The 114000-nt window shown below is 67.3% G+C and carries 111 protein-coding genes (1 of these 111 only partly in view); 71 read left to right on the forward strand and 40 right to left on the reverse strand.

The features are described 5' to 3' along the window. Positions 1-41: 41 nt before the first annotated feature. From NWF34_RS06565 to NWF34_RS06580, 4 genes are all read right to left on the reverse strand, one after another. Positions 42-473, reverse strand: coding sequence for a DUF6918 family protein (locus tag NWF34_RS06565; RefSeq protein WP_024500139.1), 432 nt, complete (start codon positions 471-473; stop codon positions 42-44). 92 nt (positions 474-565) lie between these two features. Next, positions 566-1426: a MaoC/PaaZ C-terminal domain-containing protein gene (locus NWF34_RS06570; RefSeq protein ID WP_258324431.1), complete on the reverse strand. Its 861-nt coding sequence runs from the start codon at positions 1424-1426 to the stop codon at positions 566-568. Between the two features lie 3 nt (positions 1427-1429). Continuing rightward, positions 1430-3160 carry a 3-oxosteroid 1-dehydrogenase gene (gene kstD / locus NWF34_RS06575; protein ID WP_258324432.1) on the reverse strand — a complete coding sequence of 577 codons (1731 nt, stop codon included), beginning with the start codon at positions 3158-3160 and terminating at the stop codon, positions 1430-1432. Between the two features lie 101 nt (positions 3161-3261). Continuing rightward, the gene (locus NWF34_RS06580) at positions 3262-3660 is read right to left on the reverse strand and encodes a nuclear transport factor 2 family protein (RefSeq protein WP_258324433.1); all 399 of its coding nucleotides are present in this window, start codon (positions 3658-3660) and stop codon (positions 3262-3264) included. 156 nt (positions 3661-3816) lie between these two features. Here NWF34_RS06580 and NWF34_RS06585 point away from each other — a divergent pair, with 156 nt between their 5' ends. The 6 genes from NWF34_RS06585 to NWF34_RS06610 all read left to right on the forward strand — a co-directional run bounded on the left by NWF34_RS06585 (position 3817) and on the right by NWF34_RS06610 (position 9339). Then, positions 3817-4335 carry a nuclear transport factor 2 family protein gene (locus NWF34_RS06585; protein WP_258324434.1) on the forward strand — a complete coding sequence of 173 codons (519 nt, stop codon included), beginning with the start codon at positions 3817-3819 and terminating at the stop codon, positions 4333-4335. 168 nt (positions 4336-4503) lie between these two features. Next, complete coding sequence (locus tag NWF34_RS06590) at positions 4504-5451, forward strand: SMP-30/gluconolactonase/LRE family protein (protein WP_258324435.1); 948 nt, start codon at positions 4504-4506, stop codon at positions 5449-5451. A 45-nt stretch (positions 5452-5496) separates the two neighbouring features. After that, positions 5497-6402: an SDR family NAD(P)-dependent oxidoreductase gene (locus tag NWF34_RS06595; protein WP_258324436.1), complete on the forward strand. Its 906-nt coding sequence runs from the start codon at positions 5497-5499 to the stop codon at positions 6400-6402. Positions 6403-6440: 38 nt separating this feature from the next. Next, on the forward strand, positions 6441-7691 hold the full coding sequence (locus NWF34_RS06600) for a cytochrome P450 (RefSeq protein WP_258324437.1): 1251 nt from the start codon (positions 6441-6443) through the stop codon (positions 7689-7691). 9 nt (positions 7692-7700) lie between these two features. Then, positions 7701-8018: a 2Fe-2S iron-sulfur cluster-binding protein gene (locus NWF34_RS06605; protein ID WP_258324438.1), complete on the forward strand. Its 318-nt coding sequence runs from the start codon at positions 7701-7703 to the stop codon at positions 8016-8018. 1 nt (position 8019) lies between these two features. After that, positions 8020-9339: an NAD(P)/FAD-dependent oxidoreductase gene (locus NWF34_RS06610; protein ID WP_258324439.1), complete on the forward strand. Its 1320-nt coding sequence runs from the start codon at positions 8020-8022 to the stop codon at positions 9337-9339. A gap of 10 nt (positions 9340-9349) precedes the next feature. On the opposite strand, the gene NWF34_RS06615 is transcribed toward NWF34_RS06610, so the two are convergent. From NWF34_RS06615 to NWF34_RS06640, 6 genes are read right to left on the reverse strand one after another with little or no spacing between them, the layout of a single operon-like run. Beyond that, positions 9350-10309 carry an alpha/beta hydrolase gene (locus tag NWF34_RS06615; protein ID WP_258324440.1) on the reverse strand — a complete coding sequence of 320 codons (960 nt, stop codon included), beginning with the start codon at positions 10307-10309 and terminating at the stop codon, positions 9350-9352. Continuing rightward, positions 10306-10983, reverse strand: coding sequence for a GntR family transcriptional regulator (locus NWF34_RS06620; RefSeq protein WP_258324441.1), 678 nt, complete (start codon positions 10981-10983; stop codon positions 10306-10308). The genes NWF34_RS06615 and NWF34_RS06620 overlap by 4 nt, the downstream gene beginning before the upstream one ends. 10 nt (positions 10984-10993) lie before the next feature. Beyond that, on the reverse strand, positions 10994-12289 hold the full coding sequence (locus NWF34_RS06625; protein ID WP_258324442.1) for a CaiB/BaiF CoA-transferase family protein: 1296 nt from the start codon (positions 12287-12289) through the stop codon (positions 10994-10996). Beyond that, positions 12286-13380, reverse strand: coding sequence for an acyl-CoA dehydrogenase family protein (locus tag NWF34_RS06630; RefSeq protein ID WP_258324443.1), 1095 nt, complete (start codon positions 13378-13380; stop codon positions 12286-12288). Before NWF34_RS06630 ends, NWF34_RS06625 begins: the two co-directional genes overlap by 4 nt. Continuing rightward, the gene (locus NWF34_RS06635) at positions 13377-14543 is read right to left on the reverse strand and encodes an acyl-CoA dehydrogenase family protein (RefSeq protein WP_258324444.1); all 1167 of its coding nucleotides are present in this window, start codon (positions 14541-14543) and stop codon (positions 13377-13379) included. Before NWF34_RS06635 ends, NWF34_RS06630 begins: the two co-directional genes overlap by 4 nt. Next, complete coding sequence (locus NWF34_RS06640; protein WP_258324445.1) at positions 14540-15352, reverse strand: enoyl-CoA hydratase-related protein; 813 nt, start codon at positions 15350-15352, stop codon at positions 14540-14542. The genes NWF34_RS06635 and NWF34_RS06640 overlap by 4 nt, the downstream gene beginning before the upstream one ends. A 152-nt stretch (positions 15353-15504) precedes the next feature. On the opposite strand from NWF34_RS06640, the gene NWF34_RS06645 reads away from it, so the two are divergent. The 3 genes from NWF34_RS06645 (at position 15505) to NWF34_RS06655 (ending at position 18359) form a co-directional block, all read left to right on the forward strand. Then, on the forward strand, positions 15505-16263 hold the full coding sequence (locus tag NWF34_RS06645; RefSeq protein ID WP_258324446.1) for an SDR family NAD(P)-dependent oxidoreductase: 759 nt from the start codon (positions 15505-15507) through the stop codon (positions 16261-16263). Next, positions 16260-16676: a VOC family protein gene (locus NWF34_RS06650; RefSeq protein ID WP_258324447.1), complete on the forward strand. Its 417-nt coding sequence runs from the start codon at positions 16260-16262 to the stop codon at positions 16674-16676. The genes NWF34_RS06645 and NWF34_RS06650 overlap by 4 nt, the downstream gene beginning before the upstream one ends. A 105-nt stretch (positions 16677-16781) precedes the next feature. Next, positions 16782-18359: an FAD-dependent oxidoreductase gene (locus NWF34_RS06655; RefSeq protein ID WP_258324448.1), complete on the forward strand. Its 1578-nt coding sequence runs from the start codon at positions 16782-16784 to the stop codon at positions 18357-18359. 7 nt (positions 18360-18366) lie between these two features. On the opposite strand, the gene NWF34_RS06660 is transcribed toward NWF34_RS06655, so the two are convergent. Then, the gene (locus NWF34_RS06660; RefSeq protein ID WP_258324600.1) at positions 18367-19164 is read right to left on the reverse strand and encodes an IclR family transcriptional regulator; all 798 of its coding nucleotides are present in this window, start codon (positions 19162-19164) and stop codon (positions 18367-18369) included. A 348-nt stretch (positions 19165-19512) separates the two neighbouring features. Between NWF34_RS06660 and NWF34_RS06665 the strand changes: the two genes are divergently transcribed. The 13 genes from NWF34_RS06665 (at position 19513) to NWF34_RS06725 (ending at position 33937) form a co-directional block, all read left to right on the forward strand. Further along, the gene (locus tag NWF34_RS06665; protein ID WP_258324601.1) at positions 19513-20532 is read left to right on the forward strand and encodes a ferredoxin--NADP reductase; all 1020 of its coding nucleotides are present in this window, start codon (positions 19513-19515) and stop codon (positions 20530-20532) included. Positions 20533-20658: 126 nt separating this feature from the next. After that, on the forward strand, positions 20659-21858 hold the full coding sequence (locus NWF34_RS06670) for a 3-ketosteroid-9-alpha-hydroxylase subunit A (RefSeq protein ID WP_258324449.1): 1200 nt from the start codon (positions 20659-20661) through the stop codon (positions 21856-21858). Further along, complete coding sequence (locus NWF34_RS06675; protein ID WP_258324450.1) at positions 21855-23039, forward strand: acyl-CoA dehydrogenase family protein; 1185 nt, start codon at positions 21855-21857, stop codon at positions 23037-23039. Before NWF34_RS06670 ends, NWF34_RS06675 begins: the two co-directional genes overlap by 4 nt. 17 nt (positions 23040-23056) lie before the next feature. Then, positions 23057-23968, forward strand: a complete 912-nt coding sequence (locus NWF34_RS06680; RefSeq protein WP_258324451.1) for a VOC family protein — start codon at positions 23057-23059, stop codon at positions 23966-23968. Further along, positions 23965-25584, forward strand: coding sequence for an NAD(P)/FAD-dependent oxidoreductase (locus tag NWF34_RS06685; RefSeq protein WP_258324452.1), 1620 nt, complete (start codon positions 23965-23967; stop codon positions 25582-25584). Before NWF34_RS06680 ends, NWF34_RS06685 begins: the two co-directional genes overlap by 4 nt. Positions 25585-25644: 60 nt before the next feature. Continuing rightward, positions 25645-26634 (forward strand): alpha/beta hydrolase, encoded by a 990-nt coding sequence (locus tag NWF34_RS06690; RefSeq protein ID WP_258324453.1) that lies wholly within the window; start codon positions 25645-25647, stop codon positions 26632-26634. Further along, positions 26631-27548 (forward strand): SDR family NAD(P)-dependent oxidoreductase, encoded by a 918-nt coding sequence (locus tag NWF34_RS06695; RefSeq protein WP_258324454.1) that lies wholly within the window; start codon positions 26631-26633, stop codon positions 27546-27548. Before NWF34_RS06690 ends, NWF34_RS06695 begins: the two co-directional genes overlap by 4 nt. A gap of 50 nt (positions 27549-27598) precedes the next feature. Then, positions 27599-28483, forward strand: a complete 885-nt coding sequence (locus tag NWF34_RS06700; RefSeq protein WP_258324455.1) for an SDR family NAD(P)-dependent oxidoreductase — start codon at positions 27599-27601, stop codon at positions 28481-28483. Then, complete coding sequence (locus tag NWF34_RS06705) at positions 28480-30489, forward strand: NAD(P)/FAD-dependent oxidoreductase (RefSeq protein WP_258324456.1); 2010 nt, start codon at positions 28480-28482, stop codon at positions 30487-30489. Before NWF34_RS06700 ends, NWF34_RS06705 begins: the two co-directional genes overlap by 4 nt. Further along, complete coding sequence (locus NWF34_RS06710) at positions 30486-32171, forward strand: 3-ketosteroid-delta-1-dehydrogenase (RefSeq protein ID WP_258324457.1); 1686 nt, start codon at positions 30486-30488, stop codon at positions 32169-32171. Before NWF34_RS06705 ends, NWF34_RS06710 begins: the two co-directional genes overlap by 4 nt. Positions 32172-32184: 13 nt before the next feature. Then, positions 32185-32703, forward strand: coding sequence for a flavin reductase family protein (locus tag NWF34_RS06715; protein ID WP_258324602.1), 519 nt, complete (start codon positions 32185-32187; stop codon positions 32701-32703). Then, the gene (locus tag NWF34_RS06720) at positions 32700-32975 is read left to right on the forward strand and encodes a hypothetical protein (protein WP_258324458.1); all 276 of its coding nucleotides are present in this window, start codon (positions 32700-32702) and stop codon (positions 32973-32975) included. The genes NWF34_RS06715 and NWF34_RS06720 overlap by 4 nt, the downstream gene beginning before the upstream one ends. A 62-nt stretch (positions 32976-33037) precedes the next feature. Continuing rightward, on the forward strand, positions 33038-33937 hold the full coding sequence (locus tag NWF34_RS06725; RefSeq protein WP_258324459.1) for an alpha/beta fold hydrolase: 900 nt from the start codon (positions 33038-33040) through the stop codon (positions 33935-33937). A 34-nt stretch (positions 33938-33971) separates the two neighbouring features. Here the strand turns inward: NWF34_RS06725 and NWF34_RS06730 are convergent, their stop codons facing one another. Together NWF34_RS06730 and NWF34_RS06735 are read right to left on the reverse strand one after the other, a co-directional pair. After that, positions 33972-34625 (reverse strand): Dabb family protein, encoded by a 654-nt coding sequence (locus NWF34_RS06730; RefSeq protein ID WP_258324460.1) that lies wholly within the window; start codon positions 34623-34625, stop codon positions 33972-33974. After that, the gene (locus NWF34_RS06735) at positions 34618-34965 is read right to left on the reverse strand and encodes a hypothetical protein (RefSeq protein ID WP_258324461.1); all 348 of its coding nucleotides are present in this window, start codon (positions 34963-34965) and stop codon (positions 34618-34620) included. The genes NWF34_RS06730 and NWF34_RS06735 overlap by 8 nt, the downstream gene beginning before the upstream one ends. 104 nt (positions 34966-35069) lie before the next feature. Between NWF34_RS06735 and NWF34_RS06740 the strand changes: the two genes are divergently transcribed. Then, a complete protein-coding gene (locus NWF34_RS06740; RefSeq protein WP_258324462.1) occupies positions 35070-35723 on the forward strand; it encodes a PadR family transcriptional regulator in 654 nt (217 codons plus the stop codon). A gap of 23 nt (positions 35724-35746) precedes the next feature. On the opposite strand, the gene NWF34_RS06745 is transcribed toward NWF34_RS06740, so the two are convergent. From NWF34_RS06745 to NWF34_RS06755, 3 genes are all read right to left on the reverse strand, one after another. Further along, complete coding sequence (locus NWF34_RS06745) at positions 35747-36550, reverse strand: IclR family transcriptional regulator (protein WP_258324463.1); 804 nt, start codon at positions 36548-36550, stop codon at positions 35747-35749. Positions 36551-36666: 116 nt separating this feature from the next. Then, positions 36667-37908: an NADH:flavin oxidoreductase gene (locus NWF34_RS06750; RefSeq protein ID WP_258324464.1), complete on the reverse strand. Its 1242-nt coding sequence runs from the start codon at positions 37906-37908 to the stop codon at positions 36667-36669. Between the two features lie 76 nt (positions 37909-37984). Further along, a complete protein-coding gene (locus tag NWF34_RS06755; RefSeq protein ID WP_258324465.1) occupies positions 37985-38587 on the reverse strand; it encodes a TetR/AcrR family transcriptional regulator in 603 nt (200 codons plus the stop codon). A 319-nt stretch (positions 38588-38906) separates the two neighbouring features. Between NWF34_RS06755 and NWF34_RS06760 the strand changes: the two genes are divergently transcribed. The 9 genes from NWF34_RS06760 to NWF34_RS06800 all read left to right on the forward strand — a co-directional run bounded on the left by NWF34_RS06760 (position 38907) and on the right by NWF34_RS06800 (position 48844). Continuing rightward, a complete protein-coding gene (locus NWF34_RS06760; RefSeq protein ID WP_258324603.1) occupies positions 38907-40163 on the forward strand; it encodes an ABC transporter substrate-binding protein in 1257 nt (418 codons plus the stop codon). Positions 40164-40184: 21 nt separating this feature from the next. Continuing rightward, positions 40185-42953 carry a branched-chain amino acid ABC transporter permease/ATP-binding protein gene (locus NWF34_RS06765; RefSeq protein ID WP_258324466.1) on the forward strand — a complete coding sequence of 923 codons (2769 nt, stop codon included), beginning with the start codon at positions 40185-40187 and terminating at the stop codon, positions 42951-42953. Continuing rightward, entirely contained in the window at positions 42950-43660 is a 711-nt protein-coding gene (locus tag NWF34_RS06770) for an ABC transporter ATP-binding protein (protein ID WP_258324467.1), read from the forward strand. Before NWF34_RS06765 ends, NWF34_RS06770 begins: the two co-directional genes overlap by 4 nt. A 161-nt stretch (positions 43661-43821) precedes the next feature. Beyond that, entirely contained in the window at positions 43822-44610 is a 789-nt protein-coding gene (locus NWF34_RS06775; RefSeq protein ID WP_258324468.1) for a 2-keto-4-pentenoate hydratase, read from the forward strand. Positions 44611-44646: 36 nt separating this feature from the next. After that, positions 44647-45552 carry an acetaldehyde dehydrogenase (acetylating) gene (locus NWF34_RS06780; RefSeq protein ID WP_159404485.1) on the forward strand — a complete coding sequence of 302 codons (906 nt, stop codon included), beginning with the start codon at positions 44647-44649 and terminating at the stop codon, positions 45550-45552. Continuing rightward, the gene (dmpG, locus tag NWF34_RS06785; protein WP_159404484.1) at positions 45549-46643 is read left to right on the forward strand and encodes a 4-hydroxy-2-oxovalerate aldolase; all 1095 of its coding nucleotides are present in this window, start codon (positions 45549-45551) and stop codon (positions 46641-46643) included. The genes NWF34_RS06780 and dmpG overlap by 4 nt, the downstream gene beginning before the upstream one ends. Beyond that, on the forward strand, positions 46630-47478 hold the full coding sequence (locus tag NWF34_RS06790) for an SDR family oxidoreductase (protein ID WP_258324469.1): 849 nt from the start codon (positions 46630-46632) through the stop codon (positions 47476-47478). Before dmpG ends, NWF34_RS06790 begins: the two co-directional genes overlap by 14 nt. A 2-nt stretch (positions 47479-47480) precedes the next feature. After that, positions 47481-48332, forward strand: coding sequence for an LLM class F420-dependent oxidoreductase (locus NWF34_RS06795; protein ID WP_258324470.1), 852 nt, complete (start codon positions 47481-47483; stop codon positions 48330-48332). Then, positions 48329-48844, forward strand: a complete 516-nt coding sequence (locus NWF34_RS06800) for a nuclear transport factor 2 family protein (RefSeq protein WP_375295629.1) — start codon at positions 48329-48331, stop codon at positions 48842-48844. Before NWF34_RS06795 ends, NWF34_RS06800 begins: the two co-directional genes overlap by 4 nt. Before the next feature lie 4 nt (positions 48845-48848). Here the strand turns inward: NWF34_RS06800 and NWF34_RS06805 are convergent, their stop codons facing one another. After that, positions 48849-49766 (reverse strand): LysR family transcriptional regulator, encoded by a 918-nt coding sequence (locus NWF34_RS06805; RefSeq protein WP_258324472.1) that lies wholly within the window; start codon positions 49764-49766, stop codon positions 48849-48851. 108 nt (positions 49767-49874) lie between these two features. Between NWF34_RS06805 and NWF34_RS06810 the strand changes: the two genes are divergently transcribed. Beyond that, on the forward strand, positions 49875-50972 hold the full coding sequence (locus NWF34_RS06810) for a TDT family transporter (protein WP_258324473.1): 1098 nt from the start codon (positions 49875-49877) through the stop codon (positions 50970-50972). Between the two features lie 170 nt (positions 50973-51142). After that, on the forward strand, positions 51143-51370 hold the full coding sequence (locus tag NWF34_RS06815; RefSeq protein ID WP_006435744.1) for a hypothetical protein: 228 nt from the start codon (positions 51143-51145) through the stop codon (positions 51368-51370). A gap of 45 nt (positions 51371-51415) precedes the next feature. Here the strand turns inward: NWF34_RS06815 and NWF34_RS06820 are convergent, their stop codons facing one another. Continuing rightward, positions 51416-52210, reverse strand: coding sequence for a VOC family protein (locus NWF34_RS06820; RefSeq protein ID WP_258324474.1), 795 nt, complete (start codon positions 52208-52210; stop codon positions 51416-51418). A gap of 380 nt (positions 52211-52590) precedes the next feature. On the opposite strand from NWF34_RS06820, the gene NWF34_RS06825 reads away from it, so the two are divergent. Continuing rightward, positions 52591-53157, forward strand: a complete 567-nt coding sequence (locus NWF34_RS06825; protein ID WP_258324475.1) for a hypothetical protein — start codon at positions 52591-52593, stop codon at positions 53155-53157. Here the strand turns inward: NWF34_RS06825 and NWF34_RS06830 are convergent. The 3 genes from NWF34_RS06830 to NWF34_RS06840 all read right to left on the reverse strand — a co-directional run bounded on the left by NWF34_RS06830 (position 53132) and on the right by NWF34_RS06840 (position 55406). After that, on the reverse strand, positions 53132-53668 hold the full coding sequence (locus NWF34_RS06830) for a C40 family peptidase (protein ID WP_258324476.1): 537 nt from the start codon (positions 53666-53668) through the stop codon (positions 53132-53134). The two genes, NWF34_RS06825 and NWF34_RS06830, sit on opposite strands and share 26 nt — an antisense overlap. Positions 53669-53796: 128 nt before the next feature. Then, entirely contained in the window at positions 53797-54192 is a 396-nt protein-coding gene (locus tag NWF34_RS06835; protein WP_006435739.1) for a hypothetical protein, read from the reverse strand. Between the two features lie 2 nt (positions 54193-54194). Next, on the reverse strand, positions 54195-55406 hold the full coding sequence (locus NWF34_RS06840; RefSeq protein ID WP_258324477.1) for an aromatic ring-hydroxylating dioxygenase subunit alpha: 1212 nt from the start codon (positions 55404-55406) through the stop codon (positions 54195-54197). A 225-nt stretch (positions 55407-55631) separates the two neighbouring features. Between NWF34_RS06840 and hsaA the strand changes: the two genes are divergently transcribed. The 7 genes from hsaA (at position 55632) to NWF34_RS06875 (ending at position 62149) form a co-directional block, all read left to right on the forward strand. Next, on the forward strand, positions 55632-56816 hold the full coding sequence (hsaA, locus tag NWF34_RS06845) for a 3-hydroxy-9,10-secoandrosta-1,3,5(10)-triene-9,17-dione monooxygenase oxygenase subunit (protein ID WP_258324478.1): 1185 nt from the start codon (positions 55632-55634) through the stop codon (positions 56814-56816). Between the two features lie 42 nt (positions 56817-56858). After that, positions 56859-57770, forward strand: coding sequence for an iron-dependent extradiol dioxygenase HsaC (gene hsaC, locus NWF34_RS06850; RefSeq protein ID WP_006435736.1), 912 nt, complete (start codon positions 56859-56861; stop codon positions 57768-57770). Position 57771: 1 nt separating this feature from the next. Beyond that, positions 57772-58344 (forward strand): 3-hydroxy-9,10-secoandrosta-1,3,5(10)-triene-9,17-dione monooxygenase reductase subunit, encoded by a 573-nt coding sequence (hsaB, locus tag NWF34_RS06855; RefSeq protein ID WP_258324479.1) that lies wholly within the window; start codon positions 57772-57774, stop codon positions 58342-58344. Next, positions 58341-59537, forward strand: a complete 1197-nt coding sequence (locus NWF34_RS06860; RefSeq protein ID WP_258324480.1) for a hypothetical protein — start codon at positions 58341-58343, stop codon at positions 59535-59537. Before hsaB ends, NWF34_RS06860 begins: the two co-directional genes overlap by 4 nt. Next, complete coding sequence (locus NWF34_RS06865; protein ID WP_258324481.1) at positions 59534-60325, forward strand: SDR family oxidoreductase; 792 nt, start codon at positions 59534-59536, stop codon at positions 60323-60325. The genes NWF34_RS06860 and NWF34_RS06865 overlap by 4 nt, the downstream gene beginning before the upstream one ends. Then, positions 60318-61460 (forward strand): sulfotransferase, encoded by a 1143-nt coding sequence (locus NWF34_RS06870; RefSeq protein ID WP_258324482.1) that lies wholly within the window; start codon positions 60318-60320, stop codon positions 61458-61460. The genes NWF34_RS06865 and NWF34_RS06870 overlap by 8 nt, the downstream gene beginning before the upstream one ends. 62 nt (positions 61461-61522) lie before the next feature. Beyond that, positions 61523-62149 carry a TMEM175 family protein gene (locus NWF34_RS06875; protein WP_258324483.1) on the forward strand — a complete coding sequence of 209 codons (627 nt, stop codon included), beginning with the start codon at positions 61523-61525 and terminating at the stop codon, positions 62147-62149. Positions 62150-62155: 6 nt separating this feature from the next. Here the strand turns inward: NWF34_RS06875 and NWF34_RS06880 are convergent, their stop codons facing one another. From NWF34_RS06880 to NWF34_RS06900, 5 genes are all read right to left on the reverse strand, one after another. Then, positions 62156-63250, reverse strand: coding sequence for an acyl-CoA dehydrogenase family protein (locus NWF34_RS06880; RefSeq protein ID WP_258324484.1), 1095 nt, complete (start codon positions 63248-63250; stop codon positions 62156-62158). After that, positions 63247-64215, reverse strand: coding sequence for an acyl-CoA dehydrogenase family protein (locus NWF34_RS06885; protein ID WP_258324485.1), 969 nt, complete (start codon positions 64213-64215; stop codon positions 63247-63249). Before NWF34_RS06885 ends, NWF34_RS06880 begins: the two co-directional genes overlap by 4 nt. A gap of 5 nt (positions 64216-64220) precedes the next feature. Then, on the reverse strand, positions 64221-65387 hold the full coding sequence (locus tag NWF34_RS06890; protein WP_258324486.1) for an acyl-CoA dehydrogenase family protein: 1167 nt from the start codon (positions 65385-65387) through the stop codon (positions 64221-64223). Between the two features lies 1 nt (position 65388). After that, complete coding sequence (locus tag NWF34_RS06895) at positions 65389-66318, reverse strand: enoyl-CoA hydratase (protein WP_258324487.1); 930 nt, start codon at positions 66316-66318, stop codon at positions 65389-65391. A gap of 65 nt (positions 66319-66383) precedes the next feature. Further along, positions 66384-66854, reverse strand: coding sequence for a hypothetical protein (locus NWF34_RS06900; RefSeq protein ID WP_258324488.1), 471 nt, complete (start codon positions 66852-66854; stop codon positions 66384-66386). Positions 66855-67091: 237 nt separating this feature from the next. Between NWF34_RS06900 and NWF34_RS06905 the strand changes: the two genes are divergently transcribed. Continuing rightward, positions 67092-68183, forward strand: coding sequence for a Gfo/Idh/MocA family protein (locus NWF34_RS06905; protein WP_258324489.1), 1092 nt, complete (start codon positions 67092-67094; stop codon positions 68181-68183). A 32-nt stretch (positions 68184-68215) separates the two neighbouring features. Here NWF34_RS06905 and NWF34_RS06910 read toward each other — a convergent pair whose 3' ends face one another. The 3 genes from NWF34_RS06910 to NWF34_RS06920 form a co-directional block, all read right to left on the reverse strand. After that, positions 68216-69883, reverse strand: coding sequence for an FAD-dependent oxidoreductase (locus NWF34_RS06910; protein WP_258324490.1), 1668 nt, complete (start codon positions 69881-69883; stop codon positions 68216-68218). A 14-nt stretch (positions 69884-69897) separates the two neighbouring features. Further along, the gene (locus NWF34_RS06915) at positions 69898-70413 is read right to left on the reverse strand and encodes a MarR family winged helix-turn-helix transcriptional regulator (protein WP_024500113.1); all 516 of its coding nucleotides are present in this window, start codon (positions 70411-70413) and stop codon (positions 69898-69900) included. 141 nt (positions 70414-70554) lie between these two features. Next, the gene (locus NWF34_RS06920) at positions 70555-71484 is read right to left on the reverse strand and encodes an IclR family transcriptional regulator (RefSeq protein ID WP_258324491.1); all 930 of its coding nucleotides are present in this window, start codon (positions 71482-71484) and stop codon (positions 70555-70557) included. Between the two features lie 81 nt (positions 71485-71565). Here NWF34_RS06920 and cysD point away from each other — a divergent pair, with 81 nt between their 5' ends. From cysD to NWF34_RS06990, 14 genes are all read left to right on the forward strand, one after another. Beyond that, positions 71566-72480 carry a sulfate adenylyltransferase subunit CysD gene (gene cysD, locus NWF34_RS06925; RefSeq protein ID WP_152528563.1) on the forward strand — a complete coding sequence of 305 codons (915 nt, stop codon included), beginning with the start codon at positions 71566-71568 and terminating at the stop codon, positions 72478-72480. Beyond that, a complete protein-coding gene (gene cysC / locus NWF34_RS06930; RefSeq protein WP_258324492.1) occupies positions 72480-74360 on the forward strand; it encodes an adenylyl-sulfate kinase in 1881 nt (626 codons plus the stop codon). The genes cysD and cysC overlap by 1 nt, the downstream gene beginning before the upstream one ends. 91 nt (positions 74361-74451) lie before the next feature. Next, positions 74452-75231, forward strand: coding sequence for a 3'(2'),5'-bisphosphate nucleotidase CysQ (locus tag NWF34_RS06935; RefSeq protein ID WP_258324493.1), 780 nt, complete (start codon positions 74452-74454; stop codon positions 75229-75231). 253 nt (positions 75232-75484) lie between these two features. Beyond that, the gene (locus NWF34_RS06940; protein ID WP_024500109.1) at positions 75485-77113 is read left to right on the forward strand and encodes a PEP-utilizing enzyme; all 1629 of its coding nucleotides are present in this window, start codon (positions 75485-75487) and stop codon (positions 77111-77113) included. A 155-nt stretch (positions 77114-77268) separates the two neighbouring features. Beyond that, the gene (locus tag NWF34_RS06945) at positions 77269-78189 is read left to right on the forward strand and encodes an ABC transporter permease (protein WP_258324494.1); all 921 of its coding nucleotides are present in this window, start codon (positions 77269-77271) and stop codon (positions 78187-78189) included. Next, positions 78186-79058: an ABC transporter permease gene (locus tag NWF34_RS06950; RefSeq protein WP_024500107.1), complete on the forward strand. Its 873-nt coding sequence runs from the start codon at positions 78186-78188 to the stop codon at positions 79056-79058. The genes NWF34_RS06945 and NWF34_RS06950 overlap by 4 nt, the downstream gene beginning before the upstream one ends. Positions 79059-79126: 68 nt before the next feature. Continuing rightward, the gene (locus tag NWF34_RS06955; RefSeq protein ID WP_258324495.1) at positions 79127-80152 is read left to right on the forward strand and encodes an Mce family protein; all 1026 of its coding nucleotides are present in this window, start codon (positions 79127-79129) and stop codon (positions 80150-80152) included. Further along, the gene (locus NWF34_RS06960; RefSeq protein WP_024500105.1) at positions 80149-81147 is read left to right on the forward strand and encodes an MlaD family protein; all 999 of its coding nucleotides are present in this window, start codon (positions 80149-80151) and stop codon (positions 81145-81147) included. The genes NWF34_RS06955 and NWF34_RS06960 overlap by 4 nt, the downstream gene beginning before the upstream one ends. Further along, the gene (locus NWF34_RS06965) at positions 81132-82139 is read left to right on the forward strand and encodes an MlaD family protein (protein ID WP_309148629.1); all 1008 of its coding nucleotides are present in this window, start codon (positions 81132-81134) and stop codon (positions 82137-82139) included. Before NWF34_RS06960 ends, NWF34_RS06965 begins: the two co-directional genes overlap by 16 nt. Then, positions 82139-83233 (forward strand): MlaD family protein, encoded by a 1095-nt coding sequence (locus tag NWF34_RS06970; protein WP_258324496.1) that lies wholly within the window; start codon positions 82139-82141, stop codon positions 83231-83233. The genes NWF34_RS06965 and NWF34_RS06970 overlap by 1 nt, the downstream gene beginning before the upstream one ends. After that, positions 83230-84285, forward strand: a complete 1056-nt coding sequence (locus NWF34_RS06975; RefSeq protein ID WP_258324497.1) for an MlaD family protein — start codon at positions 83230-83232, stop codon at positions 84283-84285. The genes NWF34_RS06970 and NWF34_RS06975 overlap by 4 nt, the downstream gene beginning before the upstream one ends. Further along, on the forward strand, positions 84282-85271 hold the full coding sequence (locus NWF34_RS06980; RefSeq protein WP_258324498.1) for an MlaD family protein: 990 nt from the start codon (positions 84282-84284) through the stop codon (positions 85269-85271). The genes NWF34_RS06975 and NWF34_RS06980 overlap by 4 nt, the downstream gene beginning before the upstream one ends. A gap of 73 nt (positions 85272-85344) precedes the next feature. Then, complete coding sequence (locus tag NWF34_RS06985) at positions 85345-86043, forward strand: hypothetical protein (RefSeq protein ID WP_258324499.1); 699 nt, start codon at positions 85345-85347, stop codon at positions 86041-86043. 99 nt (positions 86044-86142) lie between these two features. Next, positions 86143-86784 carry a TetR/AcrR family transcriptional regulator gene (locus NWF34_RS06990; protein WP_258324500.1) on the forward strand — a complete coding sequence of 214 codons (642 nt, stop codon included), beginning with the start codon at positions 86143-86145 and terminating at the stop codon, positions 86782-86784. A gap of 102 nt (positions 86785-86886) precedes the next feature. Here the strand turns inward: NWF34_RS06990 and NWF34_RS06995 are convergent, their stop codons facing one another. Continuing rightward, positions 86887-87252, reverse strand: coding sequence for a hypothetical protein (locus NWF34_RS06995; protein WP_258324501.1), 366 nt, complete (start codon positions 87250-87252; stop codon positions 86887-86889). A gap of 6 nt (positions 87253-87258) precedes the next feature. Here NWF34_RS06995 and NWF34_RS07000 point away from each other — a divergent pair, with 6 nt between their 5' ends. After that, positions 87259-88056 (forward strand): cytochrome P450, encoded by a 798-nt coding sequence (locus tag NWF34_RS07000; RefSeq protein ID WP_258324502.1) that lies wholly within the window; start codon positions 87259-87261, stop codon positions 88054-88056. A gap of 45 nt (positions 88057-88101) precedes the next feature. Here NWF34_RS07000 and NWF34_RS07005 read toward each other — a convergent pair whose 3' ends face one another. The 3 genes from NWF34_RS07005 to eccA are packed head-to-tail and all read right to left on the reverse strand — an operon-like array spanning position 88102 to position 90896. Beyond that, positions 88102-88641 carry a hypothetical protein gene (locus NWF34_RS07005; RefSeq protein ID WP_024500097.1) on the reverse strand — a complete coding sequence of 180 codons (540 nt, stop codon included), beginning with the start codon at positions 88639-88641 and terminating at the stop codon, positions 88102-88104. A gap of 14 nt (positions 88642-88655) precedes the next feature. Continuing rightward, on the reverse strand, positions 88656-89057 hold the full coding sequence (locus tag NWF34_RS07010) for a hypothetical protein (protein ID WP_236577578.1): 402 nt from the start codon (positions 89055-89057) through the stop codon (positions 88656-88658). A gap of 57 nt (positions 89058-89114) precedes the next feature. After that, positions 89115-90896, reverse strand: coding sequence for a type VII secretion AAA-ATPase EccA (eccA, locus tag NWF34_RS07015; protein WP_258324503.1), 1782 nt, complete (start codon positions 90894-90896; stop codon positions 89115-89117). A gap of 210 nt (positions 90897-91106) precedes the next feature. Here eccA and purL point away from each other — a divergent pair, with 210 nt between their 5' ends. From purL to NWF34_RS07030, 3 genes are all read left to right on the forward strand, one after another. Beyond that, positions 91107-93401, forward strand: a complete 2295-nt coding sequence (gene purL, locus NWF34_RS07020) for a phosphoribosylformylglycinamidine synthase subunit PurL (protein ID WP_024500094.1) — start codon at positions 91107-91109, stop codon at positions 93399-93401. A 146-nt stretch (positions 93402-93547) separates the two neighbouring features. Beyond that, positions 93548-93916, forward strand: a complete 369-nt coding sequence (locus tag NWF34_RS07025) for a CD225/dispanin family protein (protein ID WP_006435705.1) — start codon at positions 93548-93550, stop codon at positions 93914-93916. Between the two features lie 28 nt (positions 93917-93944). Next, the gene (locus NWF34_RS07030) at positions 93945-94361 is read left to right on the forward strand and encodes a DUF2752 domain-containing protein (RefSeq protein ID WP_024500093.1); all 417 of its coding nucleotides are present in this window, start codon (positions 93945-93947) and stop codon (positions 94359-94361) included. On the opposite strand, the gene NWF34_RS07035 is transcribed toward NWF34_RS07030, so the two are convergent. Next, on the reverse strand, positions 94350-95297 hold the full coding sequence (locus NWF34_RS07035) for a glycerophosphodiester phosphodiesterase family protein (protein ID WP_258324504.1): 948 nt from the start codon (positions 95295-95297) through the stop codon (positions 94350-94352). The two genes, NWF34_RS07030 and NWF34_RS07035, sit on opposite strands and share 12 nt — an antisense overlap. A 35-nt stretch (positions 95298-95332) precedes the next feature. On the opposite strand from NWF34_RS07035, the gene NWF34_RS07040 reads away from it, so the two are divergent. Continuing rightward, entirely contained in the window at positions 95333-95968 is a 636-nt protein-coding gene (locus NWF34_RS07040; protein WP_258324505.1) for a hypothetical protein, read from the forward strand. A gap of 22 nt (positions 95969-95990) precedes the next feature. After that, positions 95991-97067 (forward strand): diacylglycerol kinase, encoded by a 1077-nt coding sequence (locus NWF34_RS07045; RefSeq protein ID WP_159404465.1) that lies wholly within the window; start codon positions 95991-95993, stop codon positions 97065-97067. 9 nt (positions 97068-97076) lie between these two features. Here NWF34_RS07045 and NWF34_RS07050 read toward each other — a convergent pair whose 3' ends face one another. Further along, the gene (locus NWF34_RS07050; protein ID WP_024500089.1) at positions 97077-98585 is read right to left on the reverse strand and encodes a glutamate--cysteine ligase; all 1509 of its coding nucleotides are present in this window, start codon (positions 98583-98585) and stop codon (positions 97077-97079) included. A 46-nt stretch (positions 98586-98631) separates the two neighbouring features. Between NWF34_RS07050 and NWF34_RS07055 the strand changes: the two genes are divergently transcribed. From NWF34_RS07055 to purM, 3 genes are all read left to right on the forward strand, one after another. Further along, entirely contained in the window at positions 98632-99051 is a 420-nt protein-coding gene (locus tag NWF34_RS07055) for a sterol carrier family protein (RefSeq protein WP_258324506.1), read from the forward strand. 161 nt (positions 99052-99212) lie between these two features. Further along, positions 99213-100820 carry an amidophosphoribosyltransferase gene (gene purF, locus NWF34_RS07060; protein WP_159404464.1) on the forward strand — a complete coding sequence of 536 codons (1608 nt, stop codon included), beginning with the start codon at positions 99213-99215 and terminating at the stop codon, positions 100818-100820. Positions 100821-100903: 83 nt separating this feature from the next. Continuing rightward, positions 100904-102016 (forward strand): phosphoribosylformylglycinamidine cyclo-ligase, encoded by a 1113-nt coding sequence (gene purM / locus NWF34_RS07065; protein WP_024500086.1) that lies wholly within the window; start codon positions 100904-100906, stop codon positions 102014-102016. 340 nt (positions 102017-102356) lie between these two features. On the opposite strand, the gene NWF34_RS07070 is transcribed toward purM, so the two are convergent. The 3 genes from NWF34_RS07070 to NWF34_RS07080 form a co-directional block, all read right to left on the reverse strand. Beyond that, positions 102357-102533 carry a DUF3073 domain-containing protein gene (locus tag NWF34_RS07070; protein ID WP_006435696.1) on the reverse strand — a complete coding sequence of 59 codons (177 nt, stop codon included), beginning with the start codon at positions 102531-102533 and terminating at the stop codon, positions 102357-102359. A gap of 94 nt (positions 102534-102627) precedes the next feature. After that, positions 102628-103305 carry an MOSC domain-containing protein gene (locus NWF34_RS07075; RefSeq protein WP_258324507.1) on the reverse strand — a complete coding sequence of 226 codons (678 nt, stop codon included), beginning with the start codon at positions 103303-103305 and terminating at the stop codon, positions 102628-102630. 5 nt (positions 103306-103310) lie between these two features. Further along, entirely contained in the window at positions 103311-104489 is a 1179-nt protein-coding gene (locus NWF34_RS07080; RefSeq protein ID WP_258324508.1) for a folate-binding protein YgfZ, read from the reverse strand. 74 nt (positions 104490-104563) lie between these two features. Here NWF34_RS07080 and NWF34_RS07085 point away from each other — a divergent pair, with 74 nt between their 5' ends. From NWF34_RS07085 to cydC, 5 genes are all read left to right on the forward strand, one after another. Continuing rightward, the gene (locus NWF34_RS07085) at positions 104564-105433 is read left to right on the forward strand and encodes an aminodeoxychorismate lyase (protein WP_159404460.1); all 870 of its coding nucleotides are present in this window, start codon (positions 104564-104566) and stop codon (positions 105431-105433) included. 207 nt (positions 105434-105640) lie between these two features. Beyond that, positions 105641-107221, forward strand: a complete 1581-nt coding sequence (locus NWF34_RS07090) for a cytochrome ubiquinol oxidase subunit I (RefSeq protein WP_024500082.1) — start codon at positions 105641-105643, stop codon at positions 107219-107221. Positions 107222-107247: 26 nt separating this feature from the next. After that, entirely contained in the window at positions 107248-108330 is a 1083-nt protein-coding gene (cydB, locus tag NWF34_RS07095; protein ID WP_024500081.1) for a cytochrome d ubiquinol oxidase subunit II, read from the forward strand. Next, positions 108327-110048, forward strand: coding sequence for a thiol reductant ABC exporter subunit CydD (cydD, locus tag NWF34_RS07100; protein WP_159404459.1), 1722 nt, complete (start codon positions 108327-108329; stop codon positions 110046-110048). Before cydB ends, cydD begins: the two co-directional genes overlap by 4 nt. Then, positions 110030-111751: a thiol reductant ABC exporter subunit CydC gene (gene cydC / locus NWF34_RS07105; protein WP_258324509.1), complete on the forward strand. Its 1722-nt coding sequence runs from the start codon at positions 110030-110032 to the stop codon at positions 111749-111751. Before cydD ends, cydC begins: the two co-directional genes overlap by 19 nt. A gap of 146 nt (positions 111752-111897) precedes the next feature. Here the strand turns inward: cydC and NWF34_RS07110 are convergent, their stop codons facing one another. After that, complete coding sequence (locus NWF34_RS07110; protein ID WP_258324510.1) at positions 111898-113397, reverse strand: aldehyde dehydrogenase; 1500 nt, start codon at positions 113395-113397, stop codon at positions 111898-111900. Positions 113398-113528: 131 nt separating this feature from the next. After that, positions 113529-114000, reverse strand: partial view of an LON peptidase substrate-binding domain-containing protein gene (locus tag NWF34_RS07115; RefSeq protein ID WP_258324606.1) — the 3' portion only. The gene runs 164 nt beyond the window's last position; the window shows 472 of its 636 coding nt (coding positions 165-636); the start codon falls outside the window, past its right edge; its stop codon occupies positions 113529-113531.

The raw sequence follows: 114000 nt of genomic DNA on the forward strand, positions 1-114000 counted from the left end.
GTCGTCGGCGGTGTGACCGCCGACGACGCGTGACGGGGTGACTACCCGGCGTGCTTCTCGATGGCAGCGCCTACCCGCGGCAGTGCCGCGACCACATGATTCTTGGCCTTCCCGCGCAGCGAGTTGTAGGCCTTTGCCAGTGCAGGCTTGGCCGAATCGGCCTGGCCGTCGGTGACCGCCAGCAGTGCCTCGGCGGCAGGGTCGCCGTGGGCCGAGAGATGATCGCCGAAGGCGACACCGGCCGGCTTCGTATCCCAGAACGGCGCGAGTGCCGTCAGGAAGTCCTCGGCCAGTTGATCCGTGGCGCTGCGCACCACGCCGGGCTTCACCTTCTGCACCGCCGCGTAGGCGGTCTTCACAGCGGCGCCGCTCAGTCCCGACTGGTCGGCCACCTCGGCATCGATGACACCGACCAGGTCGGTCACCAGTGCGCTGCGGTTGTCGGCAAGTAGGGGCGTCAGCGAATCGCTCATGCGGTCTCCTCGTGGATATGCGACGTGGTACACGCGGACCGACTCCCGGTCCGCGTGTAGAGCGTACTGAAGACCGGTGACCGCCCGGTGACTCAGTTACGCGCACACACCACATTGGCGAGGGCCTTCGCGCCCTCCCGCTCGACGACGCTTGCGGTGCACAGGAGACGGGCGCCGTCGTCCCAGACCTCGACCTCGAGGGTTTCGCCGGGGAAGACCACGCCGGCGAACGACGCCGAGAACTCCGCGACGGCCGCGACGTCCCCGTCGAGCAGCTCGTCGGCGATGGCCCGCGCGACCGTGCCGTAGGTGCACAGGCCGTGCAGGATCGGGCGCGGAAAACCGGCACGCGAGGCGAACTCGGGGTCGGAGTGCAGCGGATTGCGGTCTCCACACAGGCGATAGATCAGCGCCTGGTTGGGCAGCGTCGGGATGCGCAGGCGGTGGTCGGGCTCGCGGTCGGGGTACTCGACCTTCTCCGACCGGCCGCGCTCACCGCCGAAGCCGCCCTCGCCCTTGGCGAAGATCGACGACCGCGCGGTCCACAGCGTCTGGCCGGCGTCGTCGGTGGTCACCGACTCCTGGACGATGACGGCGGCCGAACCCTTGTCCTGGACCTCGACGATCCGGGTCCGGGTGGTCGCCTTCCCGGCCGGCGGCAGCGGGCGATGTGCGGTGACCTTCTGGCTCCCGTGGACGACCTTGGCGAGGTCGATGTCGACACCGGGGAAGGAGACCTTCGGCGGCTCGGTGGTGTGGAAGCCGGCCGCGACGGTCGCGAACGTCGGCAACACCTTGGGTGCGGAATCATGGACGTACGCCAGCGACTGGGTGTCGATCGGGTCGGTCGCGGCGCCCACCGCGAGGTGATAGAGCGCGACATCCGACGCCGACCACTCGAACGAGACCTCGGGCAGCTCCGCCCCGACGGCGACGGCGGGATCGATCGGCATGGTTCAGGCTCCTGTCTGCTGTGCGGGGGCGGCGGCCGCCTTGGCCGCGATGTCGCCGGCGGCGAGGTATCCGAAGACGATCGCCGGGCCGATGGTGGCACCGGGACCGGCGTAGGTGTGGCCCATGACGGGTGCGCTCGTGTTGCCGGCGGCGTACAGGCCCTCGATGACCGAACCGTCGGCGCGCAGTGCACGACCCGAGGCGTCGGCGTTGATGCCGCCCTTGGTGCCGAGGTCGCCGGGGACCATCTTCACCGCGTAGAACGGGCCCTTGCTGACCTCGCCGAGGCTCGGATTGGGTTTGTTGGTGATGTCGCCGTAGTAGTGGTCGTAACCGCTTGCGCCGCGGCCGAAGTCCTCGTCCACGCCGGAGCGGGCGAAACCGTTGAAGCGTTCGGTGGTCTCGACGAGGGACTCGGCGGGGACGCCGATCTTCTCCGCGAGGGCCGAGATGCTGTCCGCCTTCACGACGACGCCCGACTCGTACCACTTCTTCGGAAGCGGCTGGCGCGCATTGATTCCGGCGAAGAGGTAGCGGTTGCGACAACGCTGATCGAAGATCAGCCACGACGGCACGTTCTCGCCCGGACCCTCGCCGTGGCCGAACTCGCCGCCGTACATCTGGTGCACGGCTTCGACATACGGCAGCGACTCGTTCATGTAGCGCTTGCCGCGCGTGTTGACGATGAAGGTGCCGGGCACCGACCGCTCCGACAGCGCGAACCACGGCCCGCGCGGCAGCGGGATCGTCGGCCCCCACCAGGCGTCGTCCATCAGCGAGACCGCGGCGCCGATCTTGAGTCCGGCGTTGATGCCGTCGCCGGTGTTGCTCGGTGCACCGGTGGTCCAGTCCGCACCGATCGGCTCGCGCTGGTACTTCTTGCGCATCTCCTCGTTGTGCTCGAAGCCGCCGCAGGCGAGGATCACGCCGTGACGCGCGCGGATCTCGAACCGCCTGCCCTCGGATTCCGCGATCACGCCGACGACCCGGCCGTCCTCGGTGACGAGGTCGACGAGCCCGGTGTTCAGGCGAAGCGGGACCCCGGCCTCGCGCACGCCGATGAGGAGTTCGGCGGCCAGCGCCGCACCCATCGCGATGAGCTTCTTGCCGCGGCTGCGTGCCCAGAAGAACCGGCTGCCGACCTTGGCCATGCGCAGCGGCCCACGCCAGTGACGCAGTCCGGTGTTGAGCCAGCGGTAGTCGGACTGCAGCACGACCATGTTCAGCGGCGCCTTGGTGTACTGCGGATGCAGCGTCTTCAGATCATCGCCGAGCCGGCGCGCATCGAACGGCCGCGGTTCGATCGACCGGCCGCCGAGACGTCCACCTGGTGCCTCGGGGTAGTAGTCCGAGTAGTTCTTCACCCACTCGAGGTCGAGGGGTGCGTGCTCGAGGAGAAAGTCGAGGGCTTCGGGTCCGCGATCGATGTAGGCGTCGATGCGGTCCGCCGGTGCGTGCTCGCCGATGATCGCGTGCACGTACTCGCGCGCCTTCTCGGGCGTATCGCTGACGCCGTCGCGCCGCAGCACCGAGTTGTTCGGGATCCACACGCCGCCGCCGGACCGCGAGGTCGAACCGCCCCAGTAGGGCGACTTCTCGATCAGGACGGTGTTCAGGCCCTTGCGGGCCGCGGTGATCGCGGCGGCCAGACCTGCACCACCTGCGCCGACGACGACCACGTCGTAGATCTCGGGTTCGGTGCTGGTCTGTTGTGGATCGGTCGAGCCGGCCATGGGGTCCCCTTCGTGCGCGCAGCTGGAACGTGTTCTACCTGAATTAGAACACGTTCCAGAAATGCGACGCCAGAGTGAGTCGTCTCATTTGCTGGAAACCGTTACGACGAGGGGCTGGCCTGCACGGTCATGTCGCCGGGCGTCCAGAACGCGCGCATCGACGTGATCAGTCCGCGGTCGTCGAACGTGATGACGTCGATCGGTTCCATCATGATGGTGCGTTCCGGCAGACGCGTGGTCACCCGGAAGTGGAAGGCGGCCTCGCTGCCGACCGCGCGGACGACGAGGAGCTCGGCGGTGACGTCGGCGCCGTCGAGGCCGCGGTAGAACTCCTCGATCGCGGCGCGGCCGGTGCGGGGTTCGGAGCCGACCGGGTCCTCGAGACGGGCTTCGGGGGCGTAGAGCGCCGCGATCTCGGGGGCGCTCCCGTTCGAGATCGTCTCGAGGTAGCGCGACACCAGGGCGACGGTGTCGATGTCGGTGGCGGTCTGATCGGTCATGATCTGCATGGTCGACCATCGACAGCGGACGTGACGGCGCGCTTTCCGCTGGGTGGGAATGCGTCGCGGGCATCGTGGTCAGGTCGAATCCGTCGACCTCCCGCTGAGCGGAAACGGCCCCGCTCTCACCGCGGCGGCCGAGCCTAACGTGCCGACATGGCAGACAACACATGGTCCAGGCAAGAACTCGAAGAGGCATACCGGCGGTGGTTCACCACCATCAACCGTGCGGGATCGGGGGAGGGGAGCTGGCGGGACTTCCTCGAGCTGTTCACCGATGACGTCATCTATCACGAGCAGATGGCCGGCGAGCTCAAGGGCAAGGCGGAGGTCTGGGCGTGGGCCGAGCCGAGCCTCGCGCAGTTCCCCGGCTCGCACACCGAGAGCTTCCCCGAGAGCTGGCATGCCATCGACGAGACCAACGGGACCATCGTGGTCGGGCTCGAGGACGTGATGAGGGACCCCGGTGACGGGAGCCGGTTCGCGGCACCGCATATCAGCGTCCTCACCTACGCCGGTGACGGGAAGTTCTCGCAGCAGCGGGATGCCTACGACGTGACGAGCTTCCTGGATCTCATCAAGGCGTGGGGGCGTCGCGCGATGGAGTTGGGGACCCTCGACGAGGAACAGCGGGGATGGTTCGCCGCGGTGTACCCGGAAACCGTTCCCGACTGACCGACCAGGTGGGGGTCCACTGAATGGGAAGATCCCGACCGCCCCGCCGCCGAGCACTTAACGTACGTCTGTACGCGGCCCTGTGATCCATCTCACGGCGATCCGGGATCACCGCCCCCAGTTGTCGCACAACACAACTCAGCACCTCACGCTTCGGAAGGTTCATCGATGACCACTCCTGTCGACACCGTCGCAGCGGCCGTAGCCGCCGCGGACGCACCCACATTCGAGGCCCGCAAGATCGCGTCCGGGTTCTCCTGGCCGGAATGTCCGCGCTGGCACGACGGGGCGCTCTGGTTCTCGGACATGTACACCGGGACGCTCAAGACCCTGGACGCAGAAGGCAATGCGACCGTGGTCATCGACGCGAACGGGCGCGCCGCGGACACCGATGTCCCGATCACCCTGGGCGGATTCGGCTGGTTGCCGGACGGCCGGCTGATCGTCGTCTCGATGCACGAGCAGAAGGTGCTCGTGCACGGCGGCAACGGGACCGACGATCTCACCGTCTATGCCGATGTCAGCGAGTTCGCGATCAAGGCCGTCAACGACATGGTCGTCGACGCGGACGGTCGTGCCTACATCACCCAGCTCGGCTTCGACATCTTCCAGGGCGAGACACCGATCACCTCGTCGCTGATCGTCGTGGAGCCCGACGGCACTGCGCACACGCCGGCCGGGATTCCGGAGCTGAACTGCGGCAACGGCATCGGGATCAGCGCGGACGGCTCGAAGGTCTTCGTCGCCGAGGTGATGGCGCAGAAGATCACCGTGATCGACCGTGCGGCCGATGGAACGCTCTCGAACGCACGCGATTTCGCCACCTGCCCCTTCATGCCGGACGGTATCGGACTGGACGAGGACGGCGGCGTCTGGGCGGCGATGCCCGGTGGCGGATACGTCGCCCGGTTCACCGAGGACGGTCTCACCGACGCGGTGCCGATGCCGCTCGAAGGCGGGATCGCATCGGCCTGCCTGCTCGGCGGACCCGATCGCAGCACCCTCTACATGACGGTCGGCTACGAGGTCTTCGACTTCGAGAAGTCCGCACGCGAAGCGCTCGGCGGGATCTGGGTCGCCGACGTCAAGCACCGCGGCGGCCAGACGCGACCCTGAGCTGACGACCACTCATCTGTTTCGAACCGATTCGAGGACGACAACATGACAGCACAACTCGACTTCACCGATCGCGTCGTGATCGTGACCGGCGCGGGCCGCGGTATCGGCCGCGCACACGCGCTTCTCCTGGCCTCGCGCGGTGCATCGGTCGTGGTCGGCGACCTGGGCTCGACCACCGACGGCTCGGGCGTCGAGGCGGGGGATCCGGCCGCCGACGTCGCTGCGGAGATCACCGCCGCCGGCGGGAAGGCGGTCGGGGTCGCCGCCGACATCACCACCGACGAGGGTGCACAAGCCCTTGTCGACGCGGCGATCTCGAGCTTCGGCCGGATCGACGCGGTCATCAACAACGCGGGCATCGTGCGGGCGGCGCCCTTTCGCGAGGTGCCCGACGCCGAGTATCAGCGTCACCTCGATGTGCACTTCCTCGGTCCGATGCGTCTGCTCCGTGCCGCGTGGCCCCATCTCCTCGAGTCGCCGGCACCCCGCGTGGTCAACACGATCTCGCAGGCGATGCTCGGCAACCCCGGAATGGCCCACTACGGCGGTTCGAAGGGGGCGCTGTTCGGTCTGACCCGAAACCTGGCGCTCGAGGGCCTCGAGGCCGGCGTGAAGGTCAACGCCATCGCACCGGGTGCAGGTACCCGGATGGCCGAGGCGGCGGCGGACACGTTGTCGCCGGAGATCATGGAGTACATGCGGACTCAGCTCCGGCCGGAGCACGTCGCTCCCGTTGCGGCGTTTCTCGTCCATCCGTCCTGCGAGGTCACCGGCGAGGTGTTCAACGTCGCGGGCGGGATCGTCAACCGACTCGCACTCGTCAACACCACCGGCATCCACGATCCGGCTCTCACCGTCGAGACCGTCGCCGAACAGTGGGACCAGATCATGTCGATCACGCCGGAGGCGATCCCGCAGGTCGTCGCTCCGGCACAGATGCCGGTCTGACCCGCCACCGACCGTTCCCACAGCCCTGGAGTCCTGACATGAGTACCGAAACCACCGCCGGCGCAGCCGATCTGGACGAGGCCTACACGGTGTACCCGTTCTCGCCGGTGTCCCCGTCCGAGGCGGCCCTGCGCTACAAGGCGATCGCCGAAGACCGGCCGATGACCAAGATCACGATGCCCTACGGCGGCGAGGCCTGGATCATCCACCGGAATGCCGTGGCACGAGAGATGCTCGGCGACCCGCGATTCGTCCGCGAGCCCTTCCGTACGGGTGAGCGCGTGGTGCCCTACTTCGTGGAGTTTCCCGACTTCCTCAAGACCACACTGCAATTCGAGGACCCGCCGCAGCACACCAAGCTCCGCAAGCTCGTGCAGAAGTCGATCTCGCCCAAGCGGGTCAAGGCGATGCGCGACTCGGCGGTCGAGTTCGCCAACAAGCTGATCGACGACATGCTCGCCAAGGGCGCGCCGACCAACCTGGTCGACGACTACGCGGTGGCGCTGCCGATCCAGATGCTGGCCAACCTCATCGGTGTGCCGCCGGAGGACCGCCCGAAGTTCCAGAAGTGGAGCTCGGCGACGCTCGCGGTCGCGAACATGCCCGAGGAAGAAGCCACCGCCAACATGACCGAACTGGTCATGTACATGCTCGCGCTCATCGAGGAGCGCCGGAACAATCCGCGCGAGGATCTGCTCAGCGACCTCACCAACGCGCAGGACAAGGACGACACGCTCACCGACGGTGAAATCCTGTCCGTCGCCCTGGTTCTCATCATCGGCGGCTTCGACAACACGGCCAACTTCATCTGCGCCGGGGTTCTGTCGCTCCTGCACAACACCGATCAGCTCCGAGTACTGCTCGAGGACATCGACGCGGTGACACCCACCGCGGTGGAGGAGATCCTGCGGCACGGGCGCTTCGAACTGAACGGCAAGGTCGGCGGACCCAGCGGGCTGGTGCCCTTCGTGGCCACCGAGGACGTCGAACTCGACGGCCAGCTCGTCCGCAAGGGTGAGGCGATCATGGGGGATCCGGCGTCGGCCAACCACGACGGGGCGGCGATCGAACACGTCGACACGTTCGACATCCGGCGTCAGTCCAATCCCCACCTGACCCTGAGTTACGGCATGCACCACTGCCTGGGCGCTCCGCTGGCCCGGATGGAGATGCAGGTCGCCATCGCCGAGCTGTTCCGTCGCCTTCCCGGCCTGCAGCTCGCCGGCGACCCGGTCATGAACAACGACAACCTGACCCAGCCGATCGTCGACCTCCCGGTCAGCTGGTAGGAGGTCCGCATGCCCAAGGTGTTCTATACACAGCCCGACGGGGCGGTGAAGGTGATCGACGGCACGGCGGGCGACTCGGTGATGGCGACCGCGGTCAAGAACGGGGTCAGCGGGATCGTCGGTCAGTGTGGCGGCACGCTGTCCTGCGCGACGTGCCACGTCTACCTCGATCCCGAAGAGGCTAAGCTGTTCCCCGAGATCAGCGAGGACGAGGACGACATGCTCGACTGCACGTCGTCGGATCGCGAGGACACCTCGCGTCTGTCGTGCCAGCTGACCCTGGCAGACACCGACCTCCACGTCACCATCCCCGACGAACAGGTCTGAGGTGACGACGAAAAGAGACGACGCCGACGCGACCGCGACGCCACACAGCATCGCGGTCGTCGGTGCCTCGCACGCCGCAGTTCATCTCGCGGACCGGCTGCGCACGAACGGCTTTGCCGGCCGGATCGCGTTGTTCACCGACGAACCGCACGTGCCCTACCATCGACCGCCGCTCTCCAAGGGGCTGCTCAAGGGCCCAATCGATCCCTCGACGCTGTCGTTGCGGGCGGAGTCGTACTTCGACGATCAGCGCATCGATCTGCATCGGCACACCCGCGTCACCGGAGTGCGCCGCACCGACGATGGTGTGGTGCTGGAGCTGTCCGGCGAGAACGGCTGCCGGACCGAGACTTTCGATCGACTCGTCCTCGCCACCGGCGCTCGCGCCCGTCGCCTCTCGTTGCCGGGCGCGGACCATCCCGACGTGCTCGTCCTGCGCGACCTTGACGATGCCGATCTGCTCAGAGAGCGGGCGACGGCCGGGCCGGTCGTGGTGATAGGCGGGGGCTTCATCGGTTTGGAGGTCGCCGCCGGTCTCCGTGCCGCCGGCACCGAGGTGACGGTCATCGAGACCGCCGACCGGCTCCTGGCCCGCGCGGTCGGGAGTCACACCGCAGCAGCACTTCTCCGTGCGCACGAATCGATGGGGACAGTCGTCCTGCTGGGCCGGCGACCCGTCGAGATCGTCCGCGGCGACAGCGACGGCGGCAGCGATACCGACAGCGACCTCGGACCGAACCACATCCGGGGCGTGCGCCTCGACGACGGTGTCGTCGTTCCCGCGGCGACGGTGATCGTCGGGATCGGTGCCGAACCACGGACCGAACTCGGGGAGATGCTCGGACTGGACTGCGACGGCGGGATCGTCGTCGACGACAACTGTCTGGCCTCCGACGGATGGACACTCGCGATCGGGGACTGCACGGTCCACGGTTCCGCGAGCGGGCGGCGGTATCGCCTCGAATCCGTCGACAACGCCACCGAACAGGCCAACGCCGCGGCGGCGATCCTCCTCGGTGCCGAACCGCACATTCGACCGGCCCCGTGGTTCTGGTCCGACCAGGGGGCGCAGAAACTCCAGATCGTCGGATTGTCCGGCGGTCACAGCGAAGTCGTGCACCGCACCGATCCGAAGCGGCCCGACCGTCAGGTGTCGCTGTACTTCGCCGACGGTCGACTCGTCGCCGCGGAATGCCTGAACTCCCCAGCTGATTTCATGACGTTGCGTACCGCACTGAACCGCGGCCATCGGCCGTCTCCGGAAGTGTTCGCGGACGAGAGCGTTCCGATCAAGAAACTGCTGGCGCCCGCACGCGCCTGAGCGCGGGGGATCAGCGGTCCGCCGCGGGCACGGGATGCGCGAAGCGCGCGGCGACCAGGGCGCCGACTTCGGCGAGCGCCGCACGACCCCGCGCCACCGACGGCGCCTGCATGGCGAACCCGTGTCCCACACCGGGATAACGGAACTGGGCGGTGGGCACGCCGGCCGCCCGAAGGCGGTCCCCGAACTCTTCGATGCCGTCGCGTAGCGGATCACCGTGTCCGACTGCGATGATCGCGGGCGGGAGGCCGGACAGATCGGTGGCGAGCGCCGGTGTTCCGTATTCGTCGTCGAGTGAGGAGTCGCTGCCGAGGTAGAGATTCTTCATCCAGTCGATGTCCTCGGCGGTGAGGAACGGGCTGTCACCGAACTCGCGCATCGACGGCCGATCACGACGCCGCTCCACACCGGGATAGAACAGAACCTGCTGTGCAATGGCCGGGCCCTGCTCATTTCGGCTGCGCAACGCGGTCGCGGCGGCGAGCCCGCCTCCCGCGCTGTCGCCCCCGACGCCGATCTTCGCCGGGTCGACGCCGAGGTCGGCCGCGACCCGGTGGGTCCACACGAGCGCCGCGTATGCGTCGTCGTTGCCTGCGGGATAGGTGTGTTCGGGTGCGAGCCGATAGTCCACGTTGACGATGACGGCCCGGGTGGCCTCGGCCAGGTCGCGGGCGAGGCGGTCGAAGGAATTCAGCGAGCCCATGATCATCCCGCCACCGTGATACCAGACCAGTGCCGTCGCACCGCTCTTCGGAGCGGCGTGCGGTCGATAGATCCGTACCGGGACCGGCGTGCCGAGGCCGTCAGCGACGGCGTCGGTGACCGAGCACATGTCCGGGCCGGGCGGGCGCACTATCGATTCCAGGGTCTTCCGGATGCCGGACACACCCTGTTCGCGAACGGATCCGGTGCCGGCGGCGGCCATCCGGTCGACGATGGCAGCCAGGTCGGGATCCCACGGCGACGTCACGGCCGGCCTCCACCCAGGATCATCCCGGTGTTGGCCTCGCCGCCGCGCCGGTGTTCGTCCATCAGCTCGATGAGGCGGGAGTTGTCACCGTCGGCCAGGGCGTCGATCATCGTGTCGTGTTCCCCGCACACGCGTTGCCGTCCGGCCGGGTCGTACAGGTACGCAGCGTGATAGGGCATGGCGAGTTTCCAGAGGCGACGTAGTTCGGCGACCACGAGGTGGAGCCCGGAACGCTCGAACATCGCGAAATGGAAGCTCTGATTCTCGGTGCGCATCGTGACGATGTCACCGCGCTCCGCGGCCTCGGTGATCCGCGCCGCGATGGCGTGCATCTCGTCGAGTGCCGCGGCGTCGAACCGGGGAAGCCGGCGGAGGACCTCGCGCTCCAATGCCGCACGCATCAGATAGATCTGGTCGAACTCGTCCTGGTCCAACCGGACAACGGTGTACCCGACATTCTGCTGGTGCGCCACCAGCCCCTGAGCGGTCAACTCGCGCAGGGCCTCGCGGATGGGAAGCCGGCTGACACCCAGGCGATCTGCCATCCACTCCTGCCGGATCGGCTGACCGGGCAGCAGCTCTCCGGTCGCGATCATGCGCTCGATCTCGGCGACGACACGTCTGACCGACCGTGACTGTGCGGGTTCGGATGGCGCGGTCGTGTTGCGTCCCATGCTGTCTCTCCTACCCGTCGCCGAACACGCCGGCAGACCGGAGCTCGGCCAACCGGCTCGGGTCGTAACCCAGAGCGGCGAGGACTTCCTCGGTGTGCTCGCCCCGACGTACCGCCGGGCGGGGTGGGCGGTGAGTCGACCTGCTCAACGAGATCGGGACGCCGACGCCGCGATACTCGTCGGTGTCGAGGAACAGCCCGCGGTGCCGGACCTGCGGCGAGGTCAGTGCCTCCGCGACGTTGTTGACCGGGCTCGCCGGGACGCCCGCCCGCTCGAGCCGGTCCGCGAGATCGTCCCGGTCCCACTGCGCAATGCGTTCGCCCAGGATTGCGGCGAGTTCGACACGATGCTGCGACCGCTCGCCGTTGCGCACGAACCTCGGGTCGTCGGCGAGCTCGGGCACCCCGAGGACCTCGACGAGCGAGCGGAACTGACGGTCGTTGGCCGCACTGACGAAGAAGTCGCCGTCGCGAGCGGAGAACACCTGATAGGGCACCACGGTCGGGTGGAAATCGCCGGTCCGCTGCGGGATCGCACCGCCGGAGACCCAGTTCGCGGCATGCGGATGCAGAATGGAGATCACCGAATCGAGCAGCGTCATGTCCACCAGCTGCCCGCGACCGCTACGGTTCCGCTCGTACAGCGCCAGGAGTATGCCGCTCACCGCCATGTTGGCGGCGACGATGTCCACGATGGGGATACCCACGCGCAGCGGAGTCCCGCTGGGGTAACCGTTCACGCTCATCAGACCGCCGAACGACTGGAGCACCGCGTCGTATCCGGGTAGGCCGCCCATCGGACCGTCGACGCCGAAACCCGTGACGCGGCAATAGACCATCCGCGGATGTCGTTCGGCGAGGACGGTGTCGTAGTCGAAACCCCACCGCGCCATCGTGCCGGCCTTGAAGTTCTCGATCACGATGTCGGCACCCGCCAGGAGGTCGGCGAGGACCTCTCGTCCCGCGTCGGTGCGGAGGTCGAGGCAGATGTTCTCCTTGCTGTGGTTGAGGCTCTGGTAGTAGGCGCTCGTCGCGCCCTCGTCCTCGAAGGGAGGTCCCCACCCGCGGGTCTCGTCGCCCGCGGGCGCCTCGACCTTGATCACCTCGGCACCGTGATCGGCGAGGATCTGAGCTGTGTAGGGACCGGCCAGGACCCGGCTCAGGTCGAGAACCCGCAGGCCGCTGAGGATTCCGTGGTCGACGGCCGAATCGGCGGCACGCCATGCCGCGCGGGGATCGACACCGGTCCTCTCGTCTGGGGTGTTCTCGTTCCGGAGCTCGTCACCCACGAGATCCGCCGCGCTCATCGGTCGTTCCCCTTCGAGGTCTGCTGCGCTTCGGTCCCGGTGATGATCTCCCACGGATCAGCGCCTTCGTCGAGTACCTGTCCGGCCAGGACATAGGCCCACTCGGCTTCGGTTCCGTGCCGGTCACGCCATGTCCACAGGGCCGTCGTGGACCGGCCGAGCCGGTGTTCCGAGGTGAACCCGATGGCGCCGTGGATCTGGTGCCCCGCGGCGGCCACCTCGTCGGCATACCCGGACGTCACCACCTTCGCCGCGGCCACCGCGGCTCGGGCACCGACCGGATCCTGCGAGGTCGCCCCGGCGGCCACCCGTGCCGCGGTCTCCATCATGGTGGTCTGGGCCGCCATCATTGCGAGACGCTGCTGAATCGCCTGGAACTTGGCGAGGGGCCGGCCGAACTGGATGCGTTCCGAGGCGTACCGCACGGTCAGGTCGTGGACTGCCCCTGCTGCTGCGGCGAGGGCTGCGGAGTACGCCAGTGCGCCCCGTTGGCGGACCTCGGCGGCATCGACCGGGGAGGCGGCATGGAAGACGGTCGCCACCTGGTCGAATCGGATGTCGCCGAACGACACTCCCAGGAGGTCCGTGCCGTCCTCGATGTGTACTCCGGCGCCGCTCAGGTCGACGATCCCCACCAGCGGGCCGTCGGAGGTGGGTACGAGTACGACCACGCAGTCGGCGGAGGCCGCGTGGACGACGTCGTGTCCGACTCCGCTGAGAACCAATCGGTCCTCACCTTCGACACTTCGCTCGATGCGTGCTTCCACGTCGTCGGCGACCGCGATCGTCGCGGTGGTCCCATCGAGTGACCGTCCGACCGCGCCGGCAAGCCATGCGGCCAGGAGCGCATGCTCGACGAACGGCGTGATCGCCCCGGCCGCGGTCACGGTCGACAGCACGGCGAGCGCATCGCCGAGATCGGCGCCCTGCCCGTCGGCGGCGTCGGGCACATCGAGACTCGCGAAACCCGAGTCCGCCAGTGCTGTCCACAGTTCCAGGTCGACGCCGGGCGGCGGGGTCTCGGTGCCGACGGGAATGCGGTCCAGCATCGAGGTCGTCGCCGCGACGAGCTCAGCGGCCAGTTCGCTCATCGAATCCCCATTCCCCGCGCCACGATGCCGCGCAAGATCTCGTTGGTTCCGCCCCGCAAGGTGAATGCAGGTGTGTGCAGCACACTCTGTCCGAGGAGACGCTCCAGCGGGGTGCCCCCGCGCCGGCGTGCGACGACGCCCGACGCAATGCGAACAGCCTCGACGAGTTCGCCCTCGAACGTCGAACCCAGGTCTTTGACCATGGCGGCCAGCACATCCGGCTTGCCGCCGGCGGAGAGTTCCGCCGCCACGCGTAGGGACATCTGTCGTAGCGCCCAGGCCTGTGCGGTGAGGGCGCCGAGAATCCGGCGCTGTTCGGGGGTTGCCCCGGTCTCGCGGAGATGAGTTGCCCACGCCCGCAACAGCGGCAGTGTGCTGAGGTAGCGCTCGGGTCCGGAACGTTCGAAGGCCAACTCGCTCATCACCTGTTGCCACCCGTTGCCGCGTCGGCCGAGCAGTGCCGACTTGTCGACGACGGCATCGTGGAAGACCACCTCGTTGAAGTGGGCCTGGCCGTCGATGCTCCGCAGCGGACGTACCTCGATGTCCGGGTGGGACAGGTCGACGAGAATCTGTGACAGGCCCTGCTGCCGGTCCTCCGGGGTGCCGTCGGTGCGCGCGAGCAGGACCATCGCGTGGGAGATGTGGGCGCCGGTGGTCCAGACCTTGGTGCCGCTGATGGTCCAGGTGTCACCGGTGTCTCGTGCCCGGGTGCGGACGCTCGCGAGATCCGAACCGGCATCCGGCTCGGACATCCCGATCGCGAAATAGATCGAGCCCGAGGCGATCCCGGGAAGGTAGCGGCGCTTCTGCTCTTCGGTGCCGTTCGCGAGGATGCCCGGGGCCATCTGCCGGTCGGCGATCCAGTGGGCGGCCACCGGCGCGCCGTGCGCGAGGAGTTCCTCGGTGATGACGAATCGCTCGACCGGAGTGCGCCCTCGCCCGCCGTATTCGGTCGGCATCGTCATACCGAGCCAGCCCCGCTCGCCCAGCCGTCGACTGAACGCGGGATCGAAGCCGGTCATCCAGCTGTCCACGTCGGGAGTGAATGCGCCGCGGTCGATCTCGTCGCGGAGGAACTCGCGGACCTCGGTGCGCAACTCCGCCAGGGCGGCGTCGTCGACGCCCGGCGACGAGCCGCGGGGGTCGTGCCGCGCGGTCATGACCGGCCGGGCCCGCGGGACGACCAGTTCTGTCCCTTGCGGGCCATCGACCACATCTGGGTGCCGCGCTCGATCTCGATCGCCGAGTCCCAGGTGACCGCGGGCGGACCGAGTTCGAGTCGGACGCTGGCCATGACGCGGCGGGTCAACTCGGGATCGCGTGCCGCGGGTGCGGTGAGTCCGTCCACGATCGCGGGGATGTCCTCGATCGGGGCCGCTGCGTAGGCGAGACCGCGTTCGACGGCCTGTTCGCCGGTGAGCGACTGGCCGCACGCGGCGAGCGCGATGGTGTTCGCTCGTCCCATCGCCCGGTTCAGCAGCGTGATGTGCCCGCCTCCCGGGTGGATACCGCGAGCGAGGAAACCGCTGTCCAGCTTGGCTTCCGGGGTGGCGACGAGCAGATCGACGGCGAGTGCCAGGTTGAGGCCGGCGCCCACCGCGCCGCCGACCACCACGCCGACGGTCGGCACGGGCAGTGAACCCACGCGCACAAAGGCCTTGTAGACCGCGGACAGTTGCACGACCGATTCCGGCGAGGCGGGATCGGCGGAGGCGGCCGCCAGGATGCGGGTGTCGGCACCGCTGCAGAAGTAGGAACCTGCGGCGTCGACGACGACCGCGCCGATGCTCTCATCGGCGGCGACCTGGTCGCAGAATTGCTCGATGGCGGCGGCCATGTCGAGGGTGATGGCGTTCTTGCGACGCGGATTGTTCAGTGTCAGCCGGGCGACGCCATCGGTGAACGACGTGAGGATCGAGGGTGCGTCGTCGTCGGAAGTCTGCGCGCTGGGAGCTGTGTCGGACGTCATGATGGGCAGCGTAGCCGATTGGATACACAAAGCGATCCAAAATCATTGACTTGCTGATGCGACTGCGGTGAACTGATCGCACGAGCCGATCGTCGTCTCCGCACATGCCGCGAGACGCTCTGGCCGTTTCCCATTCTTCGAAGGAGACTTCCTTGTTCAATTTGACCGGACATATCGCATTGGTCAGTGGTGCCGGACAGAGCGTCGGCGAGGGAATCGCGAAAGTGATGGCGCGACAGGGTGCTTCGGTGATCGTGAACGACCTGCACGCCGACCGTGCCGAGAAGGTCGCCGCGGCCATCGCCGAGGAGGGGAACCGCGCGGTGGCCGCCGCCTTCGACGTGACCGATTTCGAGGCCACCGCGGAGGCCGTGCGGGCGGCGGAGACCGAACTCGGCGGGCACGTCGACATCCTCGTGAACAACGCCGGTGTGGCCGAGGGCCGGGTCATCAAGCCCTTCCGTGACCTCGCCCCGGAGGAGTGGCGCGCGCCGATCGACCTCAACATCTTCGGCGCCATGAACTGCATCAAGGTCGTGCTGGACGGTATGTGCGACAACGGTTGGGGACGCATCGTGCAGATCTCCTCCGGCTCGGCACGTACCGGCCAGAACATCAACCAGACGATGTACGCCACCGGCAAGAGCGGGATCGAGGGATTCATCCGGCACCTGGCAGCCGAGACCGGTCAGTACGGGGTCACCGCGAACATCGTGGCACTCGGCCATCAGAAGAATCTCGAGGACAAGATGCCCCCGGAGATGATCGAACGAATCCTCACCCAGATCCCGATCGGGAGGCTGGGGGATCCCATCGAAGTGGGCGCCTTCTGCGCTTACCTCGCCTCTCACGAGGCCGGCGGGATGACCGGGCAGACACTCGATTTCAACGGCGGGTCCCAAACCCGATGAACCCGAACCCCGTGGACCCGCACGAGACGGGGGTGGTCCTGTCGCTCGTCGCGGTTCGCGTGTCCGACCTGCAAGGATCGAGCGATTTCTACCGACGGGGGCTGGGTTTCGCTCTCGAGCGTGAGTTCGCCACCCCCGCGTTCGACGCGGTCATCCTGCGCGCCGGAACAGCCGGAATCGAGCTGATCCGCCCGACGGAAGTCGGGGACACAGAACCCGACCACGGCAACATGTTCAACAAGATCGTCCTGAACGTCCCCGACGCGGCAGCCGCCATGCGGTGCGCGGTCGAGTACGGCGGAACCGAGGTGTCGCCGGTCGTCGAACACGCCTCGTACGGGATGGCGATCGGCGTCCTCGCCGATCCCGACGGTCATCGGCTGGAGCTGGTCTCCCGGATCGGCTCCCTCTGAGCGGGAGACCCCCACGTCGGTTGCGGACAGCGCGACTAGCGTCTCGTCACGTGGCGCCGATCGATGCGCGATCGGCGATGATTCCGAGCAGGGGTGTGGCGCCTGATGGCCGTGGATGATCAGCAGTGGGACAGCAAATACGACGTCGTCGTGATCGGCTCGGGTGGCGCCGCACTCGCCGGTGCGCTGGCTGCGGTGAAGCGGGGGCTGTCGGTGTGCGTGGTGGAGAAGAGTTCGTACTTCGGCGGTACGTCGGCGTATTCCGGTGGAAGCGTTTGGCTTCCGGGCAATCATGTGCTGGAACGGCAAGGTGTCGACGACTCGGTCGAAGACGGATTGACCTATTTCCGGGCACTTGTGGGCGACCGCACCTCCGAGGATCTGCAGCGGACGTTCCTGGAAACCGGCCCGGTGGTGGCACGGTTCCTGGAGGACGAGGTGGGAATCCCGCTGGAGCACCGCCCGTTTCCGGACTACTACGTGGCCCCCGGTCGTAAGGACTACGGCCGGAGCATCTTTGCCGCCGCCATCTCGGCCGACGAGCTGGGCGACCGTTTGCGTGACATCCGACCACCGGTCCCTGCCGATCAGTTCGGCATGGAGGTCGACCGTTCAGAACTCGACGGCGGCCAGGCCTGGATCGCGCGGATGGTGCTGGCGCTCGACGAATCGGGCCGTGCCGACCTGCACCTCGGCACGGCAGCGCAGCGACTGATCGTCGACGATGCGGGGGACGTCATCGGTCTCGAGGTCGGTGAGGGCGAGAGCCGGCGGACGATCCGGGCCCGGGCCGGGGTCATCGTCGCCGCAGGGGGTTATGAGCGCAACGCCGAACTGCGGCGCATTCACCAGCAGATGCCGACCGCGGACTGGTCGGCGTCCCATCCGGACACCGGCAGCGGTGACGCGTTGCGGATGCTGTCGGAGGTGGGGGCGCAGGTGGACCTGCTCGACCAGTCCTGGTGGTGTCCCGCCACTCTGTTCCCGAACGGCCGCGCCGCGTTCACCCTCGGGGTCCGGGCGGGGATCATCGTCGACCCGACGGGGCAGCGGTTCGCCAATGAGATGTTGCCCTACGACCAGATGGGCCGGGCGATGTTGCAGCGGATGCGCGACGGGGCCGGCGAGGTGTTCTGGTTCGTCTTCGACAACCGGTTCGGCGACGAACTACCGGCGATCTGCGTGCCCGCTCCGGAGCGCGCCGCGATGACCGAGGCGGGCCTGTGGCACACCGCCTCGACCGTGGGAGAGCTCGCGGCGGCCACCGGCCTCGACGCCGAGAAGCTCACGGCGACAATCGATCGGTACAACGGCTTCGCCGCGGCGGGCCGAGACGAGGACTTCGCGCGCGGAGAAGATCCCTACGGCCGGTTCTTCGTCGGAGCGCAGGACGCCGCACAGTGCCTGCCGTCCCTCGACGGTTCGCGATTCCATGCGGTACGCCTGGTGCTGGGTGACCTCGGCACGAAAGGCGGGGCGGTCATCTCCACCGAGGGCGCGGTGTGTCGAGCAGACGGCAGCGTGATCCGCGGGCTGTACGCGGCGGGGAACTCGTCGGCCTCGGTCTCGGGTGAGGTCTATCCGGGGCCCGGTACGCCGCTCGGATCGGGGATGGTGTTCGCCTACCGCGCCGTCGCTGACATGGCGGCCCATCTGGCCGGCGCCGCGGGTACCACTACGTAGAGGGCCCTCAGTGGTCGGTGAGATCTGCTGCGACGCAGCGTTCCCAGATCTCACCGGCCACGATACGGGCAGGCCCCATGAGCTTTCGGAGATCCACCGCGCCCACCGGAGCGCAGACCGAGAGGCCGGCGAGATTGCCGTAGATGTGATCGTGCGGTCCGATCGAGACGCCCACGCAGGCGACGCCGGGAAACGCCTCGCCGCGGTCGAATGCCGCCCCGCGGTCCCGGATCTGGGCGAGCTCGGCGTCGAACTGGGCCGGACTCGTGATCGACAGGGCGGTCTGCTTGACGAGCGTGCCGTCGTCGAGCTTGTGCAGGCCCCGGGGAGATTGCCGTGGGGCGACCTCCGCGTACGCGATGATGACCTTGCCGAGGGCGGTCAGATGTGCGGGAACCCGCTGGCCGACCGCGGTGGGCGTCGGGCCGCTGAGTCGTCCGTTCACCTTCGCGAGGTAGACGGTGTCACCGCCGTCGACGACGCCCAACTGGATCGTGTAACCCGTCCGCTGGGCGAATGCGTGCATCACGGGCCGTGCGGCGCGGAGCAGTCGATTCTGGTTGAGTGCCGCCTGGCCCATCTCGTAGGCCTTGACCCCGAGCTCGTAGGTCTGTTCCGGTGACCGGGCCAGCCACCCCGCACTGGCGAGTTGCTCGAGCAGCCGATGCACGGAGGACCGGGGTAGTTTGGTGCGCGCGGTGACCTGGGCCAGCGTCATCGGGGCCGCTCCGTTGAACGCCTCGAGTACCGCCGAGATCCGATCCACGACCGAGATGGGTCCGTCGCTCGTCTGTGTCGTCCTCACCATTCCTCCTCTGTGATGTCCGTCACAGTACCCCGGCCATTGTGGCTCTCACCACGGGGCGCTGGTCCGGTTGCCCATCTTGGCCCCGGGGGACGGCCGCCGCCTGTGGGCTTCCCGTCCAGCGGAACGACCGCGATGATCGGGGACGCCGATTCGTATGATTCCCGTCTGTTCGGCGCTTCGAGTGGCGTGGGTCACGCCGTCGGATGCGGCCACGGTACACGACACATCGGATGGGTGAGCACCATGATCTGGGACAGGATTGACGGCCGGGACGAGGGTTCCGTGGCCGTGCGAGAGTCGGCCGGCGGGGGAGTCCGCGGGTCCGACGGCGAACGGCCCGGGCGAATGGTCCGCGTCGTCGGGGTGGTCGACGAGACGCATGACACGAGGTCGCTGCTGGTCGAGCCCGCCCCCGCGGACACCGCGGCGTTCGGCTACTCCGCGGGCCAGTTCCTGACCATCCGGGTCCCCGACCAGGGGCGAGGAAGTGCCAGATGCTATTCGCTCGCGAGTTCGCCCCACGTGGACACGACCCTCAAGGTCACCGTCAAACGAGTGGACGGCGGCCACGGCTCCAACTGGGTCTGCGACACGATCACGTGTGGGGACGAACTCGAGGTCCTCCCGCCGGCGGGGACATTCGGCCCGAAGTCGCTCGACGAGTCGGTGGTGCTCATCGCCGGGGGGAGCGGCATCACCCCGGTGATCTCGATCGCGAAGTCGATCCTGGTCGCGGGTTCCGGAGACGTCGCGCTCATCTACGCCAACCGCGACGAGCGTTCGGTCGTCTTCGCGGACGAGCTGCGTGAGCTGGCCGATCGCCACGGCACCCGGTTCAGCGTCGTCCACCTGCTCGACTCCGTCCAGGGGCGGCCGACCGGGGCGGGCTTGTCCGCCCTGCTGCGGCCGTACCTCGACCGGCAGTTCTACGTGTGCGGGCCGCCGCCGCTGATGGACCTCGTCGCCTCCGTGTGCGAGACGCTGGGCGTGGAGCGTGGTCGGGTTCACGCCGAGCGCTTCATCTCGTTGCAGGGCAACCCCTTCGACGCCGCCACCGGCGGGGACGAGGCGCCCGACGACGACGGCGGCGAGCCGGGATGTTCGGTCGAGGTCCACCTCGACGGCGAATCGCACGTGGTCCCCTGGAACGGCCGGCAGAAGCTCCTCGACGCACTGTTGGCGGCCGGACTCGACGCACCGTTCTCCTGTCGAGAAGGGGCGTGCAGCGCATGCGTCTGCAGTCTCACCTCGGGGGAGGTTCGATTGGCGCACAACGAGATTCTCTCGGACGACGAGATCGCGGAGGGATACATCCTGGCCTGCCAGGCCGAACCGGTGGGCGAGAAGATCACCATCGAGTACTGATCTCCCGGCGTCGACGAAAAGCCCTCCCACTCGATGGGAGACCCACGTCACACCGGGCGTCGCGCTTGCCAAGCTGAGGACACCGCGACGAGTGGCACGGTCGCGATCATCTGATCAGGAGGCGTAGTGAGTACGACCATCGACACCGGCGGCGAAGTCAGGGACATCGACACCGGAGCGCCGCCACAGCGTTACGCCCGCGGATGGCACTGCCTCGGACTGGCTCGCGACTTCGCCGACGGCGCTCCCCATCAGGTGGCCGCGTTCGGTACCGAACTCGTGGTCTTCGCCGGTGAGGACGGCGCGTTGAACGTGCTCGACGCCTTCTGCCGGCACATGGGCGGCAACCTGGCGCTCGGAACCGTCAAGGGCAACACGATCGCCTGCCCCTTCCACGACTGGCGGTGGCGCGGCGACGGCAAGTGTGCCGGCATCCCCTACGCGAAAAGGGTTCCGCCCATTGCTCGGACGCGTTCCTGGACGTCGACGGTGGTCAGCGGCCAGTTGTTCGTGTGGCACGATCCGCAGGGATCGGTACCGCCCGCCGAGCTCGCCATCCCGGAGATCCCGACCTACGGCGACGAGGGCTGGACCGACTGGGTGTGGAACTCGATCGACGTGACCGGCTCGCATTGCCGCGAGATCGTGGACAACGTCGTCGACATGGCGCACTTCTTCTACGTGCACTACGGCATGCCGACCTATTTCAAGAACGTCTTCGAGGGGCACATCGCCAGTCAGGTCATGCGGTCGCGACCCCGCGCGGATGCGGTCGGGGTGAGCCAGAGCACCAACTACAGCACCGAGAGCCAGTCCGACGCATCGTATTTCGGTCCCTCGTACATGATCGACAAGCTGTGGAGCGGCGGCCGCGATCACGACGGCGACCCGAACATCTACCTGGTCAACTGCCACTATCCGATCTCGCCGACTTCGTTCCGGCTGCAGTACGGCGTGCTCGTCGAGAAGCCGGCGGGGATGGCCGACGAGCAGGCGAATCAGATCGCGCAGGCCGTTGCCAAAGGAGTCGCCATCGGCTTCGAGCAGGACGTGCAGATCTGGAAGAACAAGTCGCGCATCGACAATCCGCTGCTGTGTGAGGAAGACGGGCCCGTCTATCAGCTCCGACGCTGGTACGAGCAGTTCTACGTCGACGTCGAGGACATCGCGCCGGAGATGGTCAATCGGTTCGAGTACCAGATCGACACCGAACGCGCACTGAAGAGTTGGCAGGCCGAGGTCGACGACAATCTCGCCGCCGGGCGAAGTGCTCTGGAGGCAACCCGAGTGCCGTCGGCGCTCACTTCTCGAGGAGAACACCAATGAGCCACGAAGTGCTCGACAAGGTCATGGACATGGCCGACGAACTACGCGCGGGTGCCGAGGATTCCGAGCGGCTCGGACGACTGTCTGACGATGTCGCGAAGGGACTCAAGCAATCCGGCATCATCCGGCTGCTTCAGCGCAAGACCTACGACGGGTACGAAGCGCATCCGAGGGAGTTCGCCGAAACCGTGATGGGGACGGCGAGCATCTACGGCTCGGCCGGCTGGATCGGCGGGATCGTCGGCGTCCACCCGTGGCAGCTGGCCTTCGCCGATCCGCGGGTCCAGGACGAAGTCCTCGGCGAGGATTCGGACACCTGGCAGGCGTCGCCCTACATGCCCGGTGGTGTCGCGACCCCCGTCGAGGGCGGCTACCGGATGACCGGCAGGTGGCAGTTCTCCTCCGGCACCGACCACTGCGACTGGATCTTCCTCGGCGCCTTCACCGGTGACGCGGACGGAAAGCCGCTGATGCCGCCGGTGGGTCTGCATGTCATCCTGCCCCGCTCGGACTACCGGATCGTCGAGGATTCCTGGGATGTGGTGGGGCTCCGGGGGACCGGCAGCAAGGACATCATCGTCGAGGACGCCTTCATCCCCGCGCATCGCGTGATGCGTTCCGGGGACGTCATCGACGGCACCGCGGCGAAGGAGTACGGCGTCACCGAGACGCTCTACAAGATGCCGTGGTCGACGATGTTCCCGCTGGGGATCACCTCGGCGACGATCGGTATCTGCGAAGGAGTGCTGGCAGCGGGGATCGCCTATCAGCGTGATCGGGTGGCCGCGACGGGTGGAGCGATCAAGGACGATCCCTATGTCCTGCACGCACTCGGGGAGGCGGCCGCCGAGATCGACGCCGCACGGCAACAGTTGCTGGGCAACGTCGACCGCATCTACGACCTCGTCGACGCCGGCACCGAGATCGACTTCGCGATGCGGGCGACTTCGCGGCGCAACCAGGTCCGCGCCGCCTGGCGCGCCGTTCGTGCGGCCGACGAGATCTTCGACCGCTCCGGTGGGAACGCGCTCCGGATGGACAATCCGTTGCAGCGGTTCTGGCGGGACGCGCACGCCGGACTGCACCACGCCATCCATGTCACCAGCACCACCTATCACGCCGCCGCGCTGGCGTCACTGGGCGTCGAGGTCCCCGCGGGTCCCCTGCGGGTGATGATCTGAGCCGGGGGACCACGACGATGGGTTTGATCGCAGCGCTGGGTTACGTGCGGGTGATGGCCACCGACATCGATCGGTGGCGTGAGTTGGGTTTCGACGTACTCGGATTCGCGCCGGGTTCCGGACCCGAGGACGACGCGGTGCACTTCCGGATGGATGAGCGCCCGGCGCGGATCACCGTGCAACGAGGCGACGCCGACCGGGTCACGGCAGTCGGCTGGGAGGTGCGCGACCACCTCGCACTCGCCGAGCTCCGGCGAGTACTCGACGAGGCCGGGACGGCGTACTCCGAGATGGGCCAGGAACTGTGCGACCACCGTCGGATCGAGGGCGGCATCAGCCTGAAGGATCCCGGCGGGACGCCGCTCGAGTTCTTCCACGGCCCGGTGCTCGACCACAGCCCGGTCCTCACGAGATACGGACAGAAGTTCGTCACCGGCCGCCAGGGTCTGGGACATGTCGTGATGCCGACGACCAACTTCGACGAGTCCTACGTGTTCTACACCGAGACACTGGGATTCCTGCCGCGTGGTGCGTTCCGAATGCCCACGCCGCCCGGGACCCCGCCGTCGCGGATCCGCTTTCTCGGGATCAATCAGCGGCACCACAGTCTGGCCATCATGCCGGCGCTCGAAGGGCGTGATCCCGGACTCATCCACGTGATGGTCGAGGTCGACGAGCTCGACGCCGTCGGCCGGGCCTACGACCAGGTCATGGCCCGCGACTTCCCGGTCTCCTCGACCCTCGGCAGGCACACCAACGACAAGATGGTCTCGTTCTACGTCCGGGTGCCGGGTGGTTGGGACATCGAGTACGGCACCGGCGGAGTGCTGGTCGACGAAAAGCACTACACCGCAGAAGAAATCACCGCCGACAGTTACTGGGGCCACGAGTGGATGTGGGCCCGGCAGGCCGAGGAGTCAGCATCGTGACCATCTCAGACACGCAGGGCGCGCGTACGACCGATCACGATGTGATCGTCATCGGCGCGGGCATCTCCGGCCTCTACGCCGTACACAAGCTCCGCGGCGAGGGCCTGGACGTGCACGGTTTCGAGTCCGCCGCGGACGTCGGCGGAACCTGGTACCACAATCGGTACCCCGGAGCGCGGTGCGATGTGGAGAGCATCGACTACTCGTACTCGTTCGACGAAGACCTGCAACAGGAATGGACCTGGACCGAGCGTTTCGCGACGCAGGCGGAGATCCTCGCCTACCTCCGTCACGTCGCGGACCGGTTCGACCTCAGAAGTGCGTTCGACTTCCTGACGCGGGTCACCGCGGCCACCTACGACGAGGAACTCGCGCAGTGGTCGGTGAGCACCGACACCGGCTCGACCGTCACCGCGCGGTTCCTGATCATGGCGACGGGGGTACTCTCCGCGACCAACAAGCCCGACATCCCCGGGCGTGACCTGTTCGCCGGTGAGACCTACCACACCGGTGAATGGCCGCATCACGACGTCGATTTCGCCGGCAAACGGGTGGGTGTCATCGGCACCGGGTCGTCGGGAATCCAGTCGATCCCGGTGATCGCCGAGAGCGCCGAGCACCTCGTGGTGTTCCAGCGCAGTCCCAACTACTCCATCCCCGCGGGCAACCGGCCGCTGTCCGAGGAGACCATCGCCGAGATCAAGGCCGACTACGCCGAACGCCGCCGCCTCTCCCGGATCAGTGGGGGAGGGACGCCGAATGCGCCGTATCCCAAGGGGGCACTCGAAGTGGACGATGCGGAACGTACCCGCGTCTACGACGAGTGGTGGCAACGCGGCGGCTACCTGTTCGCCAAGGCGTTCCCCGACCAGACCACCAGTCTCGCGGCCAACGACACCGCGCGTGAGTACGTGGAGGCGCGCATCCGGGAAATCGTCCGGGATCCCGCCGTCGCCGACATCCTCATCCCCACGGATCATCCGATCGGCACCAAGAGGATCGTCACCGACAGTGGATATTTCGAGACGTTCAACCGCAGCAACGTCACGCTGGTCAACCTGCGCGAGACCCCGATCGAGGAGATCACCCGGACCGGCGTACGGACTTCCGGTGCGGATTTCGAACTCGACATGCTGATCTTCGCCACCGGATTCGACGCGATGACCGGTTCGTTGTCCCGCATCGACATCCGCGGACGTGGTGAACGCACTCTCACCGAGGAGTGGGCGGCGGGACCCCGCACCTATCTCGGGCTGGCAGTACACGGGTTCCCCAACATGTTCATCCTCACCGGACCGGGCAGTCCGAGTGTCCTGGCCAACATGGTCCTCGGTGCCGAACAGCATGTGGACTGGGTTGCCGACGCCATCCGGCATCTCGCCGAGCACAATTCGGCGACCATCGAGGCGGAGAGCGACGCGGTGGACAGCTGGGTCGCCGAGTGTTCGGCCAAGGCGGCCGGAACCCTCTTCCCGTCGGCGAACTCCTGGTACATGGGCGCCAACATCGAGGGCAAGCCCCGAGTGTTCATGCCGTACATCGGCGGATTCGGGAACTACGCGAACGTCTGCGCCGAAGTGGCCGAGGCCGGCTACAAGGGCTTCGAGATCTCCTGACCCGATGACGCGATCCCACACCATCCCGACGGATGGAACACCGACGGATAGGACACCGACATGAGCCGTCGTACCGACCTGCACCCCGACGTCGAGGCGATGCTGACCGCCCTCGAGGCGGGCTTCCCCGACGTGACCGAACACGATCCCCGCGTGCTCCGGGAGATCATCGTGTCTCGTCGTGCTCCGCTCACCCGACAGCCGGACATGGCCATCGCTCGCGACCTCACCATCGACGGTCCGGGTGGTGACCTGGCACTGCGTGTCTATGTGCCACATAGGGATTCCGATGGCAACGGGAGCAGCACCGGAGGTCTGCCGGCCATCGTGTTCGCCCACGGCGGCGGGTTCGTCTTCTGCGATCTGGACAGCCATGACGAGTTCTGCCGATCGATGGCTGCCGAGGTGGGCGCCGTCGTGGTGGCGGTCGACTACCGGCTGGCCCCCGAGCATCGGGCGCCGGCCGCGATGGAGGACGTCTACCGGGCACTGTGCTGGACGGCGGAGAACATCGCCGGGTTCGGTGGGGATTCGCATCGCATCGCACTCGCCGGTGACAGTGCGGGCGGAAACCTCGCTGCCACAACCAGTCTGGCCGCCCGAGATCGCAACGGACCGAAGGTCTGCGCCCAGGTCCTGCTGTACCCGGTGATCGACGACGATTTCGACACCGCGTCGTACCGCGACTACGGCGTCGGGTACTACAACACGACCAAGGCGATGCGGTGGTACTGGGAGCAGTATGCCCCGGACGGTCGGCGTAGCGCGTCGGTGATCCCCACCAACGCCGACACATTGGCCGGTCTACCCCCGGCGGTGGTGGCCACCGCAGAACTCGATCCGCCGCGTTCTGCCGGTGAGGAGTACGCCCGGCTGCTCGAGGCCGCCGGTGTCCCGGTGGCCGCTCACCGGTTCGACGGACTCTTCCACGGTTTCCTGACCTTTCCGCAGCTCTCGCTCACGCCACCGGCTCGCGAGAAGGTCTGGCAGATGATCCGCGACGTGCTCACGGCGAGTGCCACGGACGACGACGGCAGGAGCGCACCATGACACCGCAGTTGGGGACCCAGCAGGTGAGCGGCCAGCAGTTGAACGGCAAGGTGGCGCTGGTGACCGGCAGCAGCCGCGGGATCGGGCGTGGTATCGCCCGGCGGCTGGCGAGCGCCGGGGCGACCGTGGTCGTCACCGCGCGATCCTCGACGCCGTCACCGTCGGTCCGCAACGGCGAGGAGCTCCTGATCTCCGGGACCCTCGACGAGACCGTGCGCCTGATCGAGGAGGCCGGTGGCGCAGCGCTGGCGATCACCGCCGACCTCGAGAACCCCGAACAGCGCGACCGTCTCGTCGAGAATGTCGTCGATGCCGCCGGTGGCATCGACATCCTGGTCAACAACGCCGGCTTCGCGGACTACTCGTCCGTCGAGGACATGAGTGTGGCCACCTTCGACCGGACGATCGAGCACTACCTCAAGGTGCCGTTCATCCTGTCCCAGCGGGCGATTCCGCACATGCGTCGCAACGGTGCGGGTTGGATCGTGAACATCGGCTCCTCGACCGGGCTGAGCCCCATCCGGCCGTTCCGGGAGTACAACAAGACCTCGGGCGACGTTATCTATGCGTCGGCCAAGGCAGCACAACATCGGTTCACCCAAGGCCTCGCGGCCGAGCTGCTCGACGACAACATCGCGGTCAACGCAGTCGGGCCGTCGACGGCGATCATGACACCCGGCGCCGAGGCGTTGCTTCCGGCCGGCTACGAGACCGAGCCGGTGGACTACCTCGCGCAAACCGTCCTGGAGATGTGCACGCTTCCGGCCGCCGGGCGCACGGGCCTGGTCGCCTTCAGCCTGCACTATCCGTGGGCGACCGGCACCCCGGTGTTGTCGGTGGACGGCCGCACGGAGCTCCCTCCACTCGAACCGCCGGCCTGGGCCAATCCCCACATCGTGCCCGCCGGCGTGTGAACGCCGGACACCCAGGACGGGAACGGCCAGAATCGAGCAAGACAGGAATCATGACCAACGAAGCAGCACAGAGGTTTTCGTCGGGAACAGCGGTGGTTACCGGTGCCGCAGCAGGTATCGGTGAGGGATTCGCCCGTCACCTCGGCCTCCTCGGGATGCACGTCGTGGTGGCCGACATCGACGGAGATCGGGCCGCTGCCGTCGCCGCCGACATCGAGGTTGCCGGCGGGCGAGCCAGCGCCTACGCCGTCGATGTCGCCGACCCGCGCGGGGTCGAGGACTTCGCGGCCGCGGTGTTCGAGGGTCACGGCAGCGTGGAGTTGCTGATCAACAATGCCGGGATCGAATCCGCCGGGTTGCTCTGGGAGATCGACGACGCCCGGTGGCGTCGGCTCATGCAGATCAACGTCGACGGGGTCTTCTACTGCATCAGGTCGTTCGTGCCGCGGATGATCGCCGTCGGGACTCCGTCGTGCATCGCCAACCTCTCCTCGGTCGGCGGTCTGAATGCCGTTGCGGTGCAGGCACCGTACATCGTGAGCAAGCACGCCGTGCTGGCGATGACCGAGTGCCTGCACCAGGACCTGTCCATCGTCGCAGCGCCCATCCAGGTGAGTGCGGTGATACCGCACTCGATCCGCAGTGACATCTTCCGGTCGGCCCTGCGTGAGGCCCCGACCGACAATCCCACGGCGAACGCGGTGTTCGCCGCGATGCAGCGCGACAACGTCGAACGCGGACTCGATCCCCTCGAGGCCGCTGCCCACATGCTCGATCAGATCGCGTCCGGTGAGTTCTGGATCCACTCCGACGACGAGATGTGCATCGCCGCAGCACATCGGCGGGGACGTCAACTGCTCGACCTGGCCCCGCCCGCCGACCCACGAGACATGCTCGCCCGTATGGGTGTGCCAGTACCGGAAGGTGCATCATGACCAACGCAGTCTCTGCGACCACCTACTCAGCAACCGCCGACACCGGCGCGGCCGGCGACGAGACAGCTCTGCGAGCCGCGATCGCGAACTGCGATCCCGCGCCGCTGCTGATGTCGCTGATCCACGTGACCGGCGATCTCGGGCTCCTCGAGGAGTTCGGGGCGAGGCTCGAGATCTCCGTACCGGGTACGCACTACCAGACGACGAACAACAACACCCTGCCCGCCGGCGTGTACCCGGCGGACGTGGTCGCCGACATCCGCGAGCGTGCCGTCGAACTACTCGCGGGGTCCGATCTGACCGCCGCGCTGGGGGTGCCGTCGGAAGAGGTCTTCGCCCAGATGGCTCGGGTGGCGACCTCGCAGGAGGTCGACGACGAGTTCGTCCCGATTCTCCTGGAGCAGGCCGGATTCGAAAGAAGTCGGCGGACCGTTCCGGTCACGGTGACTCCTCCCACGGACTTCGACGTCATCGTCATCGGCGCCGGGATCACGGGTATCAACGCGGCGATCAAGTTGGGGGAGGCTGGGTTCTCCTACACGGTGTTCGAGACGCGCAGCGACGTCGGCGGGACCTGGCACCGCAATCTCTACCCCGGTGCAGCGGTCGACACGCCCAGTCACTACTACTCCTACTCGTTCGAGCTCAACCCCGAGTGGACCCGGTACTACCCGACCGGGCCGGAGTACCAGCGGTACCTGCTGTCCGTCGTGGACAAATACGGCCTCCGCGAACACATCCGGCTGAACACCGAGGTGGTGTCCGCGACCTGGTCGGAGGGCGATCAGCGGTGGCAGGTCGTCACCCGCGACTCCGCGGGCAGGACCTCGACGCGTTCCGCGCGCGCGGTGGTCAGTGCTCTCGGCATGCTGAACGCACCCAACATTCCCGACGTCCCGGGTCTCGACACCTTCGCCGGGACGGTCGTGCACACCGCCCAGTGGGATCCGTCGCTCGATCTGACCGGCAAGAAGGTGATCGTTCTCGGCACCGGATGCACCGCGGTACAGGTCGTGGCGAGCATCGTGGACCGGGTCTCGTCCCTCGACGTCGTCGCGCGATCCCCGCACTGGATCGTCCCGGAACGGGCGGTGGTCAATAACGTTGCCGCAGAACAGCGATGGGCGCTGGCGCATCTGCCGTTCTACCACGAGTGGTTCCGGTTGCGGTCCTACTGGTTCGCCTCGGACAACCTGTACCGCCTGCCGCGGGTGGATCCGGAATGGGCGGCTACGCACTTCTCGGCCTCGGCCGAGAACGACATGGTGCTCCGGAACGCGCAGAAGTACCTGCAGGACAACTTCGCCGACGACCCGGAACTCATGGCGAAGCTGACCCCGGACTTCCGGCCCTACGCCAAGCGGATCGTCAAGGACCCCGGCTTCTACGCGGCCCTCAAACGCGATCACGTCTCCCTTCATCGCGCGTCGTTCGCCGAGGTGACCGCCGATGGGGCGCGCACCACCGAGGGGGAGTTCCTCGAGGCCGACGTCATCATCCTGGCCACCGGGTTCAAGCTGCAGTTCACCACCGCGATCGACATCGTCGGCCGCGACGGCAGGAGTCTCGCGCAGGTGTGGGACGGCGGCGAGGACCCGCGTGCATACCTGGGCGTGCAGGTGTCGGGCTTCCCGAACCTGTTCGTCACCTCCGGTCCCAACTCCGCACCCAATCACGGTGCCGGCCACAACATCACGAGCGAGGAGCAGGTCCACTACATCGTCGAGTGCCTGCAGTACCTGCTCGAGAACGACCACCAGTCCATGGACGTGCGACCCGAGGCGCTCGCGGAGTACAACGCGCGGGTGGACGAAGCGCTCGACGAGACGGTGTGGATGCATCCGGGAGGTCAGGTCAACAGCTACTACCGGAACAGTGCCGGCCGGGCCGTGGTGCCGTGCCCGTGGCGTCTCGTCGACTACTGGACGATGCTGCGAGAACCGCACCCCGAGGACCTGACGTTCGACGCCGCCGACCACAGCTACACCGAAGGTTTCCGATCATGAATACTGTTGTCCCGCAGCGCGATCAGACCGTCGACCTCCTGGTCGTCGGATCGGGCACCGGGCTCGCGGCCGCGCTGGCCGGCCACGAACTCGGACTGTCGACGCTGGTGGTCGAGAAGTCGGAGTACGTCGGGGGTTCGACGGCCCGCTCCGGCGGGGCGTTCTGGGTGCCGGGCAATCCGATCCTGCGCCGTGAACAGCCCGACGACGGCCCGGCGGCCGCGGCCGACTACGTACGCGCGGTGGTGGGTGACAGCGCCCCCGCCGATAGGGGTGCGGCCTTCCTCGAACACGGTCCCGAGGCCATCGCGATGCTCGAGCGGACGACGCCGATGACGTTCATGTGGGCGCGCGGCTACTCCGACTACCACCCCGATGAACCGGGCGGATCAGCCGTCGGCCGCACCTGTGAATGCAAGCCCTTCGACGTCGCCACGCTCGGTCCCGAACAGGCTCGTCTCCGGCCGGGACTGATGGAATCACCACTGCCCATGCCCATCACCGGTGCCGACTACAAATGGCTGAACCTGTTGCGGAGCACACCGGGTCGTTCGCTCCGACGCATCGTGAAGGCGCTGGGTATCGGGCTCGGCGGGCTCGTCGTCAAGCGCCGGTATGCCGCCGGCGGACAGGCGATCGCCGCCGGACTGTTCGCGGGCGCGCTGGCCGCGGACATCCCGATCTGGACCGGCACCCCGATGGTGGATCTCGTGGTCGAAGACGGCCGTGTGGTGGGGGCGGTGGTCAACCGGAACGGCGTGGATGTCACCGTTCGCGCTCGCCGGGGCGTCGTGTTGGCGGCCGGCGGTTTCGATCACGACATGGAGATGCGGCACAAGTTCCAGTCGGAGTCGTTGTCGGCGAACAGCAGTCTGGGTTGCACGACGAACACCGGCGATGCGATCAAGATCGGTCAAGACCTGGGCGCGGGGGTGGCGTCGATGGACCAGGCATGGTGGTTCCCCGCGGTCGCGGCCGTGCCCGGCGGGTCGCCGTCGGTCCTCCTGGCCGAACGGTCGCTGCCAGGCTCGTTCATCGTCGATGCGTCCGGACGCCGCTTCATCAACGAGGCACTCGACTACATGACCTTCGGGCAGCGGGTGCTCGCACGGGAGCAGGCGGGCGACCCGGTCGGGACCATGTGGCTGGTCTTCGACCAGCGGTACCGCAACAGCTATCTCATGGCGGGCAGTCTCTTTCCCGGGCAGCCGCTGCCCCGAGCGTGGTACCAGCACGGCATCGCGGTTCGCGCCGATGATCCGGGTGACCTGGCCATCCACATGGGTGTCGACGAGACCACCTTCCGGAACACCTTCGACGCGTTCAACGCGGCGGCCGCCGTCGGCGTCGACCACGAGTTCGGACGCGGCACCAACGCCTACGAGCAGTACTACGGCGATCCGACCATCAGTCCGAATCCCACGCTCCGCGCGCTCGGCGGCGGACTGTTCGCCGTACGCCTGGAGTTGAGCGATCTCGGGACGTGCGGCGGTCTGCAGGCGGATGACCGGGCTCGCGTGCTGCGCGAGGACGGATCGGTGATCGACGGTTTGTACGCCACCGGCAACACCGCGGCGAATGCGTTCGGTGCGACCTACCCCGGCGCGGGCGCGACCATCGGACAGGGCCTCGTCTACGGATACATCGCCGCGCTGAGTGCGGCCGGCCGGCTCGCGGGGTGACACGGTGAGCCAGATGACCGACGGGCCGATCGTCGACGGCTCATCGATGCGACATGTGCTGGGCCACGTCGCCACCGGCGTCGTGGCGATCACCGGTATCCATCCCGATTCCGGGGAACCGGTCGGGTTGGCGGCGAACTCGTTCACCTCGGTGTCCCTCGATCCGCCGCTGGTGGCGTTCTGCGTGGGCCTGACCAGCACGTCATGGCCTCTGGTGCGCGCCGCAGGCCGGTTCACGATCAACATCCTCGCCGACTCGCAGGAAGCGGTCTGTCGTCGTCTGGCCTCACCTGGTGCGGACAAGTTCCGCGACGTCGACTGGACACCGGCGCCCTCGGGTGCCCCGGTCCTGACGGGTGCACTGGCCTGGATCGACGCCGAGCTCGATGCCGAGCACGCAGCGGGCGACCACACCATCGTCGTGGCGCGCGCGCATCATCTCCGCGCGTCCGATCAGGAGCCGCTGTTGTTCTACCGCGGCGGTTACGGTCGGATCGCGCGTCCGGACGATCCGGCCGGAGGCGTCGTATGACGATGCAACCCATCTCGTGCCAGGGGTGCGGCCGGGAGGTGCTGGTCGAGAAGTTCAGCGCGGCGCACACCTCGATCCAGTGGCCGTTCGACGCACGCGAGTGCCCCTTCATCGCGGCCCGTGACGACGCCGGAACCGGTGCCGGCTTCGGCGCGAACACCCACGGGTGCGAGCAGCTCCTCCGCACCATCGATCAGGCGTTCGCGGAGCGGTCCCTCACCGAGAGTGGTATCGAACTCCCTGTGGGACAGAACGTTCCGCGTCTGCACTGAACGACGCCCGGTGAATGGGAAGGGCGCCGTCACGCCGATCGCGGAGGTGGGACTCTGCGAGTATGGTGACCGACAGCGCTATCGAGACAACCGGAACAAGCGAGAGTACGGAGACGTCGGGCGTCCCCGAACTCCGTGAACTCGCCACCGAACACGGCACATTGCGATATCGGGAGGCCGGCGACGGACCGCCCCTGCTGTTGCTGCACGGCTCCGGCCCCGGGGTGACCGGCTGGCGCAACTTCAGCGGCAACATGCCGGTTCTCGCCCGCCACTACCGGACCATCGTCCTGGAGTTCCCCGGTTTCGGGGTCAGCGACAGTTTCGGTGCGCCGCACCCGATGCACTCGGCGCCGACCGCGGTGCGGGCTCTCCTCGACGGTCTCGGCCTCGACCGTGTGCGACTGATCGGCAATTCCATGGGTGGCTTCGTGGCCACCGACTTCGCGCTATCCGATCCCCAGCGGGTGGAGAAGCTGGTGACGGTCGGCGGCGCCGGGACGAGCCTCTTCGGCCCGCAACCGGGAGAGGGCATCATCCGGCTCGGCGAGTTCGTTGACAACCCATCCCGCGAATCCCTGGTGGCCTGGCTGAACTCGATGGTCTACGACCGATCGCTGATCACCGAGCAGATGATCGACGAGCGGTGGGAGCAGGCCACCGATCCGGAGACGCTGGCCAGTTCGAGGGCCATGTACGGGCGGGCCGCACTGGACCGGATGGCGCAGGCGATGCGGTCGTCGGAGGCGACACCCGGATGGGCGAACCTGCGCAAGCTGGTCGTCCCGACACTGATGACGTGGGGACGTGACGACCGGGTCAGCCCGGTCGACATGTCCATCCTGCCGATGCGGACGATCCCCCACGGCGAGCTCCACATCTTCCCCGACTGCGGCCACTGGGTGATGATCGAGCAGAAGGAAGCCTGGGAATCGGTGGTCCTGGCGTTCCTGGCCCGCTAGAGAGGTACGGCGGCCCGGTCGTCCGATCGGCGGATCAGATGACCGGGCCCGGCAGCCGGCAGTAGCTGTGACAGACACGATCGGAGATGATCCGGTCGGGGCATTCCGGGTCGAACCAGCGGTCGACGAGTCCCCAGTGGACCGGGTGCATCATGTACTGGCCGGTGAGGGCATCGACATCGGCGAACTCCTGCTCCCAGACGTGGGTCCACGTCGATGCACCGCGTGCACGGATCACCGGGCTCAGCTGCCACGCCCTGATTCCCGACATGTGATCGGGCATCGTCAGCGTGGCCTTCTCGAAGCGGTCGACCTCGGCGGCCGGCGCGGTCTCGTCGACCCGCAGGAGCAGAGTCCGATACACGGTGGGAGAGGGGCCGTCGTCGCGTCGGCCGGTGGTGCCCGGACTGCTCGCTCCGACGTACTCCACCGCGTCCACGTGCCGCACCGCGCTGTGCGCGATGGCCGCGTCGAGTACCGATCGGGTGTCCTCCCAGTCCGCGACGGTGGCGAACTGGAGATGCACGACCAGATCCCCGCCGTTGCGGACGCCGATCAAGGTCGGTTCGATCAGGATGCATTGTGCCCGGGAACCTTCGGCAACGCCACGGAGGCGTTTGACGATGACCGTGGTCTCGAGATCGTCTCGTGGGTCGGCGAGGTGGAGGAGTGCGGTCACCTTATACATCGTTGAGTGTCTCCACATCGTCTGCGGAGGCCGCCATCGAACGGGTGCGCTCGACGATCAGTGACTCCATGGACTTCCACCACCGGGACGGCTCGGGATCGTGCCGACCGCGCACGGCCGCCGCCCACCAGTCGCCGGGGCCGGGCACGGTCCAGGTCGCCGTCACCGTGTTGTTCTCCCCGTCGATCCACGCCGGCGGACTCACCAGGACCCGGTCGAGCGTCAAGCCGCGTTCGCGCGCGGACGGCGCGTACTCGGTCAGGTACGCGTCGATGAACTCGGAGGCGCGGCCGGGCCGCACGACGACCTGATCGACGATGTAGATGGTGGCGTCGGGCATGGGACCCACGGTAGGTGCCCGTAACTCCGCTCCGGACAACGGTTCCCGGTAGCCGGGAGCGGACCCACCCCGAGGGTGCGGTGCGGTTTGTAAGGTAGACGACCATGGGACCTGCCAGCGCTTCTCATCCACACCTCCCGGCGACCAGCTGGGCGGTGTTGGGGATGCTGTCGTTCGGCGAGGAGCTCACCGGCAACGATCTGAAGAAGTGGGCCGACTGGAGCATCGGATTCTTCTACTGGAGTCCCTCGGTGAGCCAGGTGTACACCGAGCTGAAGAGGCTCGAGGATCGCGGGCTGGTGACCTCACGCATGGTTGCCGGTGATGGTGAGCGGGGAAGGCGTCTGTACGGCATCACCGATGCGGGGGTGGCGGCGCTGCGGAGTTGGTCCCGCGATGCCGACGTGGAGCTGCCGGTTCTGAAACACGCTGTGATGCTTCGGCTCTGGATGGGGCATCTGCAGGAGCCGGAACAGCTCAAGGAGTTGGTGCGTGCGCACATCGTCAATCTCACCGAGCAGGCCCGCCGTGCCGGGGTTCACGCCGAGCACTCCGACGACGAACCGGCCTGGGCCTTCTCGCAGATGAGCCTGCGGTGGTCCCAGCGGTACTTCGAGTCCGAGATACGTTTGGCGAGGGAGCTTCTCGAAGACATCGACGAGGCCGCGAACCGCTATCGTGAGTCCGCCGCACACGACGACAACGGCTTGCCGATCCCGCGGGACCCGGGGATCTGGCGTTCGACCGTCGAGGACTGACAGACTTCAGGGGAGGGGTATGGCTATCCCTCGGACAGCACGCTCGCGGCGGTGGGTAGCGAACGCAGGAGATCGCGGCGCTGAAGTGTCGGTGTCACCCGCACCCCGACCGACAGGCTCCGCCAGATCGCGGCGGCCGCGAGCTGCACCGGGGTGGTCATCCGGTGGTCGAAAGCCATGTCCCGCAACGGTCCACAGATCGACACCGCGGTCGTCGCCTCGCCGACAGGGCCGATGGGGGCGGCAATGCAACCGAATCCGCGGAGAGCCCCGTCCCGGTGGGTCGCGAACCCGCGTTCCCGGATCAGGTCGTCCCCGGCGAGGTCGCGTCCGTTGGAGGCGAGCAGGGCGTTACCCAGCGCGGTCCGCTCGGCCGGCAACCGCCCACCCACCCGGGTCGGCACATGCGCCGCGAGGCGACCGCCGATCTTGTCGAGGTACACGATGTCCTCACCGTCGAGAACCGCGAGGTGCACGACCATTCCGGTGATCCGGTAGAGGTGATGGAGATGATCGGCGGACGCCGAGTGCACGCGATCCTGATGGACTGCCAGCGAGCCCAACTCGACCAGGCGGATGCCGAGGCTGTAGTCGCGGCCCTGCCGTCGAAGCCACCGCATGGCGACCAGGCGGTCGAGCATGCGGTGCGCCGACGACCTCGGCACCCCGGTACGGAGGACGACCTCCGCGAGGCTGAGGGTCTCCCGCCCGGCGAAGGCCTCGAGGACGAGTGACAGGCGATCGAGGACGGCGGTAGGGGCTGCGTCGTTCACGGGTGTTCCCGGACGGTCACAGGAGATCGGTGCGGGTTCGGCAACCGTCGTCATGTCGGCACTCCTTCATACTGCTAACGCTCTGACATGGCTATTTCGATTAGGAATATGCCACAGCGTCAGAGGTTTGTGAAGCAGGTCACGCAAGTTGGTCCCGGTTGCGTCTCTGGTCAGTGGGCCGGTTCGATCACCAACGGGCAGCGGGTGCCGGTGAAGATGCTGGCCGCGCACAGGTTGCAGTGGATGCACAGCGAGGTGGCGTTCCGATCCTTGCCGATCCGGTTGATCAGGTCGGGTTCGCGTAGCAGAGCGCGCGCCATGGCGACGTATTCGAAACCATCGGCCATGGCGGTGTTCATGGCCTCCAGGTCGGTGATCCCGCCCAACAGGACCAGCGGCATCGTGAGCGCATCGCGGAACTGTCGGGCGAAGTCGCGGAAGTACAGCGGTTCGTAGGGATAGTGGGAGAACACCATGTTGCCGAACATCTTCATCCCGAGTTTGACGATGCCCTTCTGGGTCTCGGCCATCTCCCGCACGGGGACGTCGCCGCGGAAGAGGTACATCGGGTTGAGCAGCGACGATCCGCCGGTCAGCTCCAGCGCGTCGAGATTGCCGTCGGCCTCGAACATCGTTGCCACACGCAGGGACTCGTCGAGCCACAACCCGCCGGGGACGCCGTCGGCCATGTTCATCTTCGCCAGAACCGCGATCTCGTCCCCGGCGGCCTCGCGGACCGCCGCCAGGATACGTCGGGCGAACTCGGCGCGATTGGTCAACGACCCGCCCCAGGCATCCTTGCGCCGATTGAGGTTCGGGCTCAGGAAGGAACTGGCGAGATAGTTGTGACCGAGGTGGACCTCGACGGCGTCGAACCCGACCTCCTTGGCGTAACGCGTGGCCTTGGCGTGCGCCTCGATGACGCGCTGGATGTCGGCGGGCGTCGCAGCACGATCTAGTGCCATGGCGAGAGGGTTGGGCCGGGTGGACGGTCCGATCGACGGCAGGCCGGTCGACCGCGAATTGGCCACCGGTCCGGCGTGTCCGATCTGTGCCGAGATCTTCGCGCCGGTGGCGTGGACGGCCTCGGTGAGCCGGCGCAAGCCGGGCAGCGCCTCGGGGCGCCAGTAGATCTGGTCGCGTTCGGTCCGTCCCTCGGGTGCCACCGCCAGGTAGGCCACCGTGGTCATGCCGACCCCGCCCTTGCCGACGGCGACGTGGAAGTCGATCAGGGCATCGGTGACCAGCGCATTCGTGGTGACGCCCTCGAAGGTCGCCGACTTGATGACCCGGTTGCGCAGTTCCACGGGTCCGATGCGTGCGGGGGCCAGGGGGTCGGGATGCGGAGGTGCGGGTCGCGTGGACTCGGCGATCGGGAGCGGAGTGGGCCGGTGATGGTCCTCGACGGTCATGGGGCTTCCTTTCGGATCGGGCTGTGATCGGTGGGAGGGCGGGGATCGGTGGGAGAGCGGGGTCGGAGCCGGGGCGTCACGGGGTCGGGATCGTGATCGTGAGCCAGCGGAGCGCCTCTTCGACGGCATCGGCCGAGTCGATGTCCGGGGCGAGCTCGGCCCAGCTGAGCAGGGCGTCGAAGGTGGCCGCCTGATAGGCCGTGGCGATCGCGCGGCACACGGAGGCCGGCGCCCCGGGGAGTCGTCGGCCGATGAACCCGGCGAGCTCACCGATCCACGGTCGGTACGCGGCGGGGGCCATCGCCACGAGTTCGGGCTCGGACGAGATCAGCCGCAACCAGTCGGCACTCACGCGCTGGACGTGCGGTTCGTGTGAGACCGACTCGGCGATCGCATGGCGGACGGCGTCGCCGAGAGGGGCGTCAGCGGTGGTCGCGGCCAGCGCGGCCGTGAGACGTTCGGTCGCCGGTTCGACGCCCAGCCAGGCGATGTCGGATTTGGACGGGAAATGGCGCACGAGGGTTCGCGCGCTCACACCCGTTGCCGCGGCCAGATCCTGCCAGCTCGTGGCCGCATAACCGTGCGTCGACCAGAGGCGGAACGCTTTGGCGACGACGTCGTCGGTGTCGAGGACGGACGGCCGTCCACGGCGCCGGGGCGTCCCGGGTGCGAGCGTCATGAGAGCTACATCACCATTTTTGGCGAGGACTGTCAATAATGCGACGGCGCGTTCGTCCGATCGGGTCGACGCCGTGGGTGCTGACTGAAGTGGCTGCGGCAGGACTGATTTCGGGTCGTCTGACCAAACGACGCGACGTTCCCGGCTCAGATTTTCCGACCTCCCAGTCAATGGGAACGCCTCATCGCGCGCCCGTGGCGGTACGCACATAATTCACTGCCGCCACCCGGAGGGTGATGTGCATCACGCGAGGAACTGTGCGTGTCGGATGTCTCGTCCGGTGCGGGTTCTCGCACATCTCGTGAAGGAGAAGCCCGATATGAAACTCGGCGGACTGATTCGGCACCGGCGGACCATCGTCGGCGTCAGTGCCCTGGCCGTGGTCGCCACGTTCGGCGCCACCGCATGTGGCAGTGATGATTCCACCAGCAACAGCGCCTCGTCGGCCTCGACGTCGTCGCTCCCCTCGAAGCCGGCGGCCGGCGAACCGATCAAGATCGGATTCGTCTCACCCGAGGGTGGTGCCGCGGTGTCGATTCCCGAGTACCGGCAAGGTGCCGAAGCCGCGGTGCAGTACGTGAACAACAACGCCGGCGGCCTCGCCGGACGACCGATCGAGCTCGTGGTCTGCAAGCAGCAGGAGGAGCCGACCTCGGCCACCAAGTGTGCCAACGAGTTGGTGGAGAAGAAGGTCTCGGCGGTCCTGTCCCCGGGTACCTCGATGGGACAGGTGATCGTGCCGATCATCACCGGCGCCAAGATTCCCTACGTCACCCTCAACGCGGTGTCACCGGTCGAGCTCACGTCCCCCGACGTCGCCGCACTGTCGGCCGGGCTGCCCGGAACGCTCACCGCGATGGCCAGCGGGGCCAAGGACAAGGGGATGAAGTCCGTCACCCTGTTCGCCAGTGACGGCGGCGGGATGGGCAACGTCATCACCCAGATGGGAACCCCCGTCTTCGGTGCCTACGGAGTGGATCTGAAGGTCGTGCCCCTGCCGCTCGGTGTGCCGGATCCGACCCCGATGGTGTCGGCGGGTCTGTCCGAGAAGCCCGACGGCGTGAGCATCATCGCCGACGCGGCGACCTGCGCGGGCGTGCTGAAGGCCGTCCAGACCGCCGACCCGAACGTGCAGAAGATCCTGATCCCCACCTGCCTGGACCCCAACGTCACCAAGGTGATCGGCCTGGACACGGTCAAGGGCAACGTCGGCATCACCGCGACGGACTACCTGTCCGACAGCCCGGACTCGGTGCTGTACCGATCGGTCCTGGCCCAGTACGCACCCGACCTGTCGATCACCGGCGCCGGCGCGTCGGGCTACCAGGTGCTGCTCGGGTTCGTGCGTACCGCCGGCGGCGTCCAGGGTGACGTGACCCCGGCCTCGCTGGGTGCGGCGATCAAGTCCGCCAAGGACGTCGAGATGCCCGCCGGCGGCGGAATCACGGTGACCTGCAACGGCAAGGCGTTCCCGCAGATGCCTGCGCTGTGCTCCAGCCAGATGCTCTACGGGACCGTCAACGACGAAGGCGTGCCGGTCGACCTGAAGCTGGCCGGCCAGCAGCCGGCCGCCTAACCCGGCATACGAGGACAATTCATGACCGACCATCTCTCCTATCTCGTACTCGGCCTCGGCAACGGGGCGGTGTACGCGGCCATCGGGCTAGCGCTCGTCATGACCTTCAAGAGCTCCGGCGTCGTCAACTTCGCGACCGGCGCCGTGGCCCTGTACACCGCCTATACCTACGTCCTGCTGAGGACAGGGGAGCTGATGGTCCCGATCCCGGGACTCCCCAAGACGGTCCATCTCGGTGGACCTCTTGGGGTCGTCCCGGCCATGGCGATCGCCCTGGTGATCGCCGCCGTCCTCGGATTGTTGTTCTACGCTTTGATCTTCCGTCCGATGCGCAACGCCTCGGTGGTCGCCAAGGCGGTTGCATCGATCGGCCTGATGATCGTGCTCCAGGCGCTCATCGCGCAGCGGGTGGGAACCGAGATCCCGCTCGTGGAGCCGATCTTCCCGATCGAGACCATCACCATCGGCGACAGTCGGGCACCGACGGACCGGATGTGGCTCGCCGGCTGCGTCGTCGGCCTGGCGGTGGTCACCACGCTGGTCTTCCGGTACACGCGGTTCGGGATGGCCACCGAAGCGGCCGCCGAGTCGGAGAAGGGCGCATACCTGACGGGGCTGTCGCCGGATCGGATCGCGTTCAGCAACTGGGCGCTGTCCTCGGTGCTCGCGGGTCTCGGCGGCATCCTCATCGCGCCGCTGGTGACCCTGAATCCGGTCGCGTACACGATGTTCATCGTGCCGGCGCTCGCGGCCACCCTGGTCGGCAACTTCTCGTCGATCTGGCTCACCGTCATCGCCGGTATCGCCATCGGTGCCCTGCAGTCCGAGGTCACCAATCTTCAGAACACCTTCGACTGGCTTCCGAAAACGGGTATGGGAGAGGCGATCCCACTCGTCCTGATCATGGCGTTCCTCGTCGTCCGGGGCAGGCCGCTGCCCGATCGCGGTGCGGTCGCCCGACCGGCACTCGGCCGGGCACCCCGTCCCGATCACGTTCTCCTCCCGGTGCTGGTGGCGATCGCGGCCGCGGTGATCGCGCTGCTGGTGACCGGTGGCAGTTACCGCGCGGCGATCATCACCAGCATGATCTTCGGCATCGTCGCGCTCTCCCAGGTGGTGGTGACCGGGTATGCCGGCCAGGTGTCTTTGGCGCAGTTGACCCTTGCGGGTGTCGGCGCCTACTCGCTCTCGGTGCTCAACACTCATCTCGGTGTCCCGTTCCCGTTCGCGCCGATCCTGGCGGCCCTCGGGGCCACCGTCATCGGTGTGGTGGTCGGACTGCCCGCGCTACGGGTCCGGGGGCTTCCGCTCACCGTGGTGACCCTCGCTCTCGCCGTGTTCCTCGAGGCGTTCTGGTTCCGGAACCCCTCCCTGAACGGTGGCGTCAACGGCGCCCCGATCGACACGCCACGGATCTTCGGTATCGACCTCGGAATCGGTGCGGGAGAGAGCTATCCGCGGATCGCATTCGGGTTGCTGTGCCTGTTCACGCTGACCGTCGTGGCGCTGGGGGTCGCCTGGCTACGCCGGAGCCCGCTCGGCACGGACATGCTCGCGGTCCGCGCCAATGAGCGCTCAGCAGCCGCGACCGGCATCGACGTATCCCGTACCAAGCTGGCGGCGTTCGCGATCGGAGCGTTCATCGCAGGTCTGGGTGGCGCGCTGCTCGGTTACCAGCAGACCCTCGCGACCGCGGAATCGTTCACCGTGTTCCTGGGCATCAGCCTTTTCGCGGTCATGTACATCGCCGGGATCACCTCGATCACGGGCGGCATCCTGGCCGGGCTCATGGCGCCCGGTGGCCTGCTCTACATTCTTGTCGACCGCTTCTTGCACGCCGGCGAGTACTACACCCTGATCAGCGGTGTCCTGCTGATCGTCTCGGTCATGGCGAATCCCGACGGCATCGCGAGCCGGCTCCCGAAGATCCCGTGGCCGACCCTGGCCCGTCGCGGCCGTGCGAACACCGTTGCGGCAGGAAATGATCGGGCAATCGCACCGTCCCCGTCGCCGGCGATCGACCGCAGCCGGGCAGCCCTCGCCGTCGACGGTGTGGGCGTGTCCTACGGTGCGGTGGTCGCCGCGGCCGACGTCACCTTCGAGGTGTACCCCGGCGAGATCGTCGGACTCATCGGACCCAACGGTGCGGGCAAGACGACCGTGATCGACGCGATCACCGGTTTCGCCCCGTCCACGGGCACGGTGACTCTCGACGGCGACGAGGTGAGCTCGCTGCGTCCACACGTGCGTGGTCGACGCGGTCTGGGACGGTCCTTCCAGGACGTCGAACTGTATGACGACCTGTCGGTTGCCGAGAACGTGACGGTGGGGGCGACACGGTCGCGGTCCGACGAACCGATCGAGACACGGGTCTCCTCGGTCCTCGCGACCTTGGGTATCACCGACCTGGCCGACGCCGAGGTGGCGACGCTCTCGCAAGGGCATCGGCAGCTGGTGTCGGTGGCCCGCGTCCTCGCAATGTCGCCGATCGTCGCGTTGCTCGACGAACCCGCCGCTGGACTCGACTCCGGCGAGAGCCGTTGGCTGGGCGAACGTCTCCGTATGGCACGCGATGCCGGGATGTCGATCCTGATGGTCGATCACGACATGGATCTCGTCCTGTCCATCTGCGACCGGATCGTCGTGCTCGATCTCGGCCGGGTCATCGCGACGGGGACGCCGGACGAGATCCGTACCGATGCCGCGGTGGTCCGGGCCTACCTCGGTACACCTGCCGAGACCCAGTCCGTCGAGGCCCAGTCCGTCGAGACCGAGGAGGTCCTGTCATGACCGCACTCCGCTGCCGCGGGCTGTCCGCAGGTTATGTCCGGCAACGTCCGTGCGTCCGGGACGTCGATCTCGACGTCGAGGCCGGCCAGATCGCGTGTCTCCTCGGGCCGAACGGCGCGGGCAAGACGACACTGCTGATGTCCCTGGCCGGGATGGTGCCGCGTTTCGCCGGTGAGGTGACGGTGGACGGGAACGTCCTGCCGGCCGATCGCCCGCGGGATTCGGTGCGGTCGGGACTGGTGCTCGTGCCGGACGATCGCGCGCTGTTCCGCCAGCTGCCCACGGTCGCCAACCTCCGGCTCGCGGTGAAGGCGCGAGGAGACCGTGCCGCGGCGGTCGAGGAGGTGCTCGGCTACTTCCCGTCGCTGGAAAAGCGACTCGGGGTCGAGGCGGGACGTCTCTCGGGTGGTGAACAACAGATGCTGGCCATCGGCCGGGCCATCGTGCAGCGACCCAAGGTGCTGCTGATCGACGAGCTGAGCATGGGACTCGCGCCGGTGATCGTGGACGAGATCCTCGACGTCCTCCGCCGGCTTGCGGATGAGCGGGGAATGGCCGTGGTCCTCGTCGAGCAGCACGTGCAACTCGCCCTGAGCATCGCCGACCGGGCGGGGATCCTCGTCCACGGCAGTATCGCAATCGACGATTCCGCTCAGGCATTGCGAGCAGACCCCGCCCGGATCGAGAGGGCGTACCTCAGTGTCTGACGGTGACCCGCTCGCTGAATGAGAAGGCCGCCGCCACGGTCGCGGCGGAGATGGTGACATGGTCGCCGGCAGGGATTTTCGGGCGATCGAACCGAGGGGTGCCCCGGAAATGCAACGTGTTCTAAACTAGAACACGTTCACATTGGGAAGGTGAGGGCACAATGGCGGTTGACCAGCAGGTTCGCGAGAAGATCGCTGCTGAGCTCTGGGAGTCGGAGGCCTCCGCGACGGCTATCGACCGTCCCACGGACTCCCACCCGGACCTCGACGTGGTCGATGCCTACGAGATCCAGCTGATCAACATCCGCAAGCGTCTCGACGCCGGCGCGAAGGTCGCCGGGCACAAGGTCGGCCTCGCATCAGAGGCGATGCAGAAGATGATGGGCGTCGACGAGCCCGATTACGGCCACCTCCTCGACGAGATGCAGTACTTCGAGGAGACCCCCATCGACGCGAAGAAGCTGTGCTTCCCGAGGGTCGAGGTGGAGGTCGGGTTCATCCTGGGCGAGGATCTGCCCGGCGAGGGATGTACCAACGAGGACGTGATCGCCGCGGTCGAGTGGGTGGTGCCGTCGATCGAACTCATCGACTCCCGGATCAAGGACTGGAAGATCACGCTGTGCGACACCATCGCCGACAACGCCTCGTCGTGCGGCTGGATTCTCGGGCAACAGCGAGTCCCGATCAGCGAGATCGACACCGGGGACATCGAGGCGGTCCTGCATCGTAACGGCGAGATCGTGGCGAAGGGCAATTCGTCTGCGGTGCTGGGACATCCGCTGAACGCGGTGTCGTGGCTGGCACGCAAGGTCGACAGCTTCGGCGTCCGACTCCGCAAGGGCGACGTCATCTTGCCCGGCACGGCGACACGAGCCATCGACATCTCATCGGGTGATCACTTCGTGGCCGAGTTCGTCGGACTCGGTTCGGTCACTCTCGACTTCACCTGACATACAACAGACTTCACTAGCAAAAGGAGGATCCACGTGGCGGCGAAACTGACCGCGGCGATCATCGGATCGGGCAACATCGGCACCGATCTGATGTACAAGCTGGAGCGTTCGGAGGTCATCGAACCCCGTTGGATGGTCGGCATCGACCCCGAGTCGGAGGGTATGAAACGTGCCGCCGACCACGGGCTCATCACGATGAGCGGCGGTGCGGACGAACTCCTCGGGTCGCAGGACAAGCCCGACCTGATCTTCGAGGCCACGTCGGCGTACGTGCACCGTGAGTACGCACCCAAGTACGAGGCGGCCGGCATCACCGCGGTCGACCTCACCCCGGCGGCCGTCGGACCTGCCGTGGTCCCGCCGGCCAACCTGCGCGAACACCTCGACGCCCCGAACACCAACATGATCACCTGCGGCGGGCAGGCGACGATCCCGATGGTGCACGCGGTCTCGTCGGTCGTGCCGGTGCCCTATGCGGAGATCGTGGCATCCGTGGCCTCGGTCTCGGCCGGTCCGGGCACGCGCGCCAACATCGACGAGTTCACCGCCACCACGTCGGCCGGTGTCGAGACGATCGGCGGTGCGAAGCGTGGCAAGGCGATCATCATCCTGAACCCGGCCGATCCGCCGATGATCATGCGCGACACCATCTTCTGCGCCATCCCCGAGGATGCCGACACCGATGCGATCGCGGAGTCGATCCACCGTCGGGAGAAGGAGATCCAGGCCTACGTGCCCGGCTATCGCCTGCTGCAGGACCCACAGTTCGACCCGCCGAGCGTCCTGAACGGCGGCTTCGCGCGCGTGTCGATCTTCGTGGAGGTCGAGGGGGCGGGCGACTTCCTGCCGCCCTACGCCGGAAACCTGGACATCATGACCGCCGCCGCGACCAAGGTCGGCGAAGAACTCGCAAAGAAGAAGTTGGGAGTCCCCGCATGAGCACCAACGTGGTCACCACCCCGCGCGACCCGAAGCTGATGGCCAACGCGCGCAAGTACTCCGACACCCTCGACATCCGCATCACGGACTCCTCGCTGCGCGACGGCAGTCATCACAAGCGTCACCAGTTCACCGAGGAGGAGGTGCGCGCGATCGTCGGTGCGCTCGACGAGGCCGGTGTGCCGGTCATCGAGGTGACCCACGGTGACGGACTCGGCGGCTCGTCGTTCAACTACGGGTTCTCCAAGACCCCGGAGCAACAGCTGATCAAGGCGGCCGCGGAGACCGCGAAGCGCGCCAAGATCGCCTTCCTGATGCTGCCCGGCCTGGGCACGAAGGACGACATCCGGGCCGCACAGGACAACGGCGGTCAGATCTGCCGCATCGCCACCCACTGCACCGAGGCCGACGTCTCCATCCAGCACTTCGGTCTCGCACGCGATCTCGGACTCGAGACCGTCGGCTTCCTGATGATGAGCCACAGCCAGCCGCCGGAGGTCATCGCCAAGCAGGCCCGCATCATGGCCGACGCCGGATGCCAGTGCGTCTACGTCGTGGACTCCGCGGGTGCGCTCGTGCTCGAGGACGTCACCGTGCGGGTGGAGGCACTGGTCGCCGAACTCGGCGACGACGCCCAGGTCGGGTTCCACGGTCACGAGAACCTCGACATCGCGGTCGCCAACTCGGTCAACGCGATTCGTGCCGGCGCCCAGCAGATCGACGGGTCGATCCGACGCTTCGGAGCCGGCGCGGGGAACACGCCCACCGAGGCCTTCGTCGGGGTGTGCGACAAGCTCGGGATCACGACCGGCGTCGACTTCATGAAGATCGCCGACGCCGCGCAGGACGTGGTTCGCCCGGCGATGCCGTCAGAGTGCCTGGTGGACCGCCCGGCGATGATGATGGGGTACGCCGGCTGCTACAGCTCGTTCCTCAAGCATGCCGAGGGCCATGCCGAACGCTACGGCGTATCGGCGGCAGAGATCCTACTCGAGGCCGGCGCGCGCAAACTCGTCGGCGGCCAGGAGGATCAGCTCATCGACATCGCGCTCGAGCTGAAGAAGAAGCAAGACGCCAATGCCGGTGTCTGAGAACGCCGACGGTTCCGGTTTCGACCCGAAGCGGTACGGCCCGTGGGCGGTGATCGCCGGCGGATCCGAGGGTGTGGGTGCGTCGTTCGCCCACCAGCTCGCCGACGCCGGGATCAACGTCGTACTGATCGCGCGCAAGCCCGGACCCCTGGAGGAGACGGCTGAGGAGGTCCGCGCCCGCGGTGTGCAGGCGCTGACCCTGTCGGCCGATCTCACCGATCCGTCGGTCATCGACGAGATCATCTCCGTCACCGACGATCTCGATGTCGGCCTGTTCATCTACAACGCCGGTGCCAACACATATGGCAACGACTTCGTCGAGGGCGACCTCGAGAAGTTCCAGACCGTCATCGATCTCAACATCACCGCCCAGCTGGCGCTCGTGCACCACTTCGGTGCGCGGTTGCGGGCGAGGGGGAGTGGCGGGTTGTTGCTCGTCGGTTCGATGAGCGGCTACCTCGGCGGCAAGCATCTCTCGATCTACGGTGCCGTGAAGGCCTTCGGGCGCGTGTTCGCCGAGTCGCTCTGGCTCGAGCTGCGTGACCACGGCGTCGACGTTCTCGAGCTCGTGCTCGGCGTGACGCGCACGCCGGCCATGGAGCGGGCCGGGATGAACCTCGGAGGGCCGCTGAAGGCGAGCGAGCCCGAGGACGTCGCGCGCGAAGGACTCGAACATCTCGCCGACGGTCCGGTGCGGGTGGCCGGCGGCAACGCGCGTCGAGTGGAGAAGATCAACGGTCCCGACCGGCGCAGCCTGATCCTGGCCCAGCACGAGGCGATGCTGAAACTGTTCCCGCAGAAGGCAGCCGCCTCCGCGGCGCCGACGCGGAGCTGAGAGTGCGCCTCGGCATCACCAGCCCGATCGTCACGCGGCTGCCGGGTGTCGCCGGTGAATGGGAGGCGACGGCGGGGATCGCCGAACTCGCCGAGATCGCTGCCGCCGCGGACGAACTGGGTTTCGAGTACCTGAGCTGCAGTGAACACGTGGCCGTGCCCGCCGAGATCGCCGCGCAGCGTGGTGGAACCTACTGGGACCCGTTGTCCACCTTCGGGTTTCTCGCCGGCCGAACCCGGAACATCCGGTTCCTCACCCAGGTGCTGGTCCTCGGCTACCATCATCCCCTGGCCATCGCGAAACGGTACGGAACCCTGGACGCCATCAGTGGTGGCCGCGTCACTCTCGGTGTCGGAGTCGGTTCGCTGCGTGAGGAGTTCGAGCTCCTCGGCGTCGAGTTCGAGGGCCGGGGCGAACGTGCCGACGATGCCCTGCGCGCTCTCCGGGCGTCGCTGTCGGCATCCGAGCCGGAGTATGAGGGCACCCATTACCGGTTCGGAGGACTGATCGTCGAACCGTGTGCGGTGCAAGAGCGTCTCCCGATCTGGGTGGGCGGGCGAACGCAGCGGTCGCTCCGCCGGGCAATCGATCTGGGAGATGGTTGGGTTCCGTTCGGGCTGAGTCGATCCCGACTCCGGGAGATGCTCGGATCGGTCGAGGTGCCGGACCGCTTCGAGATTGTTCTCGGTGCCGGGTCGCTCGATCCGGAGGACGCCGACGGCACCGCCGCCGAACTGGAGAAGACCCGCGCGGCCGGGGCGACGATCGTCGGCGTGACGATCCGGGCATCGTCGGCCGACCACTACATCAGCCAACTGCGACGGCTCGCGGAGCTGGCCGGACGGGAGGGATGATCACCGTGACAGTCGAACAGAGACTGGCGCAGCTCGAGGACACCGTGCGGCTTCTCGCCGACGAACGGGAGATCACGCGACTGGTCACCGCCTATGGGCCACTCGTGGACAGCGGGGACGCCGACGCGGTGGCCGCACTGTGGACACCGGACGGCATCTACGACGTCGACGGCCTCTTCATGCACGGCCGCGACGACATCGTCGCGATGGTCCGCTCCGATGCCCATCAGGGACTCATCACCCGTGGATGCACGCACCTCCAGGGCGCGGTCCACGTGAACGTCGAAGGCGACGAGGCGATCGCCGCGAGTCACTCACTCCTGGTCATCGCCGGTGACAAGGGCTTTCGTGTCGTCCGCGCGAGCGCGCACCACTGGAAGTTCGTGCGCACCGATGCGGGCTGGAAGGTCGCACGGCGAACGAGTCGTGCTCTCGACGGGACGCCGGACGCGCATCGACTCCTCAACCACGGGGTGCACGGGACCGACGTCGGGGACCGAAACGTGCCCTGAGTGCTCAGGAACGCCCGATGTGCGCCAGGAAGTCGCGCGCTGCACCGGCATTGGGTTGCGGACCCGACAACCACACCGCGCGCAACGGACGCTCGAGGTCGAGATCGTCGACCGGGATGCGGATCAGCCGGCGGTCGAGGTCGTCGGCGACCGACAGATTGCTGAGCACCGCCGGGCCGGCACCCGCGATGACCGCCGCGCGAACAGATGCCGTCGTCGACAATTCCAGCACCGGAGCGGTGACCTCGCGCGAGGGTCCCAGCGCTCGGGTCAGTGCGCGTTCGAAGAACTCGCGTGTGCCCGAACCCTCTTCGCGCGTCACCAGCGCGGTGTGGGCGAGGTCGGCGGCCACGATGCGACGGCGGACGCGTGTCCACGGATGACCGGGCGGCACGACGACGACCAGCTCGTCACGGGCGATCGTCCGGCTTCTGAGGCCCGGTGCCACGCGAGGTCCTTCGACGAACCCGAGTTCGACCTTCCCGTCGCGCACCAGCGTGCAGACCTGGTCGGAGTTGGCGGCGGTGAACGACACCTTCGGTGCGGGGTCGTGCTGGGCCGCGAACGACACGAGCCATCGCGGAAGGAGATGCTCGGCGACGGTGAGACTCGCGGCCAGTCGCAGCTGATCGCGTCGTTCCAGGCGCAGCGCGGAGAGCCCGGCATCGAATTCGCCTGCCAGTGTGAGCAATCGGTCCGCCCACTCGGCGACGAGGCGCCCGGCCTGAGTCGGTACCGATCCGCGCGGCGTTCGGGTCAGTAGTCCGACGCCGAGCTGGGTCTCCAACGCACGGATGCGTGCCGACACCGCCTGCTGGGTGATACCGAGCTCCGACGCCGCGGCATTGAGGCTGCCGGTGCCGACGACCGTCTGCAGGGTCTCCAGCGATGCGAGGTCGGGCATCCGGGGACTGAGCACCATCGACCGAGGGTACAACCGTTCGTGGTGCCCCGGCTACAAGCCGGGCTTGTATCCTGTCAACGATTCGGGTGCTACCGGCCGTCGGGCATCGCCGGGATCGTGGTGGACATGATCACGATGACCGCGTCGACGACCGGCATACCCGCCCGGACCACCTGGTTCCCGCCCAACTGGTTCGCGGCCGTGATGGGTACGGGGGTCATCGCGATCGCCGCGCACGGCCTACCGTGGCAACCGGCCGGTCTGAGTGCCGTGGCCGTCGGGTTCTGGCTGCTGGCCGGCATCGTCTTCGGAAGCGTGGTCGCGGCCACGATCGGCCACTGGAGGGCCGACCCGGACATCGCGCGCGGCCACCACGAGCACCACATCGTCGCGCATTTCTACGGAGCGGTGCCGATGGCGATCATGACCGTGGGGACCAGCACCCTCGTGGTGGGCGCCGGGATCGTCGGCCGGGACCTCGCCCTCGGCGTCGACGTCGTGTGCTGGATCGTCGGCACGGTCGGCGGCGTGGTCACCGCGCTGGTCATCCCGTATCGCCACCTGATCCTCGGTCGCGCCGGCGTCGACGACGCCTTCGGCGGCTGGTTGATGCCGGTCGTGCCGCCGATGGTGTCGGCGTCGGCCGCGGCGATCCTGTCGGGTCAGCTCGACCCCGGGTGGACGCGGGACCTGGTACTCGGCATCGGATGCGCGATGTTCGGTCTGGCGGTGCTCGCCGCCACGCCCATCCTGGTCACGCTCGTCCGGCGGTTCCGCACCGGGGACCACGGCGCCGCACACATGGTGCCGACCTGGTGGATCGTGCTGGGCCCGCTCGGGCAGTCGGTAACGGCGGCCTGCCTGCTCGCGCACGCGGCGCAGCACGCAGTGCCCGCGCCGGTCGCGGGTGCCATGCACGAGTTCGCGGTCGCTTACGGTCTGGCCGTCTGGGTGGCGGCAACGGCGTGGATCGGTGTCGCCACCCGGATCACCGTCCGCACGGCGCGCGCGGGGATGCCGTTCGCGATGACCTGGTGGTCGTTCACCTTCCCGGTGGGTACCTACGTGACCGGCTCTTCCGCGCTGATGCTCACCCTGGGCTGGACGGTGTTCGAGATCGCGGCGATCGCCGGGTTCTCGGTGCTGGTGGCCGCCTGGTTCGTCGTCGCCGCCCGGACCGCCCGAGGCGTCGTCTCCGGCGAACTCCTCCGCCTGCCGGCATAGTCCCGCGATCCGGGCGCTGTGTTGCGAGGCCGGTTGACGTTGCGAGGCGGGTTGACGTTGCGAGGACGGTTGACGCCTGCCGGGTACGACAGGATCATCGGAGACGCACCACCGGAAGGTCGCGCCCGGACACACCTGTGCCGAGCACCCAGCTACCGGAAGGAGTCCCCATGGCAGCCGCACAACCGTGGACCGAAGGAGAAGCGAACGACGCCGACGTCGTCGAGCAGACGATGCCGGCCGAGCCCGTCGACGAGGAGGCTCCCGCCGACTCCGAGTCCGAGTCCGAGTCCGAAGGTCCCGACATCGCCCTGGAAGCCAACGTCGCGGACGTCGTGGAACAAGCCACCGATGTCGGCCCCGACGACTCCGACGAATACCCGCCGGGCGATCGGTAGAGAACACGCGCACAAACGCGCATCACCTCTACCGATCGCGCCGTGTCACATCCCGGCCGGCGGGTGTCCCAAGCAGATCAGCGCGCCCATCGGGTCCTTGATCGCCGCGAGCGTCCCGTACGGGGTGTCCTCACCGGGCATCAGGATCTCACCCCCGAGGGATTCGACCTGCTTGACCGTCGCCGCCACGTCGTCGACGGTGATGTAGATCTGCCAGAACGACGGCACCTCCTCGGGAAACAGTTTGGCGGCGTCCATGATCCCGGCGTAGGACTCCTCGCCGTAGAAGATCTGTCCGTAGTGGTCGGGGCCGACCGCGTCGGGGTCGCCGCCGGTGCCGACCTCCTCGATCCGCGCGCCGAGCACCGTCCGGTAGAAGTCGAGCGATCTGGCGTAGTCCTTGGACTGACACTCGAACCAGTACGGGGTGCCGTGATCCCCGTACTCGGAGTACCCCTTGTGCTGATTCGGTTGCCAGAAGCCGATGACCGCGCCCGCCGGATCGGTCGCCACCATCATCGTGCCCTCCTCGCCGATCGGCATCGGTGGGACCATGATGCTGCCGCCGGCCTGTTCGACGGCGTTCGCGGTGGCGTTCGCGTCCTCGGTGTGCAGGTACACCGACCAGATGTTCGGCGGTCCGGCCTCCTCCATCGCAGGACTCAATCCGGCGACCGGCTTCCCGTTCTTGGTGAAGTTCCGGTACCCGCCGAACTCCTCGCTGGGTTCCTCGGTCTCCCACCCGAAGATCGCACCGTAGAACTGTTCGGCCTTCTCGGTGTCGCTGCTCATGAGGTCGAACCAGATCGGCGCCCCGGACGGGGCTGCGTACTCGGCCATGTTCTCGTGTCCCTTCGTTTGCCATGCGGAGTGTTGCTGAACGACTGAGGTGGAGACTCTCAGCGTCGCGCAAACTCATCGCTGCGACAGCGGGTTCGGGCGCTGACGGGAGATCGATACCGGGGCGTGATTTCGACACGGCTCCTCGCTGCGCTCGGTGCCGGCTCAATCAGCGGGGGAACGGCTCCTCGCTGCGCTCGGTGCCGGCTCGATCAGCGGGGGAACGGCTCCTCGCTGCGCTCGGTGCCGGCTCAATCAGCGGGGGTCACGCTCCTCTGCCGGCCGAGTAGCGCCGACGGAGCGAAGCGAGGACGCCGCGTATCGAGGTCGCTCGGTGTCGGCTCGATCAGCGAGGTCGGGGGGATGGCAACCTGGGTGGCATGACGACAGAATCGGGCATCGTCGCCAGACTTCGCGTTCTGGTGTGGCCTGCCGCCCTCGTCGGTGGACTCCTCCTGGTGCTATTCGCACAGGTGGAGTGGGGAAGCACCGACGAGGGCGTGCAACCGTCCATCACCGGGCTCGGACGGGTGACCGTCCCGGGGGCGAGCGATGAGGACGTGGCCTTCTTCTTCGAGGACAACACCGACCGGCCCGGTCTGAGCGTGGTCGTCCTCGGTGCGGTCATCGCAGTGGTCGCCGCGTTGGGGTGGTGGCGCGCACGTCTCCGTCCGGCGGCGATCGGTGTGATCGGCCTGGCCTCGGTCATCGCCGCGGCCGTCGGGATCCGGACGTTGGGTGATCCGGCCGCGCACCTGTTCTCCGACCGGGTCACCGAGGCCCTCGACCTCGAACTCCCGACGATGCAGCCCGGTTACGGACTGATCGGCACCGTGGTGGTCGCGGTGCTGTTGCTCGTCGTCGTGGGGTTCGCGGTGGTGACCTCGGTGTGGCCCGGACGGTCGCCTGATGCCGACCGGGTCAGCCGAAACGACGGATCGTCTTGATGGGTCCCATGTCCTTGACCTTGGTGAAGCCGATGGGTTTGCCGGTGGTGTAGGCGTTGAACAGTCGGCCGCCGCCGGCGTAGATGCCGACGTGTCCGGCGTCGCGGCCGAAGATGATGATGTCGCCGGGGGCGAGGGCGTTGAACGGGATCGCGTTGCCGACCTTCGCCTGTTGCTGGCTGGTCCGGGGCAGTTTGACGCCTGCGGTGTAGAACGCCCACTGCACCAGTCCGGAGCAGTCCCAGGAATGCGGTCCGGTGCCACCCCAGCGGTACGGCTTGCCGATCTGGGTCATCGACGCGGCGAGCGCGGTCAAGCCGGTGGGGGTGGGCACGGGGAGGTAGATCGGCACCGATCCCGTCGAATCGCTGGAGCCGGAACTGGACCCCGCTGCCGCGGCCTTTCCGGCATCAGCGAACGGCGAGCCGGCGAACGGTGCCGCGACAGCCAACGCGGCGGAAAGAGCAACAGCACAGGTGACCCGCGTACAGCGGGTTCGCAAATCGGACATGATGATCAGATTGGCGGACCGGATGCCCGCGTGTCGCCGATAGTTCTCGACGTGTGATGAAGGTGTGACCGTTGTGATGCGTGGGGCCAGTGTTAATCAATGTTCCACACGAGACTCACAATGGCATGTCACCAATATCCGTCGGGATCGGTCGTAGGCGATTCGGCGGGAATGATTCCCTCCGCGACGCCGTGATCGATACTCGCCGACAATCGGACGCAGGTCGGCATCATCGCACCCGGGAGCAGAGGTCCGTTCCCGTCGTCGCCGCCGGCACGCATCTGCTCGAGGCCGAGGCATCGACTCCGGGCGTCGGCGTTCCACTGCACGCTCGTGTGAAACGAGCTGGTCTTCTTGACCAGCACGCATGCGTGGCAGGCGCGGCATTCGATCTCGCGCATGCCGCCCTGCAGGTAGTGCTCGCGATCGCGCTGTGTTGCCGCATGGACCCGGGCCGCCCGGTCGGGATCGTCGCCGAAATCAGGCGCCTTGGCCCAGTGTGCTCGTGCTGCGGCCCGGGTCATCGTCAGACCTGTGCCTTCTCCGAGGAGTCCGCGGCGCCGTCCGGCGATGTCTCGGTCGCTGCCTTGTCGGACTCGGCCTTCTCGGCTTCCTGACGCCGGAGGTTCTCCTGGATCTCGGCGTTCCAGCTCTCGAGCGCCTTCGAGGTGTCGATCTCGTACTCGAACCGGCCGGTCATCTCATCGGTGACGTCGGCCTTGTCGACGTAGAACTGCTCATACCAGCGTCGGAGCTGGTACACCGGGCCGTCTTCCTCGACGAGGAGCGGGTTGTCGATGCGGGTCTTGTTCTTCCAGATCTCCACGTCCTGCAGGAAGCCGACCTCGACGCCGGAGCTGATCTTGGTCGCCATCTTCGCCGCCTGCTCGGCGGTGAGTCCTTCGGGAACCTTCGCCATCACGCCGTACATCAGGACGAAAGAGTTCTCGTCGATCGGGTAATGGCAATTCGTCAGAATCGTCTCGACGGCGTAACCGCCGTAGTACTGGACCATCGGGTTCAGCATGTAAGACGGTCCGTAATAGGCGGCGATCGATTCGAGCCGGCTGTCGCCGTAGTTGGTGCCGAGCGTGACATCAGGGCGCCCATGCGAATTCATGTACTGGGCGGCGATCTCGCCCTCGAAGACATTCTTGAAATAGTCCGGCAAAGCGAAATGCACGTAGTAGAAGTGCGCCATGTCGACGACGTTGTCGATGATCTCGCGACAGTTGGAGCCCTCGATGACGATCCGATTCCACGTCCAGTCGGTCCACTCCTCGGAGCCGAACTCGGCCAGCTCGGGGATGATGACCTCGTCCGGCGGCGGGTTGCCCTCGGGGTCGTTGTAGACGAAGACCTGACCGTTGCGGACCATCGACGGCCACGACCGTGTCTTGGCCAGCTTGGGGTTGCGCTTGGCATACGGCACGCCGGCGCAGCGGCCGTTGCCCTTCCAGAGCCAACCGTGGAACGGGCACGCGACGTTGTCGCCGGACAGCTTGCCCTGCGAGAGGTCACCGCCCATGTGGCGGCAGAAGGCGTCGAGGATGTTCAGCTCACCCTTGGTGTCGACCCAGACGACGAGTTTGGTGCCGAAGACCTGGACGGAGTGGGGTTCGCCGTCGTCGTACTCGCTCTTCAGGCCCAGGCAATGCCACCCGCGGGCGAACCGGGTGGGCGGCGCGCCGGTGTCGATCTCCCGGATACCCACCTCGGTGTCGGGTGCAGATGACATAAGCCCTCTCCTGTCTGTGACTGGTGTCGCATCGAACCTCTGCTGCCAATACTAGAACACGTTTCAAAAACTTTGGACGGATCGTCCCCCAGATCGGCGATAGGTGCTGTACATGGGCATAAAGTCCCAGTGCTCGACAGAAATGAGAACGTGTTCTAATCTCGAACTCGATGAGTAAGCGGTCGGTACATCCGGCCGAGGGAGAGACAGGTAGGAGCAGGCGAGATGCCAGCACAACGGAGCGAAGCCGCCGAGCAGGTCCTGGAGAAGATCAACGCGCTGCTCCCGGAGATCGAACAGCGTGCACAGGCCACCGAAGATCTGCGTCGAATCCCCGACGAGACCGTGTCCAGCCTCGAGACGGCCGGCTTCTTCAGGCTGATGCAGCCCGAGCAGTGGGGTGGATACCAGGTCGATCCGGTGACCTTCTACGAGGCCGTGCGACGCATCGCCTCGGCATGCGGGTCGACGGGTTGGGTGTCGGGCATCATCGGCATCCACAACTGGCACCTGGCGCTCTTCGACCAGCAGGCGCAGGAAGATGTCTGGGGCAAGGACACCAACGTCCGCATCTCGTCGTCGTACGCGCCGATGGGTATGGGTGAGGTCGTCGACGGCGGCTACAAGGTCAACGGGTCGTGGGCCTGGTCGTCGGGCTGCGACACCGCCGACTGGGTGTTCGTCGGCGGTCCGGTCATCAAGAACGGCAAGCCGGTCGACTTCGTCAGCTTCCTGATCCCGCGCGAGGACTACACGATCAAGGACGTGTGGAACGTCGTCGGTCTGCGCGGCACCGGGTCCAACACCATCGAGGTCAAGGACGTCTTCGTGCCCCGCCACCGCATGCTCAGCATGCGCACGATGTCGATGGGGCAGAGCCCGGGCCTCGAGCAGAACACCGCGCCGGTATACAAGATGCCCTGGGGCACAATCCATCCGAGTACCATCGCGACGCCGATCGTCGGCATGGCCTTCGGCGCCTACCATGCTCACGTCGAACATCAGGGCAAGCGTGTCCGCGCCGCCTACGCCGGGGAGAAGGCCAAGGACGATCCGTTTGCCAAGGTCCGGATCGCCGAGGCCGCCAGCGACATCGACGCCGCATGGCGACAGCTGTCGGGCAACCTGCAGGCCGAATACGACCTGATCCTCGCCGGGGAGGAGATCCCGATGGAACTGCGTCTGTCGGCCCGTCGCGACCAGGTGCGCGCCACCGGTCGTGCGATCTCCGCCATCGACCGTCTCTTCGAGAACTCGGGCGCCCACGCGCTGGAGAACGGGACCCCGATCCAGCGCTTCTGGCGGGACGCCCACGCCGGCCGCGTGCACGCCGCCAATGACCCGGAACGCGCCTACGTCGCATACGGCAACGGCGAGTTCGGGATTCCCATCGGCGACACGATGGTATAGGCATTCCGTTCGTGACGCGACGAGACAACAGGAGTCGAGCAGATGAGTGACAGTCCGATCCGTTCATTGGGATACATGAGGATCGAGGCGACCGACGTCGAGGCGTGGCGCACCTACGGTCTCAAGGTCCTCGGCATGATCGAGGGCTCCGGACTGACCGAGGGCGCGCTCTACCTGCGGATGGACGATTTTCCCGCCCGCCTGGTCATCGTGCCCGCCGAACACGACCGCCTGTCCTGTGCAGGTTGGGAGGTCGCGAATGCCGCTGCGCTACAGGAGGTCCGCGACCGACTGGCTGCCGCGCACGTCGTCTTCCGCGAAGGCAAGGACGAGGAGATCGCCGATCGTCGCGTCGCCGAGATGATCGTGTTCGACGATCCCGCCGGCAACACCCTCGAGGTGTTCCACGGGGCCGCGCTCGAGCACCGTCGCATCGTCAGCCCGTACGGCCACCGTTTCGTCACCGAGGAGCAGGGGCTCGGCCACGTCGTCCTCACCTGTGAGGACGACAAGGCGGCTCTCGAGTTCTACCGAGACGTATTGGGATTCAAGCTCCGCGACTCGATGCGCCTGCCCCCGCAGGTCGTCGGACGCGAAGAGGGCGACGAGGTGCCGTGGCTGCGCTTCCTCGGCTGCAACCCGCGTCATCACTCGTTGGCGTTCCTGCCGATCCCCAACAGCACCGGCATCGTCCACCTGATGGTGGAGGTCGAGAACTCCGACGACGTGGGGCTCTGCCTAGACCGCGCACTGCGCAAGAAGGTGCCGATGTCGGCGACGCTCGGCCGGCACGTCAACGACCTGATGCTCTCCTTCTACATGAAGACGCCGGGCGGTTTCGACGTCGAGTTCGGTTGCGAGGGAAGAACGGTCAACGACGATGAGTGGATCGCACGCGAGAGCACCGCGGTCAGTCTCTGGGGGCATGACTTCAGCGTCGGGTTCAAGAACTGACATGGCCCAGACGCCATACGGGTCGGCGGAGTTCGACTCCCGGCAGTTCCGTACCGCGATGGGGCAGTTCTGCACCGGTGTCACGGTCATCACGACACTCGACGACGACGGCAAACCGGTCGGGTTCGCCTGCCAGTCCTTCGCTGCGCTGTCCCTCGACCCGCCACTCGTGCTGTTCTGCCCGATGAAGACCTCGCGGAGCTGGAAGGTCATCGAACGAACCGGCAAGTTCTGCGTCAACGTGCTGTCCAACCGGCAGGAGGACGTGAGCGCGGCCTTCGGCGCCCCGGGTGACGACAAGTTCGCCAACATCATCTGGGACCCGTCACCGGCCGGTCTGCCGGTCATCCGGCATGGACTGACCTGGGTCGAGTGCGACGTCGAACGGGTGACCGACGGCGGCGATCACCACATCGTCATCGGCCGTGCGCTCACGCTCGGAGAGGTGTTGCAGGACAAGCCGTTGCTCTTCTATCGGGGCGGCTACCTGTCGACGGAGCATCCGCGGGTGACACCGGCTCAGGCCGAACTCGAGAACTTCCTCACGTGGACGGGCGGAGACACCTGGCTATGAGCTCGCGAGAGATCGCAGTACCGAAGGACATCACGAAACCCCTCACCGATTCGATAGCCGAGGCCGAGAGGCTGATCGCCTCCGCGGAGTTCGCGGAGACGGAGCAGGATCTCGCCGAGGGCTACGATTACCTCGCGGGCAGCATCGCCGCGATCATCCAGTTGGTCCGCGGCCGGTCCCTGTCGCATCCGAACTTCGTGACCTCGACCGGACCGTCGACCAAGATGGGCTTGGACAACCCGGACACGCTCTATTACCACGCGGATGTCGAGCCGACCGGAACCTATCTGGTCCGCGGACGCCGGGGTACCACAACCGATCTCAGCTTCCAGGTCCTGCGCGGCGACTACACGCCGTCCGCGGTGCCCGGCGGGGAGGACGCCTTCGACGACCGTCGCCTGACCATCGCCGACGACGGCACGTTCGAGCTGACCTTCGGTCCGGTGATTCCCGACCCGCCCGACAACTATTTCGCCCTCGGTGAGGGGGCGTCGATGCTGGCGGTCCGCGAAGTGTATTCCGACTGGACCGAGCGCAAGGGCTCGATCACGATCGAACGTGTCGACACGGTCGGGACCGCGCCGGACGAGGCCGATCTCGCCCGCGTCGCACGCCGGTACGCGACCGCGGGAAAGATGCTGACCGCTCGCATCAACACCTGGTTCAATTTTCCCAAGTGGTTCTACCTCGACGAACCGGTCAACACCTTCACGCCGCCCCGCCAGACCCCGGGCGGGTTGAGCACTCAGTTCTCGTCGGTGGGCCACTACCGGTTGGGTCCCGACGAGGCGATGGTGATCTCCATCCCGAAATCCGATGCGCCCTATCAGGGATTCCAGCTCGGCAGTATGTGGTACATCTCGCTCGACTACGTCAACCACCAGACGAGCCTCAATTCCGCACAGGCGCAGGTCGATCCGGACGGCGTGATCCGGATGGTCGTGTCCCACCGCGATCCCGGCGTCGCCAACTGGATCGAGACGACCGGCCGTCAGCAGGGCATCCTCCAGTTCCGCTGGCAGCGCAGCGACTCGCCGATCGGACCGGAGCTCGGACCGAGCGCGACGGTCGTCGGCATCGACGAGGTGGCCGCGCACCTGCCGCACCTCGAACACAACAAGATCGATCAGGCCGGATGGTCAGAGCGGATCGCGGCACGGCAACGCGCATTCGCCGAGAGGATGCTGGGATGAGTGCTGGAGCGGGCCTTCTCGACGGCAAGGTGGTCGTCGTCTCGGGTGTGGGTCCGGGGCTGGGGCGTTCGATCTGTCATCGCGCCGCCGCCGAGGGTGCGCGGGTGGTGCTCGCCGCACGTACCGAATCACGGTTGAAAGAGGTTGCCGCGGAGATCGATGCCGCGGGAGGCACGAGCCTCGTCGTTCCCACCGACATCACCGACGACACCGCCGTCGACAACCTGGTGGCCACCACGCTCGCCGAGTTCGGCCGGGTGGACGTCCTGGTCAACAACGCTTTCGCCCTGCCGTCGATGAAACCGCTGGGCCGCACGGACTTCGACCAGATCACCAACAGCATCGAGGTGACGGTCGTCGGGACGCTGCGGGTCATCAAGTCGTTCACCGATGCGCTCGCCGAGTCGGACGGGTCGATCGTGAACATCAACTCGATGGTCATCCGGCACTCGGAACCGCGGTACGGCAGCTACAAGATCGCCAAGTCGGCCCTGCTCGCCATGTCGCAAACGCTGGCGTCGGAGCTGGGGGAGCGGGGTGTTCGCATCAATTCGGTGGCGCCGGGCTACATCTGGGACGACCAGCTCAAGTGGTACTTCGGCGAGGTTGCCAAGAAGTACGGGATCACCCCCGAGCAGGTCTACGAGCAGACCGCGTCGAAATCCGATCTCAAACGACTGCCCGAGCCGGACGAGATCGCCGATGCCGTCGTGTTTCTCGCCTCGCCGATGGCGCGGGCGATCACCGGGCACACCCTGGACGTGAATTGCGGTGAATACCATGACTAGTGCGCAGCGGACCGACGTCGGGACCATCGAAGACCTGCACGCGTCGGCCACCCGTGCGACCGGTCTCGAGGACTTCGGCGGCACCGACTACCTCGAGCCGCTGGGGATCCTGCTCGACTCCTACCGTTCCGAGGCCGGGCTGACCGAGCTGGGCAGCAAGATGTTCCGCTTCTTCCTGAAGGGGGCGCTCGTCGCCAGGCTGCTGAGCGAGGCGTCGTGGAAGGCGAACCCGGAACACACCGACGTCGAGATAACCCGGCCGATCTTCGTGACCGGCCTCCCGCGTACGGGAACGACTGCCCTGCACCGGCTCCTGGCCGCGGACCCGGCTCACCAGGGACTCGAGATGTGGCTCGCGGAGTTCCCACAGCCGCGGCCTCCCCGCGACACGTGGACCGACAACCCGGTGTACCAGCAGATCCAGACCGGTTTCGAGCAGCACCACGTCGAGAACCCGGAGTTCATGGGCCTGCACTACATGGACGCGGGCGAGGTCGAGGAATGCTGGCAGCTGTTGCGGCAGAGCGTCACCTCGATCTCCTACGAGTCGCTCGCCCACATCCCGACCTACTCGCGCTGGCTTGCCCAGCAGGACTGGACGCCGGCGTACCTGCGCCATCGCAAGAACCTGCAGCTGATCGGCCTCAACGATCCGGGCAAGCGGTGGGTGCTCAAGAACCCGAGTCACCTGTTCGCGCTCGACGCCCTGATGGCCGCCTACCCGGATGCGCTGGTGATCCAGACGCACCGCGCGCCCAGCACCATCATCGCGTCGATGTGTAGTCTCGCCGAGCACGCCACCCCCGACTGGTCGACGACCTTCACCGGCGACCAGATCGGACAGGATCAGCTCGAACTGTGGTCACGGGGGTTGCGCGAGTTCTCCCGCGCCCGTGCGAAATACGATCCCGCACAGTTCCTCGACATCGACTTCGCCGACCTCCGCTCGGACCCGATGGGCACCGTCGAACGCGTCTACGCGGCTCTCGACACCCCCATGTCCGACGCGGCCCGCGGCGCGGTGACCGCACTCGACGAGGAGAGCAAGGCCGGGGCCCGGAAACCGCAGCACCGCTACCAGCTCGCCGACTACGGGCTCGACGAGGCGATGGTCGAGGCGGCGTTCGGCGAATAGCGGAACGTTCCCGCCGTCGATTGCCGCGCGCGGGAGACCGGACCCGATCTACAGTGCAACCCATGGCCGCACCGGAGAGTCGGAAGTCGGAAGAAGGTCTGAGCCGGCTGATCGCGTTCGCGGACGCGGTGGTGGCAATCGCGCTGACGCTGCTGGTGCTCCCGTTGGTCGACATCGCGAATGACCTGCCGGAGGAGACCTCGATCGGCGAGGTGGTGTCGGATCACTCCCTCGAGCTGACGAGCTTCTTCATCAGCTTCGTGGTCATCTGGGTCCTCTGGCGCCAACACCATCAGACGATGGAGTACTTCCGCGCCTACGACCGGGTTCTGGTCAACCTCACCTTCGTCTGGCTGCTCACCATCGTGGTCCTGCCGTTCGCCACGGCGATGGTCGACGACAGCCGGGTGGAATGGGCGACCGTGCTCTACATCGGCGTACTCGCGATGTCGGTGGCCGCGCTCGTCGCGATCGGGCAGTGGGGGCATCGGCATCGGGATCTGCTCGTCGACGACGAGGCCACCGATCGCTGGACGAGGTCGTCGGGTGGCTGGGGAACCCTGCTGGCGCTCGCGGTCGCGTTGGCCATCGCCCTCGTGTACCCGAAGAGCGGGAACTGGCCGCTCCTGTTGCTCGTGCTCACCGACCCCATCGAGAGGTTGCTGTCGCGGGTGCGCAACCCCGACTGAGAGCCGTTACCGAAGGCCCGCTGCCGTTTCGGCGACCGCGGTGTGCGGGGCACCCAGCAGCTGTGACGACGCCTGGGCGCGCTTGAAGTACAGCTGGATGTCGTGCTCCCAGGTGATGCCGATGCCGCCGTGCAACTGGATGGCCTCGCCGGCGATTCGCCGGTAGGCGTCCGAGCAGTACACGTGAGCGGCGAGTGAGAGTTCCGCCGCGTCCGGATCCTCGACGGCGACCGCGGCCACCGCTGCACGTGAGATCGAGCGCGCGGTCTCGACGAGCACGTACATGTCGGCCATGCGGTGCTTGAGCGCCTGGAACGAGCCGATGGTGCGTCCGAACTGCTTGCGGGACTTGGTGTACTCGACGGTGAGGTCGAGCGCGCGCTGGGCGCCGCCGACCTGCTCGGCCGAGAGCAACGCCCAACCGAGCGTCCGCAGGCGGCCGGTCAGGTCCGACGGCGTCGGGATCACGGTGGACGCGACCTCGTCGAACCGCACCGAGGACAACGCGCGCGTCGGATCGAGAAGAGTCAACGGCGACACCGTGACACCGGCGGCATCAGCCGCGACGGAATGGAGGGTCACGTGCTCACCCGGTCCCGACGCCAGCACGAGGAGCGTGTCCGCGGATTCGGCATCGACGACGAAGTGCGCGGTGCCCGACAGCAATCCGGCGTCCGCGTGCACGCCCGGGGTGTTCCATCCGCGTTCACCGGCCCAGCACAACGCGGCCGTCTGCTCACCTGAGGCCAGTGCGGGAAGGAGGTGTGACGCGATGTCGTCGTCCTGCGCCAGCAGGATCGCGCCGGTCGCCAGCACCGACGACCCGAAGGCGGGCACCGGACTGAGCGCCGCACCGAGTTCCTCCAGCACGGCGGCCAGTTCGATCCACGACGCCCCGGCACCGCCGGCGTCCTCCGGTATGGGAAGCGCCGCCACGCCGATCTCGGTGCACAGCGTCTGCCACAGTCCGGCGTCGATGCGTTCGGCCGAGGCCATCGCGGTCCGGACCGACGCGGAGTCTCCCCGGCGACGGAGCAGATCACGGACGGCTTCGGCCAGCGCTTCGCGTTCCTCGGCCGAGATCGACAGGTCGGCGGTCACAGTGTCTCCAGGATGCGTCGACGATGGACGGCGGGCGAACCCCAGGCGGACAGGAGTGCTCGCGTCTTGGTGATGTACAGGGAGATGTCGTGTTCGGCGGTGTAACCGATCGCCCCGAGTACCTGAAGGGAGCGCCGGGCCGACAGGTGGGCGGCGTCGGCCGCCGCGACCTTCGCCGCCGACACATCCCGCGACACATTCGTCTCCTCGGGTACCTGACCGTCGATTCCCAGTGCCGCGGCATGAACCAGGGGACGGGCCATCTCGAGGGCGATGGCGACATCGGCCAGGTGGTGCTTCACCGCCTGGAAGGAGCCGATCGGCCGGCCGAACTGCTTGCGGGACTGTGCATACTCGCTCGCGAGGCCGAGCATCGCCTGGCCGAGACCGAGGAGTTCGGCTGCGGTGGCCAGTGCCCCCGCGTCGACGGCGTCGGACGGGTCGACCCCCGACCCCAGGGTCTTGTCCGGTGCGACCCGCGACAGCGTGCGGGTGCTGTCCACGGACGGCTCGGTGCTCAGCACGGTGGCGGTCGAGAGGACACCGTCGGAGACGACGTAGACGTCGGCGGACTCGACGTCGGGCGCGAGCGGTTGCAGCGGGGCGATGGCGCAGGTCGCCAGCCGGCCCTCGGCGAGACCGTTGAGCGGTCCGGTCACGTCCGCGTCACGCAGCAGGATCGGGAGGACGGCAACGCTTTCCACGATAGGACCGGGTGCGCAATGGCGTCCGAGCTGCTCCACCGCGACGACCATCTCGACGGCGCCGGCGCTGCTGCCCCCGTGCGATTCGTCGATGAGCAGGCCGCAGACCCCGGCGTCGGCGAGCTGTGAGTAGACCTTGGCGACGGCTGTTCGGTCACCGGCCGCCCAGGCGCGGGCGGCAGCGGGCATGTCGGCCTTGCCGAGCATGGCGTCGACGGTGGCGGCGAGATCCGTGTGGATGTCGGAGAGTTGGAAGTCCATGGGTATCAGCGATCTCCACGAGGAAGGCCGAGGAGTCGCTCGGCGATGACATTGCGTTGGATCTCGTTGGTGCCGGCATAGATCGGACCGGACAGGGAGAACAGGTAGCCGTCCATCCAGGCGTCGTCGAGCTCGGCGTCCGGTCCCTGCAGGTCGAGAGCGGTCTCGTGGGCGGCGATGTCCCACTGTGACCAGAACACCTTGTTGATCGAGGACTCCATGCCGAGTTGTCCGCCGGCGGCGAGACGGCTCACCGTCTGGTACGTCGACAACTCGTAGGCCCGGGAGCCGATCCAGGCATCGGCGACTCGCGAGTCGGTGTTGGCCGTCGAGGGGACCTCGTCCCGCTTCGACCGCCACAGCTCCACGAGCCGATCGGTGGTGGCGAGGAAGCGACCAGGAGCACGCAGCGAGAGTCCGCGTTCGTTGGCCGCGGTGCTCATGGCGACCCGCCAGCCGTTGTCGACCTCGCCGATGACACCGGACTCGCCGGGGTCGGCCGGATCGTCGGGCACGAAGACGTTCTCCAGGAACAGTTCCGCGAATCCGGCTTCGCCGTCGAGTTGCGCGATGGGGCGGACGGTGACGCCCTCGGCGCGCAGGTCGAACATGAAGTAGGTCAGGCCCTTGTGTCGCTGGGCTTCCTTGTCGGTGCGGAACAGTCCGAATGCCCGGTCGGCGAAGCTCGATCGTGAACTCCAGGTCTTCTGACCGTTCAGCAGCCAACCGCCGTCGGTGCGCACCGCCGTCGAACGGAGCGACGCGAGGTCGCTGCCGGCCTCCGGTTCGCTCCACGCCTGACCCCAGATGTCGTCACCGCGAGCCATCCTCGGCAGAATGCGGTCCAGCTGTGCCGGGCTCGCGTGTTCGAACAGCGTCGGTGCGAGCAGGAAGATGCCGTTCTGGCTGACCCGGCCCGGTGCACCCGACCGGTAGTACTCCTCTTCGAAGATCACCCAGTGGAGGAGCGGGGCGTCGCGCCCGCCGAATTCCTCGGGCCAGCTGACGACCGACATGCGGTCGGCTGCCATCGTGCGTTCCCATTCGCGGTGGGCTTCGAACCCCTCCGCGGTGTCCATGGACGGAAGCGGCTCGCGCGGAACGTGTTCGGTCAGCCAGGCGCGGACCTCGGACCGGAACTGCTGGGCCGTGTCGTCGAACAGAAGGTCCATGTCAGCTACTCGATCCCGACGCCGCGTTCGCTGTCGACCCCGCGGCCTTCATCGACTTGGCGTCCATCCCGCCCAGCGAATCGCCGCCCGACGCCTCGGCGTTGGCCGAGTGGGCGAAGTGGTGCCAGCCGAAGACCGAGTCCATCGAATTGCGCAGACCCATCTGGTCCTCGCAGATGTTGACGGCCTTCTTGCTGAGGAAGAGGCCCTGCATCGGCATCGCGACCGCCTTCTCGGCGATCTCGTTCACCTTGGACTCGAGCTGATCCCGTGGCGTGACGTGATTGACCATGCCCCAGTCGGCGGCCTGCGTGGCGGTGAAGCGCTCACCGGTGAACAGGATCTCCTTGGCACGGCGGGTGCCGAGGGCGTACGCGTGCGCGAAGTACTCGACGCCCGGGATGCCCATGCGCGCAACCGGGTCGGAGAAGAACGCGTCGTCGGAGGCGACGATGAAGTCACAGATCCAGGCCAGCATCAGGCCACCTGCGACGCACGCCCCGTGGACCTGCGCGATGAGCGGCTTGGGGATGTCACGCCAGCGGCGGCACATCCCCATGTACACCTCCATCTCGCGGGCGAGACGCTGATCGGCGCCGGTCTTGTCGGTGTGATCCCAGTGCAGGACGGCGGCGTTCTCGTAGTAGGTGTCGAAGTCGCGCTCGGGGGTGCCGATGTCGTGCCCGGCCGAGAAGTGTTTGCCGTTGGCACGCAGGACGATCACCTTCACGGCCGTGTCCTCGACGGCCTTGCGGAAGGCGGCGTCGAGCGAATACGTCATGACCGAGTTCTGTGCATTGCGGTACTCGGGACGATTCAGGGTCACGTACGCGACGGCACCTTCGGGACCGCCGACCTCATAGGCGACCGGAGTGGTGTCCGGGCCGAGGTCATCGGGTCCGAGTGCGGGCGGGATGGCGGCATCACTCATGTCCACGAGCGTAACCTAGCAAGTGCTTGGTTGGTAGTGGGGGAGGCCGCGTCGCATCCGAAGGATCAGGGAACGACGATGGTCCCGCGGCAACTGGTGGACGGCACGCTCCACAGGGCGTTGCTGTTGACCGCGCTGAACGTGACGTCGACCCGGCCCCGGCCGATCTGCGACACCGGGATGACGAAGTAGTGGACACCCTGATAGGGCGGGCGGACGCGGGTGTTGCTGAGCTTCGAACCACGCTTGCCGGTGGACTGGTTGTGCCAGTCCATCCGCAACGACGACTGGTAGCCGCCGGGGAAGTAGCTCGGGAAGTCGGCCGCGATGTAGGCGTTCCCGGCGTAGGTGTCGACGATGGCGCGGCGGACCATGAACGGGAGGTCGATGACGTTCGGGCTGGGCCCGATGCAGTTGGAGACCGGGAACTCACGGGACGCTGCGGCCTCGCCCGTGCCGGACAGTCCGAGGCCCGCGGCGGCGGCCAGCGCCAGGGCTGCCGTGGCCAGCCTGGTGAACGTCGTCGTCCGTGCCATGTTCGATCTCCTCGCGTGTCGGCGGCGGTCGGTCGTCGATCCGACTCCTGGCGATTGTCGCGAAGGGGGCGGATTTTCGTCACGTTCTGCGCGAATCGGGTTCGGTTGATGGGTGGAGTGCCCGAAACATCTAGATAACGAATATCTAGACGTAGACTAATCTGTGCTGTGCAGAAATCCGGCGCGCCAGGCCCCGGAGTGGTGGACGGAGGTCGAGTGGTATCCGATGACAGACCTGTGGGTGCGGCGATAGTCGGCACCGGTTGGGGCCTGCTCACTCACGCGCCGGCGATGCGGGACGCCGGGATCGACGTCCGCTGGCTGGTCGGCCGTGATCGGGAACGTACGGAGGAGCGGGCGGCAGCGGCCGGGGTGCACCGCGCCACCGTCGACCTCGACGAAGTGCTCGACGACCCCGCTGTGGACCTGGTCGTGGTGGCAACCCCTCCGGACACTCACGCCCCGCTCGTGATCCGGGCGGCCGAATCCGGACGGCACGTGATGTGCGAGAAGCCTTTTGCGCACTCGCTCGACGATGCGAAGCGGATGCGTGACGCCGTGCGTGCGGCCGGTGTGCTCGGCGTGGTCGGCCACGAGTTCCGTTTCCTCGGCGACCGGATCGCGACGCGCGAGGCCGTCGGATCGGGGCTGATCGGTGCACCGAAGCTGTTCACCCACACCCGGTTGAGCAGCACCCTCGCCGGGGTCGGCGCCACCGTCCCGGGGTGGTTCGGTGAGCGGGCCGCGTTCGGTGGTTGGTTCAACGCAGAGGTGCAACACCTCATCGACGAGATCCGCGGGCTGCTCGGGGAGTTGGCCTCTGTGACGGTTCTCGAGCAGCAGGTGACCGAACGGAACTGGGATGTCGGGGACACGTTCGCGGCGCAGTTCGTGACCTGTGCCGGGGCCGTCGGGACCATCCTCAGCTCCGTGGGGACCGCGGGTTCCGGCCTGAGCGTTCAGCGGATCAGCGGAACAAAGGGCTGCGTATGGACCGACCCGGACGGGTCGATCGTCGTCGATGACGGTTCGGGCCGGCAGGTCCTGGTCGCTGCGGCACCCCGCGCCGCTGCGACCACCGATCCCACGATCACCGATCTGGTGTCGACCAACACGCTGTCCCGTGCCCTCTCCGGTGCTTCGGGGATGCTCCGCGAACCGACGCGCACGATGTACGAGGCTGTGCGGCAGCGGATTCTGTCCGGTGGCAACGACCCTGCCGCGGCCGGGCCGGCGACGTTCGACGACGGGGTCGCCAACACGGCGGTGCACATGGCGATGCTCCGTTCGATGCGCTCCGGTGGGACCGAACGCATCGAGCCGGTCTGATCCCCGGACCGGCCGGCACCGCCGGCCGGTCGTCAGGCCGTGACAGAACTCGCCAGAGCGGTCATGGCGGCCGCGTCGACCAGCTTGACCCGCGGTCGTCCCGCGGCCTTGCCCGCCGCCCGTTCGGTCGCGTCGATGCGCTTCCATCCCTCCAGGTCGATCGGATGGCCCCCGCGGTCGGCGACAAGGGATTCGATGTCGTCGCGGAAAGCGGACGGTTCGGGCAGCTTTCCCTCGACCACGTCGTCGAGGAACGCCGACGCCGTCTCCTGGCCGCAGGCCCGGTTCCGTCCGATGCCGCCGGTGGCACCCCGCTTGATCCAGCCCGTGACGTACAGACCGGGGATGACCGCGCCGTCGGTGTCGGTGACTCGGCCGGCTTCGTTGGGGACCACCGAACGGTCCGGGTCGAACGGCAGACCGTCGACGGGGGCGCAGCGGTAGCCGATCGAGCGCAACACCAGCCCGGTGGCGAGTTCGGTGACCGTGTCGGTGGGCGTCACCGCCGTACCGTCCGCGGCGTACTGGTTCTTTCGGACTCGGATGCCGGAAACCCTTCCCTCGCCGACGATCTCGACGGGGTCGGCGAGGAAGCGGAACACGATCCGGCGACGGCCGGGGACCCGCGGACGTGCGGAGAACTCCTGCGCGAGACGGATCTTGGTGGCCACGGTGGAATCGAGCGTGCCGGCGGCGAGCTGCGCCTCGGTGGTCGCGTCGAGTACCAGTTCCTCCGGATCGATGACCACGTCGACACCGTCGATGGAGCCCAGCGCCAGGAACTCGCTGTTGGTGAACGCCGCGTGTGCGATACCACGTCGCGCCAGCACCACCACCTCGGTGATGGACGACGACCTCAGTTGCTCCAGTGCGTGATCGGCGATGTCGGTGGTGGCCAGCACCTCGGGTGCCGTGACCAGGATGCGGGCGACGTCGAGTGCGACATTGCCGTTGCCGATCACCACGGCGCGGTCGCCGGACAGGTCGTGGGTCGCGCCGGCGTGGTCGGGATGTCCGTTGTACCAGCCGACGAAGTCGGTTGCCGACGCTGATCCGGGGAGATCCTCACCCGCGATCGAGAGCCGACGATCGTGCGCGGCTCCGACCGCATAGATCACCCCGTGATAGCGCGCGGCGAGTTCCTCGTGCCGGATGTGTTGCCCCACGGTCACGTTGAGCAGGTAACGGAAGTTCTTCTTGGCCGCGACGCGGTCGAAGTTCTTCTCGACACCTTTGGTCAGCGCATGATCGGGTGCGACCCCCGCACGCACGAGGCCGTGGGGTGTGGGCAGGCGATCGAACATGTCGACGGAGATCCGCGCCGTGCGGACGAGCTGTTCGGCGGCATACAGGCCCGCGGGTCCGGCGCCGACGATCGCCACGTGCAGGTCACCCGGGGGCAGCTTCGGTTGCCGTGGGCTGTCGACCAGCCCTCCCTCGACGTCGTGATCGCGGTAATAGTCCGCGTTGATCCGCAGGTAGGGCTCGTCGGCGGGCTGTAGGGATTCCTCCGGCAGGATCGCGTCCACCGGGCATTCGTCGACGCAGGCACCACAGTCGATGCAGGTGTCCGGATCGATGTACAGGGATTCTGCGGTGAAGAAGTCCGGATCGGCGGGCGTCGGATGGATGCAGTTGACCGGGCACACGCTCACGCACGATGCGTCGTTGCAGCAGGGTCTGGTGATCACGTGGGGCATCTGGAGGCTCGTTTCTAGGCGTCGCCGACGGACTGTCGCATCGCGGTCAGAGCGGCGCGGAGCTGTTCGACGTCTTGATCGGTGCCGCCGTGCATGCCGAACTCGTCGGCGGTGAGAGCACTGGTGACCGCGCGCGCGGCGTCGCGTCCCTTGTCGGTGATGGTCACGCAGGTGGCGCGGCGGTCGGTCGGGTGGGGGCTCCGCTCCAGCAGGTCCCTGGACTCGAGGCGGTCGGTGGCGAGGGTCGCGGTGGTCGCGTGGACCAGGAGGTTGCGTGCGAGCGCGGAGATCAGGCGGGTGCCGGTCTCGGACAGGAGAAGTGTCATGAGCAGGAGGTAGTCCGTCATGTTGAGGCCATGTGCCTTCAGCTTCACGTCCACCGCATCGGCGACGATCCGTTGGTAACGCAACAGCGACGTCAGGGTCAGGAAACGCCTCTCATCGCCGTCGAGGGCCTGCTGATCCCAGAAATGGGCAGCCCAATCGACCGGGTCGGAGATGACGTCGGGGGTTCTGTCGTCGATCGACATGGAGCCTCCTCGGCGATCGGGGTGACGCGCGGGACCTGCCGTGAGGCAGGAGGAGCGCGGGGATGGACCACGGAACTTCTCTAGTTATAAATAATAGAGACGTAGTGTACATCACGATCGGGCCGAATCGGGTCGTGAGATTCAGTGGAGATGCGCCGAAATCCCACGTGCCGCGTCACGGGTGGCCTCGGCCAGTTTGCGTAGATCGTCGGCGCGAAGCGCGGTGTTGGGGCAGGTCACGATCGCCGCGGTGACGTGATCGGCGGCGTCGAAGACGGGTGCGCCGACGGTGACCACGGGCACCTCGGCGCCGGCGGCGGCGAACGCGTCCAGTTCGTCGGGGAGATAATCGATGACCGACAGTTCGGTCAGCAGGTCGTCGACCCGGGCCCGCAGGCTGTCGGAGACGGTGTCCAGCGAGCCGAGCGCATCGATGATCGCCCCGTGGTCGGCGGTCATCCGTTCGATCGAGTACCCGCGTTCGGCCACGGCGTCGAGGGCAAGCCGGAGGCGGGTGCGGCTCGACTCGGGCGCGCGCGCGATCCAGGCCGCCTGCGCCTGCGCGGAATCCCAGGCGATGAACTCCCGGCTGATGGGTGGGCGCAGGCGGATGCGGGCGCCGTCGCGCAACCACGGATGCAGTCCGGCGTCGGGCGTGAGATGCGGCGGAAAGGCGTGCGCGGCGAGGGTCACGACGTCGGGTGCGGTGCGGCGCGCGAGGAAGCACGGGACATCGAACCGTGCGCACAGCTCCCGCACCGTGAGCGTGGCCCACCGCAAGAGATGGTCGGCGCCGCCCAGGTTGCGGGCGAGCATGGCGAAGGCCGGGCCGATGGCGAAGGTGCCGGCCGCTTGATCCCGGATAAGCCAGCCGTGTTCGACGAGTTCGGAGACGATGGCGTGGGCGGTCGCGCGCGACAATGAGGTGCGGCGCACGATCTCGGCGAGGGTGAGGGCGGGCTGGTTCGCCTCCGCGAGCAGTTCGACGATCGCCACCACGCGTGCGGTCGGTGGCGACCCGGCGCGTGCCGGTTGACGCGCCTCGGAGAAGTCGCCTACCGTCGATGTCACATTATCAACACTTAGTGTCGAATATTCGACATGTCAAGGGGGTTGCGCACTGTGGCGAGCACGACCGACACGCCCGACCGGATGGAACGTCACGGGTACGAGTTGTCCCACCTGGCCGCGTTGGAGGCCGAGGCGGTCCACATCATCCGGGAGGTTGCGGCCACCTTCGAGCGCCCGGTCCTGCTGTTCTCGGGCGGCAAGGACTCGGTGGTGATGTTCCACCTCGCACGCAAGGCGTTCTGGCCGGCGCCGGTCCCGTTCCCGCTCATGCATGTCGACACCGGACACAACTTCGACGAGGTGATCCGGTTCCGTGATCGCGTGGTCGCCGAGACCGGCGTCCGGCTGATCGTCAGCTCCGTGCAGGACGACATCGACGCCGGACGTGTCGTCGAGCAGACCGGGCCGGGTGCGAGCCGGAACCGCCTGCAGACCACGGCGCTGCTGCGCGGGATCACCGAGAACCGCTTCGACGCCGTGTTCGGCGGAGCCCGGCGCGACGAGGAGAAGGCCCGCGCGAAGGAACGGGTCTTCAGCTTCCGAGACGAGTTCGGCGCGTGGAACCCGCGCGATCAACGCCCCGAACTATGGCGCCTGTACAACGGTCGTCATTCGAAAGGCGAACACATCCGGGTGTTCCCGCTGTCGAACTGGACCGAGCTGGACATCTGGCAGTACATCGCCGAAGAGAACATCGACCTGCCGTCGATCTACTACGCCCACCGGCGGGAGGTGATCCCCCGGGACGGCATGCTGCTGGCGAGAACACGCTTCCTGCAAGAACTTCCGGGGGAGGAGGTGCGGACCGAGACCGTGCGGTTCCGCACCGTCGGCGACGCCACCTGCACCGGTTGCGTCCTGTCGACGGCCGACGACGTCGGCAAGGTGATCGAGGAGATCGAGGTGACCCGGCTGACCGAGCGCGGGGCCACGCGCGCCGACGACCGGATCTCCGAGTCGGGCATGGAGGATCGCAAGAAGGAGGGCTACTTCTGATGCACGGGGTCGATGCCGGCAGGGGTGTTCCGGACGTCCGGGGCGCCACCGAGATGTTGCGGCTCGCCACCGCGGGATCGGTCGACGACGGGAAGTCGACGCTGATCGGCCGGCTGCTTTACGACTCGAAGGCGATCTTCACCGATCAGCTCGAATCTATCGAGCGGACCAGTGCGGAACGGGGTGACGAATACGCCGACCTCGCCCTCTTGACCGACGGACTGCGCGCCGAACGGGAACAGGGCATCACGATCGATGTCGCATACCGGTATTTCGCCACGCCCAAGCGGAAATTCATCATCGCCGACACCCCGGGTCACGTTCAGTACACGCGAAACATGGTGACCGGCGCGTCGACGGCCGACCTCGCGCTGATCCTCGTCGATGCGCGTAAGGGAGTGCTGGAACAGACTCGGCGGCATGCGTTTCTCTCCTCGTTGCTCGGGATCCCGCACCTGACGGTCTGCGTCAACAAGATGGACCTCGTGGACTGGTCTCAGGAACGGTTCGACGAGATCTGTGCGGATTTCGCGGATTTCGCGACCAAGCTCAACGTCGTGGACCTGACCTTCATCCCGATGTCGGCGTTGCGCGGCGACAACGTCGTCGAGCAGTCGGCGGAGATGCCGTGGTACGGGGGCAGGCCGTTGCTCGACCATCTCGAACATGTCTACATCGCGTCGGACCGCAATCTCATCGACGCGCGACTGCCGGTGCAGTACGTGATCCGTCCGCAACGCAGCGACGGTGCCGACCATCGTGCCTATGCGGGCACGGTGGCGGGCGGCGTCTTCGCCAAGGGCGACGAGGTCGTGGTCCTGCCGAGCGGTTTCAGCACGACGATCACCGAGATCTGGGGTCCCGGCGGAGCCGCCGTCGACGAGGCGTTCTCGTCGATGGCGGTGTCGGTGGAACTTGCCGACGAGATCGACATCGTGCGTGGCGACATGCTGGCCCGGCCCAACAACCGGCCGTACGTCGGGCGCGAGATCGATGCGATGGTCTGCTGGTTCGACGACGACACCGAGCTCCGCGGACACAGCCGTTATCAGCTCCTGTGTGGAACGCGGCTGACCCGCGCGCAGATCACCGGGCTCAACTACCGGCTGGACGTCAACTCGCTGCATCGCGACGAGGACGCCGAGGTCCTGTCGCTCAACGAGATCGGGCGGGTGACCCTGCACACCCAGGAGCCGGTCATGTTCGACTCCTATCGCCGCAACCGTGACACCGGGAGTTTCATCCTCATCGACGAGGTCACCAACCGAACCGTCGGCGCGGGCATGATCACCGCGCCGGTCAGCCACGACAGCCACGTCGTGTGGCAGGCCGGCAAGGTCGCCCGCGAGCACCGGGCGCATCGCGGCGCCACCATCTGGCTGACCGGGCTGTCGGGGTCGGGGAAGTCGTCCCTCGCCGTCGAACTCGAGCGACGATTCGTCGCCGAGGGCCGACCCGCCTACCTGATGGACGGGGACAACCTGCGCCACGGACTCAACTCCGATCTCGGTTTCTCCGATGACGACCGGCGCGAGAACATCCGCCGGACGAGTGAGGTGGCGGCCCTGTTCGCCGATTCGGGTGCGGTTGCGATCGTCTCGCTGATCAGCCCCTTCGCCGAGGAACGGCAGCGCGCACGGGAGATCCACGCACAGCGACGCCTGCCGTTCTACGAGATCTTCGTCGACACCCCGCTCGAGGAATGTGAGCGTCGGGACCCGAAGGGGCTGTACGGCAAGGCCCGTAGGGGTGAGATCAGTCAGTTCACCGGCATCGACTCGCCCTACGAACGGCCGACGCATGCCGAACTCGTCATCACCCCCGACGACGGCGCGCCTGCCGACGTCGCCGAGATGGTCCTCCGTAACCTGGGACTGTGACGCCCCGGTTCGCCCGCGATGCCGGTGGGTATGTCATGACCGGACACCGGGGCGCCGGTGTACCAGCCCAACCGCCAGAGAGGGACACAGCGTGACCGACGATCGAGCACTCGCAGGCGAACTGGCCACCGCGGCAGGTGAACTCCTGTTGGACATCCGCCGGACCAGTGGGCTGACCGGCAAGGAACTGGGCCGGGCCGGAGATGCGCGGTCCAACGAGTTCCTCCTGCGACGCCTCGCGGAGGCCCGGCCGGACGACGCGGTGCTGTCGGAGGAATCGGCCGACGACAAGTCCCGGTTGCACGCCGACCGGGTCTGGATAGTCGATCCGGTCGACGGCACGCGTGAGTACGGGACGTACGAGCCGGGCGCCGGCCGCGCGGACTGGGCCGTGCACGTGGCGCTGTGGTCGGCCACCGGCGGATTGATCGCCGGGGCCGTGGCGCTCCCGGCTCTGGGGGTCACCTACCTCGACGACGAGACCGTGGTCGAACCGACGTCGGGACTGGCGTCGCGACCACGCAGCGACGTGCCCCGCGTCGTGGTGAGCAGTTCACGGCCGCCGGCTTTCGCCGACGAGGTCGCGGCGGCGGTCGCGGGGGAGGTGCTTCCGATGGGATCGGCGGGAGCGAAGGCGATGGCGGTGGTCCGCGGTGAGGCCGACGCCTACGTGCACGCGGGCGGCCAGCACGAGTGGGATTCCGCGGCGCCGGTGGCCGTCGCCCGGGCGAAGGGGCTGTGGTGCGGACGCATCGACGGTTCGGCGCTCGTCTACAACAACGACGACACGTATCTGCCCGACCTGGTGATCTGCCGTCCCGAGTTCACCGAGGCGATCCTCACCGTCACGACCGAGGGGGCGGGCGGCTGATCGCCGGCGTGTGATCGGGAAGTGATCACGAGTCCCCCCGGGTTCGTGGAGTGACATCGGCAACGGCTAAGGGACACAATCGCCCCTAAAATTCCGTTTATCTATAGACAAACAGTCCATTGCGAGAGTAAAACTGTTGTGTCAGCGATCACAGTCACCTTCGCGAGAGTGTCACATCTCAGCGAGGGAGCTGCCTTCCCCGGGGGAAGCCGATCACAGGCGTCACACTGTGCGAAGCCGTGAAGGAGCAGTCGTGCCCACACCCGTCACCGATCCCATCAAGGGCTCCTCGGAGCCCGGTCGTTACTGGACGAGTACCAATCTCGGCGAGGCCTGCCCAGAGGTCATGTCACCGATGTGCTGGAGCCTGTGGGGCCCGGCGACCGAGCAGGGGCTGTTGTATCCGATGTACTCGTTCGGAGTGATCCCACGGAGCAAGCTCGTGGTGTCCGACGATCCGAATGAGCTGGGCGTCAGTTGCTTCTACGGGCGTCAGGCGTTGAACGTGGACGTCATCAAGAAGACGATGGCGGCGGTGCCGGGACTCAGTGCCGACGACTTCGAGCGAGATCTCATGGGTTCGGTGCGACCCGACGCGCCGAAGTTCTCCGGCAGTCCGGGCCGGGTCCCGGTGATCGCCGCGAAGGCGCCGGTCGCGCTCATGCGGACGCGGAAGCGTCTGGAACGTCTCTACGAGGAGATGTACGCCGACTGGCTGGCGACGGTCGTCGACGGCGAGCCGAGCCAGACCCCGATCGAGCGTCTGGTGCAGACCCGTACCGACTTCGAACGGGTCTTCAGCGTGCATTGCGTGTGGCGCTTCATCTTCCAGGGAGCCCAGAGTGCGGTGACCGGGGCGGCCGAGAAGCTCGGCGAACCGGGGCTCGTCGACCAGTTGCTCTCCGGCGTAGGCGATCTCAACGAAGCCAAGATGGCCGATGACCTGTGGCGGCTCGGGCGCGGCGAGATCGGCGAGGCGGAGTTCTTGTCCTCATGGGGATACCACGGCCCCAACGAGGGCAATCTGTTCGCCACGGTGTGGCGCGAGGACCCTCGAGCGGTGCGATCACTCGCCGCGTCACTCGCTCAGCGCGCCGAACGGCCGGCCGCGCGAGCGTCGGCCACGCAGCAGGTCGGGTCCGCGGCCGAGGCGCGGCTGCTCGCGGCGACCCCGGCTCTGCAGCGACCCGTCACGCGGTGGCTCGTCCGCAAGATGCGTGACGTCATCCGATCACTGCAGGTCGGAAAGGCCGCCTACCTCATCGCGATCGACCGCGCCCGCGCCGCCGCCCGGACCTTCGGCCGCCAGCAGGTCGACCTCGGCGCGCTCCGGGAGGTCGACGACGTCTTCTTCCTCACGGTCGAGGAATGTGAGGATCTCGCCGCGGGCCGCCTGGCCGACGCCCAGCGGATCGTCGACACCCGTCGAGCCACGCGTGAGGACTACAAGGCGATGGTCCTTCCGGTCGCGTTCTACGGCATGCCCGAGCCGGAGCGGATCGACGACAACGCCGATGACGGTGGCGCGGTTGAGCTCTCGGGTGCTGCCAGTGGCGGTGGGGTCGTCGAGGGCCGCGCTCGGGTCCTGTCGGACCCGTCCGAGGACATCGAGCTCGACGACGGCGACATCCTCGTGTGCCGCTTCACCGATCCGAGCTGGGCGCCACTGATGGCGATGGCCGAGGCCCTGGTCATCGACATCGGGGGATCGGCCAGTCACGGCGCGGTCGTCGCCCGCGAGCTCGGGGTTCCCTACGTGATCGGAACCGAGAGCGGAACCCGGAGAATCGGCGAGGGCGACCGGATCCTGGTCGATGGTGAACGCAATCTGGTCAAGGTCACCGAGCGTGCTCGCGATGGCAAGGCGGTCGCCGCCGGCTGACCGGAGAACCCGCCCCACGCCGGGGCATCACGCCCGTCCGCGAGGCAGACGCACACGCCGAAGCCGCTCGTCATACATCACGATTCTCATCCAGCCGTGCTCGAACAGTCCCAGCGCACGGCCAGTTGTCGATGCCCATTTCCGGAAAGGTGACCATGACAGCCACGACCGCCCTGAGGTCGGTTGCCCCGGTGAGCCCGGCGCTGCCGGTCGACTCGCCGACGCACGAGAACAAGCGCGCCGGACGGCGGCGTCGCGTGCGAAACCCGTTGACGCCCATCGTGAAATACCTACGGCGGGCACCACGTGAAAGCCTCGCGACGCTGGGGCGGACCGCACTGCTCGCCGCCGCCATCGGAAAATGCATCGTCTCCGGGCTGCTCCGGCTCGATCTGCAGTGGCCCGAACTCGTCGACCAGATGTGGCGGCTGCTGAAGGTCACCGCCCTCCCCGCACTGCTGATGGCGGTTCCCATCGGCGCGGAGATCTCGGTTCAGGTCGGCGGCATCATGAACCAGGTCGGGGCGAATTCGCTGGCCGGCGCCGCATCCGGGCTCGGCGTGGTCGGCCAGGGTGCGCCGATGGCAACCGGACTGCTGATGGCCGGTGCGGCCGCGTCGGCCATCGCGTCCGACCTCGGCGCGCGATCGATCCGCGAGGAGATCGAAGCCATGCGTGTCATGGGCGTCGACCCGGTCGAGCGCCTGATCGTCCCGCGTTTCCTCGCGATGATCTTCATCGCGCCGCTGCTCTGCATCGTGATCATCGCGGCGGGTGTCGGTGCGGGCCTGGCGATCTCGGCCAACATCAACGACGTCGTCCCGGGTAGCTTCTGGATGTCCTTCGGCGCCTTCGCAACTCCGACGGACCTGATGTTCTCGGTCTTCAAGGCGCTGACCTTCGCGGCCATCGTGGTGCTCATCGCCAGCCTCCGTGGACTCGAGGCCAAAGGCGGGCCCCGAGGCGTCGCCAACGCGGTCAACGCCTCGGTGGTCCTGAGCGTGTTCTGCATCTTCGTGTCGAATCTGCTGATCAGTCAGCTGCAGACGATGTTCTTCCCGGCGGCGCTGGCATGACGAACACACCGGCCCGGTACCGGGCGATTCCCGCGGTCATCAACCGACCGGTCGACGCCGTTTCCCGCACAGTGACCTCCGTCTTCGCCGAGGTCGGACAGATCGCGATCTTCGGGGGAAAGACGATCGCTCTGCTGCCCACCACCATTCGGCACTATCGCAAGCAGACCCTGCAGACCATGAACAACATGGCATGGGGCAACGGATCGCTCATCGTCGACGGTGGTGTCCTGAGCCTGATGTTCTTCCTGGGCATCGCCGTCGGCGCGGTGGTCGCGATCCAGGCCTTCATGGCGCTCGATCTTCTCGGATTCGGGCCCCTCACCGGGATCATCGGATCGTTCGGCAACGTCCGGGTGATCGCACCCATCGTCACCGGCATCGGTTTCGCCGCCCAGGCGGGATGCCGGATGACCGCCGAAATCGGATCGATGCGCATCTCCGAGGAGATCGACGCCACCGAATCGATGGGCCTGCGGGCGATTCCGTTCGTCGTCGGCACACGACTGATCGGCAGCATGCTCATCGTGATCCCCGGATATCTGATGGCCCTGGTGATCAGCTTCTTCACCGGCGGACTCATCGTGAAGGTGTTCTACAAGCAGCCGCCCGGCACGTATGACCACTACTTCGCGCAGTTCCTGGATTATCCGGACCTCGCGGCGTCACTGGTGAAGGCGCTCCTGTTCTGCGCCGTGGTGACGGTGATCCACTGCTACTACGGCTATTTCGCCGCGGGTGGCCCGGCCGGCGTCGGCTCGGCGTCGGGACGGGCGATCCGGGCGAGTCTGGTGGCCATCGTCGTACTGAATTTCCTGATGACCGTGGTGATCTGGGGTCTCAGTCCGGAACTGGTCTTCAAGGGGTGAGTGCGTTGGGATCGAGGACCTACAGCCAGGACTTCGTTCGCGGAACATCTGATCGGCAGAATCGCTCGGTGGTGGTCGTCGGAGGCATCATCTCAGCGGTGCTCGTGCTGATCGTCGTCGCGGCGACGTGGATCTACCCCCGTTACGACGCCCCGCCGGGCATCGACATCACCCTGCGGACCTCCTATGTGGGACCGGGGGTGACCGAGGGCAGCAAGGTCATCCTGAGCGGTTCGGAGGTCGGTGAGGTGACCGACCTCAGCAGCGCCGCTCCGGGTGACATCACCATCGCGATGCGGCTGCGACCCGAGCTGATCGAGGGCGTCACGTCGACCTTCGACGTCGACTTCCGGCCGCGGAACTACTTCGGTACCACCGGGATCAACATCGTCGCGCAGCCGGGCGGCGAGCCACTCACCGGCGGTGAGACCTTCGAACGGACACCGAAGGGCGACTTCACCATGTCGACGATGATCGAGCGCGGCTCGCTGGTCGTCGACGGGACCCTGACCACCGACATCGTGCGCTCGCTGGAGAAGACGGTCCGCTATACCGACGGGCTCGCACCGCTCATCGACACCGGCATCACCGTGGCCGATCGGGTCGCGGCCACGCAGCGGCATCTCCCGCACGAACTCATGGAGAAATTCGACGACATCCTCGCCGAGGCCCCCGAGTTCAGCCGCGAACTCATCGACATGCTTTTCATGGTCTACGAGAACGAATCGCTCAATCCGATGGGTGCCGACGGCGTACGCCGCGCGAACATCGACGTGCTCGACCGCCTCGATGCCGGCCTGGACCTGGCGTCCTCGCAACTGTTCGGGCTGGCGGGCACCCTGCTTGCCTCGCATCCGAAAGAACTGACACCCCTGACCCAGGTGGTGACGCAGGTATCCGATCTGATCCCGCACTTCGTCGGCGGCGGTATGTCCCCGAAAGGCCTGATGCAGTTGATCGACAAGTACAACAGTGCATTCGCGATGAAGGGCGGTCGTCCGACCCTCGATGTCGCGCTGGTGGTCAACACCTTTCCGGCGCTCGCCGCGCCGCTGTCGCACGTCGCGACCGGGCCGCAGGGAGGTGCGCGGTGAGCACGACGACTGCCACCGTCGCGAAGCTCGCTGTGGCGGTCACGGTGTGCGCCGTGCTCTTCGCGATCGTGATCAGTGCGATGAAGTCACCGGTCGATCAACCGACGAGGACCTACCGGGCCGAGTTCTCCGACATCTCCGGACTGCGGATCAACGGCGACGTGCGCACCAAGGGGGTGCGGATCGGGAAGATCACCGACACGCGCATCGTCCGCGTCGACGGGCGCAGCGTGGCCGAGGTCGACTTCACCCTCGACGAGTCGTATCGGCTGACGGAGAACTCGCGTCTGACCGTGAAGTACCAGAATCTCACGGGCGCAAGATATGTCGACGTCGCCTTCGGGCCGGCCGGACGGCCGGTGGACACGGTCCCGCTCAGCCACACGACGGGCTCCTTCGACATCACCGAATTGTTCAACGGCCTGCAGCCGGTACTCGCGACGATGCGCACCGACGAGGTCAACGAGTTCACCGACAATGCGCTGGCCATCCTGCAGGGAGACGGCAGCGGACTGGCGCCGATGCTCGACAACGTGGCGAAACTGTCCCGGTTCGCGACGGACCGTGAACGGTTGATCTCCACGCTCACCGCCAACCTGGCCCGGATCGCCGACACCATGGGAGGCCGGACCCCGGAGGTCATGGAGTTCCTTCACTCGGTCAAGATCCCGGTCGCCAAGGGAATGACCGTTCTAGAGGAGTTCTACAAGACGGATCGCTACGGACCCGCCTTCACCGAGCCGATCGACCGGATGATGGGCAACATCGGACTGCGGCCCGGGCTCGACGTCGACAAGCTGCTCACCGATGCGTTCAGCTCGATTCCGCAAGCCGCCGAGGCGCTCCGGATGATCCCGGTGGCGGTTGCCGGTCTCCAGGTCCCGGCCGGCATCGATCACTCCGGACGCAGTTGTGCGAATGGGCTCGCGGACCTGCCGTCCGATGTCGAGCTGCTGCTCGACGGAAGTGAGGTCGTCGTATGCGCGGCACGATGACACCGGCCATGCTGGGACGTTTGACCAAGAGGGTCGGGCGCGAGGTCATGATCGGGACGGCGCTGCTGGTCGCGGTGATCGTCATCGCCGCCGTGATCGTCGTCGTCTACGTCAATCCCCCGGGGAAGAAGCAGTTCACCTTCCTCACCGATGACGTGTCGTCGGTGGCGGTCGGGCAGGACGTGCGCGTCGCCGGGCTCAACGTCGGCAAGGTGACCGGACTCGAACTCGGCGCCAACGAGGTCCGGGTCACCGCCGAGGTCGATGAGGAAATCTTCATCGGGGATCGCTCCCGGGTCGAGGTCCGGATGCTGACACCGGTCGGCGGCTACGCCGCGACCCTCATTCCTCTGGGGGATGTTCCGCTGGGGGACACCTGGATTCAGTCCAGCGCGGTCAGCGTTCCCTACAGCATCGGGGACGCGATCCAAGAGGTGCCGACGGTCACCGACAACGTCGACGCCACTGACATCGACGGCAATCTCGGTCAGGTCGCCGATGCCCTGGGCGGGCAGTCGCCCTCCTTGCGGGACATGGTCGACGGAATGCGGAGCGTCACCGGTGTCATCGCCCGCCAGCGATCACAGGTCGACGCGATCGCAGCGCTGAGCACCGAGTACCTCGAGGCGTTCGAGGCCAACCGGGCATTCATCTTCGATCTGCTGCGACAGACCGACATCGTGCTCTCGACCTACAACAACACTCACGTGGGGTTCAACGAGGCGTATGCGCGGCTCGGACGGATTCTGATGTCGATCCAACCGCTAGAGGCCTACTACCTGGATCACAGCGATCAGGTCGTCGCGGCGATCAATCAGTTCCGGCAGATCGCCGAGACCGCGCAGAACACGATGGGGCCGGCCATCGACAAGCTGACCGCGCTGCGAGATCAGCTGGCGGGCTGGCTCGGTCCCGAGGGGATCAAGGAACTCAAAGGCGGAACCGTGCTCGCCTCCGATATCTGTATCCCGGTTGCCGGGAGGAAGTGCTGATGATGCGACGTCCGAACCTGGGAATCATCGGGGTCGTGGCAGTTCTCGCGCTGTCCGGCTGTGCCGGCACCGCGCTGGCCGCCGATGAACTCCCGCCCACCACCGGGGAGTTCTGCGCCGAGATGCCGGATGCCACCGGTCTGTACGCCGACAATCCGGTCACACAGATGGGATACCGCATCGGCCGGGTCGCCGCGGTGCAGCCACGAGGAGACCGCGTCCTGGTCACCTTCGAGATCGACACGCCCCGTGCGATTCCCGCCGATGTGAAGGGGGTGATCCGGTCCAAGTCGTTGCTCGCCGACCGCAGTCTGGAGCTCGTGGGGAACTATGCCTCGGGTCCTCGGCTCACCGGCGACCGATGCATCGCCCTCACCAACAGTTACACGCCCAAGACGATCTCGGAGATCTCCGCTTCGGCAGCGGATTTCGTCGACGACCTGGCCCCCGCAGGCGAGGGCCAGAATGTCCGGGGAGCCGTGACCGGACTCGCCGACGCGCTCCGCGGGGTGGGGCCGCACGCCCGCGACGTCATGACGAATGCAGCGGATGCGGCGCAGAACCCGGACAAGGTGATCGCCGACATCGGCAGTGTCATCTCCGACATGGCACCGCTGAGCGAGGATGCGCTGAAGAACTGGGGTGCGATCGAGTCCATCCTCACCCAGGCGCCGAACATCCTCGAGGTCGGCACCGAACTCTGGACCGGTGCGACGGAACTGACCAAGGGTGTCGCCTGGACGGTGGCGACCCTGTACGACATCGAGCGGAACTACGGTGGCGACATCTGGCCGGTCGTGCACGGTCCGGTGACGCAGGCGATCTCGCTGGCGGCCGCTCGCGCGCCGGACATCTCGTCGCTGGTGTCGACCATCCCCGCGGTTGCGCAGGCGGTGCGTCAGCAGACTCAGGGCGAGGGGCGCGGACTCTCGGTCCGGTACACACCGCCCACGGTTCGCGTGTCCGACGTCTCCCCGGAATTGTGCGCTCAGGCGAACAAGCTGCGCCCCAACACCTGTACGAGACGTGGTGCGGTCAGCGAGTTCCGGGGTGACGCATTGTTGGACATGGTCCTGCTGGGGGGTCGGTCATGAGACGGCTTGCATGGTTCTCCCGCCTGGGTCGGCGGACGATCCGCCGGGGCGTGCCGGTGGCGATTCCGGCGATGGTCATGACGATCGTGCTCGCGGGGTGCGCGATCGGTCCCGATGACCTGCCGTCGGTACGTCCCGGAACGGGCGACGGCTACGAGGTGTCGGTCCGATTCGCCAGTGTCCTGTCGCTGCCGAACGGTGCCGACGTCGTCGCCGATGGACAGCGTATCGGCGAGGTGACCGGGCTCGAGTTGACCGACGACTACGTGGAGGTCGCGGCGCGAATCCGCAAGGGCACGCGCATTCCCGCCGACACCGATGCCGTCATCCGGCAGAACACCCTTCTCGGTGACACCTACATCGCCTTCGTCCCGCCTGCGGGCGACGGAGAAGACGGTTCGACAGGTGCCCGGGGGTATCTCGAGCCGGGGTCGGTCATCGGCGTGGAACGCACGGTGTCGCCACCCCCGCTCGAGGACACGCTGGCGGTGCTGGCCAACTTCGTCAACGGCGGCACCATCACCCAGATCCAGGACGCGATGGCGCGGATCAACAACGTGATGCCCAAGCGCCGGGATCTGCGCCGGCTCGCGACGGTCACGTCGGTGGATCTGAGAGACCTGGGACGCAACACCGGTGAAATCGATCGTTTCCTGACCGGCATGAACGCTTCGGCCGCGGCGATCGGTGAGCGCCATGACGAGCTGACCAAGATCTTCGGCGCCGAGGCGGCGACCTACTGGCGGCGTGATGCCGACAGCTTCCTGGTTCACATCGCCTATCTGCTGCCCTCGATCGGCAGCATCTTCGAGGGCGGGATCTGGCTGGTGCCGATGCTCAATTCTCTCGCGGCCACGTCCGACGACGTGCGCGGGATCGTGGACGATGGACCGCGATTGGCGATCAAGACCTCGGACTTCCTCCGTAATATGTTGCTTCCGTTCGCATCCAACCCATCGGTCGATGTGACCTCGGTGACGGCACGAGGTGGCGGTGAACAGCTGATCGGCGATGTGGAGAACCTCTTGCGGATGCTGGGAGCGGTGCGATGAAGAAGTCGATGCTGTCGATTGCCGGGATGCTCGTGATCGGTGTTCTGGCCTTCGTCTACATGGGGACCCTCGGGCTCCCGGTCAGCCGGGAGAGCGACGATCGGAGGGTCACCATGGAGGTCTCGGACGGCAACGGTCTCGTCCCCGGAGCACGAGTGCTGTTGCGCGGCGTCGAGATCGGCACCGTGGCATCGGTCCGTCCGTCTGCGCGTGGGGTCACGATCGGCATGAAATACCGTCCGGAGTATCAGATCCCCACCGAGAGCACGTTCCGGATCGAGACCCTGTCGGCGCTCGGTGAGCCCTACGTGGCGGTCACGCCGGCGGTGGCGACCGGCCCGTACATCGCCGAGGATGCGGTGATCGGCCGGTCGCAGGTCGATGATCCGTCCACGTTCAAGGATCTGTCCGAGCGCGTCACCCGACTGCTGGAACAGGTCGACCCCAAGAGCGTGGGAAAGATCTTCGAGACCCTCGACGTGGCGTTGCCCGGCCCGTGCACGGATGGCGGGGTGTGCGCCGATGACGAACAGTACGTGCTGGGCAGCATCAACCGCGCCGGTGAGCGTCTGGCCTCGACGATCGGTGGTCAGGCCGACAATCTCACCACGCTGCTCAGCGCCCTGCAGCCGCTGCTCATGAGGAGCGGAGAGATTCCGGCCGCGTTCCGCGGGGCTGCCCCGGTCGCCGAAGGGTTCGGCCGGAATCTCGGTGTCCTCCAGGACGCGCTGAAGTTCGCGGTGTTCCGCGGCGGGCCGCTGGCCACCGGAATCGAGGATGGTGCCGGACCGTTCCTGATGGAACTCCAGAAGTTCCTGGACAACACCGCCGCAGATCTCAAGGTGATCGGCGACAACCTCCTGCCGACGGTCAGCGCCGGCGCCGGCGCGTTGCGCACGGTCGACCCGAGCGCGGTGCTCGTCCGTGCGCTGGGCGCGGTCCGGAACGGGTCGCTCCACGTCGAAGTGGGGGTGCCCGGGTCCTGATACACGACCTGCCGGAAGAACGCGGCAGATGACAGCAGCCAGCCACACGAACGGATGAGAAACGGTGCGGACCATGGAAAACGACCCAGAACGCAGGGACGACACGAAGGACGACGACGGGACGGCGAGCGCGACGACATCGGGTATCGCAGTGCTGGAGAAAGGCGCGGAACCGGCGACCGCTGCCGGCGGTGCGCGCGGCACCGGTACGGAAGTGCCGGGCCACGCCGCGGGGGACCGAGCTCGTGGGCATCAGGTGTCCCTGCGGTCGGTGATCGTCGGCGGCGTGATCCTCGCCCTGGTCGCGGCTCTCGGCCTCGTCAGCTGGCAGTTGCACTCGCGCAGTGAGGAATTGACCGCGACACAGGCGGCTGCGACGGCGGAATCGCAGGCCGAGAAGGTTGCTCTGGACTATGCGAAGGGTGCCGCCGCGATCGACTTCAAGGACCTGCCGGCCTGGCGATCCCGACTGACCGAGGGGACCTCGGAGGAGATGGCCGCCCGATTGACCCAGGCGGCCACGTCGATGGAGCAGATCGTCACACCGTTGCAGTGGACGTCGACGGCGGAGCCGATAGCCGCGGTCACCACGTCGGTCGACGGCGACGTGTACTCCGTGGACTGTTTCGTCGGCGTCACCACGAAGAACACCCAGACCCCCGACGGTATCCAGTCGACTGCGACATACAAGCTGCGACTGGACAAGTCGAAGGACTGGAAGATCGTCGACATCTCCGGAGTCAATGCCGAACTACCGACCGGCGGCCGATGAATCGGTGACGGAATGATCTGCCGGTGTGATCGGCGTCGATGACAGCGGACGGCGGCGTGGTGCATCATCGGATCCATGAGTAGCCAACGTCGTCAATCCATGAGCCCCACCACTCGGCGACGTTCGTCGGACCTGCAGGCCCTGATCGTGGTCGCGGCCGAGGAGGAGTTCAGCCACCTCGGCTACAAGGGTGCGACGATGGCGGCCATCGCCAATCGTGCCGGCGTCACCAGGTCGGTCCTCACTCGGCATTTCGCCACCAAGGCCGATCTTTTCGCCGAGGTGATGACCAAGCCGCTGCTCCAGTTCGCCGACAGTTGGACCAGCCGCTGGGCCGATCGTCTCGCCGAGGAGCCACCGGAGCTGGAGCTCGTCTACGAGTTCATCTCTGACCTGTTCGAGAACAGCCGCAACCACACCGCCGTGCTCCGGCTGCTGATGTTCTCCGGAGAACAGCTCGAACCCGAAGTGCGCCAACAGGTTAGGGAGTCCATCGATGAGGGGATGGGCTCGGTGCTGGCGATCGCGGTGCGCACCATCGCCGCGCACGGGTACCCAGCGGAGCATGCCGACATCACGGTTCGAGCGCTCATCAGCATGGTGATGGGCTACGTCAGCATGGACTCTTCGGTGCTGGGATCGGTTGACGATGACGACGAAGTCGTTGTGCGACATATGTCTGCGCTGATCCTGCACGGAATCTCGCTCGGCGCGGAGGCCGACGGGGGCCCAGGCGAATAAGGTACAACGTTGTCCCTTGACGGGTTGAGGTGGTGGTTGCCACACTAGGTGTGTCGTTGTAGCCCAAAAGATTTAGGAATCCCCCTCATGGCCAATGTCACATCAGACTGGGATCCGCTGTCCGAGGCGAACCTTGCAGACCCTGTCGCGGTCCAGAAGAATATGCGTGGCAAGTGCCCGGTTGCCTGGACCGAGCAGTTCGGCGGCGCGTGGGCGGTCTTCAAACACGCCGACATCGAACAGGTTGCCGGCGATCCGGAAACCTTCAGTGCAGCAGAGGTGTTCGTCGTTCCGGACATGACCGGGGGAGTCTTTCCATGGCTTCCGGTCCAGTCCGATCCGCCCCAGCATGCCGACTACCGTGCCCTGGTCGCTCCCTTCTTCCGTGGATCCCGAATCGCCGCGTTCGAGCCCGAGCTGGTCCGCATCGCGCATGAGTGCATCGACAGTTTCATCGACGACGGTCATGCCGACGTGGCATCCCAGTTGAACTACCGGGTGTCCTCGAGCGCGTTGGCGATGCTCATGGGCGTTCCGCAGGAAGACGGTCTGCGATTCAAGAGCTGGCACGAGGGGATGGTGTCGGCCAATGCCTCCGGTGACCAGGAAGCGCTCGGCGTGACCTTCATGGATCTCATGGGTTACGTCCAGGCGTGGATGGAGAAGACCAAGGCCGAGCCCGGCGGCGACGATCTGATGTCGGCGCTGATGGAGGCCGACATCGACGGACGGCCGCTGACCAATGAGGAGATCTTCGGCACCTTCATACTGCTGATCGTCGGCGGGTTCGAGACCACCGCCGACGTCACGAGCGCCACGCTGGCGCATCTGGCCGAGGATCACGAGCTACGAGAGCAGTTGCGCGCCAATCCCAAACTGATCACCAAGGCGGTCGGCGAGTTCGCGCGTGTCTTCGCCCCCACGCAGGCCACCGCGCGTACGGCGACTCGGGACGTGGAGATCGGCGGTCGGACGATCTGCGCCGGCGAGCGCGTACTGCAGATGTGGGCGTCGGGAAGCCGGGACGAGGACGTGTTCCCCGACCCGGACAAGTGCGACATCGATCGGCCGGGCAAGACCCAGCTGACCAGCTTCGGTTCCGGAAATCACCGGTGCCTCGGGGAAGGTCTGGCGCGCATCGAGATACGTGCGATCCTCAGTACCTGGCTCGAGCGCATCGACACCTTCAAGGTCGACGGGAACCCGGAGCGCGGCACCTGGCCCACCCAGGGGTGGCATTCGATGCCGATGAGCTTCACCGCACGCAGCTGATCCACGGGTCGGCCGCAGACTCCGCTGATCGGTGCGCCATGAACGTCAGTGCGTCAGGAACACCTTCACGACGACGATGGCGGTTGCCAGCACGGTGACCGCGGTCGCCCCGATCAGCGTTGCGCGGTTGGGTCTTTCATTGTTCAGGCGGTCGATGACGAAGACCGTTCCGCCGATGCGCAGCAGGATCACGATCTCGGCGGCCAGCTGTGCGGTGCGCGGTTCGATCCAGCCGATCCACGCCATCGCCAGGATGAGGCAGGGCACCGACGCCGAGGAGAGGATCGGTACCGAATCCCGAAGGTGGTGCAGGACCGTCGTCTTCGTGGGGTGGACGGCGCCGTCGTGCACCCGTCGCGCCACCGCCTCGGCGAAGACATGTGCGATGAAGGTCGACGCGGCTGTGCCGAGCACGATCAGGATGCCGACGAAATCGTCGGTGAGGTGCAGCGGGATCAGCGCCGCCAGGATCAGGATGTTGCCGTAGATGTACGCGCTGATGCGGGGCGCGGCGTGTTCGCGGTCCAGTGGACGGCCGCGGGAGAACAACGGGCCGTGCAGGAGGGACCACGGTCGGACACTCATGGTCAACGAACGTATCAGCGTGTGGGCACGAGCTCACCGACAACATCGGCGACCTTGTCGTCGAGACGGCTGAGGCAGACCGTCGCCGCGACGGTGGCGACCTGATCGGCGTTGGACTTCACCCCGAGTGCCGCCACGGCGGCCGCGCGCCCATCGTCTTCGAGTGCCCGGAAGTCGCGGCAGCTCAGAGCCTTGGCGGTGGAACTCCGGACGGCGCCCGACGGTGCTCCCGAGGTGGCCGCTTCTCTTGTGGGCCGCCCCGTGTCTCCGGTGGTCTGCTCGGTGCCGGCGGTCTGTTTCGAGGTGGTCGCGGACGGTGCGGGTTCGGCGTCGTCGGACGAGCATCCGGCCAGCGACAGGGTCAGGGCGAGGGCGCCGGCGAGCAGGCCGGATCGGACCAAGCGGGTGCAGGACATGAGCATGGAGAACCTCTCTGGGGAAACGAGCGGAAGTGCCGGGACGGGCGAGGGCCGCTAGCGCCTCAGTCCCGACAGCACGCCGGAGATGGCGGACCGGATGTCGTCGAGTTCGATACGCATCAGATCGTCTGCGGACAACGAGGCGAGGTCGCCGGCCGTGCTGAGCCGGAACTCGCGCTCCTCCTCGGCGGCCTCGACGATGTTGCGGATGAATCGGCCGTTACCGGCCAGATCGGTGGCTCGACGCGTGCCGCCATCGTGGTCGCGGACATCGTGGTAGAGCGGCGCGCACGCCTGCTCCAGTTCGGCGACCGCCTCCGGGGTGAGGACCGAATCGCGTTTGCGCGCGATGAACTCGCCGATCTGCGCGAGCTCTCGCGGGGTGTACGAGTCGAATCGGACCCGACGTGCGAAACGCGACGCGAGGCCGTCGTTGGCAGCGAGAAACCGGTCGATCTCCGAGTCGTAGCCCGCGATGATCACGACCAGACGATCCCGGTCGTCCTCCATCCGCGCCAGCAGCGTGTCCACGGCCTCGCGACCGAACGCGTCGCCACCCGACAAACCCTTCTGGATCAGGGTGTACGCCTCGTCGATGAACAGGACGCCGTCCATGGCCGAGTCGATGAGCGCCGACGTCTTGATGGCGGTGGAGCCGAGGTGTTCGCCGACCAGGTCGCGCCGGGTCGCCTCGACCACCTTGTCGGATTTGATGAAGCCGAGCCCGCAGTAGATCTTGGCGACGATCCGGGCGACGGTCGTCTTGCCGGTACCGGGCGGCCCGGTGAAGGCGAGGTGCAGGCTGCGCGCCGAGGTCGAGAGTCCGCGGTCGGCGCGGACCCGGGCGAGGGTGGCCGCCGACTGCAGCTTGGCGACCTGCTGTTTGACCGACTCGAGTCCGATCTGTTGTTCCAGTTCGCGCTGGGCGTCGGTCACCAGCTCGTTCTCGACGCCGTCGGCTCCGCCCGGCGACACCGTGGTCTGATTGCGGTCCGGCACCGAGGCGGGGTCCCAGCGGTCGGTGCGTGCGGCGATCTCCTCGGGCGTGGTGCGGAGGACGCGGATCGTCGGGGACCGCATGGCCTGCGCCGCCGCGGTGTGCGCCGGATTGCGCGCGTAGACCTGCTCGAGCATGGCCTTGGCCTTCTCCTCGTGACCCTGCTCGCGAAGCGCCAGGCCGTAGGCGTACATCGCGCTGACCGAACAGCCCGCGACCGGACCGTCGATGGCGTTCTGCAGGCGACGCATGCCCTCGCCGAGCATCCCCAGGTGCACGCACGCTGATCCGGCCATGAAGTCGGCCACAGACTGCATGACCGTGTCGCCCCACCGGTCCGAGCGGGTGAGGGCGGTCAGCACATCGGGCCATCGTTGTGTTCGGTAGTGGAGGTGAGCGCGGACGAATTCCACGATCGGCAACCGATGGGCGGGCGGGATCTCGTCGAGCGCCTCCTCGGCGCCCGAGTAGTCGGCACCGCGGATCAGACTGGACGCAAATGCGGCAGTGGCGTCGACGGCGGTGATCGCCGGATAGTCGATGTGCAGCCCGGTGTCCCAGCGACCTGCGATGGTGCCCGGGGGAAGGCCGAGCCGACGCTGTTCGGCGCCGATCGTCGCTCGTGCCCGATACAGTCCCAGCAGGACCTCGTCGCTCCTGTCCCCGCAGGCGAGGCGGCCGATCCAGGCGTCACCGAGCGAGGGATCCCACTCGGTGGCGCGGGTGAACGCCTTCGCGGCCTGTGCAGGGTTGTTGATCGGCTCCTGACCGTCGAAGGGGATGTTCAAGGACAGGACGCCCAGCTCGAAGAGTGCCCTCGCCTTGCGGACATCGGCCATCTCGTCCCCCTGTGTCAACGTCGTGCCCCGCGCGTCGCCGGCGTGCCTGCACCCCCGTGCACGTCCCGCGCCCTGCACGGCTCGAGTGAACAGACTATCCCGAGACCGGGCCGGTCCCGGCTACAGATCTCCCAGGGGAGGAGGGCGCACCGAACGCCTGAGGTGCGCCCCGTCGCCTCCGACGGCCCGGGCCCGCCTAGACTTGTCTGCGTGAGTGCCCAGGTGGATACCGTCTCAGCCGCTTCCTCGACCCCGGATCATCCGCAACCGTTCCGCGAACTCGGTCTCAAGGACGACGAGTACGCGCGAATCCGCGAGATCCTGGGCCGTCGGCCCACCGACGCCGAGCTCGCCATGTACTCGGTGATGTGGTCCGAGCACTGCAGCTACAAGTCGTCGAAGGTCCATCTCCGCTACTTCGGAGAGACCACCACCGAGGAGATGCGGGCCAACATGCTCGCCGGTATCGGTGAGAACGCCGGCGTGGTCGACATCGGCGACGGGTGGGCGGTGACCTTCAAGGTCGAGTCGCACAACCACCCCAGCTACGTCGAGCCCTATCAGGGCGCGGCGACCGGTGTGGGCGGCATCGTCCGCGACATCATGGCGATGGGCGCGCGGCCGATCGCGGTCATGGATCAGCTGCGCTTCGGCCCGGCCGACGCTCCCGACACCCGACGCGTCGTCGACGGCGTGGTGCGCGGTGTCGGCGGCTACGGCAACTCGCTCGGACTGCCGAACATCGGCGGCGAGACCGTCTTCGACGCCAGCTACGCGGGCAACCCGTTGGTCAACGCCCTGTGCGCGGGCGTGCTGCGAACCGAGGACCTGCACCTGGCGTTCGCATCGGGCACCGGCAACAAGATCATCCTGTTCGGTGCGCGCACCGGACTCGACGGCATCGGCGGCGTGTCCGTGCTCGCGTCGGAGACCTTCGACGATGCCGAGGGTGGCGGTCCGAGCCGTAAGAAGCTGCCGAGCGTTCAGGTGGGCGATCCGTTCACCGAGAAGGTGCTCATCGAGTGCTGCCTCGAGCTCTACCACGCCGGACTCGTGGTGGGCATCCAGGACCTCGGCGGCGCGGGATTGTCCTGCGCCACCAGCGAACTCGCCGCAGCGGGGGACGGCGGCATGCACATCGAGCTGGAGCAGGTGCCGGTGCGTGCCGAGGGCATGACCCCGGCCGAGGTGCTCTCCAGTGAGTCGCAGGAACGCATGTGCGCCGTCGTCGCCCCGGAGAACGTCGACGCCTTCCTCGCCGTGTGCAAGAAGTGGGACGTGCTGGCCACCGTGATCGGTGAGGTCACCGACGGTGACCATCTGGTCATCACCTGGCACGGCGAGACCGTGGTGGACGTGCCGCCGCGCACCGTCGCCCACGAGGGCCCCGTCTACGAGCGCCCGGTGGCACGTCCGGACTGGCAGGACACCGTGATCGCGTCGACCACAGAGCCGCTGCAGCGTCCGGACACGCCGGATCAGCTGCGCGAGACGCTGCTGAAGATGCTCGCCAGCCCGGCGCTGTGCAGCCGCAAGTTCATCACCGACCAGTACGACCGCTATGTCCGCGGCAACACCGTCCTGGCCGAGAACGCCGACTCCGGCATGATCCGCATCGACGAGAAGACCGGACGCGGAATCGCTCTCGCGACCGACGCGTCGGGTCGCTACACCTTCCTCGACCCGTATCGAGGTGCGCAGCTCGCGCTGGCAGAGGCCTACCGCAACGTCGCCGTCTCGGGCGCGACCCCCAAGGCCGTCACCAACTGCCTCAACTTCGGTTCGCCCGAGGACCCGGCGGTGATGTGGCAGTTCCAGCAGGCGGTCCGTGGACTCGCCGACGGCTGCGCACAGCTGGGCATCCCGGTCACCGGCGGCAACGTGAGCTTCTACAACCAGACCGGCGCGACGGCGATCCTCCCGACGCCGGTGATCGGTGTCCTCGGTGTGATCGACGACGTCCATCGCCGCATCCCGGCGGGCTTCGGCACCGAACCGGGGGAGACGCTGATCCTGCTCGGCGAGACGCGCGACGAGTTCGACGGCTCCATCTGGGCGCAGGTCGCCTACGACCACCTCGGTGGTGTGCCCCCGCAGGTCGACCTCGAACGCGAACGGCTGCTGTCGGAGATCCTGACCGCCGCCTCGCGCGACGGACTGATCTCGGCCGCACATGATCTCAGCGAGGGCGGCCTCATCCAGACCGTCGTCGAGGCGGCCCTCGCCGGCGAGACCGGTTGCCGAATCCTGCTGCCCGAGGATGCCGACCCCTTCGTCTGGCTGTTCTCCGAATCCGCCGGACGCGTGCTGGTCGCGGTGCCGCGTACCGAGGAGTCGCGCTTCGCCGCGATGCTCGACGCCCGCGGTATGCCGTGGACGCGCATCGGCGTGGTCGACCAGGGCAGCGACGAGGTCGAGGTCCAGGACTACTTCTCGGTGCCGCTGACCGAGCTGCGCGAGGTGCGCGAGGCGACGTTGCCTCGCCTCTTCGGCGACACCGCGTAGGAGCCCGATCGTTGTCACACGCAACGTTCTCGCCTGCGGGAACGTTGCGTGTACATCGTTGGAAGCAATCTGATTTCCGGAACCGCCCAACAGGCTGAGGGTCGGTTACGCTCCTGGGGTTCTCAGAGAGAGTCGAAAGGGCGCAGATGAGCTATCCCTATGATCCGAACCAGCCGCCGAACTACGGCCAGGGTGGTTACGGACAGCCGTACGGCGCATACGTGGGTGGCCCGCCGCCCGGACCCGAGCCGGACAACAACCTCGTGTGGGCGATCCTGACCACGGTCCTGTGCTGCCTGCCGTTGGGCATCGTGGCGATCGTCAAGTCCACGTCGGTCAGCAAACTGTGGGCTGCAGGAGATTTCGCAGGTGCCCAGAAAGCCGCCGATGATGCCAAGAAGTGGGCGATGTGGGGTGCGATCGCCGGTGTCGTCGGTTCGATCCTGATCGTCGTGGCCTATGTCCTCTTCTTTGTCGTCCTCTTCGGCACAGCAGCGACCACGTCCACGTACTGAGCGGTTCGAGAGGGCAGTTCTCTCACGGGTGTCGGCCCTCTCGAATCATCGGGTCCTCGGTCCGGCGACAGTTGTCGCCGCGACCGGGATCTGCTGTGGCGCAGTACTGTTGGGCGACCCCACCACACCCGGCGGGGTACTACCGATGTGTCCGACGAAGCTGATGTTCAACGTGACCTGTCCGGGTTGCGGCTCGCAGCGTGCGCTCTACTCGCTCCTGCACGGCGACCTGTCCGCGGCCCTGCACTACAACGCGGCCGGGGTGGCCGCGATCGGATTGCTGCTCTTCGCCTTTGGTGCGTATTGTCTGCGGCTCTGGACGGGACGAAGGATTCGCAGCTGGCAGAACATGCGCTATTCCGCCGTCGTCGTGCTCGTCGTGGTGCTCATCTGGTTCGTCGTCCGGAACATTCCGGTGGAACCATTCTGGTCCCTACACGTCTGACCGGCCGGCTGATCCGGTGCGTCGGAGCCAGCGGATCAGCCGCGACCCGGTGCCCGCCGGGGTGGCGTCGAGATCGAGTGCGGCGAGGCCCTCCGGGTCGTCGGTGGTGATCTGGTCGACCCGTAGCTCCAAGAGCCGCTTGATCTCCGGGACGGCGCGCGGTCCGATGCGGGTGACGGTGTAGCCGTCGACGAGCCGGTCGTGTCGATGGAATGCGCCGACGAGGTCGTGGCCGCGCCGGTCCGCGGCGAGGATCAGCCGGTTCTCGAGGTAGATCATCTCGGCGTCCGGTGATGCGGACAGGGCACGCGCGACGAAGCCGTCGAATTCCCCGGACCGGATCGTGGCGTCGGCGGCACCGTGGTGGCAGGGGTCGTAGCCGACGCGGATTCCGGGGGCGGCCGACGTCAGGCGGGCCACGGCGGCCGCATCGCCGCACGACAGGATGAAGTGCGACGCCAACGGCTCGACGCTCTGCGCGAAGGTGTCCACCGCCCGTCGATCGAGCGCGGCGTCGTCTTCTTTGAAGTCGAGCTGGAGGATCGACATCGGTGCGATGTCGACCGTCGAGAGCAGTTCGGTCAGGTCCTCGAGCAGCAGGACCGGCTCCCGGAGCGCCTTTCCCTGGTTGTCGCGCAAGGACAGTCCGCGAAGGTAGGCGGCGGGCAGTGCCGAGATGACCCCGGTGCCGGTGGTGGCGTGGTCGACGACGCGGTCGTGGAGGATCGCGAAGCCCCGGTCGGCGTGGATGACCAGGTCCACCTCGATGCTCGCGCCGTGCCGCATGCCCTCGACGATGCGGGCGGCGGTGAAGGCCGGATCGTCGGCGCGCCGACGCCCACGGTGCCACTTGAGCATGGTCCGGTGCCCGTCGAAGTCGATGTACAGGGGTGCCGAGGAGGGATCGGACGCAGGTGGTGTGCTGATCTGGGACATCGTCTTCCGAGCCTAGTCTCGGTAGGGTCTGGCAGGTGGCGGCGTTCTCCATGCCCCGGTGGGTCGGTGTTGTGACGGCGGCCGAGTCGACCGGTTTCCTCATCCCGGTGGCCGGGTTCGCGATCTCCGGCACCGCCGGGCTCTCGCCCGGATGGGTCTGGTTGCTCATGGTCGCCTGTGGGGCCGGCGAGGGCGCGCTTCTCGGATTCGGTCAGGCGGTCGCCCTTCGCGGTACGTCGTGGCAGGTCCCGTCGGCGCGATGGGTCCCGGCGACCGCGGTCGGCGCGATGCTCGCGTGGTCGTTGGGGATGGCGCCGTCGAGTCTCGTCGATCTGGGAGTGGACATCGACTTCGGGAATCCCCTCACCTGGTTCCTGTTCGGTGCGGGCGCCGCGGTACTGCTGACCAGCATCCCCTCGGCGCAGTACGTCGTCCTGCGGAACCGGCTTCCCGGCGCATGGAAGTGGATACCGGTGAATGCGGCCGCCTGGACGGTGGGGCTGGTCTTCACCTTCCTGCCCGGCCCGTTCATCGACGAGTCCACCCCCGCCGTGGTGATGGCGGCCGCCTTCGTCCTGGCCGGTGTCTGCATGGCCGCGACCGTCGCGGTGGTCACCGGCCTCTGGTGGCGATCACGACCCGTTCTCACCGAACGCGCCTTGCGGACTTGAAACGTGTTCTAGTTTGAGGGGCATGGCTCTGCGCGTGGTCGAGTGGTCGACCGGAACCGTCGGAAGACATGCGATCGCCGGGATCGACGCCCATCCCGACCTCGAACTGGTCGGGGTGTGGGTCTCGAATCCGGAGAAGGTCGGAAAGGACGCCGGCGAACTGGCGGACCTCGGACGCGACCTCGGCGTCGCCGCGACCGACGACCGGGACGCGCTGATCGCCCTGAGGCCCGACTGCATCGTGCACACCGCGATGACCGACGACCGCGTGATGGAGTCGATCGAGGACCTGATCTTCTTCGTGGAGAGCGGGATCAACGTGGTGTCGAGCGGACCGGTGGTGCTGCAGTTCCCACAGGGCATCCTGCCGGACGGGTTGCTGGAGCGGATCGCCGCGGCCGGCGCGTCCGGCGGTGCCAGTCTTCACGTCAACGGTATCGATCCCGGTTTCGCCAATGATGTGCTGCCGCTGTCGATGACGAGCCTCTCGCAGCGCATCGACGAGGTGCGGTGCCAGGAGATCGCCGACTACTCGACGTACTACCAGCCGGTCGTCATGCGGGACCTCTTCGGATTCGGGCAGCCCATGGACACCACGCCGCTGTTGCTGTCACCCGGAATCCTGTCGATGGGATGGGGCAGTGTGGTGCGGCAGATCGCGGCCGGACTCGACCTCACCCTCGACGAGCCGCTCGTCGAACGGGTCGAGCGGGTCGAGGCGGACCGCGACTACTCGACGGTGTCGGTGGAGATTCCGAAGGGCACGATGGCGGCGTTGCGGTTCGAGGTCGCCGGGCAGGTCAATGGCGTGGATCGTGTTGTGCTGGAGCACTACACGCGCACACATGCGGACCAGTGCCCCGATTGGCCGACCCCGCACGAGGGCGACGGCTGCTACCGGATCGCCATCTCCGGCGAACCGGAGATGACCGTCGAGTTCGGTCATCACGGTGAGAACGGCGACCACAACGTGTCGGGGATGATCGTCACGGCCATGCGGCTGGTGAATTCGGTTGCCGCCGTGGTCGATGCGAAACCGGGGTTGGTGACCGCGCTGGATCTGCCGCTCATCACCGGACGGGGTCTGGTCGCCGAATAGGTTGCGCTGTCACACCTCCCACGTGTGAACGGGTTCGCCCTCGTGCATGAGCGTCACATAGTCGGACAGCATGCCGGTCAGTGCCTCCGCCCGGCTCTCGCCGGCTTTCTCCCGGGCGGCGACGGCCTCGCGCTGCCACACCGACCCGGTCCGGCGGGTGACACACCGTCCCTCGATCACCGACAGGTACCTCTTGCGCGCCTTGTCGGAGACGCCGTACGCGCGGAGGCCCTTCTCGGCGAGGGTCAGCAGGCGACGGAGCACGAGTTCGTCCGGGCGCACCCAGCCCACATCGGGCCAATAGAGTTGCGCCTCCATCCCGAAACGGGCGCCAGACTGCAGGTTCTCCGCGGCCGCGTTGAACGACATCTGTGACCACAGGGGACGGTCGGACTCCACGAGCCCCCGCACGACCCCGTAGTAGAAGGCGGCGTTGGCCATGGTGTCGACGACCGTGGGCCCGGCGGGCAGCACCCGGTTCTCGACGCGCAGATGCGCCTGCCCCTCGTGGATGTCGTAGACCGGCCGGTTCCAGCGGTACACGGTGCCGTTGTGCAGCCGCAGCTCGTCGAGAGTGGGGATGCGACCCGCGTCGAGCTCGGCGAGCGGGTCGACGTCGGTCGACACGGGCAGCAGCGCGGGGAAGTACCGGGTGTTCTCCTCGAAGAGATCGAAGATGGTGTTGATCCAGCGTTCGCCGAACCACACGCGTGGCCGGACCCCCTGGTTCTTCAGCTCCAGCGGCCGGGTGTCGGTGGCCTGTTCGAAGACCGGGATGCGGCTCTCGTGCCACAGTGCGGTCTCGGCGAGAAAAGGGGAGTTGCCGGCCAGCGCAACCTGCACCCCGGCGATCGCCTGGGCGGCGTTCCAGTGTGCGGCGAAATCCTCCGGGGCCACCCGCAGATGCAGCTGCAGTGAGGTGCACGCGGCCTCGGGCAGGATCGAATCGGTGGAGGTGTGCAGACGCTCGGTGTGATGGCCGTCGCCCAGCGGTACGCCGCTGATGTCGATCTCGATGTCCTCGCCGCGCGCGTTGAAGATCTGCTCGTTGAGCAGGTCGTAGCGGGGGTTGGCCGAGATCCAGTGGTGGGCGAAGTGTTCGGACTTCAGGGTCGGGAGCATCCCGATCATGACGAGGTGGTTGTTCGTGCGGGCGGCGCGTTCCTCCGCGCGGTTGAGCGACGTCCGCAACGCCTGCTCCAGCGAGATCGTGTCATCGATGGTGAAAGGTCGGGGCGAGACGTTGATCTCGATGTTGAACTGTCCGAGTTCGGTCTGATAGTCGGGGTCGGCGATCGCCTCGAGGACGGTGGCGTTCGCCATGGCCGGACGCATCTGCTCGTCGATGAGATTGAGTTCGACCTCCATGCCGAGGAGGGGTTTGGGTGGGCGCCCCTGGTCGGTGAACAACCCCTCGGCCAGCATCCGCGCGATCGCGTCGGTCCCCCGACTGACCTGACGGCGGAACCTCACGCGATCCTCGCCGGTGAACTCCTGTTTGGTCACTTCCGCGCCCATGCGTCACATACTGCCCCAATCCGGGCGTCGTGAACCTTGTTGCAAGATGACTGGCGTGCCCCCGCGTAAGAGATCCGACCCGGCCGAGGTCCGTGCCGCAGTTCTCGCGGTGGCGGACTGGCTCGCCGACGAGGCGTCACCCGCACCGGCGCGGCCCGCCCTCGCCGCTGCCGTCCGCCTCACCGCCCGCACGCTCGAACATCTCGCCCCGGGCAACTCGGTCGAGGTCCGGGTCCCGCCGTTCGTGGCGGTGCAGTGCATCGAGGGACCGCGGCACACGAGAGGGACACCACCCAACGTCGTGGAGACCTCGCCGCGCACCTGGCTGCTGATGGTGACCGGGCTGCTGACCTACGACGCGGCACTGGCCGCCGGTCGGGTCGACGCCTCGGGACACCGCGCCGAGCTGATAGCCGAGCTGTTACCCCTGATCCCGCTCGGACCCGATGGCCGGCGAGAGGACTGATCGGGCGAGTGTGATCGGTCACTCCCGGACCCCGACGTGGAATTACGCCCGTTCCCACACCGCTGCAAGATTCGCCCTGCGAGGCAACCGGCACGTAAACTCCGAGTTGTCTCCCAGCCCATTGACGTGTAGTCCGATTCGCAGCCCAGGGGAGCTAGTCGATGACTGATCATCCGATCGCCAACGTGAACCTGCTCGCTCCCACCCCGGCGGGCGGATGCGCTGCGTCTGGTGCTTGCGCGCCCAGCCCGGCTCCGTCGGACCAGCCCGAGAACGAGCCACGCGAGGAATGTGGCGTCTTCGGTGTCTGGGCGCCCGGCGAGGATGTCGCCAAACTCACCTACTACGGCCTCTACGCGCTGCAGCATCGCGGACAGGAAGCCGCGGGTATCGCGGTCGGCGACGGCAGCCAGGTCGTCGTCTTCAAAGACCTGGGGCTCGTCAGCCAGGTGTTCGACGAACAGACACTCGGTGCGATGAGCGGCCACGTCGCCATCGGACACTGTCGGTACTCCACCACGGGCTCCACCACCTGGGAGAACTCGCAACCGATCTTCCGCACCACCGATGCCGGGACCGGCGTCGCGCTGGGGCACAACGGCAACCTCGTCAACACCGCCGACCTGGCCGCCCGCGCCCGGGAGAAGGGCATCAAGAGCTCTGCGGCGACATCGGACTCCGATGTCGTGGGCGCCCTCCTGGCGCACGGTGCCGCCGACAGCTCGATCGAGCAGGCCGCGATGGAACTGCTGCCCACCCTCAAGGGCGCGTTCTGCCTGACCTTCATGGACGAGCACACCCTCTACGCGGCGCGTGACCCGCACGGCGTGCGGCCGCTCTCGCTGGGCCGCCTCGACCGGGGCTGGGTGGTCGCCTCGGAGACCGCCGCCCTCGACATCGTCGGCGCCTCGTTCGTCCGCGATATCGAGCCCGGTGAGCTGCTGGCCATCGACGCCGACGGTGTCCGGACCAAGCGGTTCGCCGAGCCGACACCCCGCGGCTGCGTCTTCGAGTACGTCTACCTGGCCCGCCCGGATTCGAACATCCACGGGCGTTCGGTGCACTCCACTCGCGTGGAAATCGGCCGCCGGCTGGCGAAGGAACATCCCGCCGAGGGCGACCTGGTGATCCCGGTGCCGGAGTCGGGTGTGCCCGCGGCCGTCGGCTTCGCCCAGGGCTCCGGCATCCCCTACGGGCAGGGCCTGATGAAGAACGCCTACGTGGGCCGCACCTTCATCCAGCCGTCGCAGACCATCCGTCAGCTCGGCATCCGCCTCAAGCTCAATCCGCTGCGTGAGGTCATCCGCGGCAAACGCCTCGTCGTCGTCGACGACTCGATCGTGCGCGGCAACACCCAGCGCGCCCTCATCCGGATGCTGCGCGAAGCAGGTGCCGCCGAGGTGCACGTGCGGATCGCCTCCAGCCCGGTGCGCTGGCCGTGCTTCTACGGCATCGACTTCGCCTCCCCGGCCGAACTCATCGCCAACGGCATGGAGTCCGAGGAGGGCATGGTCGAGGGAGTGCGCCAGGCCATCGGCGCCGACTCGCTCGGCTACATCAGCATCGACGAGATGATCGGCGCGACCGAGCAGCCCGCCTCGGCGCTCTGCGCGGCCTGCTTCGACGGCAACTACCCGATCGAACTGCCCGAGGAGACCTCCATGGGCAAGGCGGTCCTCGAGCAGATGCTTGCCTCCGCTGCCCACGACGGAACGGTCGACCCGTTGACCAAGCCCAACGACAACGTCAGCGCAGTGATGCGTCCCTGAATTCGGGGGCCGGGCACTCCGGTACCGTGTGATCGTCGGCGAACACGCCGAGAACGACTTTTGACCAAGGGGTGCTTGCGGAGATGACGGAGCGGGATGCGGCTGCCGACGAGAAGACCGGCGGTACTCCGCAGGCCTCGTACGCGGCGGCCGGAGTCGACATCGACGCCGGTGAGCGGGCTGTTGAGCTCATCACTCCGCACGCCAAGCGGGCTTCGCGCCCCGAGGTCCTCGGCGGACTCGGCGGATTCTCCGGCCTGTTCGCGCTGAAGGGCAACTATCGCGAACCGGTCCTCGCCGCCGCCAGCGACGGGGTGGGCACCAAACTCGCGGTCGCGCAGGCCATCGACAAGCACGACACCGTCGGACGTGACCTCGTCGCCATGTGTGTCGACGACCTCGTCGTCTGCGGTGCCGAACCGCTGTTCCTCCAGGACTACATCGCCGTGGGCAAAGTCGTCCCGGAGACCGTCGCGGAGATCGTCGCCGGCATCGCCGACGGCTGCGTGGAGGCGGGATGCGCGCTGCTCGGCGGCGAGACGGCCGAGCATCCCGGGCTCATGCAGGACAACCACTACGACCTCTCGGCCACCGCGGTCGGTGTCGTGGAAGCCGACAAGGTCCTCACGCCGGACAGCGTCCGGGCCGGTGACGTCGTCATCGCCATGGGGTCGTCGGGCCTGCATTCCAACGGATACTCCCTCGCCCGCAAGGTGTTGCTCGAGTGGGGTCACATGGATCTGTTCGGCCACGTCGAGGAATTCGGTCGCTCGCTCGGCGAGGAACTGCTCGAGCCGACCCGGATCTACGCCCGCGACTGCCTGGCGCTGATCGCCGAGGCCGACGTGCGCACCTTCGCGCACATCACCGGCGGTGGACTCGCGGAGAATCTGGCGCGCGTCATCCCTCAGGGTCTCGTGGCCGAGCTGGAGCGCAACACGTGGACCCCTGCCCCGATCTTCGCTCTCATCGCGCAACGCGGACGCGTCGAGCAGCTCGAGATGGAGCGCACCTTCAACATGGGTGTCGGCATGGTCGCGGTCGTCGCCCCGGAGGACACCGATCGCGCCCAGGCGGTTCTGACGGCGCGGCACGTGGACAACTGGGTGCTGGGCACGATCAAGCGTTCCAGCGAACCCAAGAACACCGAGGCCGGCGCGCGCGTCTCCCTGGTCGGCGAGCACCCGCGCTTCTGAGAGTCGCGGACTCCCAACATCTCTCGCACGACAACGCCAAAGCGGCGGGACCTTCCGGGTCCCGCCGCTTCTGGTTTGTCGTGGTGTGTCGGCGCGTCATCACCCCCATGCCGAGGGCAGCACACAGCAACGATGCGCATCGTCGGTTGTCACCGCGGCGAGCACCGCTATCTGGCTCCAGAACGACCCCGCACGCACCAGACGGCCGCAGTTCACATGCGGCCGTCTGATACGTACGAAATCATCAACCCGCGTTACCGCGGGTCCGCTGAGCGGAGAGGTCGTGCGTGGGGTGGGGTCGGGTGCCGCTGATGAGGACGGCATCCACGAGTGGCGCGCCTCAGGCGCGTCGCCACTCGTCCTCGTCCACCCACTCATCCACCGGATCCGGACGATCTACCGAGCTGGTCTGCCCGGACAGCTCGCGCTGCAGGCTTTCGAGATCGGTGTTCGGAGTGGAGTACTTCAGCTGACGAGCAACCTTCGTCTGCTTTGCCTTTGCCCGGCCGCGGCCCATTCGGGACCCCCTCGCAAAATGACGGGGCGGCCAACGATTTGGCGGCCCCGTTCTCTTGAAGAAATTCTGTCGTGCTGACCAGTCTAGCGCGCCTCTAGGATTTGTGTGCCTCGCCCTGCCTCGCCACGCCGCGGCGTCTGTCCGTCCTGGTCACGACGCGTAATGCCTCACGTCGCACCTTGGCCGGCAGATCGTCGTGCTCGAGGAGCCCGCGGATCGCCTCGGGATCGCCGTCGGCGAGGAGATGCCGGACACGCACGCCGTGGTCCGGACGGTGGATGACGGTCACCGAATCGCCGGCAGCCACCGTTCCCGGCTGCAGAACCCGCAGGTAGGCGCCGAAATCGGCCTGTTCCATGAACCGCTTGACCCACCTGGGCTCGCCCGCCCACACCGCGAAGGTGCGGCACGGGACGCGCGGAATGGTGGTCTCGAGGACGAGACCGTCCTCACCCACCTGCCACCGCTCGCCGACGAAGGCGTCGGTGACGTCGATCCCATCGACGCGGAGGTTCTCGCCGAACCAGCCGTAAGCAAGGTCACGTCCGAGTTCGCCGGCCCAGCGTCGTGCGTCGCGTTCGGCGTATGCGTAGACCGCCTGGTCGACGCCACCGTGGTACTTGCGGTTGCGCTGGTGGTCGGCGGCGAGCCCCAACTCGTGCACTTCGGCGCGGCCGGTCAGCGGACGCTTGTCGATGGCGGACGGGCCGATGCCGTCGAGGACGACGTCCTGGCCGGCCGCGCAGACGGCCAGAACGGTACCGGTGCCCACGCGCCTCAGAGGCCGGGGCCGGTGGCGCCGCTGCGCAATCGCTCGACGGCGGCGCGGCCGGCCTGGACGTGTTCGTCCTCGCGGATGGAGTCGGGGTCGATACGCGCACTGACCGGTTCCTCGGCCCCGATCATGAGCTCGGTGTCGGCGCCGACGTTGCGCTTGACGAGCGCGAGCGCGATGGGACCCCACTCGTAATGGTCGATGACGGTGCCCAGACGTCCGACGGTCCGGCCGCCCGCGGTGACCGGGTCGCCGGTCGTCGGGCGCCGATCCGAGCTGCCGTCGAGGTGCAGCAGCACCAGGCGGCGCGGGGACTTGCCGAGATTGTGGACACGGGCGACCGTCTCCTGGCCGCGGTAGCACCCCTTGTCGAGGTGGACGGCGCCCTGTTCGGCCGGTCCGCCGATCCAGTCGACCTCGTGCGGGATCGTCCGTTCGTCGGTGTCGGCGCCGAGGCGGGGGCGACGGGCGGCGACGCGCAGCGCCTCGTATGCCCAGCTGCCGGCCATCCGGGCGCCCGCCTCGGTCAGTGCGTCCCACCAGCGGAGCAGGACGAATTCGGGTACGACGAGGTCGACCACGGGCAGATCGCGGTGCTCGCCGAGCGGCGGCATGCGTCGCCAGAAACCCAGCGGCTCGTCCTCGTGATGCGTCTCGGGCAGACTGTCCGCCTGGTAGATCTCCGCGTCGGCGTCGATCTCGAGGAGCTCGGCGACCGGTCCGGTCACCGCGCCGGGACCGACGAGGGTGAGGACCTTCATGTCGGCTCGTGCGGCCGGCTCGGCTTTGGCCCAGAACACCATCTTGGTGAGGAAGGCGATCAGCGCCTCGCCCCGTGCGCCCTCGGTGTCGATCCAGGTGACGCCGTCGATGTCGGTCAGGACGAAGTGCTCCTCCACACGGCCGTTCGCGTCGAGGGAGAGGTTCTCCGCGCTCCGGCGGTCGGGGAGTGTGGCGATGTGCTGGCTCGAGATGGTGTGCAACCAGCTCAGGCGTTCGTCGCCCGGGATCTCGATGACCGAACGGTCGGAGCGGTCGACGATGATGACCCCGGTGGCGGCGGTTCGCTGCTCGCCGAGTGGATCACCGAAGTGCCACGGGGTCTCCGACGAGTGGAACTCGCCGGGGCCGGGGACCGCCCCGCCCTCGGAATGCCTGGTCAGGATGGGTGAACGGCTCACGGGTCGATTCTACGGGTCTGCTGGGCGCCAGGGGTGTCGAGCAGGGTGCGGGCCCTCGTGGGAGCCTCATACCCATGTCGGATTCGATCCTGCTCACTCTCGACGGCACCCAACACGATGCCGAAGCACCTTTTCTCCATGCCGACGACCTCGCGGTGGTCCGCGGCGACGGCGTCTTCGAGACCCTGCTCATCCGCGCCGGCCGGCCGCGTGGTGTCCGCCTGCACCTCGAACGTCTCGCCCACAGCGCGACGGCGATGGAGCTACCGGCGCCCGATCTCGACCAGTGGCGCGGCGCCATCGACAGGGCGGCCGAGCTGTGGAGCGAGGAGCACGGGACGTCGGACGAGGCCCTGGTGCGGCTGGTCTACACCCGCGGGCGTGAACACGGATATGCCCCGACGGCCTACCTGACCGTGGAAGCGGTGCCCGAACGTGTCGCTTCCGCGCGGGCCGACGGTGTCTCGGTGATCACCCTCGAGCGTGGTTTCTCCATCGACCTGGCCGCCAAGGCGCCGTGGCAGCTGCTCGGTGCGAAGACCCTGAGCTATGCCACCAACATGGCCGCCCTGCGTCACGCGGCCTCCGAGGGTTACGACGACGTCATCTTCGTCAGCAGCGAGGGAGCGATTCTCGAGGGCCCGCGGTCGACCGTGGTTGCGGTGTACGGGGACACGCTGGTGACCCCGCCGACGGAGATCGGCATCCTCGCCTCGACGACCGCTCGCGCGGTCTTCGACCTCGCGGACGCGGAGGGCTGGAAGACGAAGATCGAGATCCTGCGTCCGGAGGATCTCGTGGCGGCCGACTCGGTCTGGCTCGTCAGCAGTGTGACCCTCGCGGCCCGGGTCACCCACCTCAACCGGTACGTGATGCCGGTGCCGACCGACGCGGACAGATTCTCCGGTTTGGTGGACCGCGCCATTGCCGTGGAAGACAATTGATCCCGGTCACTCATATCTGATCCCGGGTCCGGGTCACACCGGGTCCCGGGTGAGAGCGAATGCACCAGGAGCGGCGGCACGATGGGACCTTTGGCGCTTGAAAGTGGCCGATGACCAGGCGTAACGTCGCGTTCAGTGCCTACTACCGGAAGTAGTAGGAGACTTCGGCACCTGCCGGCTGAGCCGGTGACCTGATTCGAGGCAGATATGGACGCTCTGGACGTCTCCAGATGGCAATTCGGTATCACGACCGTCTACCACTTCATCCTGGTGCCGCTGACCATCGGCCTCGCGCCGATGATCGCGGTGATGCAGACGGTGTGGCATGTCACCGGTAACGAACAGTGGCTTCGCGCGACGAAGTTCTTCGGCAAGCTCTTCCTGATCAACTTCGCGTTGGGCGTCGCGACCGGCATCGTGCAGGAGTTCCAGTTCGGCATGAACTGGAGCGAGTACAGCCGATTCGTCGCGGACGTCTTCGGCGCCCCGCTCGCGATGGAGGGGCTCGTCGCGTTCTTCCTCGAGTCCACCTTCATCGGACTCTGGATCTTCGGCTGGGACCGGTTGCCGCGTAGGGTCCACCTGGCGTGCATCTGGCTGGCCTCGGCGGGAGTCATCGCCTCGGCGTACTTCATCATCGCGGCGAACTCGTTCATGCAACACCCGGTGGGCGTCGTGTGGGACGAGACGCGGGACCGGCCGAGGATGAACGACTTCTGGGCGGTGATCACGAACAGCACGACGCTGGCGGCGTTCCCGCACGTGATCGCCGGTGCTTTCCTCACCGCAGGCACCTTCGTCGCCGCCATCGGTTGCTGGTGGATGGCCCGGAACATGTGGCGCGCAAAGAAACTTCGTGAGGCCATCGAGACCGGTGACACCTCGGAGATGCCCAAGACGACCTCGCCGAGTCACATCGACGCCACGCCCGAGGATCTCGAACTCGACGCCCGCCGCTTCTGGCGGCCGGTCACCCGGTTGGCTCTCTGGGTCGTGATGGTCTCCGGCGTCGGTCTGTTCATCACCGGCGACATCCAGTCGCAGATCATGTTCAACCAGCAGCCGATGAAAATGGCTGCAGCGGAATCACTGTGTGAGACCCAGACCGGTGCCGGGTTCTCCGTGCTGGCCATCGGACGACAGAACAACTGCGACAACATCGATCACGTCATCGAGATTCCGAGGATGCTGTCGTTCCTGGCCGATCACAGTTTCGACAGCACCCTGAAGGGCGTCGAGGAGCTGCAACAGCAGTACACCGAGGCGCTCGCGGGACAACCGGGTGTGCCCGCAGGACAGAACTTCGCCCCGAACCTGTTCGTCACCTACTGGAGTTTCCGGGCGATGATCACCTGGGCTCTCGGGTCGGTCGTGGTGGCGCTCGGGGGGCTGTGGCTCACGCGTCGCAAGCGAGTCGTGGAATCCCGCAAGTTCGGCACTCTCGCGCTGTGGATGATCCCGACACCGTTCCTGGCCAACAGTTCCGGCTGGATCTTCACCGAGATGGGACGTCAGCCGTGGGTCGTCGCACCCAACTGGGAGAACGACCTCGACCCGCTGCGGATCAACATGCTCGTCCAGAACGGTGTTTCGAACCACACGTCGGCGACGGTGTGGGTGACGCTGATCGGCTTCACCCTGCTCTACGGCGCGCTGGGTGTCGTGTGGTTCATGCTCCAGCGGCGATACGTCATCGAGGGGCCGGCGACCTACGACTCCAGGCCGCCGGGATATTCCGACCCAGACGCGGACAGCGATGAGCCCAAACAGCTCTCGTTCGCGTACTGACGGCCACGTAACCATAGGAGAGACCAGTGGGACTTCCGGAGTTCTGGTTCCTGATCATCGCGGTGCTGTTCGTGGGCTACTTCGTCCTCGAGGGGTTCGACTACGGCGTCGGCATGCTGATGCCCTTCCTGGGCCGCAGCCACACCGGCGGCGATGCGCGGGTGGCGCCCGATGAACCGGCCGCCGATCCCGACACCCGTCGGCGGGTGCTGCTCAACACGATCGGCCCCGTCTGGGACGGCAACGAGGTGTGGCTGATCACCGCCGGCGGAGCGTTGTTCGCCGCGTTCGGCGGTTGGTACGCCACCATGTTCTCCGCCTTCTATTTCGCGTTGTTCCTGATCCTGATCGGCCTCATCACGCGCGTCTGCGCCATCGAGTGGCGCGGCAAGATCGACAACCCGAGATGGCGGATGTGGTGCGACGTCGGGATCGGACTCGGCTCCTGGATCCCGGCCATCGTGTGGGGCATCGCCTTCGCCAATGTCGTCCGCGGTCTGCCGATCGACGCCGACGCGCAGTACACGGGTGGATTCTTCGATTTGTTCAACCCGTACGCCCTGCTGGGCGGCCTGACCACGCTGCTGGCCTTTCTGACGCACGGCGCCGTCTTCCTGTCGTTGAAGACCGACGGCGCGCTCCGCGAGGACTCGATGCGTTACGCGTCGCGGTTGTCGATCCCGACGCTGGTCGTCGCGGGGGCGTTCCTGCTGTGGACACAGTTCGCCTACGGCAGTGCGTGGACCTGGATTCCGGTGCTGATCGCGGCGGTCGCCGCCCTGGTGATGGTGGGTGCCACGCAGGTGCGCAAGGAGGGCCTGGCGTTTGCCGCCACCTCGATCGCCATCGTGGGCACCGTGGCGGCCCTGTTCGGGTCGCTCTACCCCGAGGTGCTGCCGTCGACGCTCAACCCGGCATATGACCTGACCATCGACAACACGTCGTCGAGTCACTACACCCTCGTCGTCATGACCTGGGCCGCGGCTCTGGTCACACCTGTCGTGATCGCGTACCAGGCCTGGACCTACTGGGTGTTCCGCAAGCGTCTGTCCGTGGAGATCATGCCCAAGCCGGCGGGGTTGCGATCCCTGCGCGCCTTCGGCGAGTGACGCCGCAGGAACCGTCGGCGGACACGCGGCGGCGGGCCCGGCCGCCCGTCGATCCGCGCCTGCTGCGGTACTCGCCGACCACGCAGCGCTACGTCCTGGTCACGGCGGTGTTCGCAATCGCCGAGGTCATCGCGATCATCGTCGCGGCGGCGATGGCGGCCTCGATCCTGTCGGAGCTGATCGTCCTCCCGGATCTGCGGTCGTTCGATGCGCAATGGGCGCATCTGGCGCTACTGATCGCGGCCATGGCGGCGCGTGCCGGAATGGCCTACGGGCACGACCGGTACGCGCACCGCGCGGCCGAACAGGCGATCGCGGAACTGCGCGCCGAGGCGCTGGACGTGCTCACCGATCCGCGTCGTACCTCGCCGCGAACGCTGCTGACCCTGCGCGAGCAGGCGGCCACCGTGTTGTTGCGGGGACTCGACGCGCTCGGGCCGTACCTCTCCGGCTATCTGCCCGCGCTCGTGACCGCGGTGATCCTCACCCCCACGGTGACCGTGGTGATCGCCTTCGCCGACTGGCCCTCGGCGCTGATCATCCTGATCACCTTGCCACTCATCCCGATCTTCATGATCCTGGTGGGCCTGATGACCAGGGATCGCACCAGCCGCAAGCTGGCGACGATGAGCAGGCTGACGGCGCAGTTGCTCGATCTCATCGCGGGTCTGCCTACGCTGCGGGCGTTGAACCGCGCCGAGGCCCCGGCCGCCCAGGTCGCCGAACTCGGCGAGGCGCACCGGCGTTCCACGATGAGCTCGCTACGGGTGGCCTTCCTGTCCGGCGCGGTTCTCGAACTGCTCGCGACGCTGTGCGTGGCCTTGGTCGCGGTGGGCATCGGCCTGCGTCTGGTGTTCGGCGAGATGTCCCTCTACGCAGGCGTTTTCGCGCTGATTCTGGCGCCGGAGGCCTATCTTCCACTGCGTCGCGTCGGCGCACAGTTCCACAACTCCACCGACGGTCTGACCGCTGCGGGTGAGGTCTTGGAGCTGATCGATTCGCCCAAGGGGTCGGCGACGATGCCGGTCACCGGTGGCCGGGGCGTCACGGTCGCGGGCGCGCCGATCACGATCCTCGACCTCGGGGTGCACGGTCGCGACGGCTGGGCGCCGGAGTCCCTGCGGGCGACGATCCAGCCCGGCTCGCTCACCCTGTTCACCGGCCCGAACGGCTCGGGCAAATCGACCACGCTGGCCGCGATCATGGGTCTGCTGACACCCGACGACGGGTCGGTGCTCATCGGGTCCATCCCGGTCGCCGATGCCGATCCCGAGATCCTGCACGAGCAGATCGCCTGGCTGCCCCAGCAACCGGTCATCGTGCCGGGCACGGTCGGCGAGAACGTGGAACTCTTCGGGGCGCTGGACCGCGACGCCGCCGAACGAGCGGCCGTGGCAAGCGGATTCGACTCCGTGGTGCTCGAACTGCCGAAACGGCTCGACACCCGGCTCGGTGCGGGCGGCGTCGGCCTCTCCGCCGGACAGCGACAGCGTCTCGCCCTCACCCGCGTCCTGGCGTCGCCGGCCCCGCTGCTGCTGCTAGACGAGCCGACCGCCCACCTCGACAAGGATTCCGAACGCGCGGTGCTCGGCGTGCTGCGCGAGCGTGCACGCGCCGGGGACACGGTCATCGTGGTGGCCCATCGCGGCGTCGCACGTGAGTTCGCCGACCAGGTGGTCGAATTCGACGGAGGGGTGCCATGCGCGACGACCCACTGATCCGGGCGCTGGGATTCCTCGGGCTGCGCCGAGGTGCGGTCACCAAGGCCCTGCTGCTCGGCGTCGGCGGTTCGCTGTCCGCACTCGGACTCGCGGCCCTGTCGGCGTGGCTGATCACCCGTGCCTGGCAGATGCCGCCGGTGCTGTTCCTGTCGGTCGCGATCACCGCTGTTCGCGCACTGGGCATCTCTCGCGGTCTGTTCCGCTACCTCGAACGTCTCGCCACCCACGACCTCGCCCTACGCGCGATGACGACCGCCCGCGAACGGGTGTACACCGCCCTCGCGACCGGTTCACCGGCCTACTCGGTCACGCTCCGGCGCGGAGATCTGTTGACCCGCACCGGCGATGACATCGACGAGATCGGCAATGCCATCATCCGCGGTCTGATCCCCATCGGTGTGGGCGTGACGACGGCGGTGGCCGCGGTCGTCGTGATGGCCTTGGTGTCGCTGCCCGCCGCGGGGGTGCTCGCGGTCGCTCTCGTCATCAGCGGCGGTGTCGCCCCGTGGCTCGCGGCGCGCGGTGCTGCCTCCGCGCTCCGGGACGGCTCGCGCGCTGCCACGGAGTCGGCGGAGGCCACGACGACGACGCTGTGGCACGCATCAGAACTCGTCGTCGCGCGTCGTCGCGGTGCGTTGCTCGCCACCGCCGTCGACGCCGACCACCAGCATCTCGCCGCCACCGACCGGGGTCGACGACTGGAGGCGGCGGCCGCTGCGGCGACCCCGCTCGCAATGGGAGCGTCGTTGGTGGCGGCATGTGTGATCGCCATCCAGTTGGCCTCGCAGACAACCGGTTCGCTCGCGGACGTGGCGTCCGGTGAGGGGCTCACACCGATGATCCTCGGCGTCCTGGTCCTCCTGCCGCTGTCGGCCTTCGAGTCGACCGCGCCGCTGACCGAGGCCGGACTCCAGATCGAACGCAGTCGCCAGAGCGCGGCGCGGGTCATGGCGCTCGTCGACGGCGCCCATGCCGATCCGACGGGGTCCGAACCCTCCGGGGCGGACGTGGCCGTACACCGCGGGATGGTCGAGGTATCTGCCGACGGACTGCGATGGGGGCGCGCGCAACGGAACGTTCTCGGACCCGCGGGCGGCCTCGACCTCGATCTGCGACCGGGGTCGCGGCTGGCCGTGGTCGGGCCCAGCGGCGTAGGGAAATCCACGTTGCTGCTCACCCTCGGGGGCCTGCTCAACCCGGTGGACGGGAACGTCTCCTGTGTCGACGTGTCGAGCCGTTCGCCGGTCGGGCTTCGTTCGGCCGGCTGCTATTTCGCGGAGGAGGCGCACATCTTCTCGACGTCGGTCCGCGAGAACCTGCGGGTTGCGCGGGGTGACGCCACCGACGAAGAGATTCTCGACGCGTTGACGACGGTCGGGCTCGACGGTTGGGTCGCGCGGCTTCCGGACGGTCTGGACACCACACTGTCCGGCGGGGCGGAAGCTGTCAGCGGCGGCGAGCGCCGGCGCCTGCTGCTGGCTCGCGCGCTGCTCCACCCGGCTCCGATGGTCCTGCTCGACGAACCGACCGAACACCTCTCGGCCGACGACGCCACCGGCTTGCTCCGGCGCCTTCTCGGTGTCGACGACGATCTCTTCGGACCTGACCGGATCGTCGTGGTCGTCACGCATCAGCTGCCCGCGGACGCGGGCGACGCGCAGGTCGTGGAGCTGGCACCCGCCCTGGCACGCGACTCCTGACCGACGAACCTCATCTCGGCTTGCAGACTTCGATCGAGGTCTGGCGGTCGAGTTCGCGTCTGCCGGTCGTCGCGGTCCGTGTCCACAACGGAATCGGGGCCGGACGCATGGCGTCCGGCCCCGGATCTCCTGTGAGAGGGGAGGGTCTAGCTGCTCGCGACCTCGTAACCCATCGGCAGCATCGTCGACTTGTGCTCGAGGAAGGACTCCAAGCCCTCACGGCCGTTCTCGCGGCCGATGCCGGAGTTCTTGTAGCCGCCGAACGGTGACTCGGGATCGATTGCGTACCAATTGATCCCGAAGGTTCCCGTCCGGATCTTGGTGGAGATCTCGATACCGCGCTCGACGTCGTCGGTCCACACCGTGCCGGCGAGTCCGTAGCTGGAGTCGTTGGCGATGGCGATGGCCTCGTCGACGTCGTCGTAGGCGATCACCGACAGGACGGGACCGAAGATCTCTTCCTGGGCGATGGCCATGTCATTGGTGACACCCGTGAAGATCGTCGGGGTGAGGAAGTATCCCGAGTCGAGTCCGGCGGGACGTTCACTCTCGAGAGCCGGTGTCGCACCGGCCTTCTTGCCGAGTTCGATGTACTCCTCGACCTTCTGGCGCTGCTTTTCGGTGATCAGCGGGCCGAGCTGGGCCTCCGGGTCGGAGGGCAGGCCGACCTTCATGGCCTTCGCCGCATCGACCATCGCCGCCACGATCTCGTCCTGGCGGCTGCGCGGCACCAGGATTCGGGTCTGCGCCACGCAGGCCTGGCCGGTGTTGAACAGGCCGAGGAAGGTGAGCATGAAGGCGTTCGCGGCGATGTCGACGTCGTCGAGCACGATGGCCGCGGACTTGCCGCCCAGCTCCAGTGAGCAGCGCTTCAGGGTCTCGGCGCACGCGGCGCCGATGGCCTTGCCCGCGGCGGTCGACCCGGTGAAGGTGATCTTGTCGACGTCGGGATGTGCGACGAGTGCCTGGCCGGTCTCGGTGCCGCCGGTGACGACCGAGATGGCCTCGGCGGGAACGCCGGCCTCGATGAAGAGCTGGGCCACGTAGTTACCGGTGAGCGGCGTCTCCGGGGCGGGCTTGAGTACCACCGAACAGCCGGCGGCGAGCGCCGCGCCCATCTTGTTGCAGGTGATGAACAGCGGGACGTTCCAGGCGCAGATCGCGCCGACGACGCCCACCGGCTCGCGGGTGATGCGTGTGGTGCCGAACAGGCCGGTCCGGTATTCCTCCCACTGGTAGTCGCGGGCGGCGTTGGCATACGCGCGCAGGACGCCGGTGCCGGGCAGCTGCTGCAGGGTGCTGATGGCGCTGGGCGGCGCACCCATCTCGGCCGACACGAGGGCGGTGATCTCGTCCCCGCGCTCGTCGATGAGATCGGCGACCTTGGCGATGATGTCGGCGCGCTGTGCCGGGGGCGTCGAACTCCAGACGCCGGAGTCGAAGGCCGCGCGGGCCGCCCGTACGGCGGAGTCGACGTCGGTCGCGTCGGCCTTCGGCACCGATCCGACTCGTTCGCCGGTGGCGGGGGAGAAGACCTCGAGGGTCTCGCTGGAATGCGGGTCGACCCATCGGCCGCCGATGAGCAACTGGGGCTGATCCCCGCCGCCGGTGGGTGGTGCGGTGTGGGACTCCACGGTCTCGGTCATTACGCGTGTGCTCCTCAGGAGGACGGGGTCTTGCCGGTCAGCAGCGGATTCAGGCCGCGCGGGCAAGTGTGAACTACGGCACACGCAATACTAGAACACGTTCTAACTTTGGCGCCAGGGGCGTCGCGGAATCAGCCCCGTCCGAACGCGGCGCGGGCCTCGAGGCCCTCCATGACGTCGTCGAGGACGTCCAGCTGTCCGGACGGATCGACGGCCTCGAGGAGTCGTTGCTGATCGTGTGGTTCGATCTGGAGCCGGTTGGCCCAGCGGTACACGGGTGAAATGTCGGCCGTGAGCGGATCGGCGTCGATGATGTCGAGTGCGGCGAAGATCGTGTCGACGTCCTTGCCCGCGGCCTCGAAGGTCTGGCGCATGACCGCGCGGAGGCGCTGGTCGATCGAATGCAGGCGTGCGAGATCGGCGTCGGTGGGGGAGGGCTCGGGTAGCACTTCGACACGTGCCAGCGGATACGGATCGTCGGGCAGCCATTCGACGACCCGGAAACGATGGGTGCCGCTGCCGGACAGCAGGGCCCGGCCGTCCGGGTGCCGTTCGGTGACGTCGGCGCGCGCCATCGTGCCGACCCCGCGACGCACCTCGCCG

Origin of the sequence: Gordonia sp. GONU, assembly GCF_024733855.1 — a bacterium.
GTDB classification, from domain to species: domain Bacteria; phylum Actinomycetota; class Actinomycetes; order Mycobacteriales; family Mycobacteriaceae; genus Gordonia; species Gordonia amicalis.

Coding starts and splice junctions, on each gene's coding strand:
- NWF34_RS06565 (WP_024500139.1), bottom strand. CDS start 473: ATGAGCGATTCGCTGACGCCCCTACTTGCCGACAACCGCAGCGCACTG.
- NWF34_RS06570 (WP_258324431.1), bottom strand. CDS start 1,426: ATGCCGATCGATCCCGCCGTCGCCGTCGGGGCGGAGCTGCCCGAGGTC.
- kstD (WP_258324432.1), bottom strand. CDS start 3,160: ATGGCCGGCTCGACCGATCCACAACAGACCAGCACCGAACCCGAGATC.
- NWF34_RS06580 (WP_258324433.1), bottom strand. CDS start 3,660: ATGACCGATCAGACCGCCACCGACATCGACACCGTCGCCCTGGTGTCG.
- NWF34_RS06585 (WP_258324434.1), top strand. CDS start 3,817: ATGGCAGACAACACATGGTCCAGGCAAGAACTCGAAGAGGCATACCGG.
- NWF34_RS06590 (WP_258324435.1), top strand. CDS start 4,504: ATGACCACTCCTGTCGACACCGTCGCAGCGGCCGTAGCCGCCGCGGAC.
- NWF34_RS06595 (WP_258324436.1), top strand. CDS start 5,497: ATGACAGCACAACTCGACTTCACCGATCGCGTCGTGATCGTGACCGGC.
- NWF34_RS06600 (WP_258324437.1), top strand. CDS start 6,441: ATGAGTACCGAAACCACCGCCGGCGCAGCCGATCTGGACGAGGCCTAC.
- NWF34_RS06605 (WP_258324438.1), top strand. CDS start 7,701: ATGCCCAAGGTGTTCTATACACAGCCCGACGGGGCGGTGAAGGTGATC.
- NWF34_RS06620 (WP_258324441.1), bottom strand. CDS start 10,983: ATGGGACGCAACACGACCGCGCCATCCGAACCCGCACAGTCACGGTCG.
- NWF34_RS06625 (WP_258324442.1), bottom strand. CDS start 12,289: ATGAGCGCGGCGGATCTCGTGGGTGACGAGCTCCGGAACGAGAACACC.
- NWF34_RS06630 (WP_258324443.1), bottom strand. CDS start 13,380: ATGAGCGAACTGGCCGCTGAGCTCGTCGCGGCGACGACCTCGATGCTG.
- NWF34_RS06635 (WP_258324444.1), bottom strand. CDS start 14,543: ATGACCGCGCGGCACGACCCCCGCGGCTCGTCGCCGGGCGTCGACGAC.
- NWF34_RS06640 (WP_258324445.1), bottom strand. CDS start 15,352: ATGACGTCCGACACAGCTCCCAGCGCGCAGACTTCCGACGACGACGCA.
- NWF34_RS06650 (WP_258324447.1), top strand. CDS start 16,260: ATGAACCCGAACCCCGTGGACCCGCACGAGACGGGGGTGGTCCTGTCG.
- NWF34_RS06655 (WP_258324448.1), top strand. CDS start 16,782: ATGGCCGTGGATGATCAGCAGTGGGACAGCAAATACGACGTCGTCGTG.
- NWF34_RS06665 (WP_258324601.1), top strand. CDS start 19,513: ATGGTCCGCGTCGTCGGGGTGGTCGACGAGACGCATGACACGAGGTCG.
- NWF34_RS06675 (WP_258324450.1), top strand. CDS start 21,855: ATGAGCCACGAAGTGCTCGACAAGGTCATGGACATGGCCGACGAACTA.
- NWF34_RS06680 (WP_258324451.1), top strand. CDS start 23,057: ATGGGTTTGATCGCAGCGCTGGGTTACGTGCGGGTGATGGCCACCGAC.
- NWF34_RS06690 (WP_258324453.1), top strand. CDS start 25,645: ATGAGCCGTCGTACCGACCTGCACCCCGACGTCGAGGCGATGCTGACC.
- NWF34_RS06695 (WP_258324454.1), top strand. CDS start 26,631: ATGACACCGCAGTTGGGGACCCAGCAGGTGAGCGGCCAGCAGTTGAAC.
- NWF34_RS06700 (WP_258324455.1), top strand. CDS start 27,599: ATGACCAACGAAGCAGCACAGAGGTTTTCGTCGGGAACAGCGGTGGTT.
- NWF34_RS06705 (WP_258324456.1), top strand. CDS start 28,480: ATGACCAACGCAGTCTCTGCGACCACCTACTCAGCAACCGCCGACACC.
- NWF34_RS06710 (WP_258324457.1), top strand. CDS start 30,486: ATGAATACTGTTGTCCCGCAGCGCGATCAGACCGTCGACCTCCTGGTC.
- NWF34_RS06715 (WP_258324602.1), top strand. CDS start 32,185: ATGACCGACGGGCCGATCGTCGACGGCTCATCGATGCGACATGTGCTG.
- NWF34_RS06720 (WP_258324458.1), top strand. CDS start 32,700: ATGACGATGCAACCCATCTCGTGCCAGGGGTGCGGCCGGGAGGTGCTG.
- NWF34_RS06725 (WP_258324459.1), top strand. CDS start 33,038: ATGGTGACCGACAGCGCTATCGAGACAACCGGAACAAGCGAGAGTACG.
- NWF34_RS06730 (WP_258324460.1), bottom strand. CDS start 34,625: ATGTATAAGGTGACCGCACTCCTCCACCTCGCCGACCCACGAGACGAT.
- NWF34_RS06735 (WP_258324461.1), bottom strand. CDS start 34,965: ATGCCCGACGCCACCATCTACATCGTCGATCAGGTCGTCGTGCGGCCC.
- NWF34_RS06740 (WP_258324462.1), top strand. CDS start 35,070: ATGGGACCTGCCAGCGCTTCTCATCCACACCTCCCGGCGACCAGCTGG.
- NWF34_RS06745 (WP_258324463.1), bottom strand. CDS start 36,550: ATGACGACGGTTGCCGAACCCGCACCGATCTCCTGTGACCGTCCGGGA.
- NWF34_RS06750 (WP_258324464.1), bottom strand. CDS start 37,908: ATGACCGTCGAGGACCATCACCGGCCCACTCCGCTCCCGATCGCCGAG.
- NWF34_RS06755 (WP_258324465.1), bottom strand. CDS start 38,587: ATGACGCTCGCACCCGGGACGCCCCGGCGCCGTGGACGGCCGTCCGTC.
- NWF34_RS06760 (WP_258324603.1), top strand. CDS start 38,907: ATGAAACTCGGCGGACTGATTCGGCACCGGCGGACCATCGTCGGCGTC.
- NWF34_RS06765 (WP_258324466.1), top strand. CDS start 40,185: ATGACCGACCATCTCTCCTATCTCGTACTCGGCCTCGGCAACGGGGCG.
- NWF34_RS06770 (WP_258324467.1), top strand. CDS start 42,950: ATGACCGCACTCCGCTGCCGCGGGCTGTCCGCAGGTTATGTCCGGCAA.
- NWF34_RS06775 (WP_258324468.1), top strand. CDS start 43,822: ATGGCGGTTGACCAGCAGGTTCGCGAGAAGATCGCTGCTGAGCTCTGG.
- dmpG (WP_159404484.1), top strand. CDS start 45,549: ATGAGCACCAACGTGGTCACCACCCCGCGCGACCCGAAGCTGATGGCC.
- NWF34_RS06790 (WP_258324469.1), top strand. CDS start 46,630: ATGCCGGTGTCTGAGAACGCCGACGGTTCCGGTTTCGACCCGAAGCGG.
- NWF34_RS06800 (WP_375295629.1), top strand. CDS start 48,329: ATGATCACCGTGACAGTCGAACAGAGACTGGCGCAGCTCGAGGACACC.
- NWF34_RS06805 (WP_258324472.1), bottom strand. CDS start 49,766: ATGGTGCTCAGTCCCCGGATGCCCGACCTCGCATCGCTGGAGACCCTG.
- NWF34_RS06810 (WP_258324473.1), top strand. CDS start 49,875: ATGATCACGATGACCGCGTCGACGACCGGCATACCCGCCCGGACCACC.
- NWF34_RS06815 (WP_006435744.1), top strand. CDS start 51,143: ATGGCAGCCGCACAACCGTGGACCGAAGGAGAAGCGAACGACGCCGAC.
- NWF34_RS06820 (WP_258324474.1), bottom strand. CDS start 52,210: ATGGCCGAGTACGCAGCCCCGTCCGGGGCGCCGATCTGGTTCGACCTC.
- NWF34_RS06825 (WP_258324475.1), top strand. CDS start 52,591: ATGACGACAGAATCGGGCATCGTCGCCAGACTTCGCGTTCTGGTGTGG.
- NWF34_RS06830 (WP_258324476.1), bottom strand. CDS start 53,668: ATGTCCGATTTGCGAACCCGCTGTACGCGGGTCACCTGTGCTGTTGCT.
- NWF34_RS06835 (WP_006435739.1), bottom strand. CDS start 54,192: ATGACCCGGGCCGCAGCACGAGCACACTGGGCCAAGGCGCCTGATTTC.
- NWF34_RS06840 (WP_258324477.1), bottom strand. CDS start 55,406: ATGTCATCTGCACCCGACACCGAGGTGGGTATCCGGGAGATCGACACC.
- hsaA (WP_258324478.1), top strand. CDS start 55,632: ATGCCAGCACAACGGAGCGAAGCCGCCGAGCAGGTCCTGGAGAAGATC.
- hsaC (WP_006435736.1), top strand. CDS start 56,859: ATGAGTGACAGTCCGATCCGTTCATTGGGATACATGAGGATCGAGGCG.
- hsaB (WP_258324479.1), top strand. CDS start 57,772: ATGGCCCAGACGCCATACGGGTCGGCGGAGTTCGACTCCCGGCAGTTC.
- NWF34_RS06860 (WP_258324480.1), top strand. CDS start 58,341: ATGAGCTCGCGAGAGATCGCAGTACCGAAGGACATCACGAAACCCCTC.
- NWF34_RS06865 (WP_258324481.1), top strand. CDS start 59,534: ATGAGTGCTGGAGCGGGCCTTCTCGACGGCAAGGTGGTCGTCGTCTCG.
- NWF34_RS06870 (WP_258324482.1), top strand. CDS start 60,318: ATGACTAGTGCGCAGCGGACCGACGTCGGGACCATCGAAGACCTGCAC.
- NWF34_RS06875 (WP_258324483.1), top strand. CDS start 61,523: ATGGCCGCACCGGAGAGTCGGAAGTCGGAAGAAGGTCTGAGCCGGCTG.
- NWF34_RS06885 (WP_258324485.1), bottom strand. CDS start 64,215: ATGGACTTCCAACTCTCCGACATCCACACGGATCTCGCCGCCACCGTC.
- NWF34_RS06890 (WP_258324486.1), bottom strand. CDS start 65,387: ATGGACCTTCTGTTCGACGACACGGCCCAGCAGTTCCGGTCCGAGGTC.
- NWF34_RS06895 (WP_258324487.1), bottom strand. CDS start 66,318: ATGAGTGATGCCGCCATCCCGCCCGCACTCGGACCCGATGACCTCGGC.
- NWF34_RS06900 (WP_258324488.1), bottom strand. CDS start 66,854: ATGGCACGGACGACGACGTTCACCAGGCTGGCCACGGCAGCCCTGGCG.
- NWF34_RS06910 (WP_258324490.1), bottom strand. CDS start 69,883: ATGCCCCACGTGATCACCAGACCCTGCTGCAACGACGCATCGTGCGTG.
- NWF34_RS06915 (WP_024500113.1), bottom strand. CDS start 70,413: ATGTCGATCGACGACAGAACCCCCGACGTCATCTCCGACCCGGTCGAT.
- cysD (WP_152528563.1), top strand. CDS start 71,566: ATGGAACGTCACGGGTACGAGTTGTCCCACCTGGCCGCGTTGGAGGCC.
- cysC (WP_258324492.1), top strand. CDS start 72,480: ATGCACGGGGTCGATGCCGGCAGGGGTGTTCCGGACGTCCGGGGCGCC.
- NWF34_RS06945 (WP_258324494.1), top strand. CDS start 77,269: ATGACAGCCACGACCGCCCTGAGGTCGGTTGCCCCGGTGAGCCCGGCG.
- NWF34_RS06950 (WP_024500107.1), top strand. CDS start 78,186: ATGACGAACACACCGGCCCGGTACCGGGCGATTCCCGCGGTCATCAAC.
- NWF34_RS06965 (WP_309148629.1), top strand. CDS start 81,132: ATGCGCGGCACGATGACACCGGCCATGCTGGGACGTTTGACCAAGAGG.
- NWF34_RS06970 (WP_258324496.1), top strand. CDS start 82,139: ATGATGCGACGTCCGAACCTGGGAATCATCGGGGTCGTGGCAGTTCTC.
- NWF34_RS06975 (WP_258324497.1), top strand. CDS start 83,230: ATGAGACGGCTTGCATGGTTCTCCCGCCTGGGTCGGCGGACGATCCGC.
- NWF34_RS06980 (WP_258324498.1), top strand. CDS start 84,282: ATGAAGAAGTCGATGCTGTCGATTGCCGGGATGCTCGTGATCGGTGTT.
- NWF34_RS06985 (WP_258324499.1), top strand. CDS start 85,345: ATGGAAAACGACCCAGAACGCAGGGACGACACGAAGGACGACGACGGG.
- NWF34_RS06990 (WP_258324500.1), top strand. CDS start 86,143: ATGAGCCCCACCACTCGGCGACGTTCGTCGGACCTGCAGGCCCTGATC.
- NWF34_RS06995 (WP_258324501.1), bottom strand. CDS start 87,252: ATGACCGTCGTCGATGAAACTGTCGATGCACTCATGCGCGATGCGGAC.
- NWF34_RS07005 (WP_024500097.1), bottom strand. CDS start 88,641: ATGAGTGTCCGACCGTGGTCCCTCCTGCACGGCCCGTTGTTCTCCCGC.
- NWF34_RS07010 (WP_236577578.1), bottom strand. CDS start 89,057: ATGTCCTGCACCCGCTTGGTCCGATCCGGCCTGCTCGCCGGCGCCCTC.
- eccA (WP_258324503.1), bottom strand. CDS start 90,896: ATGGCCGATGTCCGCAAGGCGAGGGCACTCTTCGAGCTGGGCGTCCTG.
- NWF34_RS07025 (WP_006435705.1), top strand. CDS start 93,548: ATGAGCTATCCCTATGATCCGAACCAGCCGCCGAACTACGGCCAGGGT.
- NWF34_RS07035 (WP_258324504.1), bottom strand. CDS start 95,297: ATGTCCCAGATCAGCACACCACCTGCGTCCGATCCCTCCTCGGCACCC.
- NWF34_RS07045 (WP_159404465.1), top strand. CDS start 95,991: ATGGCTCTGCGCGTGGTCGAGTGGTCGACCGGAACCGTCGGAAGACAT.
- NWF34_RS07050 (WP_024500089.1), bottom strand. CDS start 98,585: ATGGGCGCGGAAGTGACCAAACAGGAGTTCACCGGCGAGGATCGCGTG.
- NWF34_RS07055 (WP_258324506.1), top strand. CDS start 98,632: ATGACTGGCGTGCCCCCGCGTAAGAGATCCGACCCGGCCGAGGTCCGT.
- purF (WP_159404464.1), top strand. CDS start 99,213: ATGACTGATCATCCGATCGCCAACGTGAACCTGCTCGCTCCCACCCCG.
- purM (WP_024500086.1), top strand. CDS start 100,904: ATGACGGAGCGGGATGCGGCTGCCGACGAGAAGACCGGCGGTACTCCG.
- NWF34_RS07070 (WP_006435696.1), bottom strand. CDS start 102,533: ATGGGCCGCGGCCGGGCAAAGGCAAAGCAGACGAAGGTTGCTCGTCAG.
- NWF34_RS07085 (WP_159404460.1), top strand. CDS start 104,564: ATGTCGGATTCGATCCTGCTCACTCTCGACGGCACCCAACACGATGCC.
- NWF34_RS07090 (WP_024500082.1), top strand. CDS start 105,641: ATGGACGCTCTGGACGTCTCCAGATGGCAATTCGGTATCACGACCGTC.
- cydC (WP_258324509.1), top strand. CDS start 110,030: ATGCGCGACGACCCACTGATCCGGGCGCTGGGATTCCTCGGGCTGCGC.
- NWF34_RS07110 (WP_258324510.1), bottom strand. CDS start 113,397: ATGACCGAGACCGTGGAGTCCCACACCGCACCACCCACCGGCGGCGGG.